This is a genomic window from Bacillus sp. FSL K6-0972, from assembly GCF_037976035.1.
Classification (GTDB): domain Bacteria; phylum Bacillota; class Bacilli; order Bacillales; family Bacillaceae; genus Bacillus; species Bacillus haynesii.
Genome location: NZ_CP150260.1, coordinates 4,271,910 through 4,387,252 on the forward strand (window position 1 = coordinate 4,271,910; position 115,343 = coordinate 4,387,252).

Sequence of the window (115,343 nt, forward strand, 5' to 3'; positions counted from 1 at the left end):
TAGAGCAGCGCTTCTTCCAACGTTTCATAGAGCCTGACTTCCCCGCGGACTCCTTTGTTTTTAAGCCAAAGCAGGCCGGCTTTTTCGCAGTTCGTGCCTTTGGGACCGAGCGTATGGACAATCATTACGGCTTGCTCTTCCTGCACTTTAGTCGAGATCATCTTAACCTCCTATTGTACCCGTCAGATTATTTTGATATATGATATGAAGCTCATCATCCAGCTCCCGGTAGAAAGCTGCACATTCTTCATAAGAATGATGGCTTGTTAATATAAACCCCGGATAACCGGAAAAGTGCGGGTACGGGAGGATTTTTGCGCCTCTTCTGATAAATTGAAACACCCGCTTAACCTCCGGCCTCTGTTTGACTTCTTCCAGTCCGTCGATTTTTTCAAAAATGCCGGAGCCCTGTACAGGAATGATATAATTGCCGGCCGTCCTTACAGACCGGATCTCCTCTTTAAACTCGCTGCTCTCCAGCGGCTTTAATGCATTTTGCAAGACAAGCTGCATAAAGTTGATGCCCGTGCTCTCTTTGACGATGTAATGGGAAACCCCTGAACCGCCGATTCTGGCGCCCACCTCGATGACATAAGGTGTTCCGTCCTTGTCCAGCCTCAGCTCTACATGAGCCGGCCCCTGGTGAATGCCCAGCGCTGAAACGGCGCCCGTCACTTCCTTGACAATCGCAAGGCGCGTCTCTTCCTTCAATTGAGCCGGAGCAATATAGACGCCTTCTTCAAAAAACGGCCCTTTGCTGTTCCCCTTGTATCCAATCGAAAGAACATGTACGTTTCCTTGAATCGACAGCGTTTCAATCACAAATTCCGGCCCATCGATAAATTGCTCGGCTACGATGCCCGTTTTGCCCTGTACGAATCGATTGAGGTCCCTCTCGTTGACGGCCTCGACTTTCCGGACGGCCTCCTCAAGCTCCTTTCGATCATCAACACGGACGACGCCCTGGCTTGAGAAGCCGTTGACCGGCTTGACGACTAATGGATAAGTCAGTTTCCTGTCTTCCAGGTCAGCGAGCGTATGGAACTCGTGGAAAACCGGCGTATTCAGGCCGTTTTGCTGAAGGATGCTGCGGGTTTTATTTTTATTGCGGCAGTTTTCCATTGTTGTAAAAGGAAGCCCCGGCAGATTCAAAGCTTCAGCGGCTTTTGCCGTGAAAGGCAATGCCGGCTCAAACAGTGTCATAATGCCGTCAAACGGAAATTCGACAAATGTCTGTTTGATGATAGCCATCGCCGCTTCCTTATCTTCAAATAACGGCAGCGGCACACAGCGTTCCACAGACGGAAGATTGCCCGGGAAATCTTCGGCTGAATGGTAAAAGAACGTGACCCTCAATCCTAAACGCTCAGCTTCTTCAAAAATAAATGGCAAGTGCTTATTTTGACAAATGATGGCCAAGCTTTTGTTTCGTTTCGTCAATTTTCGCGATCCTCTCTTCTTTTTTTAAGTTGATGAACATCACACCGAATATGACAAACAGCGTTCCTAAATAAATGTTCGCATTCAGTTTTTCATCCAGAAACAGAAATCCGATATAAAGCGCAATGACAGGGGAGATAAACAAGTGGGAAGTCGCTTTTGAGATGTGCCATTTTTTAAGCAGATAAATGTTGATCCAAAAACCTAATATCGAGCCGACAACCGCTAAATAAAGCAGCGCATAAAGGCTCACGCCGGAAAACGTTCTTGTCCCGCTTTCAAAGATGAGGCTGCTGATGAGCAAAACCGCTCCGCCGCTCAGCATCGAAAGGGAGTTAAAGCTTAAGATTGGAAGCGAACGGATTCTCTGCTGTACTTTGATTTGAATAAAAGCCGAGCCAAACATCGCACACAAAATCACAATCATTGCAACGATTTCAATAACATCGACTTTGATCAACAGCTGATTGCCAAACACGATTGTAATGCCGAGCAAAGCAAGGCATATCCCCCATTTTTGCAATTTCGTCGCCGGTGTCCCTTTAACGAGGCGGTTGATCATCAGGGCAAAGACTGAAATGCTCGCCGCTAATATAGACACCAACCCGCTCGGCAAATAAAGGGAGGCCCAATAAACAGATCCGAATGGAACGGAAAAATACATGATGCCGTTCAAAAACGACAGCACTAGCAGTTCCTTTGACAGAACAAACTGCCTCCGTATCAAAAGAAACGCCGCAATCAAAATGCTTGCGATCATAAACCGCATGCCGGCGGACCAAAATGGAAGGCTGTCACTCAACCCGGCTTTTTGAAAAGCCCATGTCGTCCCGCCGATCAAACATAACACGATAAATAAAATATGAACCCGATACTTTAAAACGTTTGTCAGCATATAGCATTCACCTGGTTTTGTTATTGTCTTGCTGGCATTTATTTTCAGAAAATAAAATCTTTTCTGATCAAAATGGATTATGAGGGAAATTATAACTATTATATCAATTACAGTCAATCATACTTTTGAACCTTTAGAATATCTTTACAAATACTGTGAACAAAAAAACACTCACTTCGATAAGTGAGTGAAGGTAATATCAGTTTAGCTTATATTTCTATCTTTTGGGTGCATACCGCTTTTCCGGATGACCCGAATTCTCTCATTTTATGTTTGACCGTTTCTTTGACTGCGCTGATCCCTGGCGTCATATAGGCGCGGGGTTCATATAAATCGGGATTGTCTTTAAACATGCTGCGCGTTTTCTCGGTCCAGGCCACCATGCATTCGGTATTAATGTTGATTTTCGCATGGCCCATACGGATCGTTCTTGCGATTTGATCAGCCGGGATGCCCGAAGCTCCATGAAGAACAAGCGGAATGTCCGTTACCCGTGAGATTTCTTCCATTTCCTTAAATCCCAAATTAGGCTCGCCTTGATATTTTCCATGAACGGAGCCGAGTGCGGCTGCCAAAGCATCGATACCGGTTTCTTTGACAATCCGTTCGCATTCACCGATGTCGGCATACTGCACCCCGCCGATGAGCCCGTCTTCCATGCCCCCTACGGTGCCAACCTCTGCTTCAACCGAAACATTGCGAGCCCTGGCATATGACACGACCTCTTTTGTCATGGCGATATTTTCATCGATTGGTGAATGCGAGCCGTCGATCATGACTGAGCTAAAACCCGCGTCTATCGCTTGCTTGCAGCGCTCCGGATTTTTGCCATGGTCAAGGTGAAGCACGACGGGAACGGAGATCGACATTTCCTCAATCAAAGCCGCAACCATTGCGGAAACCGTCTTAAATCCGCCCAAATAATCGATGAGCCGGTCCGAGGCGGCTGCGATGACAGGTGACCGTTCTTCTTCCGCTGCCTCTAGAATCGCTTTTGTCCATTGAAGGCCGTTAATATTAAATTGACCGATTGCATAATGATGTTCCTTTGCTTCTTGAAGAAGTTCTTTCATGGAAACGAAAGCCACGTTCACCCCTCCTATCCCGTATTAAATCTTGAAGTATTTTGAAACAACTTCAACTGTTGTTTCTTTGGCCGTTCGAATCGTTTCTTCCGCGCTCAGCTTATAGTATTCAGGTCTGAACAATTCAACTGAAACGACATCCGAAAAACCGATGTCTTTCAAAGTCGATAAGTGGGCATCCAAGTCGATGGCACCTTGTCCCGGCCAAACACGGTCTTCATCTCTTAAAAAGCCGATTGGAAAGTCTTCCGTATCATCGATATGATAAATGAAGATTTTCTTGCCGTCCGCTTTTTTCAAATCCTCAAGACTTGAGCCCATTGCATGGAAGTGGAAGCTGTCAAGAACAAGGCCGACATTATCGCGGTTCACGGTCATGACGATGTCATAGGCCTGGCTGAACGTATTGACTGTGCACTCCGGATGACCGACAAACTCGACAGCGATCTTTACGCCGTACGGCTCCGCGATGTCTGACAGCTCTGTCAGCACTTTGACGGAACTTGCTTTAATATCTTCTTTTAAGATTTTTTGTTCGGTGACAAGCGGTACCGCGACCACGTATTTCACACCGAGCGTTTTGCATGTTTCCATCATGCCTTTAAATTCTTCGATGATTTCACGGTGCCCTTTTTCATCGCGGTTGTTGAAAAAGACAAGGGCATTCAAGGCCAGCGGCTTAATATGATGAGTTTGAAAATACTCGGCTAACTCTGAGAGAGAATGGTCTTTTAAATACTCAGGCAGCTTATCCATCGTCCGGATTTCGATATAATCGTATCCGTGCTTCTCACAGTATTCGAGATCCTTTGCAAGGTTTGAATTTTCCAACGTCGTTGCTTCATTAAAGCATAGCTTCATATTAGATTCTCCTTATCTCATATCCTTGTGAAGAGAGAGTTCGGCATGGCGCCGAACTCAGGGGCTTATCCTAATAGTTCCTGTTTCAATTTTTCAAGCATGAATCTGCTTGATTCATCCGCTCTTTCGTCGACCCAGGCAAAAACGGCATTCGTCGCAATTCCGTCGAACTTCATCTCTCTCAGCTTTCTGAAGATCGTATCAAAATCAACCTCGCCTTGACCAATGTCCAAGTGCTGGTGAACTGTTACTTTCGCGTCAGGCGGATTGACGATGTAGCGAAGGCCATGAGCCGCTTTATGATTATAAGTATCTGCAAATAAAACATGTGTGAGGCGGTCGCCGGCTTCGTCAAACATTGTCTCGATGTCGCCTTTGCCGTCATCATAGAAGAATGTATGCGCAGTCGAGTAGACAAGATTGATCCAATCCTTGTCAAGCGCGCGGATCATATCCATCGCACCTTTGTGTGTTTCGATAAAATCGTACGGATGGGCTTGAAGATTGAGTTTAATGCCTTCTTTTTCAAAGACTGGGAGAAGTTCATCCATAGATTTGATAAATTTTTCTTCGCTTGTTAAAGGATCATATTTTGAACCGCTGAATTCGCTGTTCATCAAATCTACTTCAAGCTCAACCGCAATTTCGATCGCCCTTTTCCAATTGCGCACGGCTGCCTGACGGCGATCTTCATCAGGACCTGCCCAGTGGTAAAGCGGAAGGAGCGACGAAAGCTTAACACCGGTATCTCTTAAAAGCCGCTTTAATTGTTTGATTTTAGCAGAATCGACTTTCGGATATTTATAGAATGGACAAAAATCTTCGCGCGGCGATAGTTCGATATATTCGTAGCCAAGCTCCGCCGTTTTATAGACCGTTTCCTCCAAAGTTAAATCATCACGATACATCGATGGATCCAATGCTAATTTCATACTTTTCACTCCTCGGAAAGTTTTTATTTTTTAACAGTAGTAAACGTTTGGTAGAATTCCGGTTTCTCCTGAAGCGCCACAGGTTCTTTCTGTCCGGATTCCTGAGCTTTCACACAGGCGTCCGTCGTTACGGCGGCGATATAGCCGTCCCATGCAGTCGGCCCGCTGACCTCGCCTTTCTGTTGGATCGAATCAATGAAATCTTGGATTTCTACATCGTAAGCGTCTACAAAGCGGCGCTGCCAATCCATAAGGATATCTGTCGAGAATTTTCCGTCTTTTCTGAGAGAGATGCTTGACGGTTCAGGAAGCTTCACGATTCCGTCTTCGCCGACGACTTCACACTGGATATCGTAGCCGTACTTGCAGTTTACATAGATTTCCGCATTGATCACGACTCCGCCCTTTGTTTCGATGATGACGATTTGCGGATCACGCAAATGAGGAAGCGCGTTTTTCGATTTTTTCGGATAAATGACCTGAACGGATTCATAGTCATCATTGATCAGCCAGTGCAGGGCGTCTATTTCATGGACAAGTGTATCGACAACAGCCATATCTGTCGTATAGTTGTCGCCTACAACCGGGTTGCGGTGCGCACAGTGGATCATGAGAGGCTCGCCGATGACCCGGTTGTCGATCGCTTCTTTCAGCTGTACGTATCCGCTGTCATAACGGCGCATAAAGCCGACTTGAACGAGACGTTTGCCCGCTTTGATTTCTTCATTGACGATCCTCATGCATCCTTCCGCAGTCGTCGCCAGAGGCTTTTCGCAAAATACGAATTTGTTTGATTTAATCGCTTTCAAAACGCTTGATTGATGTGCCGGTCCCCAGCTTGTTACTAAGACGGCATCTACATTTCCGGCTGCGATTAGACTGTCGTCATCCGGATAGACCTTGGCGTTCAGGCTGTAGTCCGTTACAACTTGCTGAGCTGCCTCCTGGTTTACATCGGTGACCGCGACAATTTCGCCGCCGGCTAATTTATTTGTGATGCGGTTGATGTGTTCTTTTCCGATTGCTCCTGTACCAATAACACCAATGCGTAGTTTCATTGATAGCCACTCCTTCAAATGTAGTTACATAATTTTTCTTGTTTGCACTTGCCCAGCTTGAGCCGGAGGAGTCCCATACAGCTCTTCCTGAATTTGTTCAAGCGACTTACCGGATGTATTCGGTGCAAAAAAGAGCCCGATGAGCATGCTGGCCGTTACACATCCAAGGAGAATGGCCGCCATAAATGCAATTCCAAAATTCGAGATGATCATTGGAACGAAAAGGCTCCAAGCCCCGATTGAGATACGAACGAGGAAGAACATCAATCCTTGTGCAGATGCGCGATATTCCGTCGGGAAAATTTCACTCGCCCATAATTGATAATTGGCCTGTTGCCCGGCCCCATTGTTTAGGCCGATCATCACGATAAAGAGGATGAGAATCGGCATGCCCTCTGCCGGAAGCAGAAACAATGACCAGCCAATCACCGCCGCAAATGCGGAGATCCCAAACACTGTCTTCCTGTATTTGTCTGCAAACGGCATGAAGATAAAAGCGACGCCAAGCCCGGTGAAAATAAACAGCCCCATCTGCAAAATGTTTGCCATGGTCGCTGACACATCGCCGACCTGCTGATAAATGTAAGGCATAAAAAACCCCATGACACCTGCAGCCAGATTCCAAACCAAGTACACGCCCATTAAGAATAAAATGCTTTTCAAATACTTAGGCTGAAGCAAATCGAGATAAGACGTCTTCGGCTTCCTGACGGCTTGAGCCGATTCGGATTGATCCTGCCAGGCATCGGATTCCGGCAGCCTTTTCCGCAGAACATAAGTGATCAATGCGATAACGAGCAAATGCCCAAACACGATTTTATTGCCCAATAAGCCTAAATCACCAAGCAGGACCGACAGCAGCAGGACCACAACCGCTCCCGCCGCCCATGCGACCTGTGCAACCCCGCAATGACGCGCCCTGTTTTTCTTAGGTGCGTTCTCTGCGATGATCGTCCAGGAAGCCGTAATATCAGCTCCTACCGATAAACCGATAATAATGTAACCGCTTAACAAAAAGGGAAAGCTGGTGCCGAACAATACTAAACAAATTCCCAGTGCATAAATCAGCATACTGTTCGTATAGACAGCCTTTCGGCCAATCTTGTCGGCCAAAAAGCCTCCGAGCAGCGCTCCGATTGCTGCCGAGATGGCGTTGGCGCTAAATGCGCCGAGCAGTCCGATCTGTGTATCAGAAAGCTTCAGGTAACTGACCCATAAAGATAATCCTGCCGATCCTGCGACAATGGAGCCTGCATCAATGTAATTTGCCAAAGCTGCTGCGACGGTTCGTTTATTGAATGGTGAGACTGCTGCACTTCCATTGCTCAATTTAGAGCCCCCTTAATTGGTTGCTGGGACATTCAACAAGTGACGATCGATGTACTTTCTGGCGATCAATGCGTATTCAAGCGGGTTGGCAACATCGGGATCCTGCTCGGCTTCCACTACGATCCAGCCGGAATAGCCGTGCTTTAGAAGCGTTTGATAGACTTCTCTAAAATCGATGCAGCCGTCGCCAGGAACTGTGAACATCCCTTGCAAAAACGCCTGTTGAAACGATTTTCCTTCCTGCTTGCATTTCTCCATGATCTTAATGCGCGCGTCTTTAAAATGAACGTGCCCAATACGGTCAATATGCTTCTCTAAAATGTTCATATAAGTTCCATCTGAAATGTAGGCATGCCCAGTATCATACAGAAGGTGCACGAGTGCCGGGTCAGTTCCCGCCATGAGCCGGTCCACCTCTTCCTCTGTCTGCACGCCTGTGCCGAGGTGATGATGGTAGACAAGCTTCAGGCCGTACCGGCCGGCGATTTCCCCGAGGTGATTTAAACCTGCAAATAGCCGCTGCCATTCTTCATCGGTGAAATAAGGCTTTTCTTTAAACACGTTTTTATCCAAGCCCTGCACACTGTACGTCTGTTCTGATACGACCGCAACATCGGCATGGACGTCTTTCAAGTACTGGCAGTGAGCCGCAAATTCCTTGGCTGTTTCTTCAATGCCGTCCCGAATGATATAGCTGCTGAACCACTTGCCGGCAATCCTTAGATTCCTCAGCTCGAGCTCTTTATTGAGAATGGCCGGTTCCGGAAAAAAGCCGCCCACTTCCGTGCCTTGAAATCCTGCAACAACAATGTCGCTCAACAAATGCTGAAGTGTGTTTCCCGCGCCGATTTCCGGAATATCATCGTTCCGCCATCCTATGGGGGCGATGCCCCATAGAATTTGTGTCTTGCCCATCCTGGTGCCTCCTTTAATACTGCTTTGCAGATTCCAGCATTTTTTCTTTTGCTTCATACGCCTTTTGCACGCTTTCCTGTTCGGAAACTTCTGCAACACCTACGTGCCACCAGCTGTCATAGCCGTCCGTCATCGTCTTCGGCAACACCTTCATTTCGATCAATGTTGAGACATCTTGTTTTTTGGCATCTTCCAGCGCTGCTTTTAATTCTTCAATCGTGTTCGCTTTGTAGGTTTTCGCTCCATAGCCTTCGGCCACTTTTGCGTAGTCGACGTTGAGAATCTGATTGTCTGCTGTTCGGAATTCACAGTAGTAGCTGCCGCTTCCGTGGTCCATTTGCAGGTTGTTGATACAGCCGAATCCTGAGTTGTCAAAGAGCAGTACGTTGATTTTTTTATTATATTGGATTGCTGTAATGAGCTCTGAGTGGAGCATCAGGAAGCTTCCGTCTCCGACCAGTGAATAAACTTCTCTATCAGGATGAGCCAATTTCAAGCCGAGCGTTCCCGATACTTCATATCCCATGCAGGAGTAGCCGTATTCCAGGTGGTACGTATTCGGTTCGTTTGAATGCCACAGCCGCTGCAGATCTCCCGGCAAAGAGCCTGCTGAACAAATGACGACGCTGTCCGGATCAACTGTTTCATTGATGGCGAGCAATGCCGTTGTTTGCGGCAGTTCGGTTTGCAGCACATCCGCGTATTCGTTGAGTATTTCTTGAGAAAAATGATCTTTAATTTCAGGTGTGAAGTTTTCGCGCTTAAATGTTATCTTGCTTAAGCGATCGCGTTCAGCAAGCCATTCGTCTTTCAGCTCCTTGATGGTTGAACCGAATTCGCTCTTATAGCCTTCCAATAAACCGTGCAGCTTGCCGAGCGTTACTTTTGCATCGGCAACGACTTGGAAAGCATCCAGTTTATATGCCTGCATTCTGTTGACATTGATGTTTAAAAACTTTGAGTTGTCAAAGTCAAAAGCGGTTTTTGATGATGTCGCGAAATCGGTATAGCGCGTGCCGATTCCAATGATCAGGTCAGCCCCGCGAGCCGCTTTGTTTGCCGCCAGCGTACCGGTGATTCCCATTCCGCCCAAGTTGTTGGCAAAATCAGCTTCCACTGTAGATTTCCCGGCCTGAGTTTCCACCAGCGGAATATTGTACGCTTCAGACATTGCGATCAGTTCGTCGCGCGCTCCGGAATATTTCGCTCCGCCACCGACCAAGATGAGCGGTTTTTTGCTCGACTTGATCAGTTCTGCCGCTCCCTTTAGTTCACGCTCGCTCGGCTCTTTGCGGTCAATATAATGAACGCGTTTCTCAAAAAAGCTTTCATCGAAATCATAGGCTTCGCCTTCAACATCTTGAGAAATGCAAATCGTTGCAGGACCCGCTTTTGCAGGATCTGTCATCACTTCAAAAGCACGAATCAGACTGCTCATCAACTGTTCAGGGCGCGTAATGCGGTCCCAATACCTCGAAACAGGCTTCAATGCATCGTTCGTCGTAATCGCCGCACTGTATTCCTGTTCTACTTGCTGAAGAACAGGATCAGGCTGTCTCGTGGCAAATGTATCGGCTGGAATCAAGAGAACTGGAATGTTGTTCGCAAGCGCCGTACCTGCGGCGGCCACAAGGTTAGCTGCTCCCGGTCCGACTGATGTCGACACGGCATAGATCTTCCTTCTCAGCATCTGCTTGCTGTAAGCCATTGCTGCATGCGCCATTCCCTGCTCATTCTTGCCTTGAAACACCTTTAAATGACCCGCATCCTGTTCAAGCGCTTGGCCGATTCCAACGACGTTCCCATGGCCGAAAATCGTAAAGATTCCCTCGACAAACGGTGTTTCTTCACCATCTACATGGATGTACTGTTGATTTAAGAATTTAATTAACGCTTGTGCTGTAGTTAAACGTATTTTCTTGCCCACAAACGATCCCACCTTTATTCATATTCTTCATTTAAGACTGAGCCGCGATAAGCTCTTCAATCTCGGCGACTGTCGGCATTGCTTCAGATGAGCTGTGTTTGGAAACAACAATTGATGCGGAAGCGCTTCCGTATTTCAGCGCGGTTTCAATATCTTTGCCTGTAACGAGTCCGTAGAGGAAGGCGGAAGCGTATGAATCGCCCGCTCCAAACGTTTTCAAGACCTTCGTTTTGTATGCTTTCGCCCGGAAGACGTCCCCGGATTTGCTGTATGCATATGAACCTTCGACACCGTGCTTGATAACGACAAGATCTGCGGAATGGGCAAACAAATGCTGAACAGATTCTTCATTGCTGCCGCCGTTCTTATTTTCCATTACATCAAACTCATCACGCGTCCCAATGACAATGTCTGATTGTTCGGCAACGAGCGTATAGTAAACGGCCGTTTCCTCTGCAGATGCCCACGTATATGGACGATAGTCAAGCTCAAAGACCACTTTCACTTGATGCTTTTTCGCCAGCTGCACGGCTTTCAGCACAGCTTCGCGGGAAGGGCTTTTAGCCAGCGCCGTACCTGACACAAGAAGCATCTTCGATTTTGCAATATAGTCTTCGTTCACTTCAGAAGGGGCAAGGTAAAGATCTGCAACATCATCCCTGTACATTAAAATGCTGCATTCTTCAGGGCTTAAAATCTCTGTGAAAGCAAGCCCCGCTTTATGTCCGTCTTTATCGACCGCCATTTGTGACGTATCGACACCAGTATTTCTCATATAGGTTTCGATGAATCTGCCGTGCTGGTCATCCGGAATCTTGCCGATAAAGCCGGTCTTCAAGCCTAATTTGGAACTGCCGATTGCAATATTAGCCGGGGAGCCGCCGACATATTTTGAAAATGTCATCGTCTGCTCCATCGGTCTGTTGTATTCGACTGCGTTTAAATCGATGCATGCGCGGCCGATCGCTACAATGTCAAATTCTTTCTCTTCATTAAACGTATACTTCATCTTCAACAGCCTCTCCTTGCCTTATTGTTAGCGTTCCAAAATCCATTCATGGTCAGGGTCGTTATGAAACTTCCATTTACGCGTCGGCCCTGCCATCACGTTTAAATAATAGGATGTGTATCCGTCAGGCACCCCGACAGGATGGTATCCGGCCGGCACGATGACAACGTTTCCATTTTCAACAGTCATCGTCTCGTCGATGGAACGGTCATCCGTGTAGACGCGCTGAAATACAAAGCCTTGCTGCGGGTCAAGTTCATGGTAGTACGTTTCTTCTAAAAAGGACTCTTCAGGCAAGTTGTCTTGATCATGCTTGTGCGGAGGATAGCTGGACCAGTTTCCGCTTTCAGTGTAGACTTCGACAACTAAAAGACTGTTCGCTGAAGGATCTGAATCCGGAAGTATGTTATGAACGGTTCGTTTATTGCTGAATTTCCCCCGGTTCTCAATACCGTTGTCTTCAGCTTTGATCAGCTTCGTCGGCAGCTGGTTTTCAGAAGGGGAATAGCACAGGGCAACTCTTGCCTCTGTGACCGCGGTAATGCCGAACTTGCGGTCATTTGACACATATACGCTGTCGGTCGGCTTTCTTTCGAAAACGCTTTCTCTTGTGCCGATATTTTCAAATGTCTGTTCATGATCGGTTACGGTAATCTTTCCGGTAAGCGCGACGATGCAGCATTCTTGTTTGCTCAGCGATTCTTCATAGCTTGATCCCGGTGCAAGATCAAGGACTTTAAACTCGACATAACTTAGATCCGAATTCGATTTTTTCACTTCGTGTACAAGCTTCACGCCTTGTGACAGCTCATTCGCCTGCGGCTTGCGCAACAAATGACTCATGAATAAAGCCTCCTTTTCAAACTTGAAACATGATCCGAACAGCGCGGGAACCGCGCCGCTCGGTTTTTTCACAATTAATTGAAGTCAGGCGCCGGATATCTTGCAGTGACGACCTTTTTGCGCGTATAGAAATCGACGCTGTCTTTTCCGTTGGCATGCAATGTACCAAAGAACGAAGACTTCCATCCGGAGAACGGGAAGAATGCCATCGGAGCCGGTACACCCAGGTTGATGCCGAGCATTCCCGCATCAATGTTTTCACGGAAATAGCGGATCGCATTCGAATTCGATGTGAACAAACATGCGCCGTTTGCAAATTCGGATTGGTTGGCGATGTCAACAGCTTCTTTCAAGTTCTTCACACGGATGACTGACAATACAGGAGCAAAAATTTCGTCTTTCCAGATCGTCATATCAGTTGTGACATTGTCAAAGATTGTCGGGCCGACGAAATAGCCTTCATCTGTCACATTTTCGCGTCCGTCGCAGACAAGTTCCGCACCCTCTTCAACTCCTTTTTGTATATAGCCGAGTGTGCGTTTCTTGTTGTCTTCGCGAATGACAGGTCCGAGGAATACACCGTCGTCAAGTCCGTTTCCGATCTTGACTTCAGATGCTTTCTGAACCAATTTCTCCATGAACTCATCTGCGATTCCTTCTTCAACCGTTACTACTGCACATGCCATGCAGCGTTCGCCGGCAGATCCGAAAGCAGCGCCGATAATATTTGTTACCGTATCTTCAAGATTGGCATCGTTCAGAACGATGGTATGGTTTTTAGCACCTGTCAGCGATTGAACGCGTTTCAGGTTTTCGCTTCCTTTTTTATAGACATATTCTCCGACCGGTTTTGAACCGACGAATGAAATCGCTTTAATTTCCGGGTGTTCGAGAATGCCGTTTACTACATCATGCGCACCGTATACCACATTGAAGACCCCTTTAGGAAGTCCGGCTTTTTCAAACAGTTCAACAAGCTTTTCCGTCAAGAGCGGCGTCCGCTCGGAAGGCTTCAGAATAAATGTGTTTCCTAGCGCAATGGCCATTGGGAACATCCAGCACGGTACCATCATCGGGAAGTTAAATGGTGCAATTCCGCCGACAACTCCGATCGGATAACGGTAGTTCGCTGCTTCAACATCGGTTGCAATTGTAGCGAGTGAATCTCCCATCATCAGGGAAGGCGCTCCAGCTGCATACTCGACATTCTCGATGCCGCGTCCAACTTCGCCCAACGCCTCTTTCGTGTTTTTTCCGTTTTCAATCGTGATGAGGTGGGCGAGCTCCTCTTTATGCTGAGTTAAAAGTTGCTGAAAGTTAAATAGAATTCTTGCCCGGCGTGGAACGGCTACTTTTGACCATGTTTTAAACGCTTCAGCCGCTGTTTGCGCTGCGTATTCGATATCCTCGCGCGTCGAGATCGGCACCTGACACAGCACTTCTTTCGTCGCAGGATTGATTACATCTTCATATTTGTCGGTTTTGCTTTCAACCCATTCTCCATTAATATAGTTTCTTAACTTTCTGATTTCTGCCATTCTTATAACCTCCTTGAATATTAAACATCTCCTGGTACAGATGGGGCAGGTTCCAACCATTATGTATGAATGCCGAACAGCTCTTCAGTGCATAACGGATTTTCGCAAAAAACAGGAATTAAACGCTTACAAAAGAAATTAATGAATAGAACTCTGATTTTATCAAAAGAACCGCGACGCAATAAAACGTTTACACTCAGAAATTTCTCAACTTTATCACGTTTTGGTCACTTCTTGGTTATATTCTAATCCGGTCTTACCCATAAGTCAATCAAAATCATTAAATTTTTCTTTTGTAAGATTTGCAGAAAACCTTAAAACGATTTAGAAAAACATTGTATAATAAAAAGAAACAGGACAAATCTTGCAAAAAATAATCACCAATGTTATCATTTTTTAAGCAATTATTGGTTAACTTTTGGGTTTATCATATATATATCCAAATATACTAGAAGGAGATACTTGGTATGAAGTTAATGCGGATCAAAGAAATGGAAGAATATATTTTGACCAATGGCACCGTTTCGCTTGATGAGCTTTGCCAGGTTTTTAATGTTTCCAAAAACACGGTCAGACGCGACATTAACAAGCTGACCGAGAAAGGAGTTATAAAAAAAGTCTACGGCGGCGTAACGGCGATCGAAAAAACGGCCTTAATCCCATTTGAAAACAGAACCATTCAAAACAAAGATGCCAAGATGAAAATCGCGCACTACGCTTCACGCTTTATTGAAGACCATGATCTGATCTTTATCGATTCCGGCACAACGACCCAATCTATTTTGGAAACTCTTGATCCAAATAAAAATGTAACCGTTTTAACGAACAGCCTCGACATTATCAACGCTGCTGCAGCGATGCAAAATATAAATTTGATCATCATCGGCAGCAACTACAAACGGAAAACGCAGTCCTTCGTCGGCATGGATGATCCGGGAACATTGGATAAATATAATATTAATAAAGCTTTCATGTCGGCAACAGGAGCAACACTTACCCATGGACTGACAAACTCCGATCTGCTTGAATACGAAATTAAAAAGAAAATATCCGAAAAAGCAAAACAAGTATACTTGCTGGCCGACCATTCCAAATTCGGGAAGTCGACCTTGCTGACGTACGCGCCGTTTGACAGATTGCACGCGATCGTCACATCTCAGGCGCTGGATGAGGAATATCACGAGTACTGTAAAGAACGCAACATTGAAATCCATTTGGCAAAACATGTATAGTTAAGTGGACTCCCTTGACCGGCTGTTTCCAAGCGGCCGGCCAAGTTTATTTATCAACACATCATTTCAGGAGGGGAATCCAAATGAAAAAAGTTAAAGTTGGCAAATCAGACTTGCACGTATTTCCGATTGGTTTGGGAACCAATGCCGTCGGAGGTCATAACCTTTATCCGAATCTCAATGAAGAAACGGGAAAAGAATTGGTGCGGGAAGCAATCAGAAACGGCGTCACATTTTTAGATACCGCCTACATATACGGCATCGGCCGTTCCGAAGAATTAATCGGCGAAGTCCTCAAAGAATTCAACCGCGAGGATGTCGTGATTGCGACAAAAGCCGCCCATAAAAAAGAAGGCGACGATTTTGTCTATGACAACTCCCCTGCATTTTTGAAAAAGTCTGTTGAAGAAAGCCTGAAGCGTCTGCAAACTGACTACATCGACCTTTTCTATATCCATTTCCCTGATGAGAACACGCCGAAAGACGAAGCGGTTCAAGCGCTCCATGAACTGAAGCAGGAAGGCAAAATCAGAGCGATCGGGGTATCCAACTTTTCACTTGAGCAGCTGAAAGAAGCGAACAAAGACGGATTGGTGGATGTGCTCCAAGGCGAATACAACCTGCTGAACAGGGAAGCTGAGACGACATTCTTCCCGTATACACAGGAGCATAACATCTCATTTGTTCCTTACTTTCCGCTCGTCTCCGGATTGCTCGCCGGAAAATACAGCGAAGATACAACGTTCCCGGAAGGCGACCTGAGAAGAGAAATGGAAAACTTCCAAGGCGAACGCTTCAAAGAAAACATTGGAAAAGTGAACCAGCTTGCGCCGATTGCGGAAAAACACAATGTTGACATCGCCCATATCGTCTTGGCCTGGTACTTGGCACGACCTGAAATCGACGTGTTAATCCCGGGCGCCAAACGCGCTGATCAGCTGATCGACAACCTCAAAACGGCAGAAATCAATCTGTCTCAAGAGGACATTGATTTCATCGATCGGCTGTTTGCCCGCTAAATGATCAGGAAACCTATCTTAAAAGATAGGTTTCTTTATTTTCAAAATCGTATTGACAGCGCTTCCATTTTTGATATGATAGGAAAGAAGTTAATACAAGTGATGGAGAATGGGAGATTCACAATAAGACCCTTTTGTGCCAGGGGTTTTTTGTGGATCTCTCTTTTTATTCGTCACATAAGGAGGCGAAAAAAACCGGAATGGAATGAACCGGCACCAACATTCAGCATAACGACTTGAAAGGGGAAATCATTTGATGAAAAAACTTGTCCGCAGCATCTTCCTTATAACGGCTGCAATCGCTGCCGCCGGTTTTGGACTCAGCGGGCATGCGGAGGCGGCAAGCCATTCCCAGCCGCAGCTCAACCCGAACAAGCTATTAAATGTCGCGCACCGCGGCGCATCGGGTCATGCTCCCGAACACACGCTTTTGGCTTATAAGCTTGGGCAAAAAATGAAAGGCGATTACATAGAAATCGATCTTCAAATGACAAAAGACGGCCATTTAGTCGCCATGCACGATGAGACATTGGATCGCACGACCAATGGTACGGGTTTTGTCAAAGACTATACGCTGAAAGAAATCAAACAGCTTGATGCAGGCTCCTGGTTTAACGAAGCATATCCTGAGCGGGCAAAACCGGAGTACGTTGGGCTGAAAGTGCCTACCCTGGAAGAAATCATCCAAACATTCGGGAGAAGCGCGCGCTACTATATCGAAACAAAATCACCGGAAGACTATGATCATATGGAAGAAAAGCTCCTGGACATTCTGGAGCAATACAAACTGACCGGGGCAAACATTCATTCAAGCAAAGTCATCATTCAATCTTTTAGTCCTGAAAGCTTAAAAATCATTCATAACGCTAATCCAAACATTCCGCTTGTGCAATTATTATGGTACGACAAACCTGCTGCCATTACTGACGCCGAATTAAAACAATATCAATCTTACAGCGTCGGACTCGGCATGAACTTTGACCGCATTGACCGGGCATACGTGCAAAAAATTCGAAGCACCGGCATGCTGGTCCATCCTTATACCGTGAATGAAAAAGAAGACATGAAGCGGCTGCTCGATTGGGGAGCGACCGGAATGTTCACCAACTTTCCGGACCGGCTGCTCGATGTTTTGCGTGAAAAGAAGTAAATGAATAAAGAAGGGGTATACCATGTTAAAACTGTTTAAGCCAGCACCGCCGATTGAGCGGCTGCCGGAAGATCAAATTGATTCGGAATATAAGAAATTCAGACTGCAAGTTTTTCTCGGCATCTTCATCGGTTATGCGGCATACTATTTAATTCGCAAAAATTTCTCGCTTGCCATGCCTTATTTGATCGAAGAGGGATTTTCAAAGTCGGCGCTCGGCTTTGCCTTATCCGCTCTATCCATCTCTTACGGGCTGAGCAAGTTCGTGATGGCCACCATATCAGACCGGAGCAATCCGAGGATGTTCCTGCCCGCCGGTTTGATCCTTTCCGCTGTCATCAGCTTATTGATGGGATTTGTTCCTTTCTTCACCTCATCGATTGCCATTATGTTTATCATGCTGTTCTTAAACGGCTGGTTCCAGGGCATGGGATGGCCGCCGTCAGGGCGTGTCCTTGTCCACTGGTTCAGCGTCAGCGAAAGGGGAAATAAAACCGCCATATGGAATGTCGCCCACAATGTCGGCGGAGGACTGATGGCGCCGATTGCTGTTGCCGGTGTCGCCATCTTCTCAGGCATTACGGGATCTGCTACAGGCTATGAAGGTGTATTTATTTTACCCGCCTTAGTCGCGATCGCCGTTGCCGTCATTTCTTACTGGCTGATCCGGGATACGCCGCAGTCTGTCGGACTGCCTCCAATCGAGGAATACCGCAACGATTATTCAAGCAAATCGAAGAAAACATTTGAAACGGAATTATCAACGAAAGAAATCCTTTTCAAATATGTATTAAACAATAAATGGGTGTGGGCGATCGCGCTTGCCAACATTTTTGTGTACTTCGTCCGCTACGGTGTTCTGGATTGGGCTCCAACCTATTTAAGCGAAGAAAAAGGCTTTGACATGAGCAAATCAAGCGTCGCTTATTTTCTGTATGAATGGGCGGGAATTCCGGGGACATTGCTTTGCGGCTGGATCTCTGACAAATGGTTTAAAGGACGCCGCGGACCGGCAGGCTTTGTCTTTATGGTAGGTGTTTTGATCGCAGTGCTTGTGTACTGGTTCAATCCAGCCGGCAATCCAATGATTGACATGGCGTCATTGATCGCGATCGGGTTCCTCATTTACGGTCCCGTCATGCTGATCGGTCTTCAGGCGCTTGACTTTGTTCCGAAAAAAGCGGCCGGTACGGCTGCTGGATTGACGGGTCTGTTCGGTTACCTGGGCGGAACCTTGACGGCGAATGCGCTGATGGGTGTTATCGTCGATGCATCCGGCTGGAATGCGGGCTTTACACTCTTAACCGCTTCATGTGCAATCGCAGCACTCATCTTTGCGATGACATGGAATGTGCGGGGACAGGAAGTTGTGAAGCATTAACATCAAAAAAAGATACATCTCGCACGAAGCTGAGATGTATCTTTTTTATTTTTATGCCATCACTTTGCATATATCGTTCGTAAATTCAACGGGGTCTTCGATTGGCAAGCCTTCTATCAGCAGCGCCTGGTTGTACAGGAGGCCGGTGTACAGCTTGAATTTATCTTTGTCGTTTTCAAAAGCATCCTGCAATGTTTTGAAGACTTCGTGGTTTGTGTTGATTTCCAATGCTTTATCAGCCTTTACATGCTGGTTGTCAGGCATTGCGTTTAAGATTTTCTCCATCTCGATGGTGACTTCTCCGTCAGCGGCAAGGCATACAGAGTGAGTTTTCAGCCGTTTTGACGCCCTTACGCTTTTCACTTTTCCATCAAGAGTCTTTTTCATCTCTTCAAACAAGTCTTTGTATTGGCTGTCGTCCTCGTCTGATTGGTTTTGCTCATCATCATTTTCGATTCCGAGGTCACCGCTGGATACTGACTTGAATTCTTTTTCTTGATAATTCGCCAGCATTTTGATGGCGAACTCATCGATATCCTCGGTGAAATAAAGGATTTCATACCCTTTTTCCGAAACCAGCTCTGTTTGAGGAAGCTTTTCAATTCGGTCATACGATTCGCCTGATGCATAATAAATGTATTTTTGATCCTCTGGCATTCTGGATACATATTCATCAAGGGTGACCAGCTTTTTCTCTTTTGATGAATAGAAAAGCAGCAGGTCTTTCAACAGATCTTTATGGGCTCCAAAATCATTGTATACCCCGAATTTAAGCTGTCTGCCAAACGATTGATAAAAAGACTCGTATTTTTCTCTGTCATTTTTCAACAAGCTTTTCAGTTCATTCTTGATTTTTTTGCTGATGTTTTTGGCAATCAGCTTCAGCTGCCTGTCATGCTGGAGCATCTCCCTCGAAATGTTGAGCGATAAATCTTCTGAATCGACCATTCCTTTGACAAAGCTGAAGTGGTCAGGCAGCAGGTTCGGACACTTTTCCATGATCAGCACACCGTTCGAATACAGTTCCAGACCCTTCTCGAATTCCTTCGTGTAGTAGTTGAACGGAATGTTTTCAGGAATGAATAAAATCGCATGGTATCTCACCGCACCGTCTACGCTTGTATGGACGTGTGCGAGAGGCTTGTCAAAACCGTAATGCTTTTCCTTATAAAACGCCTCATAATCTTCATCTTTCAGTTCGCTTTTGTTTTTTCGCCAAATCGGCACCATGCTGTTGACCGTCTGTTCTTCCTTGACTTCTTCAAATTCGTTTTCGGCGCCTTCTTTCGGCTTGTTGACCGTGACATCCATCTTGATCGGATAGCGGATGAAATCAGAGTATGTTTTGATGATCGCTTTTAAGCGATGGACATCCAAGTATTCATCATAGTTTTCATCATCTGTGTTCTCTTTCAGCTTCAATATGACATCGGTTCCGGCTGATTCTTTCGCAGCCGGTTCGATCGTATAGCCGTCGGCCCCGGCTGATTCCCATTGATACGCTTCATCGCTGCCATGGGCTTTTGTCATGACGGTGACGGTCTCAGCAACCATAAATGCGGCGTAGAAACCGACGCCGAACTGGCCGATAATATCGTGCCCGTCTTTTAATTCGTTTTCTTGTTTAAACGCAAGTGAGCCGCTCTTAGCAATTGTACCAAGATGTTCTTCAAGCTCCTCTTTCGTCATGCCGATCCCAGTGTCCGCAATGGTCAGCGTTCTGTTTTCTTTATCTGCGGAGATTTTTATGTAGTAGTCGTCTTTGTTGAACGTAAGTGAATCATCTGTCAGCGCTTTATAGTAGATTTTATCGATGGCATCGCTCGCATTGGATATCAGCTCCCTTAAAAAGACTTCCTTTTGGGAATAAATCGAGTTGATCATGATGTCCAGCAATCTCTTGGATTCTGCTTTGAATTCTTTTTTAGCCATCTGTCCCTCTCCTCTTTTGCTCATATGATATACATATATCGTTCGATTCTGTTCACAAATTAAATAACACACTGCCTGCACGATGTCAATTCATATGGCAGCGGTTTGACAACCGGCACTCCGCTTCATATAATGTGTTGTGAAGGTAAATTTGACCAAAATGAGGTGGAAAGGAATGAAAATCTTATCAACTGTTCTTAAAAGAGAATTGGCTTAAAGACGGGAGAAGTCTGCCCTTTTTTAGACAAGCCATCTCGGGAACAGTTTGATACGATTTGACATCCTTTCTTGCTGTATTTTAAATATGTAGCGGGTAAGGTGTAGTTTGCCTTACCCGTTTTTTTGTCGGACAGGATAGCGAGGTTTCACGCTGTTCTCTTTAGATGGCTTGTTTTTTCAAAAATAAGCCTGAAGGAGAGAATCACCATGAGTATTGTTCATGTCACGAATCTGACCCATATATATGGAGACCGGATGATCTTTCAAGATGCCGGGTTCCGCCTGCTGAAAGGCGAACATGCCGGTCTCGTCGGTGCAAACGGAGCCGGAAAGTCGACATTGCTGCGCATCTTGACGGGAAGCCTTCTGCCCGATCAAGGAAACATTGAATGGCAGCCAAACATTCGGACCGGCTTTCTTGAACAGCATGCCAAGCTGACGGAAGGCACCACCATCCTTCAGTACATGGAGAAAGCGTATGGCCGGCTGTTTGAAATCGAAAGGCAAATGAATGGGCTTGCCGAAAAAATGGCCGATGCCGGAGACAATCTGGAGGCCGTCCTGAAAAGATACGGAGAGCTCCAAGCCGAACTGGAAGCTTCGGGTTTTTACCAAATCGGGACGAAAATTGAGGATGCCGCCCAAGGCCTCGGCTTGGCGGAAATCGGGCTTGACCAGGATGTCACGGCTTTAAGCGGGGGGCAGCGTACAAAGCTGCTGCTGGCCAAGCTGCTGCTTGAAGAACCTGATGTGCTGCTGTTGGATGAGCCAACCAACTATTTGGATGCCACACACATTGAGTGGCTGACTGGCTACTTGAAAAACTATGAGCACGCATTTCTCGTCATCTCTCATGACGAAGGCTTCTTAAATGAAATCACGACGGTTACATTCCATCTGGAGCATCAAACGATCAAACGGTACCCTGGCAACTATCAATATTTTCTGAAGGAATATGCGCAAAACAAGGCACAAGCTGAAGCCGCATACGCCAAACAGAACAGGGAAATCAAAAAGTTAGAGGCGTTTATCGACCGGAACAGGGTTCGAAAGGCGAAGCAGGCCAAAAGCAGGGAGAAAGCATTAAGCAAAATCAAACGAATCGAAAAACCGACAGATTCTTATGTCCCAAGCTTTGCATTTAAAACAGGGCGAAATCCGGCGATGACTGTACTCAAAACGGAAAATCTTGAAGCCGGCTACACAGTTTCATTATTTAAGCCTCTTTCTCTGACCGTAAAACGGGGCGATAAAATCGCCATTATCGGAGAAAACGGCGCCGGAAAATCGACACTCATTAAAACGCTGCTCGGTGATCTCAAGCCTCTAAGCGGCACCGTCACAGCGGGACAGCATTTACAGGCGGCCTATTTCAGGCAGGAAAGTCCGGCTTCTCATGATACATCGCTTGAAAAATTGCGGGCGTCCTTTCCTGATCTATCGGAAAAAGACATCAGGCAGACACTCGCGATATCCGGTTTGACACCAAAGCATATCAGCCAGCCCCTTTCTACGCTGAGCGGCGGTGAACAGGCAAAGGTCCGGCTGGCGGAGCTGATGCTTTCAAACAGCAATCTGCTTGTTCTTGATGAGCCGACAAACCACCTTGACGCATTGGCAAAGCGTGCGTTAAAGCAAGCGCTCTGCGACTATAAGGGAACGATTTTGCTCGTTTCCCATGAACCGTCTTTTTATGAAGACTGGGTAACTCATATTTGGCAGATTGAAGCATGGCTCGTTAAATAAGTAAAAGCCGGCCCTTAGAAAGGCCGGCTTTTTTATTTGGACAATACAAGCTCATGAATGGCGTGGGCAACGCCGTTTTCATTATTCGTAAGCGTTTCATAATCGGCCGAAGCTTTTACCTCAGGGATCGCATTCCCCATGGCAACTCCGCATCCCGCCCATTCGATCATGGACATGTCATTTCCGTTGTCTCCAATACAAATTACTTCTTCTTGCGCGATGCCTAATATGTCGGCAAGCTGCTGAACGGCATTTCCTTTACTTGCCGCAGGGTGAAGAATTTCATAAAAGAACGGCGAACTTTTCACCATTGTATAACGTTCCTTGATGTCTTCCGGTATTGCGGCGATCGTCCGGTCGAGCTTTTCCGGCTCATCGATATACATCGCCTTTGGCGCCAGAAGGTCTTTCGGGATTTCTTCAATCGTCCGGAACCGGAGCGGCACTTTGGTGACGTATGATTCGTAAACGGTATACGGGCTGATTTCCCGGTTTGGCGTATACAAATAAGCAGAATCAAAAAAGTGCATCGGAGTATCAAGCTTTTGGCTGAGCTCATATAACGATTTCACATCATCATAGCCCAGTGTCAGCTCTGACACGACTTCCTGAGTATGCGTATTTTGAACGAGCGCTCCATTATAGGCGATGACATAATCGCCGTCTTCATTTAGATTCAGTTCTTCCAAGTAACGGCTTACACCGCCGAGAGGACGGCCCGTACAGAGAACGATTTTGACGCCTTGCTTTTTTGCAGCATGCAGGGCATTTTGTACTTCCTCTGTTACTTCATGAAGATCATTCAACAATGTTCCATCCATATCTATCGCGATTAGTTTGTACATTTTACACTCTCCCTGATCAGAATCGAGCCCTAACATCGTACTTATGACCCATACCTTCTTTATTGTATCACAGCTTTTCCCCGTCATTTTCATCTGGTGCCCACGGAAAAAACGCCTTACAGCAAATAAGGCGTTTTTCGGGCCGCTGGCCTGCTTAAAATATTTCCTGCAGAATCGGATCTTCATCAAGGATGCGAAGCGCTTTTTCACGATAGCCGGCTTCATGCAAGTACGTATAGCGGTTGGGCTTGACTGTGTACGACAAATTGACCGCCTCGCGAAACTCATCTTTGTTCAGATTCAGCGTTTTGACATATTGGAAAAAGCCCGTTCTCGTAAATACCTTTTCAATCCGCTCAGCCCGGTGATCCTGTACATGGGCCATGATGTAGGTGGCTACCCCGACTTGAATGCCGTGCATCTGCGGTTTTTCCGCAATTTTGTCCAAGGCATGGGAAATCAGATGCTCAGAACCGCTAATCGGCGCGCTGTTTCCGCTGATTTCCGTGGCGATGCCGCCCATTGTCAAAGAACTGACAAGCTCTTTTAAAAAGATTGGCTGTTTAATATCCTGCATCGGCGTACGGACAAAACTGTTGACCGCTTTCTTGCTGAGCATCGACGCAAACGCGTTTACATCGCTGACCCCGTGCCGCTCTTCAAACTCCCAATCATAAAGAGCCGTAATATTGGACATCAAATCGCCGATCCCCGCCAAAATAAAATAATCCGGCGCTTTTTGAATGATACTCAAATCAGCTATGATTCCGTAGGGAACCCTTGCCGGCACGGTTGTTTTTTTCCCTTCGACCTGAAGCGAGCAATTGCTGCTCGCAAACCCGTCATTGGATGCCGACGTCGGAATGCTGATAAACGGGGCCCGCTTGGAAAAGGCGATGTATTTTCCGCAATCGACAACATACCCGCCGCCCATGGCGATGATGACATCGTAATTCCCAATTGAAAATGCCTGCTTCAAAAGTTCCTGTATGTCCAGATTGGACGGCAGCAGAACAGCTTCAACTTTGACATGTTGAAAGGCGGTTTTTAATGAATGCTCATACTGCTGATAGGAAAAATCGTCAAAAAACATGATCGCCTTGTCAAACTGATGTTTTCTCAATATCTCATCCAAACGGCCAAGCACGCCTTCACTAATGTCCAAAACCGCGGGGATGGCTATGCTGGTAACCTGGCGCGGCATTAGACGATCCGCCCTTTTTCTTTAAGATATTGTTCAATATCTTCAAATGTTTCAACGGCTACAAATGGCACCTCCTGCTGACGCAGCAAATCCTGAAGCGCATCTTTTGCAAACGTAACATCCGCAAATTTAGCCGGGTGCGAATCCGGTTCACTGTCGCCTGCAAAATAAATCGTCTCATACTTTTCTTTCAGCTTTTGAATGACCTTTGATTTATCAATCCCATAGCGCTCAGAGTAATGCCAATGATTCTCATCAATTTCCATATGAACATTATCTTCTTTAAAAAAGCCTTTATTTGAATAGACCTCAACGTCTGTAATTCCGTATTTCTTTAAAATATAATGAATGTAATAATCCGTGCCGGCGCTTAATATGTAGAAGTCGCCGCCGTTTTTCTGGACATGCTGAATGAAGTCTGGCACATATTCATCAATCGGTATGGAATGGATGTCATCAATAATTTTTTGTTCGCTTTGATTAATCGAAGCAAAAACGGTTCCCAAAAATTCGATATCTTTTAATTCTCCGGACTTCCACTTCTTGAACAATTCACGGCCTTCCGGAAAATATTTATCAATGACCATCCAGTAAAAATCCTGTTTGGAAATCGTCCCATCAAAGTCTGATACAAATGCCCATTTCTCCATGCTGCATACCTCTTTTCTATGGTATTTTAAAAGATTAGATTCATTATACAAAAAGTTTGTGAACCATTGAACATAATTTTATTTCTTTTTTGTGTACTTTCGTTTACAAGCTGAATATTCTGCCCCCTGAAAAGAGGCATATTATGATCATTCTTGATCTGTACGCTGTTTACCTTTTTCTGTTACGGCAAATTTGCGCTTCATCGTTTTAATGTTTTCCGCCTTGCGAAATCTGAGCGCAGACCAGTCTTCATCTATTGCAATTTGCCGAACCGGTTCATAGCCTTGGTCCGCAAGCAGCCCGGCTACGGTCTCGCGGCTGCAGTCCGATCCTTTGTAAACTTTCGATGATTTTTTCGGGTAGCAAAGCCAAAACAAGCCGTCTTCCGCCAGATGACGTTCAGCCTCCTTGGCTAAATCCTGCAACTTTGCATTCGTCGCTGCGAATACCTGAACAAAATCATATTGGTCAGCTTCGGCCTGATGATGAACATGGCCTTGAAATTCAGCCATGATGCCAGTGTATGCCTCAGGCGGATTCACGATCAGTACAGGCTGTCCATTATCCTTGAACTGCAGTTTTTTGATCACCGGGTTCGTTTCTGCCATCTCTTATCAATCCTTTTTCTGTTTATAGTAACAAATTAACCAAAACAGCACTAATCATACTTAGCAAAAAAGTGATAGACGAAAGAGGGATTGATCTGCTATATTTACATTGATAATGCGAATCATTATCACTTAGAGAATTTCATATGCTTTATATCAACAGGAGGGTCAAGTGAAAAAGAACTTATTGATAATCGGTTTAGTTATGCTGTTGTGTATAGTGGTCAGCGCCTGCGGAAGCGGCAATTCGTCAAACGGTAACAAAGAAAAAGCGGCTGAAGAAACGACAAGAACATATCAATCAACGCGTGGAAACGTGGACATTCCAACACATCCAAAGCGCATCGTGACAGACTTTTATGCCGGAGAGCTGTTCACGGTCGGCGCCAATGTCGTCGGCTCCGGCTCGTGGTCTTTCTCCAATCCATTTTTAAAGGACCGCATGAAAGATGTAACGGATTTAGGCGACCCGATTAATGTGGAAAAAGTCATGAAACTGAAGCCTGATTTAATTGTCGTGATGAACGACGAAAATTACGACAAACTGTCCAAAATCGCACCGACCGTTGTGATTCCTTATAACACGGCGAAAAATGTTCAGGAAACCGTTAAGATGTTCGGCGACATTGCAGGCGCTAAAGAAGAAGCTGAACAATTCCTTGCCGATTTCGAACAGAAATCGAAAGCAGCGAGGAAAAAAATTGCTCAAGTCGTCGACAAAAATGCTACTTTCGGTATTTATGAAAACACGGAAAAAGGCCAATTCTGGGTGTTCAATGACAACGGCGGCCGCGGAGGCCAAGCCGTGTACAATGCGCTCGGCTTAAAAGCGCCTGAAAAGATTCAAAAAGACATCTTCAAAAAAGGTGAAATCAAAGAACTTTCCTTGGAAGTCGTACCTGAATATGCAGCCGACTACATGTTCGTGACAGACTATAACCCGAACGGCGACAGCAAAACACTGAACAAGCTGAAGCAGTCTTCCATTTGGAAAAACCTTGACGCCGTCAAGAATAACCGTGTCTTTATCAACGACTTTGACACGTTCTACCCGTACGATCCGATCTCTGTCAGCAAACAGGTTGATTTGATTACGGAGATGCTGGTGAAGCGTGAGAAGGAGAATAAGTAAAAAAAGCTGGAATTTCCAGCTTTTTTTTATTGTTTTCTTTCTTTTATGCTTGAAAGCTTAAAAGCAAATTGAAAGATAAAAAAGAAAGGAATGTAGAAAAGAAAAAACATCAATATTTGAAATAATGCCCCTTCTAAAGTAAATGGATATGAAATGTCATGAAACAAAAAAGATAATCCCATCCAAACAACAAAGGCAAAAATCGCAGCTTTAAAGCCAAGTCCCCTCTTTTTTCTCAACAGACCTTTGCTCACGAGCCTAATAGAATAATAGCCACTGCCAATGAAAAAAAGAATGATCAGCAAGAGATTGCTCGGTATCTCGTATACTGTCGTGATAAAGATGGAAATAAAGATTAGTGAAAGAAGAAGCACAAACCCTTCATATCCAATTTTTCTTTCCTGCCCAGCTTTTTTATTTTCACTCATTTCGTTCGCCTCCTTTCTACTGTTTTCCATTTAAACCAACAGAAGTCATGTTAACAATAATCATCCATGTAAACAATGATTTAACACGCATGCCGCCGCTTCAGCTCATCACTCCTGTTTCACGTGAAACAAAAAATGCAGCAAAAAATAGATATTTTGGAATCAATTGCGCAAAATGAAAATAATAACAAAAAAGGGGGGAGATCATAATGGGAATTGAAAAGGTTGGACAAATCGGGGTACCAGTTCAAGACTTGGAGCGGGCTTCGGCATTTTATCAGGATGTACTGGGCCTGTCCCTTTTATTTCGGACAGATCGCGTGGCTTTCTTTGAGTGCGGCGGACTGCGGCTTCTTCTCAGCCTCCCGGAAAAAGACGAATTTGCTCATGCAAGCTCCATCATTTATTTTCAAGTTGAAGATTTGCCAGCAGTATATAATGAAATCGCAACAAAAGGCGTTTCTTTTCCAATAGAGCCGCATGTGGCCGCGAAAATCGAGCAAACGGAAACCTGGATGGCCTTCTTTAAAGATACCGAAGGAAATACCCTCGCTTTGATAAGTGAAGTGCAAATATAAAAAAGCGAAAAAACCTTGCGGCACAATCCGCCGCTCTGGCTTTTCGCTCTATCAATAGCTATGACGTTAACCCGCATGATGACGTACTTTTTGCTCCATTCGCCTCTTTTTCGGCACATAAATTTTTCCGACAAACATATAGCCGTACTTCAATTTATTGACGGCCCAGGATATGAAAACCGCAGCACCTGTAGATATGAAAAACAAAAGCAAAACAGCCGAAACCGTACCGATGCTGTCAAGGGTGGTCAAGATGACCAATCCGAAAATCAGGATAAAAGCGTGCAATAAATAAATAGAAAAAGAATAGTTGCTGATCATCATGATCAGCTTCGGCACCGACTTCAGTTTTGAAAACAGGTGAAAGCATAAGAAAATGATGCTTGTCGAATAAAGCAGGATATCCGGACGCTTTGACGTCACCGCGATGTCTTGTCCGAAGTAAGAAACCGCTACAATGAAACATCCGGTCACAGCAGCCGCTGCATACACCGTATGCCTGTATCGTTCCAGCAATGCCAAAAAGCTCTCGTAATTCTTGCCGCAATAATAGGCCAAACAAAAGTAAAAGAGCCAGCCGGGAAACGGCACCCACGAAAAAGGAAACGGCGCCTCCTCCTGAACAACCGGAGGATGAATGAACGTGAAATAGCTCAAATAAGCCGCTGTGACCACAAAAGAAACCGAAAGCACCCATTTAGGCGACGCCTTTTGCAAAAATGAATGGAAGCACATGTGCAGCAAGTAAAATTGAAAAATGACGAGGATGAAGTAACCGATGAAATTCCCCAAGAATATATTCGTCAACAGTTTTTTAATAATGACCGATGCATGAAATTGCTGCATCATCAGACCTGCGGTCATAAAAGCATCCAAAACAGCGATAAATAGAAAAGGGATGAAAATTGTTTTAAACCGCTTTTTTAAAAACCCGTCCGGAACGCCGCCAGGGTAAGCATGCGCGAGCAAAAATTCGGAAATAAAAATAAACGCCGGCGTACTGAACATCAGGAGCGTTCTGAAAGATTCAACAACCCGAAAAACCGCATCTCCCAGCATGTCCGCCCGCACAATGAGCACCATCGATATCGCATGAAGCAAAACAACGCTTAAACAGGAGATACAGCGAATAACAAATATTTCTTTTACTTGCAAATCGATCACTCCTCTTTCAAATTTGAAATAATATCAAATTAACATAATCATCCAAATGAGGAAAGAGGCAAAATACATAGGTATGTTTATCCCAAATTTGCCGGCTGCAAGTATAAAAAAAGATTAGACGCAGTCTAATCTTTTTTAAATCGCCGCTTTTATCTGTTTTGTATAGTAGAAGCGGACGATGAAATAATATATGACCTGGATGGCGAAGAACACGCCGAGCACCATTGCGGATTCCTTGAACAGATTGTACTGAAAGGCATGCGATAAAGCGGTCAGCGCCACAGCTCCATGGACAAGAGCAACAGCGATGGGCGCGAAGAACAGAATGCCGATCTGCCTGTTCAGCACTTTATGCAGTTCCCGGTCTGTTAAGCCCATTTTGGCAATCGATTTGAATTTCTGCTTATCATCGTCCAAATCGGTGTACAAGCGGAAGTAGAGGAAGCTTCCTGCTGAAACGAAGAAGACGATTCCGATAAACAGTCCGATAAATAGTATCGGGCCATATCCTTTGCTTAAATCATATATCTCATAATCTACAGCCCCGAAATACATGTAATCCAGTTTCTTTTGCAAAGCCTCCCCGGCTTTCACTAAAGCCATGCCGTCAGCTTCTTTTGCCTGCCAGGCATAGAACCGGTTTTCGCTTTTCGGTTTTTTCAACTGTGCGAAATCTTTGTCTGTCACAATATAATAGCTGTTTTCAGATAACGCTTTTGAACGGACCGTTTTGTCAGCCTGCAGCTTGTGTCCGGTTGCAAGAGGGATTGATGAAGGGAGCGGCTGGTCGTCTTCTCCCTCTAGGCCAACCTTGACATCATACTCGGCAGCTGCGGCTTTCCCTTCTTCAAGCTTGACGTGGTCGGCCCCGACCAGATCGGCAAACTTGTTATAGTCAGATTCTTTCACAATCAGCATGTCATTGCCATCGACATCGAAATATTGAAGGACAGCTGATGCTTTGTCTGTTTTGATATTTCGTTCTTTTAGCGTGTCGTTGATGAAAGCCACGTCTTGTTCGGTGTCTTTGTTTGTTTTCGGCGGTTTATATGAGAACGTATGCGGGTTCATATCTTTAATTCCATTTGTCAGCAGAGTTTGGAAACCGTACAGCGTCCCAATCGCACTGAACGCGACAGTAGAGATAATGGCCACCATAAAAAACGTCCGCGCATTGTCTTTCATCCGGTAAGACAGATCAGAAAACAAAATCATATTCGTTTTCCGCCAAAACAGGCTTTCCCGTTTTTTGAGCCTGCGGATCACATAAACACTCAGTTGCGTAAACAGCAGATATGTGCCGATAATGACAACAATCGTCACCGGCACCATCGCCGCAAGAACGCCTATTCCTTTGACAACCAAAGCGGTGTAATAGCCTCCGGCAAGCAGCACAGCTGCAATCAGTGTAAGCAAGGCAGATGCTTTCGGCTCCCCTTTGGAGATTTTGTTCCCTTTTAGCAGAACAATCAGCTTCTCGCTCCTGAGCACAAACGACACAAGAAAAGAGATAAATAAGAACAGGCCGTTAAAAGAAATAAACGTCACAATCATCGCCATCAACGGGAAGTAAAAATCGAGCTTGTTATCAATAATCAGCACATTTTCCGCTGTGAGCAGTATCAATTTGGCGAAGACAAGTCCGAGCACAATTCCGCCGATTGTCGCAAAAAAGCCAATCAGCATATTTTCAAGAAATACCATCATGCGAATTTGGCGCATCGACATCCCTTGAATCATTAAAACGCCGAATTCCTTTTTTCTCGATTGAAGAAATGAACTCATCGAGTACAGCACAAAGAAAAAAGAGAAGACAAAAATAATGCCGCCGGCGACCAACAGGCCAAAGGATGCATGCTGCCCGATGCCGGAGGTCAAAGAATCACTTGTCATCACCGGGTGGAAAGCAAAGATCGCGAATGCGAAAAAAACCATCACTGTAAACATGCTGCTGAGAAAATAAGCGGCATACAGCCTTTTGTTGCGAATGACGTTGTTAAACGCGAACTGACGAAAGGTCATTTGCATCCCCTCCCAACAAGGACAGTGTATCGAGAATCTTTTGGAAAAACGCTTGGCGGTTATCGCCGCGGTTGATCTCCGAATACAGCTTTCCGTCCTTAATAAAGACGACCCGGTTGCAATAGCTTGCCGCCTGAGCGTCATGCGTGACAAGCATCATGGTCGCTTTTTCGTTGCGGTTGATCGATTCAAGCATTTCCATCACATCTTTGGATGACTTTGAATCAAGGTTGCCCGTCGGCTCATCGGCAAGCAGAAGCTTCGGCGAATGAATCATCGCTCTCGCTACCGCGGCGCGCTGGGCCTGGCCGCCTGATATTTCATATGTGCGCTTTTTCATGATCTGGGTAATCCCCAGCTTTTCGGCTAAATCGTTTGCCTTCCGCTTCATTTCCCTGACCTTTTCGCCGTCAAGCGTCAAAGGCAGTACGATGTTTTCTTCAACGGTTAATGTTGGCAGGAGATTAAAGTCCTGAAACACAAATCCTAGCTCTCTGCGGCGAAATTTAGCCAATTTTTCTTTTTTGAGAACATGCGGATTTTGGCCGTTGATCAATATTTCGCCCGTCGTCGGTTCATCGATCGTTGCAATCATATTTAATAGGGTCGTTTTTCCGCTTCCCGACGGCCCCATAATGCCGACGAATTCACCTTTATCAATCGTTAGGTTAATATCCGTTAACGCGCGGTACGCAATTTTTCCTTCGTAAATCTTACTGGCTTGTTTGACCTGAAGCATCACAAGATCTCCTTTCACCTTTAACTTTCGATCTGTGATCAGTTTACCTGAATCTCTTGTTGATGAACTATCGATTCTTCTTTCACTTTCATTACATCGATGTAAGGTTTTGCGTAGCCGTGAAAATCAGCCGGATTGTCGTGCCTTTCCCTTCTTGCGATTCAAGTTCGATCCGGTGGCCGAGCTGGTCAGCCGCCGCTTTTGCCAAGTAAAGACCCATTCCGGTTGATTCTCTGAAACGGCGTCCGTTTTCTCCTGTGAAAAACGGGTCGAATACCCGCTTTTGATCTGTATCCGGAATACCGGCGCCGAAATCTGTCACTTCCAATACCGCTTCCGAATCGTTTTCACCAATAGAAATCATAACCGTATTGCTTTTTCCTGCCGAATATTTGACCGCATTGTTGACAAACTGGGAAATGATGAAAAACAGCCACTTTTCATCTGTTTCGACGGTGATGCTTTTTTTGACTTCCTTGAACTTAGGATAAACTTGACTGCGAATATAGAAGCGCTTGTTTTCGCGATTGACCTCGTGAACGATATCCGCCAATGCGACCGGTTTTATACGGAAGTCCTGCTCGATCGTCCGCAGCCTGGCCATATAGAGAATCGTATTGAGGCCCGTTTTCATTCGCTCGGTCTCCTCGCGGATGCTGGATGATTCCGGTTCATCCAAATCTTGAGCCGTCAGTTCGATGACCGACAACGGTGTCTTCATTTGGTGCACCCATTGTTCCATGAAGGTCAAATGCTCTTTTTGTCCAAGCTCCAGCTTCTTTAATTCTTGGCGGTATTGCCTGTACTGGCTTTTCAGCAGCTGTTCAAGCGCTTCTGACAGAGGGGATTGGGGCTGATTTGATTGCCTGAAGGTGTCATCCAATGAATCCAGCCCGCTCGTCATCCGCTTGTAGAACTTCCGGCGCGTATAGTAATGGTAGAAAAGATAGCAGCCAAGAAAGAAAAAACCGAGAAAAACGGCATAAAAAGCCGGCCTAATGCGCTGATATCCATCAAGCCAGTACACCAACAGCATCGTGATAAACTGCAGCACCTGCACAGCAATCAACAGATAGTGTTCTTTGAAAAAAAGCTTCATTCCTCTCCCGCCTTCACCCAGGATATATTCAAGCGGTAGCCCGCGCCCCGCACTGTTTCAACTGCATCTTCAATACCGAGCTCCTGAAACTTTTTTCGGACACGCGTAATGTTGACATTAAGCGTATTCTCATCCACATACGCCTGATCATCCCACAGCTTGGCCAGCAAATCTTCCCGACCGGAAATCCTCGGGTGGCGTTCCATTAAGCTTTCGATAATATCGGCTTCTTTTTTCGTCAAAGCAGCCGTTTGACCGGCAAATGTCAGTTCAAGTCTTTCCGGATACAGCCGCAGTCCTTCTTTTTCGAGAAGCCGTTCCTCCGCCTTTGCCGCATACTCCCCATAAGCCCTGCGAAGCTGGCTGCGTATTTTTGCCATGACGATCTCGGCGTGAAACGGCTTGGTAATAAAGTCATCTCCGCCGTTTTCCAATGCCATCACCTGATCCATTTCGCCCGTCCGCGCCGAAATGAACAAGACGGGGCAAATCGATTCCTGGCGGATTTGCCGGCACCAGTAATAGCCGTCAAAGCTCGGCAGATTAATATCAAGCAGAACAAGATCAGGCGCAGTGCTTTTGAACTCATCCATGACACGGTCAAAGTCTTTCACTACATGAACGTTGTATCCGTATTTAACAATATGCGATTTTAACAGATCTGCAATCTTCGGGTCGTCTTCTACAATCATCACTTTTTGCATCTCGGTCTCTCCTTTTGTTTGGATATATTATGACACGAAGCGCTCTGATAAACAAAAGCCGCCTCATTCCGTCCTACCTTACAATCATGTAAGTGTACTGTAATATGAATCAATATCTTCTCCCTTAGCTTCTTTTATAAAATAATACCATCCACAAACTGAATGAAAGAGGAGAAGGTATATGAAGACACAAGCGGGCGGCCTGATTGCCGCTGTTCTGATCGCAGTTGCCGGCGTTTTTATCCTGCAGAAAGCGACAGGGGGCCTTGTGCCGCTGGCCGATGATTTCATACAAGGCCAAGGAAAGCCTGAGGCTTATTATCTCAAAGCTGAAGATCATGCAGAAAAGCTGAATAATGGAAAGTACAACTATACATTAACCGGATATGACGCGAGCGGACACAAACAGCAGATTAACGCAGAGGCAGACAAAAAACTGCTTCCCGGCGCTTTCATCAAAGTATGGGCGTACGGAACGAAAGGCAAAAGCTTGACTGAAGTACACGAAGAAGAAATCCCTGAGGGCGCTTTGGCCGCCATGAAAACCAATTAAAACCCCATCGCCTGATGGGGTTTTCTGCTTAATATTTAAATCGATTAATGACGGTTTGTAGTTCTTCAGCCAATTGAGACAGCGATTCTGCTGCATAAGAGATTTCTTCCATCGAAGCCAGCTGCTCCTGGGTTGAGGAAGCAACCGCTTTTGTGCTGGCCGACGTTTCCTGTGATCCGGATGCCAATGTTTGAATGGTGTTTTGAACCATTTCGACACCTGATGTCAGCTGCTGAGTAGAAGCTGCGACTTCTTGGATTTGAGAAGCAACCTGTTCCACCAAATTCAAAATTTCGTTGAAATTGCCGGTCGTCTCCTGGGACAGAGCGATTCCGGAGCTGACATTTTCTTGGACGACTTTAATATTATTTACCGTTTCTACCGATTCATTTTGGATCGTTGTGACCAAGGATTGAATGTGGTTCGCGGACTTATTCGTTTCGTCTGCCAATTTCCGGACCTCTTCCGCTACGACGGCAAACCCTTTTCCTTGTTCTCCCGCTCTTGCTGCTTCAATTGCCGCGTTCAGCGCCAGCAAATTCGTCTGCTCCGAAATATCGGTGATGAGCGAAGAAATGTTGCTGATTTCCGCCGTGCTTGACACGAGCGCCTGCAGGCCGCTGCCGGCTGAGTCGACGGATTTATCAATGAAATTCATTTGTTCGAGCATTTTATGAACGGACTCGGAGCCGATTTCGGCTTTGTCTCTCATCGAAGACGACAAATCCGCTATGCTGCCTGTATTGGAGGCAACGGATGATAAACGGTCCAGCAATTCATGAATCGATTCCGAGCTTTTTTCTGTCATTTCGCTCTGCGTCATATTGCTGTCCGCAATCGCCTGCATCTCTTCCGAAATCAACTCGGAGGTCGATTTCGATTCCTCCGCGCTTGCCGACAACTGTTCAGAGGATGCGGCGACTTGTTCAGACGAGCTGCTGATCTGCTTCACAATTTGCGTCAGCGACTGAACAAAAGCATTGAAAGAATTTGCAAGTTGGCCGAACTCGTCTTTATTTTTGACGATCACTTTTTTGGTTAAATCCGCCTCGCCGTGGGCGATTTCCTCAAGCTGCTGATTCAGGCTTCTCAACGGTACCAGAATAGACTTCAAGAGCAGCAGGCTCAAAACAATTCCCAATAGGGCTGATACTCCTGTGACAATGATGATGACCCATTCGCTCATCGTCCCATTGGCTCTGATCTCTGCCTTCAGATCTTCCACCTCTTGTTCCAGGCTTTCGACCAGCTGATTGACAGACGGATCGAGGACATCTTTTCTTAATGTTCTTTCCTCTCCGAAATGGATCGATTCGGCTTTTTTAGGGCTTGAAGCGTAAGTCTGCATGACTTGTTGATTTAAATCCCAATAAGCCTTGAAATTTTCTTTAATTTCTTCGACGTTTGCTTTGTATGCTTCTTCCCGGATCAGTTTGCCGGCGCGGTCAAGACTCTTTAAAACATCGTCAGCCTTATCCTTCATTCCTTCACTGTATTCATTGTCTCCGTTCATAATAAGGCCTCTCTCGTCATTCGACAAGCCGGTCAGACGGTATTGAATATGCTTAATCTCTTTTTGAAATTCCATCTTGTCCTTAAGTTCTTCATTCTTTTTCACCGTAGAAGAAATCATAAAAACAGAGGAACCTCCGATTCCGAGGATTGAAACGACTAAAATTGATATGATTCCCAGCAGTTTTGTTTTCACTTTCATTATGGTGATCCTTTCTCCTTTATGTCATCAATGATGAAATGCAATTTTCAAATTAAATATCTTCTTCATTTCATAGTATCGACATTTTTCGTCAAAATTTGAGATTTTGTATGAATGTAAGCCGAAGAAAAAGCTCTGCCGGGAAGGCAGAGCTTTTGAATAATTAATGAATTGATTTACTTGGCGGACCCGCCGATTTGGTATGTTCATAGAAGTGATGGAAATAATCATTTGTCTCTGCTTTGATGACTTTCCAAAGCAGCAGGATGGCGATCAGGTTTGGAATCATCATCAGCGCATTCGCCATATCGGCAAACGCCCATACGGTGACGAGGTTGGCAATGGTCCCGATGCCGCAGGCGAGGATGTAGACCAGCCTGTAGCCCGCAATTCCTTTGGAACCGGCCAAATACTCGAAACACTTTTCTCCGTAAACATACCAGCCGACAATTGTAGAGAACCCGAAGAAAATCACCGACAGCGACACAATGTATTCGCCTGCCGCGCCGAGTACTGAGGCAAAAGCCGCGCTCGTCAATGCCCCGCCTTCCAGGCTGGCATTATGGGCCACGCCTGATATCAAGCCGCCAGACGGGTCCCAGAAACCGGTAATGATGAGGGTTAAACCGGTCATCGTACACACCACGATCGTAACGATAAATGTCCCGGTCATTGCGACGAGCGCCTGTTTTACCGGATGGTCTGCACGCGCATTTCCGGCGATTAGCGCGGCCGTCCCAAGGCCTGCTTCATTTGAAAAAATACCGCGGGATACCCCGTTCCGAACCGCTTCAGATACGGCTATTCCAAGGAAGCCGCCGGCTGCGGCCACAGGATGAAAAGCATAATAGAAAATCAGCTCAAAAGCCGGAATAATCTTGTCATAATTCAAAATCAGAATCAAAATCGCCCCGCCCATGTAAAGAAAAGCCATGATCGGTACAAAGAAGCTGGCAACCGTGCTGATCCGCTGGATGCCACCGAAGATAATGACGCTGACGAGAATGACCAGAATCAGCCCTGTCACCCAGTTTTCAATGCCGAAGCTGTTCTTCGTAATATCAGCGATCGTATTGGATTGGACACTGTTGCCTATCCCCAAAGCGGCAAAAGCTCCAAACAGCGCAAAGGCGATGGCGAGTCCTTTAAATCTGCGGCCGAGTCCGCGTTCGATATAATACATCGGCCCGCTTGAATATTCCCCTTTTTCATTTTTTACGCGGAATTTAACAGCGAGTAAGGCTTCCGCGTATTTCGTTGCCATGCCCAACAGCCCGACAACCCACATCCAAAAGATCGAACCCGGTCCGCCGAGTGTCAATGCCGTCGCGACACCTGCGATATTTCCGTTTCCGATCGTGGCGGCAAGCGCTGTCATCAAAGCTTTAAAATGGCTTACATCCCCTTCGGCAGCCGCGTCTTTGCTGTCTTCCTTGCCAAACCCGATCTTAAACGCATAGATCAGGCGGCGAAATTGCAGTCCTTTTAAAACAATCGTTAAAAATAAGCCTGTCCCAAATAATAAAATTAAACTGGGCGGCCCCCATAGTACCTTATTAATCTTGCCTAGTATTTCTAAGATATCCATATGACTCACTCCTGACAAAGATAACGCTTTCATAGCTGCATGAGATATTCTATCACAACGGAAAATGGTTATGTTTGTGAAATGACACAAAATGTAATCGCTTACATTTGTTTTTTTAACAAAGCTATTTTTAAAAGAAAAAAATTTTAAAAGATAACTTATCTCATCAAGCCTTTCACCTTATTCAACGTTCACCAATTTGTTAAATTTCACAAAAAAGCGCTTACATTTTTAATTTTACACACGATGCTCTTCCCGATTCAGAGATTTATACTAGCGATAGAATCATATTTCATTTGAGGGGGACGACATCATGATCATTGGAATTCCTAAAGAAATTAAAAACAACGAGAACCGTGTAGCCATTACTCCGGCCGGAGTAGTCGCGCTAAAAAAAAGCGGTCATCAAGTTTTAATCGAACAGGGAGCCGGACTTGGAAGCGGCTTTGAGGATGCCGACTACAAAGCAGCCGGAGCGGAGATTTTGGTTGAAGCGAAAGATGTGTGGGGAAAAGCGGATATGGTCATGAAGGTGAAAGAGCCGATCAGCTCTGAATACGGCTATTTCCGAAAAGGACTTGTTTTATTTACGTATCTGCACTTAGCAGCTGAACCTAAGCTTGCGAAAGCGCTTGTGGACAGCGGCGTCACAGCCATCGCTTACGAAACGGTCGAAGTGAACCGGACGCTTCCGCTCCTGACTCCAATGAGTGAAGTCGCCGGACGCATGGCTTCACAGATCGGCGCGCAATTTCTTGAGAAATCAAAAGGCGGCAAAGGCATCCTGTTATCGGGCGTACCCGGTGTAAAACGCGGAAAAGTCACGATCATCGGCGGCGGAGTGGTCGGTACGAACGCTGCCAAAATCGCTGTCGGACTTGGTGCTGACGTCACTTTGATCGACTTGAGCGCTGAGCGCCTCCGTCAGCTCGATGACCAGTTTGGCAAAGACATTCAAACGCTTATGTCCAACCCGCTCAACATTGCGGAAGCCGTAAAAGACTCAGACCTAGTCATCGGCGCCGTCTTAATTCCTGGTGCAAAAGCGCCGAAGCTTGTCACAGAAGAGATGATTCAGTCGATGTCCCCAGGCTCAGTTGTTGTAGACGTGGCGATTGACCAGGGCGGCATTATTGAAACGGTTGATAAAATCACCACGCATGATAATCCGACTTATACGAAGCACGGCGTTGTCCACTATGCCGTCGCCAATATGCCGGGAGCCGTTCCACGTACATCAACGATCGGCTTAACAAATGTCACCATGCCTTACGCTTTGCAAATTGCAAATAAAGGCGTTGAACAAGCAGTCGCCGAAAATCAGGCGCTCGCTCTCGGCGTCAACGTTGCAAACGGAAGCATCACCTACAAGGCCGTCGCCCGCGACCTTGGATATGAATACGTACCTGTAGAAGATGCATTTCAAACGGTAACCGCTGGTTAAGCGGACTTTATCTCTCCGTCAAATGGATGGAGAAACATTTAAAAACTCTTTCTGACTGTCCTTTCACGAAAAAAGGCCGGATATCATCCGGCCTTTTTTCATTGCTTTCCGGCAATCGGCGTTCGCCTTTATCTTAGAAATCGGCTACAAGTCAATTTTTGTTATGGTGTTCCCGTATCAACATATTTAAACACATGAAGCGACGGCAATGGACGTCCTTTAAAATCAAACAATGCCTGATTGTCTACGGCGCTGCCGCCAAACCACCTTCCTGCGTCTTCCGGGTCATATTCAGCGGCATAGCTTGTGGCCCAGCCTGAGCCGTATGTCTCCCAAAGCGCTTTATTTTTCTTGAGCTGGTGAGCCGGCCCCACCGGAATCCATGCCGGTTCCCAATAGAAAACGCCGATTCCGGCTTCACCTACGTCGCTGACCGCTTGAATCACATCACGGACCGCGTTCGCCTGCCCTTGAACGGTGACCGGATAATTCAGTGTTTGACCGTTTTTAGGAGCTGTATTTTCGTGCCCGTCTCCGTCTTCAGCCGTATACGTATAAGATGTCTCGGCAACCATGACTTTTTTGCCGTACGTATCTGCGACTGATGTCAGGACGGATGTTAAATTCTTCAGCGTGCCATGCCAAAACGGATAATACGAGCTTGCAAACACATCGTAGTCTACGTGATGCCGATGAAGCGTCTCGGCAATCCAAGCATACCTGCCGGACGTCTCCGGATTGGTAAAATGCAAGGCGACTAAAATATTCGAATCCGTCTCCCGGATCGCTTGACTCCCCGCATTGAATAATTGGCTCATCTTCCCCCAATCCGTTTCACCGGCAAAGCCCCCGTTTGTTTCGTTTCCGACTTGCACCATGCCAATGTCGATGCCCGCTGCTTTCATCGCTTCAAGGCTTTGTTTTGTATATTGATAAAGCGCCGTCTTTTTATCTTCGAAGCTTAGGTTCGCCCATGCTTTCGGCGCTTTTTGTTTCGCCGGGTCCGCCCAGAAATCGGAGTAGTGGAAATCCGCCAGCAGCTTCATTCCGTTGGCAGTGGCCCGTTTTCCGATCTGAATCGCTTTTTCCAAATTATTGTTGCTCCCTCCATAGCCGTTGCCGTTGGCATCATAGGGATCATTCCATATGCGCACCCGGACATAATTGACGCCTGCTTCCTTCAGCGTTTTGAATATATCCTGTTTCATTCCGGATTCATTGTAAAAGGCGACGCCGCTCTCTTCCAAAGCGATGATGCTCGAAACATCAACCCCTTTTATAAAATCCTTGTGAAGCCCTGAGACCTTTTCGACAAAAAGGCCGCTTTCTGCCGCCCTTGAACCTCTGACGGCTTCCGCCGGACCGCTGGTTCCAAATGCGCCCAACACAAAAATCACCACCACAAAAACAGCCAGCACGTTTTTCATGAAGCTCGCTTCTCCCCTTTCATGATTGACACTAAACAAGAAAACGCTTTCATTACTTCAGCAAGAGAAACATCCACTTTAAAGCGGATGTCCCTCGGGCTTATGTTTTTGCTTTTACAGCTATTCTGGCCTCATATTTTTCCAATGTGACTTCGCCGGCCAGCGTTTCTCCGGTAAGCATATCTTTAACGGCCGACTCCAACACGACGGACTGACGTTCTTCTGTGAAATTCATGATGAAGATATAATCATTTTCTTCATCCTGTCTGACTTGAACGGAGACGCCAGGCTGGTGTTTCACGTCAAAAGCCGGTTGAATCGATAGCTCTCTGATCAATTTTTCATAAAAATCCCGATGAAATTGGCTGCTTAAACGCGCACCGATATAATACGTTTTCCCCTGTTTGTATGGATGGCTCGTAACAGCCGGCGTGTCCGCATAAAAATCGTCCTCATAGAATCCCTCTGGATCTGCCGTATCCAGCTTCAGCACGGTCGCGTAATCTTTTAGCTCATACGACCGGTTTTGATAACGGACTGCATTTTTGTCGCCCGGATAGAGCGTATCGGTTTCAACAGGCTCCATGCCAAACATCTCTTTCAGATCTTTGGGCCATCCGCCTAAATAGGTCAGGTCAGATTCGTTGACGATTCCGCTAATATACGTCATCACCAATGTGCCCCCGTTAGCAGCAAATGCCTTTAAACGCTCGACCGTTTCTTCGCTTGCTAAGTAAAGCATCGGAACGATCAGCAGCCGGTACGATGAAAAATCCTGTTCCTTCGTAATCACGTCGACTGGAATATCACGCTCCCAAAACGCGCGGTAGTGCTCGTGTAAGGTTTGGGGATACAGCTTGGTCTTCATCCCGAATCCTTGTGCATCTTGGAGCGCCCAATGGTTTTCCCAATCATAGAGAATCGCGACATCCGCAGGCCGGGTCGTTCCGGTGACCTCAGACAGCTTTTCAAGGGTTTGCCCCACTTTTGCCACTTCTTTAAACACGCGGTTCTCGGAACAATTGTCATGGCCGACAACAGCACCGTGAAATTTTTCCGATGAGCCGCGGGATTTCCGCCATTGAAAATAGAGGATGCTGTCAGATCCGTGGGCAATCATTTGCACAGAAGACAGGAGATGCATGCCCGGCCGTTTCGCTTTATTAAAATCGTGCCAATTGACAGCGCTCGGCGTCGATTCCATTAAGAGAAACGGCTGCTGTTTCAGGCTGCGGTACAAATCATTGATAAAGCCGACTTTCATGGCCAAATCAGCTGTGCTTTCCCAATCATTGTGCCAGGCGGGATACGCGTCCCAGCTGATTACGTCCAGGTGCTTGGCAAACTTGCTGTAGTCCAGCCCTTGAAATGGAATGAGATCATGTGTGTCCGCCATAAAGTTGGTCGTAATCGGAATATTCGGCGTGATTTCTTTCAACGGAACGATCTCATTTTGAAAGAAAGAGATCGTCTGGTCAGTGACGAAGCGGCGCCAGTCTAAATTCAAGCCGTGCACCGCATTTTCCCCGATCGGAGACGGCGATTCAATCTGTGACCAATCGTTGAAGGTATGGCTCCAAAAAGGTGTCCACCATGCGTCATTCAAAGATTTAAGATCATGGTTGTACTTCTTTTTCAGCCAATTTCTGAAGGCGTGCTGACATTGATCACAATGGCATTCTCCTCCGTATTCGTTGGAAACATGCCACATCAAAAGAGCAGGATGGCTGCCGTACCTTTCCGCCAGTAAGCGGTTGATCTTTCTCGTTTTTTCACGGTATACGTATGAAGTGAAGCAATGGTTATGCCTTCCGCCATGCAGCTGTTTGACACGTTCCGCATTCACGCGCAGCACTTCCGGATAGTTTTGCGACAGCCAAGCAGGACGGGCGCCGCTCGGTGTCGCCAATATAATCCGGCCGCCGTTCCGGTGAATGCTCTCAAAAATATCATCCAGCCATTCAAACGTATAGACGCCTTCTTCCGGCTCAAGAGCGCTCCATGAAAAAATCCCCACTGAAAATGTATTCGTATGGGCAAGCTTCATCAGCCTGATGTCATCTGCAAGAATATCCGGACGGTCAAGCCACTGATCCGGATTATAGTCTCCCCCGTGAAGCATGTATTTTGCTTGTGTCGTATAAATTTTTGGCATATTACTCTCCTTTTTTAGACCATATTCTCCTTCGGACTATCCTTTCGTTCCGCCTGCCGTCAATCCTGACACAAAGTTCTTTTGCAGCATGATAAAGATGACGGCTACCGGAATGCTGATCAAAATGGCGCCGGCGGCAAACGTCGTATAGCTGGCTCCCATCACTTCATTGACTAAATTGTATAAACCGATCGGCAATGTATACGACTCCGGTGTCCGCAATATCGTCGAAGACAAAACGAAATCCCCGAGCGGTCCGGTGAATCCGTTCATGGCGACGACCGCGATCATCGGTTTGGATAGCGGCATGATAATCTGCAGAAAAATCCTTGTATTGCTTGCGCCGTCAATCTTAGCGCTCTCATCCAAATCGATGGGAATGGAGTCTATATACCCTTTCATCAAATACGTGTTCATCGGTATGAGTCCGCCGATGTACAGCAAAATCAGCAGCCAATGGCTGTTCATCATTCCCAGCATCTGCGCTAAAACGAAGAGCGCAACCAAAGCTGAAAATTGAGGAATCATTTGCAGCAGCATGAATAAAACTAAAGCGTTTTTCCTTCCTTTAAAACGAAACCGTGAAAAAGCATAAGCTGTAAAAGAAACACTGATGACCGATCCGATCATCGTAAAGATGCTGATTTTCAGAGAGTTTATATACCATTGCCCGTATTGGAGACTCTCTTTTCCGGCGAATAATTCTCTATAATGATCCAATGTCGGATTTGCCGGAATGATAGAAGTACTGACCAAACTGTTGCCGGGATTAAAGCTGGCTCCCACCGTCCAAAGCAGAGGGTATATGATAACGGCTGTCATAAAAACCAACAGAAAGTAGGTCAGAAGGAGCCGAAAGAATCTTCTTTTCTTCATATGTTAAGCCCCCTCTTTGAAAGAATTTGTCCGTCTGAACTGCCACAGCGCGATCGAGATGACAAATACCGACAGCAGGATCGTCAATGCGGCAGCTAAAGAGTACTGGCTCGACTGCATCGTTAATTTGTAAATCCAGGATACCAGGATGTCGGTTCCTCCCGCTGTTGACCCCGGAACAGCCGGACCGCCCCCATTGAATAGATAGATAATATTGAAGTTATTAAAATTAAAAGTGAATTGCGTAATGATAATCGGCGCCATCGCGATTAAAATCAGCGGCAATGTGATATGCCTGAATTTCGAAAACGCGGAGGCTCCGTCAATGGTCGCCGCTTCATAAAGGTCGTCCGGAATCGACTGCAGAACACCGGTCGTCACAATGAACACATAAGGAAATCCGAGCCATCCCTGCATGAGGATCAGCGCCAGCTTCGTCCAATTGGCATTCGTCATCCAAGGAATCGGATCGATGCCGAAAGCGGCGAGGATTTGATGATTGAAAGCACCGAAGCTGTCATTAAAAAGGCCGGCAAACACGAGAATGGTAACAAAACCGGGCACGGCCCAAGGCAAGACCAGAATCGTCCGGAAAAATTTTTTGAAGCGGACTTCCTTCTGATTGACGACAACCGCCAACAAAATTCCCAACCCGACTTGGAGCGTGGAAGCGACAAGCGTCCAGACGATAGTCCAAGCTAAAACATCCAAAAAAGTCGACCGCCAAATATCAACGGTGAAAATTTCGGAAAACGTTTTAAGTCCTACCCAATCGACAAGGTGGGCAGGCGGAGAATGGTAAAGGTTATAGTTTGTAAAAGCTAATGCAAAGCTGAACAAAATCGGAAAAACAACGGCAAAAATCAGGATGAACAGCGATGGTCCGCTGATGAGATACGGATATCCCTGAGCCATTAAATGATGATATTGTTCCTTGAGTGAACTGAGCTCCTTTTGTTCATCACGCCGCTTTCCGTTTTGGTAGGCGTCCCGCAAATTGGCGTAATAGACAGCCAGCCCAAAACAGGTGACAATCACGGCAATGATGCCTTCTGCCAATAGAAAAATCGAGTTATCGCGCGGCACTTCGGTTCCAAGCGTAAACAGGCCCCACAGCCCCATATTCAGCAAATCACCAAAAACCGTGAAGAACGAGACGCCTAAAAGAAGGAATAACAGACCCTTTATCCATTGTTTATTGTAGAATTGGCCCAGACCGGGAATAATCGATAATAGTAAAGCTTTTTTGCGATGCTGCACCTTCTCTTTCACCTCTTTATATGGACGTCCTGATAATAAATGGCGCCAAACTTAAGACAAGTTTGACACCACTGCTGCGGCTTATTTGCTGCCGCTGTGCTTTGCTTTGATCTGTCCTTGTATCGTTTCCGCGGCTTGATCAAGCGCTTTTTTCGGTTCGGCTTTTCCGGTTGCGATTGTTTGCAGAGCCGCATCCGCCGGCGTCCATACTTCATTCATCTCAGGAATATTCGGCGTCAACTCTGAGTACTGAGATTGCTCGGCAACAGCTTGAGCCGCTTCGCTTTTTGTGACGGCAGGATCATCCGCCAGTTCTTTGACAGCGGGAACTTCTTTTGTGATCTCATATCTCTTCTTTGAGTTTTCTTTATTAGCGAGGAAAACGGCTAATTCTTCCGCTAGATCGGCATTCTTTGAATAAGCGCTTACATTGTAGCTCTTCACACCGACAAAAGAACTCATATGTTTGCCGTTGGACAGCTTAGGAAGCTTGGCAACCCCGTAGTTGATGCCCGCTTTTTTGAACGGTTCCAGATTCCACGGGCCTGAAATGATCGCTGCTGCCTTTCCTTCCGTAAACAGCGATTCCAGCACGTTGATGCCCTGCTCCCCAATAATTCCGGCAGGGAACAGCCCATCTTGATAAAACTTCTGAATGTACTCGGCACCTTCGACTGCACCTTTGTTATTCAAGCCGAGATCGGCCGGATCATAAGTACCGTCTGCATCGCTTTTAAAAATGTAGCCGCCGTATCCGCCCATGACGCTCTGCGCATAATAAATCTGGTCAAACAGCGCCAGGAAGCCGAATTTTTTGCCGTCAGCCGTTTTTTTGGAATACTCATACCATTCATCCAGCGTTTTCGGCAGTTCTTTTTCAGAAATCAAATCTTTATTATAGTAGAGCATCGTCGTTTCGACCGCTTTCGGCAGGCCGTAGACCTTGCCGTTTGTCATCTGGGATCTCATTGCAGGTTCCGTATAGATCGACTGGATCTCTTTGTCCACCTTTAATTCCTTGATCAAACCTTCCGTAACCGCTGTTCCGATTTGATCTCCAGGCATCGTTAACACATCCGGCCCCGTTCCTGCCGGTCCATCCATCCGCAAGTCTTCGATCTGCTTTGCGTAAGGCTTTTCAACGACTTTGACAGATACGCCGTGCTCTTTTTCAAACTGGGCGACGGCATCTTTAATGCCTTCGCTTTTCTCTTTATCTTCCCAGACCACGAGTTCCTTTTGCTTCGAGCCTGATGCTTCATTGCTGCTCTCTTTAGGCCCGCAGGCAGTTAAAGACAAACTGAGAGCAATGACACTGCTGATTCCAACATATTTTTTCATATTCATCATTTGTCTCATTCCTTTTATTGGAGTGAAAGCGTTTTACAAAAACAATATAGCATGACTCAGGAAAAGTGTAAACAATTATTTTACTGACTATAGTAAAATATTTTACGAAAAGGCGCGGCCTGTTAATCAGCAGCCCGCGCCTTTCTTAATTGGTGCTTTTCCTGACCACCAGTTCAGCACCGATATATAGCGTTTTTACAGCTTTTCTTTTTTCAAGTATTTGTTCAAGAAGCAATTCAATCGCGTTTTTGCAAAGTTCTTTAATATCGATATGGAATGTCGTCAGCGGTGGAGATACGTATTTCGCCACACTGATGTTGTTGATGCTGATGATGCTCACCCTGCCGGGGATGGCGATCCCTTTTTCATTTAAAGCCTGAAGACAGCCTACGGCAATCGGGTCCGCCGCTGTAAAAAAGGCCGTCGGCAGCTTTTCGCCCAATGTTTCAACCGCTTTTTCCATCAGATGGTAGCCGTTTTCCACCGAAAATCCCCTGCGGCAAAAAATAAAGCTTTCCTCCAAGAGCCCTTTTTCCCTCATATAATCGCGAAACGTTCGTTCCCTTACGTCCATTTCGTCTTCATCGGTATTGGGATTGTGGTACGTACCTCCGATAAAGCCGATCTTTTCATGCCCCTTTTCAATGAGAAAGTCTACCGTTTTCCTCGTCATCTGCTTTAAGTCCGGTCTGACTGAATCAAAGTGATTCGGATCAGGCGTCGAATCGATAAATACTCCGTGAGGCGTCATCTGTCTTAATCGGATTAATTCATCATTTGAAAATGAGCCGACCGCAATGAATCCTTCTATGTTTTCGGGAATGGCGTCAATGCCGCCCGAAATTTTATAGGTCGTCAGTTCAACGTTGAATTGCTTTGCGAGCTTCTCGATTTCCAGCCTCATCGTTTTAAAATACACGTCTTCAAGCTCTTCTTTATCCGTCAGCCAGTACAGAAACGCGATGTTTTTCACCAGTGTCCTAATCGTTTTTTTGCGGTAGTTCAGTCTTTCCGCCACTTCAAATATTTTTTCCCTCGTCTCATCGGGTACGGAAAGGCTTTCGTCATTATTCAATACACGGGAAACCGTTGAGATGGAATACCCCGCCTTTTCTGCAACATCTTTTATCGTCGCCACGATTGTAAAACCTCCATGTGAACATCTTTATTTTTAAAAGGGATTTTAATTTTAGTAAAATATTTTACTAATTTAACGTTGATTTGCGTAAAAGTCAAGTGCTAATTGCCCTATACCTGCCAATAAGGATTTTACATGAAAACGCTTCAATTGAAAAAACACTTTTTATTGCACCAATTGAAAACCCGTAGTAAACTGAGGTTGAACTTAATTAAATTAATTTATTAAGTCTGCACGTCAAACGAATGGGAGGACATATGAATACTGCAGCCGCTTTATCAAACGACTTTCGTTCTATTTTTAAGACAGAAAAGACACCGCGAACCTTTTTTGCTCCGGGAAGAATCAACTTAATCGGCGAACACACAGATTATAATGGAGGGCATGTTTTCCCCGCCTCGATTTCATTTGGCACCTATGCCCTTGGCGTAAAGCGCGATGATCAAATGATCCGTTTCTATTCAAAGAACTTCCCTGACAAAGGAATAATTGAATGCAGCTTGAGCGATTTAACCTTTGACCAGTCTGACGGCTGGGCCAACTATCCGAAAGGAATGTTCCTTTTGATGAAAGCGGCAGGCCATCAAATCGTTCACGGCGCCGATATTTTGTATTACGGAAATATTCCGCACGGGGCGGGCCTCTCTTCTTCCGCATCGATTGAGCTTGCGACAGGCGTTTTGTTAAAAGGGCTTTATGATTTGCAGACAGACACGATCTCCATGGTTAAGCTCGGACAAAAAGTCGAAAACGAGTACATCGGCGTGGGGAGCGGCATTATGGATCAATTCGCGATCGGCATGGGGAAAAAGAATCACGCGATTCTGTTAGACTGCCGTACACTTGATTACACATACGCTCCCTTCGTGTTGAAGGAACACGATGTGATCATCATCAATACAAACAAACAGCGGACGCTGGCCGGGTCTAAATATAATGAAAGGCGAGCCCAATGCGAAGAGGCGCTCGGCGACCTGCGGCAGGAGTTATCGATTGCAAGTCTGGGCGAATTGACGGCGGAAACATTTGAAGCCCATCAGCACCTCATCCGAAATGAAACCAATCAAAAACGCGCCAAGCATGCTGTGTACGAAAATGCCCGGACGCTGAAAGCGCTGGAAAAACTTCGCGAGGGCGACCTCGCCGGGTTCGGCAAGCTGATGAATGAATCTCATGTGTCATTAAGGGATGATTATGAAGTGACAGGGCTGGAGCTTGATACCATTGTCCAGGCAGCCTGGGAACAGGACGGTGTCCTGGGTGCCCGCATGACCGGCGCCGGGTTCGGCGGCTGTGCGATTGCGATTGTAGAAAAAGACCGGACAGACAGCTTTAAAGAACGCGTGAATGCCGTCTACCGCGAAACGGTTGGCTATGATGCCGCTTTTTATACTGCTGCGATAGGCGAAGGCGCCAAAGAAATATAGAAAGGGGAATAGATATGAGTGTGTTGGTTTTGGGCGGTGCCGGCTATATCGGTTCTCACGCCGTGTACCAATTAATAGACAGAGGCGAAAACGTCGTTGTCGTTGACAACCTCGAGACCGGCCAAAGGCAGGCGGTACATCCTGATGCAGCCTTTTATGAAGGGGATGTGCGCGATCTCGACTTCCTTCGCTCTGTTTTTGAAAAGGAACGTATTGAAGAAGTGATCCACTTCGCCGCCAGTTCACTTGTCGGCGAATCGATGAAAGATCCGCTCAAATATTACGATAACAATGTATCGGGAACACAGGTTTTGCTTCAGACGATGCTCGAGCAGGATGTGAAAAAAATCGTATTCTCCTCGACCGCGGCCGTCTACGGAGAGCCTGAATCGGTGCCCATCACAGAAGACATGCCGACACAGCCGACAAGCACCTACGGGGAAACGAAACTGATCATGGAGAAGCTCATGAAGCGGACTGAAGAAGCCCATGGGATCAGCTTTGTGTCTCTCAGGTACTTCAATGTTGCAGGAGCAAGGGAAACCGGAGAGATCGGAGAAGACCACCGTCCGGAAACACACCTTGTCCCCATCATCCTGCAAGCAGCTCTCGGACAAAGACCGCATGTTACGATTTTCGGTGATGACTATGATACACCCGACGGCACGTGCATTCGTGACTATGTTCATGTTGAAGACCTGATTGACGCCCACCTGTCGGCATTAAACTATTTAAGAAAAGGCGGCAAAAGCGATATATTCAACCTCGGCAGCAGCGAAGGATTCTCGGTGAAAGAAATGATTGATGCGGCCAGAAAGGTAACCGGGAAAGACATTCCCGCCGAGATCGGCAAGCGCAGATCCGGCGATCCGAGCATCCTGATTGCCGGATCTGACAAGGCAAAGCAAGTTCTGGGCTGGAGGCCTTCGCGCACTTCTGTAGCAAAGATCATTGAAGACGCCTGGAAGTGGCATTCCTCACATCCAAACGGGTACAGGAAGGAAGTGTCAACATGATTGAACAAGACATAGCCGGACTTATTCAAAAAGCGCTTGAAGCAGGGTTAATTGAACCGGCTGACGTGAACTACGCACGCAACCAAGTGATGAATCTGCTGGGCTTGGAATCGTTTCCTGAAGAAGCCCCTGCGGCTTCCATAGACTCCATCCCCGACCTTTTGGAAAAACTCGTCGACTATGCAGTCGAACACGGCGTGATAACTGACGACATAGACGTGAAAGACATGCTGGCTGCAAACGTAATGAACTGCTTTGTTGCAAGACCTTCTGTCATCAATGCCGTGTTTCAGCAAAAATACGCTCAATCGCCGCTGGAGGCCACCGAATATTTTTATCAACTCAACAAAAACAGCAACTACATCCAGACAAAACGAATTGAAAGAAATGTTTCGTATCAGATGGATACCCCTTACGGCACAATGGATATTACGATCAATTTGTCAAAACCGGAAAAAGACCCTGAGCAAATCAAGCGGGAGCGCGCCGCTGCAAAACGATCACGCAGCTATCCGACGTGCCTGCTGTGCAAAGAAAACGAAGGATATGCAGGACGAATCGGATATCCTGCCCGGGCGAACCACAGGATTATTAAAGTCCGGCTCGCCGGAGAAAACTGGTATTTTCAATATTCTCCATATGCTTACTATAACGAACACAGCATTTTATTTTCTGAGCAGCATCGGCCGATGAAAATTGATAAGCTTGCCTTTCACAGACTGCTTGCTTTTACAGAGCTGTTTCCGCATTATTTTATCGGATCAAATGCCGATTTGCCGATCGTCGGCGGGTCTATTTTAAGCCATGATCATTATCAGGCCGGACGATATGAGTTTGCGATGACGCGCGCAGAAGACGCGTTCTCTTTTCAAATCAAACGGCATCCTGACATCGAAGCTTCCGTTTTAAAATGGCCAATGTCCGTCATCCGCCTGAAAGGAACTGCGATCAACAGCCTTGTTGATGCGGCGGACGATATTTTTCAGACTTGGAAAAACTACTCGGATCGACAAGCGGATATCGCGGCTTTTATAGATGGCACGCCTCATAACACGATTACGCCTATCGCAAGAAACGTCAGCGGCGTTTTTGAAATCGACCTTGTGCTCAGAAACAACCGGACATCTGCCGAGCACCCATACGGCATATTCCATCCGCATGCTGACGTCCACCATATTAAGAAAGAGAATATCGGCTTAATCGAAGTGATGGGCCTGGCCGTCCTTCCTCCCCGCTTAAAGACCGAATTGGCGGGAGTGAAAGAATTCCTGCTCGGACAGTCAGATGCCGTTGAAGCTCATCACCGGGAATGGGCCGAACAGCTCAAAACCGAATACGGAGAGCTGTCCGAGCCGGAGCAGGCTGAATCCATTGTACGAAAAGAACTTGGCCAGAAATTTGTTAAAGCCCTTGAGGATGCCGGGGTATTCAAAGACCGCGAAGCTTTCATGCGCTTTATCCGCACGGTCAATCATCAGGAGTAAGGCTTCACCGGTGTTAAAATAGGCGAAAAAATAAGCTTATTTTAACACCGGATCAAACAGCTCCGCCAGCAGCAATGAAACGGCTCCGTAAAGCGTCGCTTCATCACCGAGCTTCGTTATCGTCACCTCTGTCTGCCTCGCTTCTGCTGTTAAGGCCTTCTGCTGTATCGTTTCTCGTATCGCCGGCAATATGAACTTCCCGCCCTTCATCACTCCGCCGCCCAGCACGATTTTGCCCGGATTGACAAGATGAATGAAGTTGGTCAGCCCGATTCCGATAATCACACCGGTTTCCCGAAAGAGTTCGATACACGTTTGGCAGCCGTTCTCGGCCATTTCAAACAAATCTTTGGCTGTCAGGCTGTCCGAACTTTCTTTCAACCGCTTTTTCCCCCGTTCGGCAATCGCTTTTCCGCTTACAATTGTCTGCAGGCAGCCGCGGTTGCCGCACTCGCACTTTTCTCCATTGATATCAATGATCATATGGCCCAGTTCCCCTGCAATTCCTTCAGCTCCATGGTACAGTTTTCCGTTGATGACAATCCCCGCACCGACGCCGCGGCCAATGTTCACGGCAGCCATGCTGCCTGCATCATCACAGCCGCCGAACCACGATTCGCCAAGCGCCATCGCCCTGGCATCGTTTTCAACTCTTACGGTTAAGTTGAATTCTTGTTCCAGCACATCTTTAATGGGAATATTGGTTAAGTTTAAAATCGGCGCGATGCGCGACATTCCCGTTTCAGCATCGACGACCCCGTGCATTGCGATGCCGATCCCGATGATCTTTTCTTGATCGACATCGGCTCGTCCCAAAATGGCATAGATACTTTCTTTTAAAACATCCATGAATCTCTCGTTTGTCAGCGGCTTTTTCAGCAGGCTCGATGTCCGCTGCAGAATCGCTCCGGCTAAATCGGTTAAGACGCACTCCACCGTCTCAGGCCCTGCATCAATGCCAATGACATAAAAGGCACCTGTGTTGATGTGCAGCATTGTCGGCTTCCTTCCGCCGCTCGAATGACCGAGCGTGCTTTCTTTCACAAGGCCTTGTCCGATCAGCTCTTTGACGATGCTTGAGACCGTGGGAGGGGTAATCTTTGTTTCCTTGGCGATCTCGGCTCTCGAAATCGGCTCTGAAGTTCTGATTTTATTAAGAATGATCGATTTGTTCACCGATTTCATTAATTGAAATGTACCGCGCTGCATGTGAAATCCTCCATTTACACCTATCGTAGGTTTTATTGTACCACGGTTAATTAATTAAATTAACAAACGAAAATAAGAAAGCTTGTTATCAGCTTTCAAGGCGTTCGGTGAACCTCACCAACAAAAATGTTTTTTAAATGGAAAAAATTTTTCGGAAAATTTGAAATGAAAGTGTTTGCATAATCAAAAAAATCGCGTTATCATACTTGTATACAAGTATACTCGTATAACAGGAAGGTGAGTGTATGAGCGAATCTAAAGGCCTTTTATATCCGGAAAAGTGGCTTTCAAGAGCTTCAACAGGTGTTCGCGTCGCATGCGAGCTGAGAATGCGCATTATTTCCGGCTTGATTGAAAGCGGTACCATTTTATCTGAAAATAAATTGGCTGCGGAATTCTCGGTGAGCCGGTCTCCCATCCGCGAGGCTTTAAAAATACTGGCATCGGAAAAAATCATCCGTTTGGAACGGATGGGCGCCGTTGTCATCGGTTTAACCGAAAAAGAAATTGGAGAAATTTATGATGTGCGCCTGGTGATGGAAACATTCGTATTCGAACGGCTTGGACGGGCCAATGTCGACGAACTGGTAACAGACCTCAGCAAAATATTGGAGATGATGAAAGTCTCCATCAAATACAAAGATGCCGACGAGTTCTCATTTCAAGACGTCTTATTTCACGAAACGATTGTCCGCTCCATCAATCATTCTTACATTTTGATGATATGGAACAATCTCAAACCTGTGATGGAAAGCTTTATTCTTTTATCCATGCGGGCCCGCTTAAAAGAAAAATACGAAGACTTTGAACGAATTCTCGATAACCATGAACTTTATATCCAAGCGATCAAAACGAAAGACAGGGATCTGATGCTTAAATCCCTACATCAAAATTTCGATGACGTGCAAGGTAAAGTTGAAGATCTGTGGCTGTCGCAACAAATGCTGACGAAAGGGGCCGAACAAGAAAATGACTAGTTATATGTTAGGCATAGATATCGGTACGACAAGCACGAAAGCGGTTTTATTCAGTGAAAAAGGGGACGTGATCCAAAAGGAAAGCATAGGCTACCCGCTTCACACACCGGACATCTCGACCGCTGAACAAAACCCGGATGAGATCTTTCAGGCCGTCATCCAGTCAACGGCGAAAATCATGCAGCAGCATCCTGACAAACAGCCGTCATTCATTTCATTCAGCAGCGCGATGCACAGCGTGATTGCGATGGACGAAAACGACAAGCCGCTCACCTCCTGCATCACTTGGGCAGATAACAGAAGCGAAGGCTGGGCTCATAAAATCAAAGAAGAAATGAACGGGCACAATATCTACAAACGGACGGGAACGCCGATTCATCCAATGACGCCGCTAAGCAAAATCACGTGGATTGTAAACGAACATCCTGAAACCGCTGCCAAAGCGAAAAAATATATCGGAATCAAAGAATATATTTTCAAAAAACTATTTGATCAATATGTCGTTGATCACTCCTTAGCTTCGGCGATGGGAATGATGAATCTCAAAACATTGAACTGGGACGAAGAAGCGCTGACCGTTGCCGGCATCACGCCCGACCACTTATCAAAGCTCGTTCCGACAACAGCCATTTTCAATAATTGCAATCCGGAACTGGCGGCGATGATGGGAATCGATCCGCAAACGCCGTTTGTCATCGGTGCCAGCGACGGCGTGCTGTCCAACCTCGGCGTCAACGCGATTAAAAAAGGCGAAATCGCCGTCACCATCGGGACAAGCGGTGCGATTCGCACGATTATCGATAAGCCGCAGACCGATGAAAAAGGCAGAATCTTTTGCTATGCCTTAACTGAGAACCATTGGGTAATCGGCGGGCCAGTCAACAACGGCGGGATCGTCCTTCGCTGGATCAGAGATGAATTTGCTTCATCAGAAATCGAAACGGCAAAACGTCTCGGCATTGATCCATACGATGTCTTGACCAAAATTGCCGAACGCGTCAGACCGGGTGCCGACGGACTGCTGTTCCACCCATACCTCGCAGGCGAACGGGCGCCGCTCTGGAATCCGGATGTGCGCGGTTCATTCTTCGGCCTCACCATGTCGCACAAAAAAGAACACATGATTCGCGCGGCATTGGAAGGGGTTATTTACAATCTGTACACCGTCTTCCTGGCGTTGACAGAATGCATGGACGGTCCAGTTGCCCGAATTCAGGCGACCGGAGGTTTCGCAAGGTCTGATGTATGGAGGCAAATGATGGCCGATATTTTCGAATCGGAAGTCGTCGTGCCGGAAAGCTATGAAAGCTCTTGTCTCGGAGCCTGCATTTTGGGGCTGTACGCGACGGGAAAAATCGATTCGTTCGATGTCGTCTCCGACATGATCGGAAGCACGCACAGACACGCGCCGAAAGAAGAATCGGCCAATGAATACAGAAAATTAATGCCGATCTTTATCAACTTATCTCGAGCACTGGAAAACGAGTATACACAAATTGCAAATTATCAAAGAAGCTTATCCAGCAAAAAATAGGGGAGAATTGGAGGCGTTATCATGCCATTAGTGATCGTAGCAATCGGGATTGTCGCACTATTGCTTTTGATTATGGGGTTAAAACTGAATACGTTTGTTTCATTAATTATCGTATCGTTCGGTGTTGCTTTGGCACTCGGAATGCCGCTTGACGACATCGTCAAAACGATTGAAGAAGGGCTCGGCGGAACGCTTGGCCATATCGCATTAATCTTCGGGCTCGGCGCCATGCTGGGCAAGCTGATCGCGGATTCAGGGGGCGCTCAGCGCATTGCGATGACCCTCGTCAACAAATTCGGGGAGAAAAACATCCAATGGGCGGTCGTCATCGCCTCCTTTATCATCGGGGTTGCATTATTCTTCGAAGTCGGATTGGTTTTATTGATTCCAATTGTATTCGCCATTTCAAGAGAATTGAAGATTTCTATTTTATACCTTGGAATTCCGATGACGGCGGCCTTATCCGTCACACACGGCTTCCTGCCTCCGCATCCGGGACCGACGGCTATCGCGGGAGAACTCGGCGCCAATATCGGGGAAGTGCTGCTCTACGGTATCATTGTTGCAATTCCAACCGTTCTTTTGGCCGGACCTTTATTTACGAAACTGGCGAAAAAAATCGTCCCGCAATCATTTGAAAAAATGGGCAGCATCGCTTCACTCGGTGAGCAGAAAACGTTCAAGCTTGAAGAGACGCCAGCCTTTGGCATCAGCGTCTTCACAGCTATGCTTCCGGTCATTATCATGTCTATTTCGACTGTTATTACGCTCATTCAAGAAACGATGGGACTTGCAGACAACAGCCTGCTGGCAGCGGTTCGTTTAATCGGGAATGCCTCGACTTCGATGGTCATCTCCCTGTTGGTCGCGATCTATACAATGGGTATCGCCAGAAAGATCCCGATCAAACAAGTGATGGATTCCTGTTCAACTGCCATTACACAAATCGGAATGATGCTCTTGATCATCGGGGGCGGCGGAGCCTTCAAACAAGTCTTGATCAACGGCGGAGTAGGCGACTATGTAGCTGAATTATTCAAAGGAACAGCCATGTCACCGATCTTGCTCGCCTGGATCATCGCCGCGATTCTGCGCATCTCTTTAGGTTCCGCGACAGTTGCTGCATTAAGCACGACCGGACTCGTTCTTCCGATGCTCGGACAAAGCGATGTCAATCTTGCGCTGGTTGTGCTTGCAACAGGGGCCGGAAGTGTAATCGCTTCCCATGTCAATGACGCGGGCTTCTGGATGTTCAAAGAGTACTTCGGCCTAAGCATGAAAGAAACATTTGCCACCTGGACACTGCTTGAAACAATTATTGCGGTGGCCGGATTAGGATTTACTTTATTGTTAAGTCTATTTGTATAAAAAAGTTTTAATGAAGGAGCAGGTATTACATGCGGAATACAATCGGTGTCATAGGTTTGGGGGTCATGGGGAGCAATATCGCCCTGAACATGGCAAGCAAAGGCGAACAAGTCGCCGTCTATAACTACACAAGGGATTTAACCGATCAACTCGTCCAAAAAACGGGAGGCCAAACAGTCAATCCGTACTATGAGCTTGAAGATTTCGTAAAGTCTTTAGAAAAACCGAGAAAAATCTTTCTTATGGTCACAGCAGGTAAACCGGTCGATTCTGTCATTGACTCGCTCGTTCCTCTGCTTGAAGAAGGGGACGTCATCATGGACGGCGGCAACTCCCACTACGAAGATACAGAACGAAGATATGACAGTTTGAAAGCAAAAGGAATCGGCTACTTGGGAATCGGCATTTCCGGCGGCGAAGTCGGCGCTTTAAAAGGCCCATCCATTATGCCCGGCGGAGATCGGGACGTCTACGAAAAAGCAGCTCCGATTCTTACAAAAATCGCTGCCCAAGTGGGAGAAGATCCATGCTGTGTCTACATCGGTCCGAAAGGCGCGGGTCATTTTGTCAAAATGGTGCACAACGGCATCGAATACGCAGACATGCAGCTCATCGCCGAAGCGTATACATTTTTAAGAGAAAAGCTTCTTTTGCCGATAGATGAAATCGCTGACATTTTCGACACATGGAATCAAGGAGAGCTGAAAAGCTATTTAATCGAAATCACAGCGGAGATCCTGCGGAAAAAGGATGAGCGAACGGGCGCTCCGCTCATCGACGTCATCCTCGACAAAACCGGCCAAAAAGGCACGGGCAAATGGACGAGCCTGCAGGCCGTCGACAACGGCATTCCATCATCGATTATCACGGAATCCCTGTTTGCCCGTTACCTGTCATCATTAAAAGACGAACGGACAGCTGCGGAAAAAGTATTGGCCGGACCTGAAACAGAAGAACAGCACCTGGATAAGAAGGTGTGGATCGACCACGTCAGACAGGCATTATACATGGGAAAAGTCTGCGCCTATGCACAAGGCTTCGCTCAATATAAAATGACGTCTGACCTGAATGGATGGAACCTGCCGTTAAAGGACATCGCCCTCATCTTCCGCGGCGGCTGCATCATCCGCGCACAATTTTTAAATCTCATCAGCGAAGCGTTCGACAAACAGCCGGACCTGTCCAACCTGCTGGTCGCACCTGACTTCGCTGAAAAACTAAAAGAATACCAGTCCGGCTTGCGAAAGGTCGTCTGCGAAGGCATCAGCTCAGGCATCTCATTCCCGTGCTTAAGCACAGCCCTTTCCTATTACGACGGCTACCGGACGGGCCGCTCAAACGCAAACCTGCTGCAAGCGCAACGCGATTATTTTGGCGCTCACACGTATGAGCGGACGGATATGGAAGGCGTGTTTCATACGGACTGGCATTAAAAGCTGCACCCCGGATCTCGGGGTGCATTCTTATTTTACTCAAGAATGAATTTCATACTTTGTTCAACATTTCACAAACTTATATTTAAAATTCGTGATATGATAAATTCAGCCACAGAAAAGGAGGACTGATGCCAAAATAAACCAGACAATCCGCATAAGATTCACTTCAGGGATAAAAATTTTTAACCTTACTTGTGAAATGTTTCACAAACTATACCGGCATCATTCATCCCTGGACATCCTGTTGTATTCAAATTCCTATTCATTCACTGGAGGGTTTACAATGGCAATCGAAGAAAAGGACATGAAACAAAAGCAAAATGCCTCAAACATGATTGATCAGCTAGTCGAAAAAGGCCTAAAGGCATTGGAAGAATTCCGCAGCTTTGATCAGGAGCAGATTGATGAGATCGTCAAACAGATGGCGCTTGCCGGCCTTGATCAGCACATGCCTCTCGCCAAACTTGCCGTCGAAGAAACGAAGCGCGGCGTTTATGAAGATAAAATCATTAAAAACATGTTTGCCACAGAGTATGTCTACCATCATATCAAATACGATAAAACAGTGGGCATCATCAATGAAAACGAACACGACGGAGTCATTGAAATCGCGGAGCCTGTCGGTGTCATCGCCGGCGTGACGCCGGTGACCAACCCTACTTCCACCACCATGTTCAAGTCCCTGATAGCGATCAAAACAAGAAATCCAATCGTGTTTGCTTTCCATCCATCCGCCCAAAAATGCAGCCGTGAAGCTGCGAGAATCCTTCGGGATGCAGCCATCAGGGCAGGAGCACCCGACAATTGCATCCAATGGATCGAAACGCCTTCTCTGGATGCAACTCAAGCCTTAATGACCCACCCGAACGTTTCCCTGATCCTCGCAACAGGAGGCGCAGGCATGGTGAAATCCGCTTACAGCTCCGGAAAACCGGCCCTTGGCGTCGGACCTGGAAACGTTCCATGCTACATCGAGAAATCTGCCAACCTGAAGCAAGCCGTCAATGATCTGATCTTATCCAAAACATTTGACAACGGCATGATTTGCGCATCAGAGCAGGCCGTCATCATTGACAAAGACATCTACTCAGACGTAAAAGCCGAACTGACAAGAAACAACTGCTATTTCTTAAATGAAACCGAAAAATCAAAGGTCGAGAAATTGGTCATCAATGAAAATACTTGCGCGGTAAACGCTGATATCGTCGGCATGCCGGCATTCAAAATCGCTGAAATGGCCGGTATAAAAGTGCCTCAAGATACAAAGATCCTCATCGCCGAATTAGAAGGCGTAGGTCCGGATGACCCACTGTCCAGAGAAAAACTGAGCCCTGTTTTAGCATGCTACAAAGTCAGCGGGCTTCAAGAGGGATTAAAACGTGCCGAGGACATGCTGGCGTTCGGCGGAACCGGCCACTCGGCGGTGATTCATACGAACGATCAAGAAGCCGTTAAAGAATTCGGATTAAGGATGAAAGCCGGGCGGATCATCGTCAATGCACCGTCGTCACAAGGGGCGATCGGCGATATTTACAACGCCTATATGCCTTCCTTAACGCTCGGCTGCGGCACATATGGCGGGAACTCCGTCTCGTCAAACGTAGGAGCTGTTCATTTAATCAACACGAAAAAAGTGGCGAAAAGGAATGTCAATATGCAGTGGTTTAAAGTGCCTCCAAAAATCTATTTTGAAAAACACGCAACCCAATATTTAGCGAAAATGCCTGACATCTCAAAAGCGTTGATTGTCACCGATCCGGGAATGGTGAAACTCGGATATGTAGACCGCGTCCTTCACTACTTAAGAAGGCGTCCGGATTACGTTCATTGTGAAATTTTTTCTGATGTCGAGCCTGATCCTTCAATCGAAACAGTGATGAACGGCGTCGACATGATGGCCAAATTCCAGCCGGATGTCATCATCGCCCTCGGCGGAGGTTCTGCAATGGATGCCGCAAAAGGAATGTGGTTGTTCTATGAACACCCGGATGCTGAATTCTTTGGCTTAAAGCAAAAATTCCTGGACATCCGCAAGCGCATTGTCAAATACCCGAAACTGGGCGAAAAAGCAAAATTCGTCGCAATCCCGACGACATCAGGCACAGGATCTGAAGTCACTTCATTCTCTGTCATTACAGACAAAGAAACGAATACGAAGTATCCGCTGGCCGATTATGAATTAACGCCGGACGTCGCGATCATTGACCCGCAATTTGTCATGACCGTGCCGAAACATATTACGGCTGACACAGGAATGGACGTATTAACACACGCAATTGAATCATACGTATCGTGCATGGCTAACGACTATACAGACGGCTTGGCCATGAAGGCCATCCAGCTGATCTTCGAATACCTGCCTAGAGCATACAAAAACGGCAGCGACGAGCTGGCCCGCGAAAAAGTGCATAATGCATCAACGATTGCCGGAATGGCATTTTCCAATGCCTTCCTCGGCATCAACCACAGCTTAGCCCATAAGCTTGGCGCCGAGTTTCACATCGCTCATGGACGGGCAAACGCCATCCTTCTGCCGCACGTGATCCGCTATAATGCAGCGAAGCCGAAAAAGTTCACAGCATTTCCTAAATACAGCCACTTCGTTGCCGACCAGCGCTACGCGGAGATTGCAAGAACGCTCGGCCTGCCTGCAAAAACAACTTCAGAAGGCGTTGAAAGCCTGATCCAGGAGATCATCTCGCTCGCCAAAGAGCTTAAAATTCCGATGAGCATTAAACAAAACGGCGTGGATGCCGCCGCATTTGAAAGCAAAGTGGATCTCATGGCCGAACGCGCCTTTGAAGATCAGTGTACGACAGCCAATCCGAAACTGCCGCTCGTTTCGGAGCTTGCTGAGATTTACCGTTCCGCGTATAAAGGTGTTTAGCCAAAGAAGCCGTCATTCCGACGGCATTAGATTGTTGACAAAATCTCAAAACGGCTTTTTGTTTTGGGATTTTGTCATCCCTTCAGCGTGATTGAAAACCCTTGCAGTCTAGGAAGGCCAAGCATCGGAGCGGACTTTCACAGGAGGTGATGACGGCGGCGTTCAGGCAGGACGCCTGGGCGTTTAGCCGCCGATCCTTCCTCTATTCGTGAGCACCGACGCACAGGCCTGACAACGAATGCGAGGGTTTGTCGACACGCTGAAGCCGTCATTCCGACGGCTTTTCGTTTTCAATTAGGCCTCTTCATTCTCACCACTCTATCTTTTGTGCCAATCATACTATTTCAAAGTTATGAAACTCCAACTCTTTTCTTTAGCTGAAATACTTAACAAAAAATTAAAGGTCTTTCCCCTTGACAAAAAATATTTATTATTTGATAATTTGTATATAATTATAATAATTACAGAGAAATAAAGTTTACAATTTTTATTTCTCTTAAACTACATTCAGGAGGACGATATTATGTCTCTAATCGGAAAAGAAGTACAACCATTCGCAGCGAAAGCTTACAAAAACGGTGAGTTTATCGATGTTACACACGAAGATCTGAAAGGCCAATGGAGCATTTTCTGCTTCTATCCAGCGGATTTCTCATTTGTTTGCCCGACTGAGCTTGAAGATCTTCAAAACGAATATGCTGCTTTAAAAGAACTTGGTGTCGAAGTATACTCTGTTTCTACAGACACTCACTTCGTACATAAAGGATGGCATGACAGCTCTGAGAAAATCGGCAAAATCACTTACGCGATGATCGGCGACCCGTCTCAAACGATCTCCCGCAACTTTGAAGTGCTGAACGAAGAAGAAGGTCTTGCTGACCGCGGAACATTCATCATCGATCCGGACGGCGTGATCCAAGCTGTTGAAATCAACGCAGGCGGTATCGGCCGTGATGCAAGCACCCTGATCAACAAAGTAAAAGCGGCTCAATACGTCCGCCAAAACCCAGGTGAGGTTTGCCCGGCTAAATGGGAAGAAGGTTCTGAAACACTGACACCAAGCCTTGACCTAGTAGGCAAAATCTAAGGAGTGCATTCAATTGGTACTTGAAGCAAATATCAAAGCACAATTAAACCAATACATGCAGATGATTGAAAATGACATCGTCCTTAAAGTCAGTACAGGCGATGACAGTGTCTCTAAGGATATGCTGGCTCTTGTAGAAGAGCTGGCTTCCATGTCATCAAAAATCACTGTTGAAAAGGCGCAGCTCGACAGAACGCCAAGCTTTAGCGTCAATCGTACCGGAGAAGATACAGGCGTCACATTCGCCGGGGTTCCGCTCGGTCACGAATTCACATCTTTGGTGCTGGCACTCTTGCAAGTAAGCGGCAGACCGCCGAAAGTCGATCAAAAAATCATCGATCAAATCAAAAACATCAGCGGCGAATACCGCTTCGAATCTTATATCAGCCTCACATGCCACAACTGCCCGGACGTTGTGCAGGCATTGAACATGATGAGCGTGCTCAACCCGAACATCACGCACACGATGATCGACGGTGCGGCATACAAGTCAGAAGTCGAAAGCAAAAACATTATGGCTGTGCCGACCGTATACTTGAACGGCGAATCCTTTGGAAGCGGCCGAATGACGCTTGAAGAAATTCTTGCGAAGATGGGCAGCGGTACAGATGCGTCTGAGCTTTCCGATAAAGATCCGTTCGATGTACTCGTTGTCGGAGGCGGACCTGCCGGCGCAAGCGCAGCAATCTATGCGGCGCGCAAAGGCATCCGCACGGGAATCGTTGCCGAACGCTTCGGCGGCCAAGTCCTTGACACGATGAGCATCGAGAACTTCATCAGCGTGAAGCGCACCGAAGGGCCTAAGCTTGCGGCAAGCCTTGAAGAACACGTGAAGGATTACGAGATCGACGTCATGAACCTGCAACGCGCAAAAGGTCTCGAGAAAAAAGATCTTTTCCATCTAGAACTCGAAAACGGCGCTGTTCTGAAAAGCAAAACCGTCATTCTTTCAACAGGGGCGCGCTGGCGCAATGTCGGCGTACCTGGTGAACAAGAGTTCAAAAACAAAGGTGTCGCATATTGTCCGCACTGTGACGGACCATTGTTTGAAGGCAAAGACGTAGCCGTCATCGGCGGCGGAAACTCCGGTATCGAAGCAGCGATTGACCTTGCAGGCATCGTCAACCACGTGACTGTTCTTGAGTTCGCACCGGAGCTGAAAGCTGACGAAGTTCTGCAAAAACGTCTCTACAGCCTCCCTAACGTGACTGTCGTGAAAAACGCCCAAACAAAAGAAATCACGGGCGATGAAAACGTAAACGGCATCACTTACGTAGACCGTGAAACAGGAGAAGAAAAACACATCGAGCTCCAAGGCGTCTTCGTCCAAATCGGTCTTGTGCCAAACACGGAATGGCTGCCTGATACCGTTGAACGCAACCGCATCGGCGAAATCGTAGTCGATAAACGCGGCGAAACAACTATCCCTGGTCTATTCGCTGCCGGCGACTGCACAGACAGCCCGTATAACCAAATCATTATTTCAATGGGATCCGGAGCGAATGCTGCTTTAGGCGCGTTTGATTATCTGATCCGGAATTAATCTATAAAAAACGCTATGCTGAAGTTTCAGCATAGCGTTTTTCTGTATCTGTTTCCCGCATTCACGGCTCATTCGAGTTTGCCAATGGAAGCATCCCTCAAGCAGTGCGCCTCGGCACAGAGGCGTCCTCTCGGCAAGTAACCCTCTTACAATAGAATCCTTCTTTAATCATTTGGTACTATAGATTTAAATAGTGTTAATATTAGTCTTCATGAATAGAGGTTACTTAAAATGAGAAATGAAAAATCTTTTATGAACTCAACTGCTTTCTTTATCATCATTTGTATGTTAGGCGGGATACTTTTTCTTTTAACAAAGTGACATAACTGAACCAGTTCGCATCATTAGTGCACGATTTCATATCAACTTAAATCAGCCATCTCCCATTTAATAGGAGCAGCCCTTCCTGCAGTTGAACAGGGAAGAAGCGAAGTACTTGAGATTGGAGACTTAATCGCCCAAGCATTACACTTGAAAGAATTCTTTCATTTGACGAACGATCAGCCGTTTGATTTCTCCAGCATCTCATAAACAGTGAACAGTCTCAGTTTTTTAGTGAAAGGCCGGTGTCAATACAACCGGCCTTATTTCTGCGGCACCTCTTTTAATGAACCAATCCATACAGTTCCTGCGTTCACTTTATACCACTCATCTTTTCCGTCATTATCTTTTGAATAGGAGATTTCTTTTATGCGCAACACATCGCCTCTGCTTCTCAACCCTAGTTCGAGGTCTTCCTCCAGATCAGATAGCCAGTAATACACGGTATGAATATGAGGTTCCCATACAAATGCATTCAGCTCATGTTCTAAAGGTTCGTATATTTTCAAAGGGGATGTTTCCGTTTCTTCTTGCTTGTCGAAAGAATCACTGTAAAAATCGATCGCTTCTTTATAAGCAGCCACAATTTGTGAACGGATAAAATCAGGCTCATACAGCCAAATTTTCAAGTAGAAATCTTCATTTTCAGCTTTCAATTGCTTATGCCACTCATGATAGACATCGATTATCGCCTTCAAGAGCAAGCGTCTATACCATAATGGAGGAGTCATTGTTTGAAGCCCGTAAAAAGGAGGTATCCATAATTTAACGTAATCTCTATGTTGATCTCTTAAATATTTCATATTCAATTGAATATTGTTTGATTTCCACCATTCTATTCTTCGTTTCAGTCTTTTCCAGCCTCTTATTTTTTTCTTTGCCGAAAAATACATATTGACCTCCCTTTGCGCCGCAAAAATGGTGCAAGAGAACGCTCCCTTGCACCAAAAATAACACGCCAATTACTTATAATAATTATAATCATTAAATGTTGCGATCATATCGTTTTGCGTTCCGCTTTTTCCACGATTCGTATTAAAGTAAAGCGTCCCGTCATCAAAATCGACAGCCTCTATCTCAAAAAGCGTGTAAGCGCTGCTGGTAATCCTGAAAGATAAATCGCTGCGAGTAAACAATTCCTTCGAAAAGTCCGGAACCGGGTTTGTTTTTTGCTCATTAATCATTTCATTGATATTTAAAGGGTATGTCAATATAATGCTCACATTCGAAGCATTGCCATTGCTGTCCGGTTTTGTAAGCGGCACATATAATGTCCCCTGGTAAAAGGAGATTCCTTGCTGAATGAAATTAGAAACATCCATTGTCTGATGATTCACAACTGCTTTCGAATAGTTCAATTTAAACGTTGCTTCATAGTCGAATTTTCCGGTTGTATCATTGAATGTCCCAATAAAAAACCTTTTTCCCGATCTTACGATAAATTTATCTGTCCCAACCGAGTATGTGATACCGCCAATCGACAAATTCGAACCTTGATAATTCAGTACATACGTTTTAGCCACTTTATAAGTATTTTTCGTTGTATCGACGCTGAGCTTCACGATTTTATTGGCATACTTAGTACCGTCAGACATCGGTGCCACATAAACGCTGACGTTTTTATCACCCGCAGAAGCTTTGACAGCCAAGTCATTGGCGTGCCCTAAATCATAGCTCGTGGTATTGGTATCCGAATTTTTAAGAAGTGCAACGGTTCTATTGCTTGCCGTACCGCTCATTTTCACAGAGAATAACTGCGTCGTGTGATTCGCATTATTCAATTTTGCAGCGTAGATCACATTGTTATTGCGGTCAACGCACATCCCCTGCATCGCCGTGAAATACCCAGACTTAGACATGGAAACATAATCGGTATACGTATTAAAGTAGCCTGATTGCGCATATGCAGCCGTCCCCGCAAAGCTGCTGAGAGCTAAGATAACCGCTGTTATGAAAACTTTTGGTTTTTTTAACACCCTGCCATCCCCCCTTAAATGATTTCCATATTATATCCTTGAAGAAATATTGCGTCAATATAAGGATTGCTGTTTCCTTTCAGTCCCCCGCCTTTCTATCGATAAAACTTCCTGTTTGTTAAAATTTAGATTAATTTATCGTAAATATGGTACTATTATTTTAAAAAGAGATTCAGAGGCTGAAACAATGAATGAACTTGTGTTTGAAAAGAGAGAATTTACTCCAGACCATGTGAATGTTGTAAAAGCAATGCATATAAATAACTATCCGATTGTGTACATCCTTTATAACGAGAAAAAGAAACCGACTGTATACATTGGACAAACGGTGCAAGCTGCACGGCGTTTAAAAAATCATATAGATAATGAAAAGCGAAAGAGTTTGAATCGCTTTATTTTAATCGGCCATGAGAAATTTCATCAGTCTGCGACTTACAATATCGAGTCTAATTTAATTAACTATTTTATCGCCGATAACCGCTACCAGCTGCAAAACGTAAGCCAGACCCGGTCTAGGGAAATGCACAATTACTATCAGAAACCCTTTTATAATGAAGAGATCTTTCAAGTCATTTGGGAGAAACTTAGAGAAGAGAAAATTGTAGGCGATTCCCTTGAAAACCTTAGGAACAAAGACATTTATAAACTATCTCCCTATAAAGAGCTCTCGCCTCAGCAGCTTGATATTAAAAATAAGATCCTTGATTTCTGTAAAGAACGTATACAAAAAGAAGGAAATCATGTCATTGTTATTGAAGGAGATGCCGGCACAGGTAAAAGTGTCCTGTTAAGCTCTCTGTTTAATACGATTCAGGATTTGGCTAAAGATGAAAACTCTTTTTTATACGAAACGGATAATTACTTGCTAGTGAATCACAGCGAAATGCTGAAGACTTATAAAAGCATTGCCAACAGCTTACCGAATTTGAAGAAAAAGAGTCTCATGAAGCCAACGCCATTTATTAATGAGAAAACCAAAACGGGAGCAACAGCGGATATCGTATTAGTAGACGAAGCTCATCTGCTTCTGACAAAAGAAGATTCCTATAACAATTTCCGCTACCAAAACCAACTGGATGAGATCATTAAGCGCAGTAAAATCACTGTTGTGATCTTTGATCCAAAACAAGTCTTAAAGATTAAAAGTTATTGGAACGATAGATTGCTCGAAGAAATCATTAATCAGTATGATGCGAAAACTGTCAAGCTTACAGACCAAATGAGAATGAACGCCAATCCAGAAACGATGAAATGGATTGACAGCTTTGTTGAAAAGAAAGTTCTTCCCTTACCGATTGAAGGCTCCTCCTTCGAGCTTAAAATATTCGAAGATGCTGCTGCGTTTAAAACAGCTATTGAACGCAAAAACAGTGAAGATGGTCTCTCCCGGATTGTCTCGACCTTTGATTATTTACATAAAAAAGATAAAAAGACGTACATCGTTGATGAAGAAGGGATTAACATGCCCTGGAACAGCACCCAGGATAAAGTGACATGGGCCGAAAACCCGAATTCTATTAAAGAAGTCGGTTCCATTTATACCGTTCAAGGGTTTGATTTAAATTACGTCGGCGTCGTTCTCGGCCCTTCCGTAAGCTATGATGAAGAAAAAGACGAACTGGTAATTGATACTTCCAAATACAAAGATACAGGGGCTTTCGTGTCACGTACAGATTTGTCTCCAGAACAGAATGAACAAATTAAAGAACAAATCATCCTAAATTCAATAAATGTCCTGATGAAGCGGGGCATTCACGGCCTCTATATTTATGCGACAGACCCTAAATTAAGAAAGAGACTACTCGAGTTAAAAAGGGGAAAATGATCATGAGTGATATCCAAAGCCTAATCAACGCAATCAACGAATTCAGAGATGAACGAAACTGGAGGCAATACCATAACCCAAAAGACCTCGCCATCTCAATCTCCATCGAAGCAGCAGAGCTGCTCGAAGACTTCCAATGGATCAGCAGTGAAGAAGCAATCAAAACCAATAAAGAAAACATCCGTGAAGAAATCGCGGATGTATTGATCTACTCTTTCATGTTATGTAACGATCTTGGACTGGATGTCAAAGAGATTGTGGAAGAGAAGATTGTGAAGAATGGGAAGAAGTATCCGGTTGAAAATAAATAGGATACTCCTTGTCATTTTTAAGTAGAGAGAGCTTCTTTTACAATTGAAGACCGCTCTCTCTATCTCCATGGTGCGTTGATTATTATGGCGCCCTGCTCGGTTATCTTACCGAAATCCCCCTACTTCATTTGCTTTACACCCTTCGATTCTTTCTGCACCGTTCGCTGGCTCCCTGTTATTTAAAAAAAATGACATTTGTCATCCGATTTTCATGACATCACTTACTAAAATCCGCCTCCCTCAGCTTATACAATGAAATGAGTAAACCAGGAGGTGGTCTGTAAGCCATGAGCAATGTTGTGAGCTTGACGAATGTGACAAAGACATTCCGCCAAAAAACGGCGGTTGATCAGATAGATTTTTCAATTAAAAAAGGAGAAATTGTAGCCATTCTAGGGCCAAACGGGGCCGGGAAAACAACAACGATTTCTATGATATTGGGGCTGTTAAAACCGACGTCAGGCAACATCACATTATTCGGTTCCATGCCGCATGAAAACCGGGTGCGTGAAAAAATCGGCACGATGCTGCAGGAAGTCAGCGTCATGCCTGGTTTGCGGGCAGGTGAAATCATCGAACTCGTTAGGAGCTACTATCCAAAGCCTCTATCCTTTCAAAAGCTTAGAACGTTGACAGGTTTGACAGACAAGGATTTAAAAACACAGGCGGAAAAGTTGTCCGGCGGGCAAAAACGGCGTCTCGGCTTTGCCTTGGCGCTTGCCGGTGATCCAGATTTGATGATCTTCGACGAACCCACGGTCGGCATGGATATCACTTCAAGAAACCGCTTTTGGCAAACGGTTCAATCGCTCGCAGAGCAAGGAAAAACGATCATTTTTTCTACACACTACTTACAGGAAGCAGATGATGCCGCGCAACGAATCTTGCTGTTTAAAGACGGCAAGGTAGTTGCTGACGGGACGCCGCTCCAAATAAAATCAAGAATATCGAAGCATTCGGTTTCATTTATAGTCGATCCGAAACAGTCACTCGAGAAACTGTGTCAGCACCCGCAAACCGAACAGATTTTTCGTAAAAACAACCGGGTTTACATCGACACGGCCAGTACGGACAAAATATTGGAACTCATTTTCTCAGAAAAGATCGGCGCTTATGATATTCAAATTGAACGCGGAAATCTTGAAGAGGCATTTCGCCAACTGACAGGCAAAGGAGACGATGTAAAATGAATGTATTTCAGATGCAGTGCCGAATGGAAATCAAAAGAATGCTTAGAAACCGCTATTTTGTCTTTTGGTCATTGGTCATGCCGATTGCTTTTTATTATATTTTTACAAATGTCGTCAATACGAATGCTCCGGACCCTGCGGCTTGGAATGCGCATTATTTAATGTCGATGACAACATTCAGCGTCATGGGTTCTTCGATCATGACGCTCGGCATCCGCATGGTTCAAGAACGCACCCAAGGCTGGTCGACGTTCATACGCGTAACGCCTCTTCCCGACCACATTTATTTTATCGCTCAAATGGCGGGGCAAAGCGTCATTCATATTCTTTCGATTACAGTTATCTTCTTAGCCGGCGCCTTGATCAACGGCGTTTCTTTATCTCCATTGGAATGGTTCTTGAGCGGATTGTGGGCCCTGCTTGGCTCGCTCCCGTTTCTGGCGATCGGGACATTGATCGGGATGATGAAAAAAGTGGATACAGCAGCCGGAATCAGCAATGTGTTGTATATGGGGCTCGCTGTATGCGGAGGGATGTGGATGCCGCTTGAAATTATGCCGAAAATGATGCAGAATATCGGCTTTTGGCTGCCGTCCTATCATTATGGCAGCGGTGCTTGGGAAATCGTTCGAGGCCAAATGCCAAACTGGAAAAATATTCTCGTCCTATTCGCCTATTTAGTCGTTATTATGCTACTATCTAAATATATAAGAAGAAAACAAGAAGCGGTGTGAGCAAGAATGAAAAAAAACTTCAGCATGTTTCCAAAACAGTACGGCTTTTTTCCCTATATCTTTTTAATCTATTTACTGCTGCCTATTTCTTATTTGACAAATCAAACCTCGGGGATCAAACAGCTGATCGGTTTTGGACTCGTGCTGCTTTTCTTGGTGACGTACCGCCAGCTTTTTTTTATTTCGCCGCAAAAAAAATTATTTACTTATTGGCTGACCATCCAGCTTTCGATCATTTTGATCTACACTGTATTTTATGATATCAACTTAGTCTTTTTAGGTTTTTTTTCAGCGAACTTTATCGGCTATTACCGGGAAAAAAAGACGTTCCGGCGCGGGCTTGCCAGCCTGGTTGTTGTATTGGTCGCCCCTTTTATCTATCATCTGCTGAATGATCCGTCACTGCAAAACCAGCTCTTTTATTTTCTGCCCTTTCTCGTGATTATGCTCATTTCACCATACGGCATCCGCTCCATGAACCGCCGTATGGAACTGGAACAAAAGCTTGATGAGGCAAATCAGCAAATTAAGGAACTGGTCAAGCGCGAGGAGCGTGTACGAATCGCCCGCGATCTGCATGATACACTGGGCCATACTCTCTCACTGCTCACATTAAAAAGCCAGCTCGTCCAGCGTACCATCGCCAGCGATCCCGAACGGGCGCGAAAAGAAGCAAGAGAAATGGAAACCACATCAAGAGCAGCCTTAAAACAAGTCCGAGAACTCGTGTCTGATATGAAAACGGCAACGATCGCAGAAGAGCTTATCCATATCCAGCAAATCCTGCGGGCTGCAGACATCACATTCGAATACATAGGAGATTCCGATTTTTCAAATATCTCACCTGTCACACAAAACATTGTCAGCATGTGTATACGCGAAGCCGCCACAAATATCGTCAAACACAGCCGTGCCACCCATTGCACCATTTCCATCCCTCAAACAGATGAAAAAATAAGCATTACCATCAAAGACGATGGAATGGGGATGGATCAGCAAACACCATTTGGAAACGGGCTGCGTGGAATGAAGGAAAGACTTGCATTAATCGATGGCGCTCTCGACGTTTCAACCCATAACGGCACGGTTTTAAGCATCGCCGTTCCGATTGTAAAGAAAGCTGAACGAAAGGAAACAATCCAATGATTCGTTTATTTATTGCCGAAGACCAAAGAATGCTGTTAAGCGCACTGGGGGCTTTGCTAGATCTTGAAGAAGACATGGAAGTGATCGGCCAGGCGACTAACGGCGAAGAAGCGCTCACCGCAATTCTGAAACTAGAACCGGACGTCTGTCTTATGGATATCGAAATGCCCGTCAAAAGCGGCTTGGAAGTGGCTGAAGAGCTGACGAATCGAGGATCAAGAAGTAAGGTTATCATTTTAACAACATTTGCCCGCCCCGGCTACTTCGAACGCGCCGTCAAAAGCAATGTCCACGGCTATCTGCTCAAGGACGGAGAAATCGACGACCTCGCAGACGCCATCCGAAAATGCACGGAAGGCAAGCGAATCTTCAGCCCGGAACTCACCTTTGATGCCATCCGCAAAGTAAACCCGCTCACCGAACGCGAACAGGAAATCCTGCGATTGGCGGCTTTGGGAATGACGACGAAAGAAATTTCTAAGGAGCTCTTCTTGTCGTCAGGGACCGTCCGGAATTATATTTCTGAGATTATGCAGAAGCTGGATGCGAAAAACCGGATGGAAGCGGCAAGGATTGCGGAGGGGAAAGGATGGATTTGAGTGGGGTCTTGAGATAAGCAGCCATGGTACGATGGGCTTTTAGGGGCTTTGACATTGGCCTTATAGCTTATCAACTAGCTCCTTTTAACATTCACACTCCCGTTTTAAGATATATTTCCTTAGTCGATTAATTCAACAGAAATTTTCTTTTGGTTGTTCAATACCTATTTTTGTCGCTCTTTTCTCTGTATCACTCAGTGATAAACCTTGTTTGATTGGAGTCCAATACTCATATGCATACTCGGCATCCCATTCAATCCATTTAGAAACCTACCTTACTAAAATCTCGTCACCTGTGTTGACATAACAACGGCTTATCTTTTATACATACTCTTAATATGATTAAGCTCTGTCTTATCCTCTCCTTTTCGAAATCAATACAACCATTTTCTTCAACTATTTTTATTAGTCCTTCTTGAAACGATTGACAAAATTCAGCTTCTTCATTTATAAGCTTTGGGTTAAAAATACTATTCAGAAATTTCTCTTTCCCATCTGTAATAATCACCGTATAACTAATATCTCGAAAATTATTCGCTCAGACCAACCAGAGTGCCGCCCATGATCCCGGGCGAAAGACGAACGGTCCTTGCCTTCAAGCACGGACCGACCGCCAATTGCTACTGAAAAGCCCTGGGCTTCATCCAACATCTTACCTCCGGTCAAATTCGCCGTTTGCTGACTCTATCGAAACACCAACGTACAGCAAACAGATGACTCAGCGGCACAACAAGCAACCCATACACCGCGGCCACTAGTACAGCCCCTATCTCATCAGGCCTTTGGAGCAAAACAACAACGCCCACAAGACCGATCCCAGCAAGCATTTCTTTGGCTACACGGCTCCGGAGAATCCGTACCCATGACTGGCCTGCCACCCGCAGCGGGAAGTCACGCTTCGCCTGCAGCAGCGCGGTTATCAATGCACTAATCGCAGCAGCGACAGTGAAGGCAATAACCAATGCAATCAGCGCAAGATTCAACAACCATACAACGTACGCTGCGAACTGCGCGCGGAGAATCCCCTCTTCGGCAACATAGACAACTTTCAGTTCGCCGTTGATATCTCGATCACGCAGCGCCTTCACGTCAAGGCCGTGTTTCTCTAACAATTCCTGCGTAGCTGTTACACCAGTGAATACGATGTTGCTACCTGAGACCATGGAAGTCAAGGCAGAATCGTTATAGGTATCGTAGAGCGAGGGCACGACAACAACTAGGACATCGTCCGCAAAGTGAAGTCTTTCCCCTCCTCCTCCTTGGGCTACCGGCAACCGGAATCCGTCAATCGGCCGCAAGAACTTGAACTTACCGAACTTCTCATCGGAAAGCTCTTTCCTCGACAAAAGCTCAGCCTCTTCTCGAATCATTTTGACAAGCCCTTTTGGAATGCTATGATAAGGCACCTTTGTAACAGCAGGTTGTGGTGCATCCATGGTCACCATATCAAGCCAACGCTGGTTCACGTAAGAGATGGCCGAGTACTCTCCAAAATCGACTGGCATTGGCATTTCTTCAGTATATGTGTAGGAAAAAGCTACCTTATCAAGCGATTCCGCATCCTTTACCAGTTTACCAATCTGCGGCTCCATGTGATTCATCTCGTCAACGTCTGTCGCAAACACAATCGCGACTTGATCTGCGAGTTTCTTCCACTGAGCCATTTCAGCAGCTATAGCTGAGGAATGTTTGTATGCGGACCAAGCAGGTCCAGCCGCAGCTACCACCAGGAGGAACGTTAACGCCTGGATCACGATGGCAGCTGAACGCAAGCTTTTAACCGCAGGTTGTCTGGTGGCGATCATGGTAGCGCTAGGCCATGCGGAAGCTGACATGACCAGCGTAGCCAACAGGGATACGGTAATAACAGCGATCTGCAGACTGAACAACGCCTTAAGGAAGGTACCGACATATATCCAGCCATGAAACAAACCTACGTAGCAAGACGCAACCAGTGCTACAGCAACCGCCGAAACCAGCAGCGCACCCCCAAAACCGGCCAGGTCCTGCACCTGAATCCGCGAGGTCGGGCACCCGCCCAGAACCCGAAGGGCACGCCCACGCGCTCTTAACGACAACCAGAACAACGCAAGCGCTGCAATCAGCGCAAATGCTGCAAGAACGGCGGCAGCAAATCCTCTTTCTCGCACAACGAATTCAAGGCTTTTAAAAATTGACGCATCCCCGCGACCGACCTTCACGCCTTCACTATTCAGCGTGTCCTCGAACTCGCTCAAGTGAGCCTTTTCACCGGTCACGAGATAGAACCCATCGGGGTAGGAGGTTTCAAGCCGGTCCTTACCGACAATCTTGCCTGCACCATCGCCGCCAAACCAAGTAAATTCGTCGGGCAGATCTCTATCGTTAAGTGCTACGAAGACCTGGCCATCGCCGTCGCTTGCAAGGTCTGGCGCAACCTTGACCAGCCCAAGATCCCAGCGCGCATCGAGCTTCTCCAGCTTCGCAAACGCTTCAGTAATAGAAAGCCCTGATTCGCTGAAATCGAGGTTTAACCTGCTCTCGACACCAATCGCCTGAGGAAAGTCTCGATCATATAGGTCGGTGATGATCGCCGCCAGTAGCGCAAGCAGTGCAAACAACGCGCCCGCGACAGCCACTATAATACGTTTATACACAAGCTTGACCTCCAAGAACTATATGAAAATTGCCATGCTAAGCCCCGGCGAACACAACCGGTATCGCCGGGGACTGGCGTAATTGCCTCGATTAACAGGTAATGTTCCCCCTTCATTTCATTCCTCCTCATTTATTCAACTATTTTTGTCAATATTTCTACTCCTCTACTCGCTTATCTCTGCCTTCTATCAATTCTCCAAGGGCCCATATTAAAGCCTAGCCAGCGCCTCGTACTTGGCGTAGTTGTCTGCATCAGGTTCGTACCGCTTGGCAAAACGGGGAGCTAGGCTTGCCGTAAGCAGCAGGAAACGGTTACACCGAGTGAATTTTATGGAAGTTGAGTTAGCGCTTCACCAGGTGCACTGGGACCCCAAACCCGTCGCGGCGGCTGAGCAGGTCGGAGATTGCGTCATGCTCGGATCTTGAACCATAGCTAACCATGACCAGCCCTCGGTTCTGGTCATCAGGACACGGCTTTCCTACTTCGACCGTAATGTCATCACCCAACGCTTTAATCTCCTCGACGAGGTCTTGATGTCTGGCAAGCGCTGCATTGGCCTCTGTTACGTTCGGCAGCTGATCGCACGGCGGATGAGTGTCTCTCGACACTGTGATCCATCCGTTTAAGAATGCAACTGTTCCAACTACAAGCAATAATCCGACGACGACACCGATTATGATCTTTGTGGCTGATTTCATGAGGAACCTCCTAAGTTGCCGGGTTCGCTGGTCGACACTTGTTTTGACGAACTGTTGGTACCGACCTCATGCCGAGCACCACACGCGTTGATCATCTCAGAGTCGTGCGTCGACACAATAACCGTGCGGCCACGTGCAGCGAAGTCCACAAACAGATCGATGACCTTTCGCCGATTGGTTGAGTCAAGCGAGGCGGTCGGCTCATCAACAAACAGGAATGCAGCGTCCTTGTAGATGGCACGAGCCAGTGCGAGTCGCTGCTTTTCGCCCCCACTAAGGTGGCTAGCCAACTCGCCTTCTCGACCCTGAAGACCCGTCTGCTCGAGCACCTGCGCCAACCGCTCTTGATTTCCCGTGACACGCCGTCCAAGGATGCTCGCCTGCATGGTGACATTAAATGCCACCGACTCCTCATCCATAATGCCGTAATCCTGAAGAATGAACGCCGCATGATCACGCCAAAACCGTCGCCGCGCCGCAGTACCGTAGCTAGTGACATCGTGTCCGTCTATCAAGATGCGTCCCTGATTAACCGGGAGCAATAGTCCGAGGCAGTGCAAAAGTGTAGTCTTTCCACATCCGCTTGGACCAACGAGGGCTGTCATGACCCCTGGTGGGCACTGAACGGTCTCACCGTCAAGCACGGTCCGCCCACCAATTGCTACTGAAATGCCCTGTGCTTCAATCAACATCTGTACCTCCCATCAAATTCAACGCTATAAAAAGCGGCACTCATTTATTCCATTCCTCCTCATTTACTTAACTATCTTTACTCTTCAAGCCGATTAATCATCACCCACCTATCACATTAATACGGGAACGGTTTTCTCTCTTTCTTGTAGACGGTGTCGTGACATACTATTTCTTCTTCGTCAGAAACATTAATTCCTTTATAACTAGCAAATTTCACTTGTTGTACCATAAGTAACCTATTGGCTGCCGGGGCACAAGGAATTTGTTTCTTGTCAAATTTTCTGAATAATGGCCGGCATCAACACTAAGCCTGGAAAAGTAGAGGATTGCACCACATAACATAACTTACTGCTAAGGCTACCAAGATAAAACCACAAAATTAAATGGACCTATTATTTCCCAAAAACTTATTAGTTGCATTTTATGTTATTTTCCTCAGATATGCACTATCTTTTGAGGAGATGCTTTGGCAGTGCACCAAAGCATCTCCTTTGTATATAGATACATACTATGATGGGAATATAATATTTTTTAAAAGAAATTTAATTTAAAAATTTAAGAATAAATACTTTTGACGCATAAAGTGCTGCGCCCCTCAAAGCGGGGTATTACCCTACTGAATTTCCAGAGTTTTATGAAACTTTGCAATCACCGAAATAAAAAACTATCAATCGGTAAGTGCTTCTGGGTAAATTGCTCCCGCATCGACACGGTAGTGGGCGAAAAGACAAGCTAACTTAATTGGTAATCCAAACCTAAAATCCGGTATGTCCTTATCAAAATAAAAACAGTAGATATAGATTTAAATCTCTCGAAAATAACGGCCAGCGGAAACCTCGATTTCATAGGTAGGGATGCCGTCAGCAGGTGCAAGAAGTGTAAACAACAAAGCCCGCGACATCCACTATAATACGCTAATACAAAGCGGGATCTCCCAGAACTTTCTGGATCTCGCCATACTAGCCCCGTTGACAGCAACCGTTTTCCCTTTGATTAGTTGGTGCGATAGTAGTAACGTCCCTTAAGACCAGGTGAGTTTATGGCTCCGACATAGGCATTAGAGTAGCGGCCCGCAGCCGTATCAATGCTTCTATTCGTTTTATCCACTTTTCCATCGATGAGCTTTTGCACTGTCGAGCCGTGGACCTTTGTCGGGTGGTTGTACTCAGAACGGAGCCCGGCGTTTACGAATCCATACCTCCATGTTCCACCTTCCGATGGGTACTGGTAGTGATAACCCGGATTCACCCACGCAAATGCAGGCACCGTAGCGCCTCCTACCAAAGCGATGGACATTGTCAACACGGCGAGCGTCGCTTTGATTGTTCGAGTCAAAGGTTTCCTCTTTTTTTTCTCATACAAATAATTTTTCATTATTTCATTCCTCCTCATTCATTCGACTAATAAATTTACTCTATAAGTTAGTTTGTCACCGCCCACATACCGTGTCGATGCGGGAAGAGTTTTTTCCCTCGTTGGCGGTGCCGTGATCATGACTCTTCTTTGTCACTAGGCATCAATTTTTTCCTCCATGACCACCCCTCGGTCCGAGATCATTTGGTCACGACTTGTCCACTTCGACGAAATACTGTCACCTAGCATTTTGATCACCTCCTCAATACCCTAATGGCTGGCAAGCGCCACAGTGTCCTTTACTGCATTCGGTTAGTGACCGAATGGCAGGTGCATGTCAGAAACCTCCTAAAAAGTCTGTTGAAAAACCAATTTTTTTTAGTTCGGATTAGACAGAAAATAAAAGATCAAGCAAAACAGAAAAATCGTTACGGAAGCAGATAAAATGGGAAACTCAGCGTATCGAAAAAGAGTCAAACAAATGGTGGAAGAAGTCAAAGAAGCGGATGCCAAAGATGAAGAACTGCTCTCTCTTCCCGAAGACGATCCGCCGCAAAATTCAATATCGTAGAAATCGGCTTGCAAAAGCCTATGCGGCATTACAATATTCGGAAGAACGCACACCTGAAGAAAATCGCCAACGCTACAAAGATCTAATCAATTGTACTGATTAGCGTCCCGTAACCTGTCTCCAAAAACCTATAATTCACAAGTCGTTGTTAAAGGCATATGATTTGGCTTAGAAAAGAATAACAGCAGCAGCGTCCGGATGCTTGGGACAGTGTCCTGGTTAATATCGGGACAAAAACAGGTGAAACGCCAAACAACGACTGCGGATGCCGAACACTATAGTCCTGAAAACACCCTTCCACAGAAACAAATCAAACAAGATACCTAAATGAGGGCAAACAAAAGAAGAACCCATGTGACAAAAGAAGTTTTTATTTGGGTCCGGGGGCCCTAACACTAATCTCTTTAACTCAAATTAACTAATTTTATAATAATTGTAAAACAAAACTGATTCAAGAGGTTTCCTAATTTTTTAAAAAATTTGGTCAAATTTTCTTATTTTTGCCATAGTATATATTTATTAGAGAATTTAGAATAAATAATTAGATTATTTTCCCATCCTATTTATATAAAAATGGAAATTTTCATATCTATCTTCCTTTAAATGCTTAATTGATTGAGAAAATTGTAGACTGTTTTAATGTATTCTTATGTAGAAAATTGTTGGGGATTTTATTTGAGAAGGCTATTAAAAAAAGACAAGCCTAATTGCCTGTCTCCTGAGAAATTGTAATGTTTCTACTATTTTTAAGGTAATAATGATAAGCTCAAATTTAAAATTTTCCATCACTTATGATAAGGCTCCCCCCGATTAATCCGAAAAGCCCGATAAACCTGCTCGAGCAAAATCAGCCTCATCAGCTGATGCGGGAACGTCATCTTCGAAAACGACAGCTTCTCATCCGCGCGCTTCAGGACGGCGTCGCTTAAGCCGAGCGAGCCGCCGATGACGAAGGTTACCTTGCTCTTTCCATATGTGGCGAGTCTATCCATATTATCGGCTAATTCTTCCGAACTTTTCATTTTTCCTTCGATCGCCAGGGCGATGACGTGGGCGTCGGGGCTGATTTTTGAGAGGATTCGTTCGCCTTCTTTGTCTTTGACGATTTTCATGTCCTGGTCGCTTAAGTTTTCCGGCGCTTTTTCGTCCGGGAGTTCGATGATGTCGACTTTTGCGTATGCCGAAAGCCGTTTTATGTATTCGTCGATTCCTTGTTTTAAATATTTTTCTTTTAGTTTTCCGATTGCTACGATTGATATATTCACAGGTCATCCCCACTTTAAGAACAAGTTATTAAGATGCATTATCCACAATTGTGGATAAAGGTTGTGTATTTAGTGTCCGATCATTCGTTCCCCACTATATATACTGCAGGCTTATCGCACAATTCACAGGTTGTGGATAAACTGTGTGTATGTTCGATTTTTCTGATTTCAGGGGCTAATTCTTCCTCATCCACATACATGTCAATGACGGTTTCAATATGTTCTTCACAAGACTTCATAAAAGTCCCTCCAATATCTGTATCATTGGGCTCTTTTATAAAAAAGCTCCTTATTCAATATACCCTATTTATGCACATGTTAGTAGGTTTTAGCATGACTTCGTGTGGTTATCCACAAGCTTTTATATTCCTCTGGATAACTCTGTTCTCCCTAAATAAAAAAACACCAGCTAATCTCGCTGATGCTTTGATCTTGTTTTTATACTGCTTCTCTTTTTTTCTGAACAACTAAAGAATGCTGATTCGTGATATGCTGCAAATATGAAACGTTAAGAATGAATGTCCAAAACACGTTAACCGGCTTTTCTGCCAACCCAATAAACGCTTTTCTAACCTTAAATACGCTAACTAGATTTATCGTCCAAAAAAGGAGAAATGAGAGCTGCGGAAGAAAGCTGTGTCCGGGGCGCAGCGGGAGAAGCAGGATGCTGTCGCTGTATGGCAGCAGATCTCCTCCTTGAAATACAAAAGCTGACCAAAATGACTCCAAAATTGAAAAAACGCTTAACAGCAGCGTCACTTTAATGGCGACATACGGGAGCTTAATCTGGCATCGTTCTAAATTCTTTCTTCTTGAAAGAAACCAATACGGGATGTATATGCCAGACGTTATGATTGTTAATAACACCGCATATATGGGTTTTATTTTCGGAAATTCTTCTAATTCCTTACTCATGCTGAAACACTCTTCTTTCCTTAAAACTGTTCTTCCAGGTCTATTTATCCTTGTCATCTATACTTTTCCACTTTCCATATCAAAATGTACTATATTGAATCCAATAAATCAAAATCCATTGAAGTATTAAATTGGGATTTTATTAGGTATATGGATTCTTTTTTTTGACTGGAATAAAAAAACTGTGCCCTTTTTCCTGTTCCTTATTTCGTGTTCATCTGCAGAAATTCGACAATCAATAGGACATTATTCGTCATATTTTTACCTTTGTAATATGCAATCTGTCATTGCGTAACATAAAGGGGTTCTATCGAATCATTTTGTCTTTTTTTCGTTATTTTTCGTATCTCTCAATTAGGAATAATGACACGCTATGTTCCATGTGGAACATTGAATATGAAAAAAGATCAAAGCTTTCACAGCTTTGATCTTACAGTCTCTTGCTCATACGCAAATCCGTCGTCTCGAAATTCATTTTTTCATATAGTCGCTTCGCTTTTTTATTATGGGCGAATACATGCAATGACAGTTTTTTGACTCCTAATTGCTTTGCCTCCTCTTCTAAGACGGCTAAAGCCTGCTGGCCGATTCCCTGGCCGCGGTACGCTTCATAAAGCCCGAAATCGTAAATAAACGCTTCCTTTTGAGGATGGTGAGGGTCAGCGTAGATCCAAAGCCAGCCTGCGGCATCCCCGCTGTCATTCATGATTGACCATAGATGATGGTTGATCGTTTCAATGCCGTTGGGCAAAAGGGCTGCAAACTGCTCTTCTGCTTTCTCCATCGCTTCCGCCACTGTCCATGTGCCCGCTTTTACTTTCTCCATGGCGTAATGCTGGATGGAATAGGTCTGGTATGTCTTAAAGTCCTCTTCCTTCATTGGCATCAAACGGATTGCCGGCTTTTTTTTCGGTTTGTTCAAGTCAATTTTAATTTTCGATTTCAACATCAAATTGTACTTCACTTCCTTGTTTATTGATCATGATGCTTTGCTCAGCCATTCGCTTTTCGGCTCGGAAAGTTTATTGATTCTGTGCTGAATGTAAATGACATTCAAAAGGAACGCGAAAATCGATCCATTCGCAAGTTCTTTGCCTGAGAGCTTGTTTAATGAAGCAGTCACCACCAGTGCGCAGTAAATCAAAACACCTGCGGACAGAATCAAAATCACGCGGTCGAGCAGCATATAAAGGCTGTAATGCATATCAGGAAAAGCGATTTTTGCTGATATTCTAATTGGAATAGAAAATAAATGATAAAATATGATAGCTTTTAACGTGGTGTAGGGAATATCATGATAAGGCAGCAAATCGAAGCTTTTTTTCCTGGATAGAAACCAGTATGGTATGTAAACCCCCAGTGTGATCAGACATAGCACAAAAACGGACAAGATACTTCTGCTCTTTACATTAGACAGCGTTTTCAACGCAGTCTGCACATTGTCGTTCATATCATTCCTCCGGACACTCGTTTTCCAAACAAATGAATTGAATGAATTTTTTCATAGCAGCGGCACACCCCCTCAATATATTCTTTTCTCTGGTTTTAGACAATATGACTTAGGTACCAATATGACAAAAGAACTATTTTTTGGAGAAGGTTGCTGTCTTCACGATTAGCTGAAAAATGTGTGACAACCGTTTTTATGTCATAAGAATGACACAAAAGCAAAGAGCCTGAATGGAAATTCAGGCTCTTTTGTCTGCCGCTATTTATTTTTTCGAAGAGAAACCTGCCAGTTAATGCCGGTGCCAATATGGTATGTTTCGGCAAACGATCCTTGGTTGAGGGCAATGCCTAAGCGGTCTAATGAATTGATATAAACAATCGGCTTGCCTACCGGCATATCGGCAAACGACCGGCCAAATGCCATCGTTTGCTGGTAGACTTTTGTGTCCTCATGCTTAATGACGACTTCTACAGGATCTCCGTATTGAACATCAAGTGACTTGAAAAGCGTCCGGCTGATATTCGTCCAAAGGTTTCCAAACCGGACATCTAAAACATCGATCGTTCCGGTTATCCAATCATTTTCGATGTACGCTTCCATGACCGGCAGTTTGACGATGGAATCTATAGAAACTTCCGGACCGATCCGGTCGAAGCTGACAATCCCGGCTGCCAGTCGTGCCCCGGTGTAGGCGTAAATGTCGCGTCCATGGAATGTATGTGATTCGCCTGATTTCGGAAGCCTGTTTTGCGCTTCATCAAGATAGCGAGCCTCGGCAATTCCATTTTGCCGGCTCATATGGGTGAGTGTTCCGTTGTCTGGTGTGATGATATATTGATTGGAAGAGGTTCTAACTGCGACGCTGCGGCGTTCTGAGCCGACCCCTGGATCGACGACCGACACGAAGACAGTGCCTTCAGGCCAATAAGAAACGGACTGCAGCAGCCGATAGGAAGCCTCCCAAATGTGAAAAACGGGAATGTTGTGCGTCAAATCAAAAATCCGGAGTGAACTGTCAACCGAATAAGCCACACCGTACATCGCATTTACCGCCCCGTCATCAAGGCCAAAATCAGATTGTAATACAAGTGCATGCTGACTCATTCTATCTCCCTTTCCGCCCTGATTTTTTCAAACTCCGCAGCCATTTGTCAGAATATTAAAATCATCATATCGTACGCGAAATTGAAACGCAATATGATGCTTTGTCCATTTTTTACAAACTGCAAATTTTTATTGAGCAAAAACTTGGAATTCACATCCAAAAATCCGGTTATTTACCCGGAAAATCTTATTTTTCTCTCCAAATATCCCATTTTGGCCTTTTGACGATCATTCCTAAGGTGGGTCATAATAAAAAAACAGCCCGGCCGTATCAGCCAGACTGTCTTGATCAGCTTCCCAATTGGGATCGGGACAGCTTTACTTCTGTTGTTCTTTCTTTTCCGCCCCTCAGGTATTTGATTTTCACCTTATCGCCGACGTTTTTGGTGTAAAGCTTTTTACGCAGATCAACGATATCGTAAACGCGGTCACCGTTGAATTCGACGATGACATCAAGCTCTTTCAAACCGGCTCTGCCTGCAGGAGACACCGGCTGAACGCCCATCACAACAACGCCTGATGTTACGTTTTTCGGCAGTTTAAGCGTTTCCTGCCAGTGGTAGCTTGCGATGTCGCCAAGTGATTTCATCTCAATTCCGAGGTACGGCCGTCTCACTTCACCGTACGTTTCCAAATCTTCGATAACCGGAATGGCAAGGTTGGCCGGAATGCTCAGGCCGATGCCTTCGACGGCTGATTCAGCGATTTTCATCGAATTAATGCCGATGACTTTTCCATCAATATTAAACAGGCCGCCTCCGCTGTTACCCGGGTTAATGGCAGCATCCGTCTGCAATACTTCGGCATTCCAGTCCGGCTGTCCGTCTCCGTTTGAGTCGACCGGAACTGCACGTTCGGTTCCTGAGATGATACCTTGTGTAACAGATCCTGAAAACTGCAGGCCGAGCGGATTTCCAATCGCGATGACAGGTTCTCCTGTCTTCACTTTATCAGAATTTCCAAATTCAGCAGCAGCTTTTATTTTATTGCTGTTGACTTGCAGGACGGCCAGATCCATCAGTTTATCACTGCCGATCAGTTTTGCCGGTATCCGTGTTCCGTCATTCAGGCTGACTTCAATTTGGGACGCCCCTTCAATGACATGGTGGTTGGTCACAATGTGGGATGTGTTGCCGTCCTTTTTATAAATAACACCCGATCCTGTTCCCGCTTCGCTGTCACCATCCCATACACCTGTCTTTTGGATGTTGATAACGCCGACAACAGAATCAGAAACCTTAGAGACCACCTGTGTGACTTCATTATTCACGTTGACGGAAACATTGCGGACCGCACCGCCCTGCTGAGCTCTTTGACCTCCGCGCTTTTCGATGACTTGCAGATTATACGGCAGCCATCCCTGCTGCGAGAAGTACGGCAGGGCAAACACTGTTAAAATAGCGCCGATAACGGCGCCGACCAGGCTTGAAAACAAAAAGCTTTTCCAATTTCTCACCGGCTTTTCCCGTACGAATTTTTCCTCATCATGATTAAACTCCACTATATTCAAATCCTTTCAAGGAACGATATATGTATATAGTGTGGATCATCTGCCCGTAGATTAATCATTCAATCAGGAAAATTTACACCGCTACGAGAGGTGTCGGTTTCTTAGGATCGGTATCATATAAGTCAAACGTTTCTCCTGCCGCAAATCCTTTGGCAGCCAACGTTTGTTGCACGGACATTCTCGCCAGCTCTTTCATGTTGTTGTCCTGGCTTAAATGAGCCAAATAAATTCTCGATGTCTCATCACCGATTACATCGGTCATTGCGAGTGCCGCATCCTCATTGGATACGTGTCCGACGTCGCTTAGAATCCGGCGCTTGATGTTCCACGGATAGCGGCCCATTTGCAGCATGCCGACATCATGATTGCTTTCAAAAACAAAAGCGTTTGCCGAGCGGATGATGCCTTTCATTCTGTCGCTGACATAGCCGGTATCCGTAATCAAAGCGAGCTTTCGGCCATTGTAATGAAAAACGTAGAACATCGGCTCTGCGGCGTCATGGGATACCCCGAACGATTCGACATCGAGGGAGCCGAATGACTTTACGGTTTCCATTGGAAATACGAACTTTTGGCCGTTATCCATTTTACCGATATGCCCTTCCATCGCCTTCCACGTTTTTTCATTGGCGTAAACGGGCAGCTCATATTTTCTTGCCAGCACGCCAAGCCCTTTTATATGATCACTGTGCTCATGCGTAACAAAAATGCCGTCAAGCTGATCAAGCTTTCGATCAATTTGCGCCATCAGCCCTTCCATCGCCTTCCCGCTAAGTCCTGCGTCAACTAAAAAAGCGTGGTCATCGGTTTCCAAATATAAAGCATTACCGGTACTCCCGCTCGCAAGTACGCTAAATTGCAGGCTCATGGTTTCTCACTCCATTATGATTTTTCCTTTTTCTCTTGTGATTGAAGAAGCGCTCCGTCCCGTGCATCCACGATAAATTCTTCGAGAATGGTTTTATCGTCCGTTTTGCGCTCCACTTCGATCCGCCAAACGGGCACGAAAATTTGAGCGCTTGCCAGCGGATACTGCGTAAAATAGCCAAGCTCGGCTGATTTAATTTTGCTGTACTTCTTCAAATAATCCGGGTAGTACAAAGCTTCAACCGCGCCGACTGCAGAGATCAGATTTTCCGTTTTGACTTCTTTTATATCCTGCAGCATTGACTGCTTATAGGAAACGACTTCGTTTTTATTATTCAGGTACAGAACGACTTCGCCCATCTCGTTGTTATCATCATTTTGCCGGTCCTGAAAGATATAATTTCCATTATAAGTTTGGAAGAAAACGATCTGTTTTCCGGTCTTATCGACTTTCCAAAGCTTGTACTTGCTGCCGTCGATAATTTCTTCGTTCACGATTTCCCTTGCTTTTGTCTTCATATCCGTTTTCGGAAGCGCAATGGGTGTTTCAAATTCCATTTCTATTTCCGTCAAAGCGTCTTTTTTTGCATTACTCATTAACGCTTTCGGCTTTTGCCCTTTTAACGATTTAATCTCGCTCTGTTTAAAGACTCGCTTTTGTGCAGAAATTGAGGAGCCTTTTGACGTCTCTTTAGACAAATTGCCGTATGCAATATGGTCTGCTTTCATATCTTCCTGCAGCGTTGATTTTTCTAAAATCGGAAACTGATTGTTGCTACGCTTATCAAAGTATTGAAAGGCCAAAAAGATATCAAGGATGAGGAAGACGATAATGAAGATTGTTTTTGTTCTATTCCACTCCATTTTCAATGCCCTCCTTCACCGCTGAATCCTTCTTTGATACCGGCTTTATCGTACCGTTTATTTTAATGCACCAAGTCGGCACAAGTTTTACAAGAGGGTCTTGTTCCTCTGATACTGAGACCATTTCATAGGCAGGGAAAATTTGCTCAATCTTATCAAAATCATACTCTTCATTCTCTTGCAGGAACTGAATCAATTCTTCTCCGCTCATGATTTCTTTATCCGTTTTGCTGACCGGATTTGCGTTTGCGCCCAAGACATATGTTGGGTGTTTATAATCCAATATGTCGTTGTTTGCCCAGCGAAGTTCAATCGATGTCGTTCCGAAAGGCTGGTTTTGGCTGTTAACGACCGGCAGCTGATCCATAAACAGATTAAAGTTGATCTGCTGATTTTCATTCAAACCGAAAAATTGATAATCATCCGTCCAGCTTCCCGTGTCGTTTAGATATTTAAAGCTTTTATTGATCAGCTCTCCATTTTGATAAGAAGAACTCGGTTCCAGGTTGCGGTGCTGGAACTTAATCTGTCTGTTGTTCGAGTAGACCTCCAAAAGACTTGTTCCATCCGTATATACCGGTCTGTTTAAGTTGGTTTCCTGCCGGACGGTTTGCGGATCATCAAATAAAGCTTTTTTAAAACGCGTCGGGCTGATCGTTTCTGTAAAATACTCTTTTTCAGACAGCTTCAGCCTGTTAACTGGAAGCAAGACATCTCTGCGCGAATTAATTGCAAAGTCCTCATAAAGAGGCATCTGCGATTTTTCTTTTTCAATATCTGAAAGGATGTTGCGGTAATTTGCCGATTCAATCACCGCTTCAACAACCGTCTCTTTGCTGAAAGATACAAAGTAGATCTTTTTCATGCCCCGTCCTTCATTGAAAGGAAGAACGATTCTGTCAAAAGAGTTGTATTCATAAGAATTGGCGGACCATTTGAAAAGCGGCTGCAGCACATCGATTGGAATATTGTCGCTAAAGACGAGATCCAATTTGGATTCTTTATTTTTAGCGTACAGCCAGTTTTTGAACTGCTGCCTGTCAAATTTGTCCGAGATATCTTTTAACGATTTGACTTCCCATCGGCTCATGTCATCCCAGAGTTGAGAATAGAGCGTCGTATCATTCAGCAAATAATGCTGTCCATTCTCATGAATGAACATTTGCTGCGGTTTGACGGCTTCATTTAACAGCTTTGTCTGGTTTGTAATCGGCTGTTTGTCGCTGACCTGAGCCTGTGAATCTTCCACTTTTTCGTAATTCCCCTGAAATCCCCAAATATTAAAAGTAAAAAGAAGACTGATCAAAACCAAAAGGGACAGTATTATCGTTTTAATTGTTTCACGCTTCATCCCAATCATCCTCTTGTTCTTCTTTATACGGCAGGGTAAATGTGATCGTTGTTCCTTTTCCTTCGATACTGTCGGCCCAGATGTCGCCGCCATGGGCTTGTACCATTTCTTTTGCAATCGCAAGACCGAGCCCCGTACCGCCGAGTCTTCTTGTTCTGGCTTTATCTACACGGTAGAAACGCTCGAAGATCTTCTCCATGTCTTTTCTCGGAATGCCGACACCTTCGTCTTTGACACTGATATAAAGAAGCTCTTCTTCTTCATTTACAGCAACAGAGAACGTGATATGGCCTCCTTCAGGGGAATATTTCAATGCATTTGAAATGATATTATCCAGCACTTGCGTAATCTTGTCCGGGTCGATTTCAACATACAATTCTCTATCCGGCAGATTGCTGATAAACTCAACATGCTGCTCTTTCGTCATTTCAAAGCGTTCAATAATCAATGAGAAGAAACGGATAAAATGAATCCATTCTTTATTGAATTGATAATCCTTGCTGTCAAACTTTGAAAGCTGCAGCAAGTCGTTGACAAGCCTGATCATACGCTCTGTTTCATTCTGTGTCACATTCAAGAATCGCGGCGCAATGTTTGGATCTTGCCATGCGCCTTCCGCAAGCGCTTCTAAATAGCTGCGCATCGTTGTGAGCGGCGTTCTGAGCTCGTGGGAGACATTTGCCACAAACTCTCTCCGCTCTTGATCAATCTGCTCTTGTTCTGTGACATCGTAAATAACCGCAATTAACCCGTCGATCTTTCCGTGTTCTTTTTGGATGACTGAGAAATTGACACGGAGCACAGACGTCCGTTCTTCCTGTTCAATTTCAAGAAGCAGTGAATCCTGCTGTTCAACCAAATCTTCAAACGTATATTCGTCTTCAAGGCCGAGCAGTGAGGTGATCGGCATTTCCAGAGCCGTTTCACGTGAAACATTTAGAAGCTCCAGCGCCGGCGTATTAAGCAAAATAATCGCGCCATTGCGGTTGGTCGCGATAACCCCGTCTGTCATATAGGCAATAACAGAAGATAGTTTCTTTCGTTCGCCTTCTGTCATGGACTGAGCTTCTTTCAACTCTCTCGTTAAATAATTAAACGTTGTGGCCAGCTGGCCGATTTCGTCGTTTCCGTACTTCCTGACTTTTCTTGAGAAATTTCCTTTCGCCAGTTCAATGGCCTGCTTTCTCATATCTGACAGCGGATGTGTAATCGTTCGCGCGACAAAAATCCCGAGGAAAGCAGTGATTCCAAGCGCAATAAAAGTTCCAGACGCTAAAATGGTGTTGATCGTCCGGATTTGATTGTAGACATTATCCATCGATGCCACGACGTAAATGGCCCCGATTGTCTCTTGATTCGATTTTTTAATCGGCGTGACTGAAATCCGCACTTTGCTGTCCCGCTCCGGGTCAAAAAATTTATTTTCGTACGGAATACCGACAAGCAGTGTCCTTTTAATAATGCCCTCTGTTGTCTTTTTCCCCGCCACCTCCCGGTTATAAGGATTGGAGGTCGCGATGACTTCATAGCTTTTATCAATCAGACTGACTTCAAGAATTTCGCCTTCCTTGCTGAAATCATTTAGAATCCGCTCTGCATCTTCTTTCAAGGTAGTCGAAGAAGACGTGCTTCTATCCTTCGTCATTTCCTGTTCCAGATAATACGAAAGGTTGTTCACCCGCTGGTCAAGAGAGTCATTATATGATTTAAGAAGTGACTTCTCCATCTCATTGACAAAGTAGACGCCGATAATCTGCATGGCAACGATAATCAGCAGAACGTATATTAAGGTAAACTTAAAATGAATCGAGCGAAAAAAACTGACTTTATTCATTTCGGTATTAGTCCTGTTCCGGATTTCTCAAATAGTAGCCGACACCGCGCCTTGTGACGATCCAGCTTGGGTGACTCGGATTATCCTCGATTTTTTCGCGAAGGCGTCTGACCGTAACGTCAACAGTCCGTACATCCCCAAAATAGTCATATCCCCACACGGTTTGCAGGAGATGCTCACGCGTCATGACCTGTCCGATATGTTTTGCAAGGTAATGCAGCAGTTCGAATTCCCGATGCGTCAGCTCGATTGTCTCGTCCCGTTTTGAAACGACGTAGGCATCCGGGAAAATGACAAGCGATCCGATTTGAATTTCGTTTGAAGACGATTCTTCTTCGGCAGGAGCCGCTGTGTTCTGTCTTCTCAAGTTCGCTTTGACACGCGCCAGCAGTTCGCGGGTACTGAACGGTTTTGTCACATAGTCGTCAGCGCCCAGTTCAAGGCCGATGACTTTATCAATTTCCGAATCCTTTGCTGTCAGCATAATGATGGGCATATCATATTTTTTGCGGACTTCACGGCACACTTCCACACCGTCTTTGTTAGGAAGCATGATGTCGAGCAGAATCATATCAGGGTTGAGATCCTCAACCATCTGAAGCGCTTCATTGCCGTCATATGCGCAATGGACATCATAGCCCTCTTTTTTCAGATTAAACTCTAAAATATCAGCAATCGGTTTTTCATCATCTACAACTAGTATCTTTTTTTCCATTATTCATTCCTCCTGGTTCAGAGTTTGGATACAGCCAACGAATGGCTGTCTATGTTTTATATCAAGTACACTGCATGTCGTAATTAAAAAAACACTTTCTAGAAAAGAGATTTCTTATACATTATAACGTTTATGAAGCAAAAGTTAAAAAAATAGTTCAAATGAAAACGTTTGGAAATTAAATCCACGCGCTATTTTTCCGCTTTTATCACAACAATTAAATTTTTGTGACTTTTTTTACTGAAAAATGAAACATCTTTCCCTTCAAGACCGTCTATATAGTAACGTCTTCTTCTTCGGCCGGGTTACCGGCCTCCCTTTTTTTCTCCTTTTTATTCCTTCAGCATTTTATTTCCTTGATTTCAGCTAAAAGAAAACGCATCTGCTTAAAAACAGACGCGCTTTTTTAGAGTGGCTCGGGACGGAATCGAACCGCCGACACACGGATTTTCAGTCCGTTGCTCTACCAACTGAGCTACCGAGCCGGGTATGTAACTTTTTTATAAATGGCGGTCCGGACGGGACTCGAACCCGCGACCTCCTGCGTGACAGGCAGGCATTCTAACCAACTGAACTACCGGACCTTGCATGATTACAGTACCTGCTTCGGAGAAGAATCGTGGTCTCCTCCGGAGCAAGCGGGGATTTAGCAATAACGCTAAAGTAAATCAATGACCCGTACGGGATTCGAACCCGTGTTACCGCCGTGAAAGGGCGGTGTCTTAACCACTTGACCAACGGGCCAGGGAAATGGTGAGCCATGAAGGACTCGAACCTTCGACCCTCTGATTAAAAGTCAGATGCTCTACCAACTGAGCTAATGGCTCGTTTCGTTGTTTTCGCAACAACGAGATTTATATTATCATAGAACGAACAGAAGTGGCAATATATTTTTTTATTTTTTTCTATTATTTTTTCCCTTCGTGATGATACTCCGCCCCTTCGCGATTCAGCCAGTGCATGATTCCATTCGGATGGAATACAGACAACAGCCGGTCAGCTTCATGAAGCGGCATCCACTTGGCTTCAACAATGTTCTCGTCAAACGTGATGGCATCCGGACGGTCGGTGATCCGGGTCCTGAAGACGTTGAAATATACATGCTCGCTACTGATCACCGCTTCATTTATAGCTAAAATATCAAGAGGCTGAATTCCGTAGCCCGTTTCTTCCTTCATTTCTCTCGCCGCGGCTTCTGTCAGCGATTCTCCAGCTTCCACCTTGCCGCCCGGCAACGTCCGCGATTGATTTTTCTTATTTTTCACCATCATAATGTTTCCGTTCTCTTCCGCGAATGAATATATAACATCGACACGTTCCACCCGTCTGCCCTCTTCTCATTGAAAAACAAAGCCCCTGCGGACTGCAGAGGCTCTTCTGGAATTTAGTTTGGACGATAAACGCTTCTCACCACATTTGTTTGAGAGCGGTCAGGACCGACTGAGAAAATGGAAAGCGGAATGCCTGTCAGCTGAGAAACTCGCTCAAGGTAATGGCGGGCATTTTCAGGCAGGTCGCTCAAGCTTTTCGCTCCTGTGATATCTTCGGTCCAACCCGGCATTTCTTCATAGACAGGTTCACATTCAGCGAGCGCTTTTAAGCTTGCCGGGAACTCTTCCAGGATCTCGCCGCGGTATTTGTAAGCGACACAGATTTTCAATGTTTCAATACCGGTCAATACGTCAATTGAATTTAATGAAAGGTCGGTAATTCCGCTGACGCGGCGGGCATGACGGACAACCACGCTGTCAAACCAGCCGACGCGGCGCGGGCGCCCAGTAGTTGTTCCGTATTCTCGGCCAACCTCACGGATTTGGTCTCCGATCTCATTGTTCAGCTCTGTCGGGAACGGCCCGTCTCCGACACGCGTTGTGTATGCTTTCGATACACCAACGACATGCTGGATTTTTGTCGGTCCCACACCTGAGCCGATCGTCACGCCGCCGGCGACAGGATTTGAAGACGTAACAAACGGATATGTCCCTTGATCGATATCAAGCATAACCCCTTGCGCCCCTTCGAATAAAACGCGGCGGCCGTCATCAAGCGCGTCGTTTAAGACGACTGACGTGTCGCAGACATATTGTTTGATCTGCTGGCCGTACTCATAGTATTCGTCTAAAATGTCTTCTATTTTAAACCCTTCCGCATCGTACATTTTTTCTAGCAGACGGTTTTTTTCTTCCAAATTGCGGGCGAGCTTTTCTTCAAAGACCTCCCTATCCAACAGATCGGCGATGCGGATTCCGACGCGAGCGGCTTTATCCATATAAGCCGGGCCGATTCCTTTTTTCGTCGTGCCGATTTTATTGGCCCCTTTCCGCTCTTCTTCGACCGCATCAAGCTTTAAATGATACGGCAGAATGACATGGGCCCTGTTGGAGATTCTCAAGTTGTCCGTGCTGACGTTCCGCTCATGAAGATAAGCCAGCTCCGTCACCAATGCTTTCGGATCAACAACCATTCCGTTGCCGATCACACACGTTTTATCCTTATAAAAAATACCGGATGGAATCAAATGCAGTTTGTACGTTACCCCGTTGAATTTAATTGTATGTCCTGCGTTATTTCCGCCTTGGTACCGTGCGATTACCTCTGCGTTTTCGGAAAGGAAATCGGTGATTTTGCCTTTTCCTTCGTCACCCCACTGCGTACCTACAACAACTACTGAAGACATATCCGTGCACCTCCGTTAACCTTTTCAAACGATATCAATATCAAACACATTCAGTTTATCAGTGTCATGCCGTAAAGTCAATCGGAAATCCGAACATTAATTTTAACACAGAACATTTTTGTTCGTTATTATAAAGCAAATTTCATATATTTTCTTTTTAATAGGCAGTCTGTAAGTTAAATCTTAAAAAAACCGTTTTTCTTGGACAAAGATACATAAAAAACCGGCAACGCAAATATTCAATAAGTAAGGAGGGAGATGCCGATGGAGACAGTATTAATTTTTGCATCCGTTTTATCGCCGATCATTTTGGCGCTGGTCGAATTGGTGAAGAAGACGGTCAAAGTGCCGAAAAATTTGATTCCGCTCGTTTCACTCTTGATAGGTTTGCTGATCGGAGCCGCAGCATATCCTTTTACAGACCTTGAACTCGTGCTCCGTTTATGGTCGGGAGGACTCGCCGGGTTAACGGCGACGGGTTTATTTGAAATCGGTAAAAACCGCAATACGAGAAAAAAGAAAAATCCCTGAGACCATGTCTCAGGGATTTAAGCACCAGGCGCAACACCCGCATCATCAAACCGGCGTTCCAGGTTGACGAACTTATTATATTCTTTTACAAAAGCGAGCGAGACGGTCCCGACCGGGCCGTTCCTTTGTTTTGCAATAATGATTTCAATGATGTTTTTATTCTCAGATTCTTTGTCATAGTAATCATCACGGTACAGGAACGCAACGATATCGGCGTCCTGCTCGATACTTCCCGATTCCCGGATGTCCGACATCATCGGACGCTTATCCTGTCGCTGCTCGACGCCCCGGGAAAGCTGTGAAAGGGCGATGACCGGAACTTCAAGCTCCCTCGCCAGCGCTTTCAGCGCACGGGATATTTCCGATACTTCCTGCTGGCGGTTGTCACTTGATCTGCCGCTTCCTTGGATGAGCTGCAGGTAGTCGATCAAAATCATGCCGAGTCCGTTCTCCTGCTTTAACCGTCTGCACTTGGAACGGATTTCGCTGACGCGGATCCCCGGTGTGTCATCGATGAAAATTCCGCTGTTTGATAAGCTTCCCATCGCCATTGTCAGCTTGCCCCAATCCTCTTCCGTCAGGTTTCCGGTCCGGAGATTCTGGGCGTTGATGTTGCCTTCCGCACAGAGCATCCGCATGACCAGCTGCTCGGCGCCCATCTCAAGGCTGAAGATCGCGACGCTTTCATCGGTTTTCGTCGCCACGTTTTGGGCGATGTTTAAGGCAAAAGCGGTTTTACCGACTGACGGACGGGCGGCTACGATGATCAGATCGTTTCTTTGAAAGCCCGCCGTCATCCTGTCAAGCTCGGTAAAACCTGTCGGGATCCCGGTGATGTCCCCTTTTCTGTTGTGGAGCTGTTCAATATTATCGTAAGTTTGAACGAGAACATCTTTAATATTTTGAAAGGCCCCGGAGTTTTTACGCTGGGCGACTTCCATAATCGTTTTTTCTGCTTCGCTTAAGAGGTCTTCGACTTCATCCTCCCTTGTATATCCGTCTTGGGCAATCGTCGTTGCCGTACGGATCAAGCGGCGGAGAATCGATTTTTCTTCCACGATTTTTGCATAGTACTCTATATTAGCCGCAGTCGGCACAGAATTTGCAATATCCGTCAAATAAGAAATACCGCCAACTTCTTCCAAAAGGTCCGTGTTCGCAAGCTCTGATGTCACCGTCACCAGGTCAACAGGCTCGCCGCGGTCTCCAAGAACAAGCATGGCGTTAAATATTTTTTGGTGCGACATTCTGTAAAAATCATCTGGAATCAAGACTTCTGACGCCAAAGTTAAAGCTGATGGTTCTAAAAAAACAGCACCTAACACGGCCTGTTCGGCTTCGATATTTTGCGGCGGCAGCCTGTCATTCAGAAGATCTGTCATGTTAAGCACCGTCCTCCCATTTAAAAATAACCCAACGTCTATTTTACCATTTTTACAGAAAAAAAGTAGACTCGCTTTTTGTAGAAATATTTTCATAGAAAGGGAGAATGGCTGTCAGGATGTTTATTCCCTTAACTATTCGGGAAACAAATCAGCAAACAGAGCGTTTCGGGAGGTTGTTTTTCATGAAGGTCTATACGGTGTCACCAAATGCCGAGACAGACGGATGGTTTTTGAAACTGGAAGATACGGCGCCTGTTGAGCTTTATGACACAAGGGCAGAGGCCGTGGAAAAAGGAGAAGAGATAGCGAAAGAGAATCGTCCTGCGAAGCTTGTCATCTATGACTGGCAGGATAACAAAGAAGACGAACGGTCTTATTAAACACCTCAGCCGAGGTGTTTTTTTAAGCTTCCACAATTAATCCACTCGGCTGTTCCAATTGTTTTTCAAGAGCATGCTGACCATCAAATCGGTCGCATGCTGGTATAAATCCCATTCTTCATAGGCCGCAAATTTCATCCGCAGCGTTTGCAGCACATTGCGCATATCTTTGTACTCTTCAAATGTGTAAAGCCCTTTCGCTTTGACCTGCTGTTCATACAATTTCTTTTTCAGCGCCGATAATGTCGAATTCAAGACGATCACCTCCGCTTTATTTATATCGCTTTTTTCTTTTTCTTCCAACTCACTTGTCATATGATGTTACAATAAATATTGGAGTCAATATTCACTGTTGCGTACTCTGCACGCTGGGGTACAATATAAAATGGAGGACTTTATGAAACCTTTACAAATATCTGCCGAAACGGCGCAAAAACTTTCGGAAACCTTAAATCTTCCTCTTGAACAAATCATGCATTTGCCGCAGCATATCCTGCTTGCGAAAATTGCCGAAATTCAGAAGCAAGATCAAAAAAGTAACCTTGGATGATGTTCCGGGTTTCTTTTTCATGTCACTTTTCCACCTGAAAGCAAAGGAGAATACAGCATGCATTACATTGACGCTCGACGCGCCCGTTTGAACAATATCTTTTTGATTGCAGGAATCATATTTATCGCTTTTAATTTAAGACCGGCTATTACATCTGTCGGGCCATTGATCAGTTCGATCCGCTCGGATATGGATTTGACGAACGGCATGGCTGGATTCTTGACGACGCTGCCACTGTTATCGTTCGCCATCCTGTCCCCAATCACTCCTAAGCTCGGACAGAAGCTTGGCAATGAGAGAACCCTCTGGGTCGGATTGGTCATCTTATTGATCGGGATTTTGCTGCGCTCTTACGGAGAATCTTTCACACTATTTGCTGGAACCGCATTGATCGGAGTCGGCATCGCCATCTGCAATGTGCTGCTGCCCAGCCTGATCAAACATAAATTTCCTGACAAAGCGGGAATTATGACAAGTTTCTATACGACGGCCATGTCGATTTTTGCGGCGCTCGCTTCAGGGATCAGCATTCCGCTGTCGCACGGTTTAGCGTGGGGATGGAGCGCGTCGCTCATGGTCTGGGCGGGCCTCGCGTTTGTTGCGATCTTGATCTGGGTTCCCCAGCTCCGCTATCATGATACGGGAAACCGCACGGTCAGCTTAAAGGCAGACGGCCAAACGGTCTGGCGCTCGAAAATTGCTTGGCAGGTCACATTCTTTATGGGCATACAGTCGTTCTTGTTTTACTGCACGATCGCCTGGCTGCCTGAAATTCTCCGCTCACACGGAATGAGCATGTCGCTTGCCGGATGGATGCTGTCGCTGATGCAGTTTGCCAGCCTCCCGTCGACATTTTTGACTCCGGTTCTCGCCGGGCGGTTTCGAAACCAGAAAAGCATCGTGCTCGCCCTCGGCATCCTATACTTGGCGGGGATGTCAGGGCTATTGTACGGAGGGAGTACAGCGATGCTGACGCTATGGGTCATTTTAATCGGGATCGGACAAGGGTCCAGCATCAGTTTAGCCTTGACTTTAATCGGGCTGAGAAGCGAAAATGCCGATCAAGCCGCGGCATTATCAGGGATGTCGCAATCCGCCGGGTATTTGCTGGCAGCGATTGGTCCAAGCTTTGTCGGTTTTCTTTACGATCACATGCACTCATGGAACGGACCGATTTTACTGTTCATCGGGGCGCTGGTCGCTTTGATCGGTGCAGGACTCGGTGCGGGAAGAAATCAATATATCTATGCTAAAGCAGCATAACGAAGCCGGCAGATAAGCCGGCTTTTTTTGGAATATAACCTGACAAAACAGCGGCCAAATGAAGCGTGATGCTGTATGATCAAACTTGACAAAAATAATTCACTTAATGGTCTAGACAACTAGAGTTGTAATGTTCTATACTGATGATAACGTTTTCAAGAAAGGACTTTTGACTGTGAAAACCAAACCTTCTCAACGCTATATTTTTAAACATCTTCATATTTACAGTGAAAATGGAACGATAGAAGACGGATTTCTTCTGACGAACGGAGAAAAAATCGAGGCTTACGGACCAATGGCTGATATTCCCGCTTCAGCCGCAACGGCAGAACAGCTGACATTTCCAGAGAACTTCAAAGTGCTGCCGGGCATGATTGATGTTCATATTCACGGTGCAAACGGCGCAGATGTCATGGACGGAACAGCCGAGGCTTTGCAAACAATGGCTGAAGCCCTGCCGAAAGAAGGCACGACAAGCTTCCTGGCAACGACGATGACCCAGGATAAAGCCACGATCGAGCATGCGCTGACAAACGTTCACCGGTATAAGGAAGCCGGCGGACAGCCCGGAACCGCTGAAGTATTAGGCGTTCACTTAGAAGGCCCTTTTATTTCAGAAAAGCGGTGCGGCGCCCAGCCGCCGGATGACATTATACCGCCGGATCTTTCGTTATTTAAAGAATGGCAGCGCCTATCGGGGAATAACATTAAATTAGTCACACTTGCGCCAGAGCTGGAAGGTTCTTTGGAACTAATTTCCTTTTTAAGAGAAACAGGTGTTACGGCATCCGCCGGCCACTCCGACGCCGGACTCAAAGAAATGGAAGCCGGGATTAAGGCCGGCCTCTCCCATGTCACCCATTTGTTCAACGGCATGCGGGGGCTGCACCACCGCGAGCCGGGGACGGCCGGAAGCGCCCTTCTGCATGATGAACTGAAGGTCGAAGTCATTGCCGACGGCATCCATGTTCACCCTGCCGTCATCAAGCTGGCATTTCAGCAAAAACAGAAAGAAGGCATCATTTTAATTACGGATGCCATGCGCGCAAAATGCTTAAAAAATGGAACCTATACATTAGGCGGACAGGAGGTGTTCGTGAAAGGCGAAAAGGCCGTTTTACAAGATGGTACGCTTGCCGGCAGCATCTTGAAGATGAACCAGGCTGCTCTGAATATGATCGATTTTACGGGATGTTCACTCGAAGATATCGTATACATGACAGCGGTCAATCCTGCCAGACAGCTTCATGTGTTTGACCGGAAAGGCAGCATACGGAGCGGGAAAGATGCCGATTTGATCATTTTAAATGAAAAAAATGAAGTTGTGATGACGCTTTGCAAAGGCGTGATTGCTTTCAGCAAAAGGGAGGTTTCACCATGAAAATCATTGAAGCTAAAAATTATCAGGACATGAGCCAAACAGCCGCCCGATTCATCATCGAGAAAGTGAATCGCTTATCTGCACCTGTCCTCGGCCTTGCAACCGGAGGAACGCCTCTTGGCACATATCAGGTTTTAAGGGAAGATCATGCGCATAACAAAACGACCTACAAGCACGTCTATACCGTTAACTTAGACGAGTATGTCGGCGTTTCCCCGGATCATGAAAACAGCTATACATTCTATATGAAAAAACAGCTTTTCGATCACATTGACATCCCGCTCAGCCACACCCATCTTCCGGACGGGATGGCTTGTGACCTGGACGCCGAATGCAGCCGCTATGAAGCGCTGATCGAGCGGCTTGGAGGCATTGATCTTCAAGTGCTCGGCCTCGGCTTGAACGGCCACATCGGATTTAACGAGCCGGGCACCCCATTTTCATCGAAAACGCATACGGTTGAACTGACACAATCAACGAAAGAAGCAAATGCCCGTTATTTTGATTCCTATGACGCCGTCCCGTCGCAAGCCATAACAATGGGCATATCCACGATCATGAAAAGCAAGCAGATCCTGCTGCTCGTTTCAGGGGAGAAAAAAGCCGGCATCCTGGCGAAGCTGCTCAGTGAAGAACCAAATGAAGACACCCCCGCTTCCGTCTTAAAAACGCACCAGGACGTCGTCATCATAGCGGACAGCGATGCTTTATCAATCGTGAAAGAAAGGGGTATGGCCTTTTGATCAAAAAAGATTCCCACATTCCGATTTACTATCAGATTGAAACCGAGATTAAAAAGCTTGCCGAAACAAAAGATTTGAAGCCCGGCGATCTCATTCCTTCTGAAAGAGAGTTCGCAGAAAAATATGAGGTAAGCAGGATGACCGTTCGGCAGGCGGTTAACAATCTCGTCAATGAAGGCATTCTCGTCCGGCAGCGGGGAAAAGGGACATTTATTGCCGAACCTAAAATTGAGCAGCCTCTCAAAGGATTGACAAGCTTTTCCGAAGACATGAAATCAAGAGGCATGAGACCCGGCACGAAAATGCTCGGCTTCGGCGTCATCCCGTGTGACCAAAGCACAGCGCGCAAACTGGAGATACGTGAGGGGGCTTCCGTCTATGAAGTCAAACGGATTCGCCTCGCCGATGATATCCCGATGGCTTATGAAATCTCCTATTTGCCCGCCGACTTCATCAACGGCCTGACCGAAGACATTATGAGCGCATCTTTGTATGACTATGTCGAAAATACGCTCTCCCTTACGATCGACCGGGCCGCGCAAACACTCGAGCCGGCGATTGCCTCTCCGGCAGAAAGCGAGCCTCTCGACATCGAGGAAGGCGCACCCGTCCTGCTCATCGAACGCTTGAGCTATTTGGACGACGGCAGACCGTTTGAAGTGGTTAAATCCGTTTACAGAGGCGACCGCTATAAATTCGTCATCGATATGAAGAGGAAAGACCAATGAGGAAAACAGAGGATACGAACGACAAAAGCAGAGCACTTGATGAAATGAATGCTTTAGATATTGTCACCTTGATGAATGAGGAAGACCATACAGTCCCTCGCGCCATTACACCCTGCCTTCCCCTGATCGCCGAGGCGGCGGAGACGATTGTCAGCCGTTTTGAGCAAGGAGGAAGAGTGTTTACAGCAGGCGCCGGCACAAGCGGCAGAATCGCAGTCCTTGATGCGGCAGAACTGCCGCCGACCTTCTCTATTGACGAAAGCCGTTGGACCGGCCTGATCGCCGGCGGATATGACGCGATGTGGACGCCTCTTGAAGAAAATGAAGATGACCGCGAAAAAATTGTCGCCAAACTGAAAGCGCAATCATTCTCGAAAGATGACGTCTTAATCGGAGTCACAGCGAGCGGTTCGACCCCTTATGTCCTCGGCGCTTTATCCTATGCCAAACAGCTCGGAGCCGCGTCTGTTTCGATAAGCTGCAACGCGGATACAGAAGCAGGCAAATTAAGCGATATCGCGATTGAGGTTCAAACAGGACCGGAAATTATCCGCGGTTCAACGCGCCTGAAAGCAGGAACCGCTCAGAAAATGATCCTGAACATGCTGTCAACAACTGCAATGGTGAGGCTTGGCCGCGTCTATCAAAACGAGATGGTGAATATGAGACTGCTCAATCAAAAATTGGCCGGGCGCGCTGTCACCATTCTGATGAATACTACCGGGTTATCACAAGATGAGGCCCTGCAAGCTTTAAAAGAAAGCGGCAATGACATCAAGGCAGCGATCTTTATGGTGTTGACAAGCGGAACGCTTGAAGATGCCCGCCGCTGTTTATCACACGAAAATGGACATTTGAAAAAAGCGATTCAATATCATCGAAAGGGGTTTTAACTATGTTGGGATTTCTTCAAAATATCGGCCGCGCACTCATGCTGCCGATTGCCGTTCTTCCTGCTGCTGGCCTCCTGCTCGCGCTGGGAAGGGAAGACCTGTTAAACATTCCGTTTATCGCCGCTTCAGGACAATCGATTCTTGACCAACTTCCGATCATCTTTGCGATAGGCGTTGCGATCGGATTGTCAAAGGATGGCCACGGTGCCGCCGCACTGTCCGGAGCCATCGGTTATTTTGTCCTGACAGGCGGCTTAGCAGCCATCAATGAGAACCTGAACATGGGGGTTCTCGGCGGGATTATTTCAGGTGTTGTCGCCGCCGTCATGTATAACCGCTTTAAAGATGCAAAGCTGCCTGACTGGCTCGGGTTCTTCGGCGGAAAACGCAGCGTTCCGATTATGACGGCCTTCTGTTCCATCATTCTTGCAGGCATTTTCGGTTTTGTTTGGATTTACGCACAGCAGGCAATTGACGCCATTGGCGGCTGGATTATCCATGCGGGGGCATTGGGAGTCGGAATATTCGGTCTTTTAAACAGACTGCTCCTGCCGCTCGGCCTTCATCATATTTTAAACAATATGGTTTGGATGGTCTTTGGAGAATTTGCGGGCAAAACGGGTGACATGAACCGGTTCTTTGCCGGAGATCCAAGCGCCGGCGCCTTTATGACAGGGTTCTTCCCAATCATGATGTTCGGTCTTCCTGCGGCATGTCTGGCGATGATTGCCGCCGCGAAAAAGCATCACCGTAAAGCAACGGCCGGATTGCTGATCGGATTGGCGTTCACATCATTTTTAACCGGTATCACGGAGCCGATTGAGTTCACATTCATGTTCCTGTCGCCGCTGCTCTACGGTATTCACGCCTTGTTAACCGCAAGCGCCATGACCGTGACCAATATGCTCGGCATCCATCACGGCTTTACCTTTTCAGCCGGGACGATCGACTATCTTTTAAACTTTGGAATCGCCACAAAGCCGCTGCTCTTGCTGCCGGTCGGTCTTGTATACGGCATTATTTATTTCATCATCTTTTATTTCTTGATTACGAAGCTCAATTTGAAAACGCCTGGACGAGAGGATGATGATGAGCAGGAAAGCACACCTGTCAGCCCTGACACAGGATCGTCCAAATACGAAACCCTTGCGGACAAATACATTGAAGCGCTTGGCGGAAAAGAAAACATCGAGACGCTGAACAACTGTGTGACCCGCCTCCGCCTCAAGGTCCGCGATGCTTCCAAGCTGGATGAAAGCGCGATGAAAGCCATGGGAGCGAAAGGATTCGTAAAGCTCAATCAGCACGAGGTGCAGGTGATCATCGGTACAGACGTCGAATTCTTGGCGAATGAAATGAGAAAACGTACAGAATAAAAGATAAGCCCCTTCAAGATTGAAGGGGCTTTGTTATTTTATGATTGCTCTTTCACGTGAACTTTCAGTGTTGCTTGTACTTCGGGATGGAGTTTCACGGGAACATTCGTATATCCCAATGAGCGAATCGCATCGTTTAATTCGATTTTGCGTTTGTCGATTTTTAACTGATGGCCTTTTTGCAGTGCATCAGCGATTTGTTTGCTTGTTACGGATCCGAATAAACGGCCGCCTTCTCCAGACTTGGCTGAAAGCTCCACCGTGATGTCCTCAAGCTGTTTTTTCAGCTCTTTCGCAGATTTTAGTTCTTCAGCCGCTTCTTTCTTCTCTTTTTTCTTCTGGCCTTCAAGCACGCTAATATTGGCTGATGTCGCTTCAACAGCCAGCCCCTTTTTGATCAAAAAGTTGTGCGCGTATCCATCCGCTACATTTTTCACTTCGCCTTTTTTCCCTTTGCCTTTAACATCCTGTAAGAAAATTACCTTCATTTCTGAATGCCTCCTTCGAAATACTCGTCAATCGCTTCTTTCAGTCGGCGGAGCGTTTCCTCAACCGTGATATCGGTCAGCTGTGTCGCGGCATTGGTTAAATGACCGCCGCCCTCGAGCGCTTCCATGATGATTTGAACATTCACTTCACCGAGCGATCTCGCACTGATGCATACCGTGTTCTCGTCTCTTCTCGCCACAGCAAATGACGCTTCGACATCGCTCATGGACAGAAGAGAATCCGCGGCTTGCGCAATGATAACCTGGTCAAAATATTCGTCCGCCTCATCGTCCGGCAGCGATGCGATGGCGATGCCTTTTTGATAAAAAACGGTATGTTGTATAAGCTTCGCCCTTTTAATATAATGATCGGCCGTTTCTTTTAAAAACTTTTGCACCAATACGGTGTCAGCGCCTTTTGCACGCAGGTATGACGCCGCATCGAACGTACGGGAGCCGGTGCGAAGCGAGAAGCTCTTCGTATCGACAATAATCCCGGCCAAAAGGGCTGTTGCTTCGATCATGTTAATTTTTAAGCGCTTCGGCTGGTACTCGAGCAGCTCTGTCACAAGCTCCGCTGTAGATGAAGCGTACGGCTCCATATAGACAAGCAGCGGGTCTTTAATAAACTCTTCCCCTCTTCTATGATGATCGATAACGACGATATTTTCAATTTTATTGACCAGCCTTTCTTCAATGACAAAGGAAGGTTTATGCGTATCAACGATCACGAGCAGCGTGTCGTCTTTCGCGATCTCAAGCGCCTCTTCCGGCGTAATAAATCTGGACCACAGTTCTTCGTATTTTTTAATTTCCCCGATCAGTCTTTGAACGCTTGCGCCGATCTGATTGGAGTCGATCACGACAAAACCGTCTTTGCCGTTTGCTTGTGCGACCTTCAAAATCCCGATGGCTGATCCGATCGAATCCATATCGGGAAACTTATGGCCCATAATAATCACATTGCTACTCTCAGAGACAATCTCCTTGAGCGCATGTGAAATGACCCGGGCTCTGACGCGCGTCCGTTTTTCCATCGGATTCGTCTTACCGCCGTAAAACTTCACTTTCCCGTTCGGTTGTTTGATTGCCACCTGATCTCCTCCGCGTCCCAGCGCCAAGTCAAGGCTGGATTGCGCCAGATCGCCGAGCTCTTTCAGTGATGAAACAGATGCACCGATTCCGATGCTTAACGTCAAGGAAATCGTATGAACGGATGTCTTCTCCCGAACTTCATCAAGGATCGAAAACTTTGATGCTTCAAGCTCGCTTAAAATATGTTCGTTTAATACACCGATAAACCGCTCAGAGGAAACCCGTTTCAAGAAAATGCCGTACTCTTGGGCCCACTGGTTCAAAAGCGATGTCACTTCACTGTTTATCGAGCTTCTTGTCTGGTCATCAAGTCCTTGTGTCACATCGTCGTAATTATCGAGAAAGATGTAGGCAAGGACCGTTCTTTCGTTTTCATATTGTTTTTCAATCTGCGTCTGCTCTGTGACATCGAAGAAATAGAGCAGCTTTTCTTCCCGTTTGATGACCACATTAAATTTCCGCTCATTCAGTGTAATCGTTTCTGTGTCTACTTCCTGTTTAATCAAAGGGACGACAGATTCACAAGTATCATAAAGCGACCGGCCGACAAGCGTATTTTCATTAAAGCATGACGCCATAAAAGGATTGGCCCACTCGATATAGTACTGATCGTTAAACAGCATGATCCCGATCGGCATTTCAAGCAGCGCCTCTTCCCCGACTTTTTTCAGACGGTAAGACAGCGTCGATATATAATCGTCCAGCTCTTTTCTGATTTGGGAGTCAGCCCGTCTCAAAAAGTACAAAATAACACCAAGAATCAGAACGCCGGCCGCCCCTGCCACCCAATTAAAATAAATGTTGATGAGGACAGAAATGATTGTGACGACGATTAAAGAATATATGGGATATCGAAATAACGGTTTTTCATAAAAACTTGGCACTCAAATCAACTCCTCACCATTGGAGAACATCGTGGCTACGATTTTTTTACTCTTTCTCTCAAGTTAAAGCCTATGTCAATTATACCTAAGATGCGAACAAGGTACATCAGGGGCGAAAACAACCCGATAATTAAAAAAAGAACCGGCAGGACAGTTGGCAGTTTCTTGGCATGGCAAAAGTAAAACACAAATGAAAACCCTTGGATGATCAAGACAAAGCCCATGATGAGACTCGCATTTAACAGAACGGAGTAATATATACTGCCCTCTTCAACGGGAGCCAGCGACAGAAGAATCGTCAATAAATAGATCCAAATCATGCTTTGCGGAAGCCGCATATCCCTGAACGGTTTCAAGGACGGTATTTGTATGATGCGCCGAAGCACCGGCTTGGCGAGCAGGTGATTCAAAAACGCGGTGATTCCGGAAAATATCACAATAGCCGTCGGATATAAATATTGCGCTTGTTTGAATTGTTCATTTAGCGATTCGATCTGCTTAGCCGTCTCTTTATCATTTCCAAACTGTTTGATACTCGATTCAAAGGTTTTGATTGTTTCATTATATGCTTGATTGGCCGTCTCTATTAAGTTTAACCCAAGAAACTGAATGCTGATGAAAAGCAGCAGCACGATTGAAATCATGTATGTAACGGCTGCTGCTGCAATCGCTTGAGCTGGCTCTTTTCTTCTGTAGTAAACGCCCATGATCACGCCCGCCGCACTTACTGGAACGGCAAACATCAGTCCGCCTAAGGTACCGACAATCAATGAAACGGGTAAACTGACCAACCCCACCGAAATCCCCGGCTTTAGACCGTGTCTGATCGTTTGAACCATTGCAGGCAGGGGCAACGTCAATAAAAGAATGGTGCCGATGAAAGGAATATAGAGGCTGATCATCAGCAAAACGGCAAAAATACTGACCATGATAGCGCCTTCTACTAAAGCTCTTGTTTGTTTCACTTGTTCACCTCGTATATTTAAATGTCATGAATCAAAAAGAGCAGCATAGACGACTGCTCTTTTCTAACGCCGCAATTTCATTTTCAAATAAAGACGATGAGATGAGCAGGTCTCGGCCTTCTCTCATTGTTCCTTTATTCTAACATAAGGTCAAATCGCAAGTAAAACGATCATAAGGCTTGAGAAAGCGAGTCAATGTTCCATGTGAAACACCGTCAGTCGAGAAATCCCGATTTCTCTTTATTTTTCTTTCTCGCTTTTCTGATCAACAAAAATATAATCAAAATTGCGACCAGAAGCGTCACGCGAAGCCCGCCGCTCAAGAATAGAAAAAAGTCCTTCAACACATCCAACACAATGATCACCTCTTATTGATATCACTTAGATGCAAAAATCCCGTATTATTTGACTTCCCCTTTCCAAAACGTTCTAAAACGTCCCTCTGATTCTTCTATTAACCTTTAGACGGTAATGGGCATATGCTGACTAAGAAAAAGCAATAAAGGAGAATATGAATGACAACAAAAACATTGGCTTGGCATGAAACGTTGGAGTTGCATGAACTAATTGCGGCACAGTCTGTCGGATTGGTCAAGATCAAGAAAAGCATGAAAAAAATCAGCGATCCTCAGTTAAGACAGCTTTACAGCGTGTCAGCGAAGGCATTGGAGCAAAATTTAAGGGAGCTTCTTCCCTTTTTGCCAAAAGCTCCGGCATTTCAGCGGGAGGAAGAACGGGCCGATCTGTATTTTGATGCGGGTGATCTGTTGGTATTGGCGAAAACGACCGTTCGAAACTATGCGATTGCGATCACGGAAACGGCGACGCCCGAGCTCAGGAGAGTGCTTGTTAAACAAATCAATGCAGCCATTAAATTGCATGAGCAAGTTTTTTATTTTATGTACCAAAAAGGCTTATATCCCGCCTACAATCTCGTCGACCTGCTAAAAGGCGACGCCATGCACGCGCAAAAGGCGATATCGATGAGATAAAAAAAGCCAGCGAGGATAGAATCCTCACTGGCTCTGTTTTTTGCTATTTTACGATTAAAACCGGACACTTCACTCTTTTCGCCACTTTATGGCTGACACTTCCAAGCACCATTTCCTGCAAAGTGTTCAGCCCCCTGCTTCCGATAATCACGATATCTACATCATGATGATTGGCGTACGAAACAATGGTCGGACCCGGATCGCCGTGCTGCATCGTCATCTGATAGGGAACGGCCGATTGTTTGAATTTATTTTCAATCGACAGCAGCCTGCTGCGCCGTTCACGTTCGAGTTCTGCACGGTTTTCGCTATGCAGGACTTCATGTTTTGCTTTTGCATAATCCAATACATACATAATGTCGACGACCGCTAGCTTTGACATGGAAGCCAAATGAATCGCATGATCGGCCGCTCTTTCAGAATGCTTGGAACCGTCAGCAGCCAGCAGAATATTTCTATACACCCTTCATCACCCGTTTCTTAGTGATTTGACACTGAACGATGAGGCTGATCATACGTTGCTAATTTTTCGACCAGCTTCCAGCTGGACTCATTTAACCCAATCAAGTCAACGTCTATTCCTTGATCTTTCATTTTCAAAACAACTTTATCGATAGCCGCCACAGCGGAATCATCCCAAATATGGGCCTCTGAAAAATCAAGAATGACCTTTTTCGTTTGCTCATCCGTTTTAAAAAACTTTACGAAATCTTGAACAGATGCAAAGAAAACTTGTCCTTTGATGATGTACTTGACCGCATTTTCCTCTGACTTTTCTTCAATTTTCAGTTTGGAGATTTTCGCTACGAAGAAGATCGCGCTTAAAATAACGCCGGCGAAAACCCCTTTCGATAAATCGTGGGTCGCCACAACGGTAATGACGGTCACAATCATGACAATGGAATCCGTCAACGGCACCTTTCTTAACATGCTAAACGAAGACCAGTCAAACGTCCCGATCGATACCATAATCATCACACCAGCCAAGGCTGCCATCGGAATCTGTACGACCCAGTCGCCCAGCACCATGATTAAAAACATTAAGAAAGCGCCGGCAACAAAGGTGGACAAGCGGCCTCTTCCTCCTGATTTTACATTGATCACAGACTGACCGATCATCGCGCATCCCGCCATGCCTCCGAAAAATCCGGCGACAATGTTTGCAATGCCCTGTCCGCGGCTTTCCTTGTTTTTGTCGCTTTCCGTATCTGTCATATCATCAACAATAGAAGAGGTTAATAATGACTCAAGCAAGCCGACGATGGAAAGCGCAAAGGCTGTTGGAAAAATAATGGCCAATGTCTCAAAATTGAAAGGAATATTGGGGATCATAAAAGCAGGCAATGATTGCTTCATTTCTCCCAAATCACCGACAGTGCGAAGATCAAAATGGCCGAAAATGGCAAATACAGTCATCGCAATGATGGCAACAAGTGCAGATGGAACGGCTTTTGTAAAACGGGGAAGAACATAGATAATCAATAACGTAATACCGACCACAACATACGTCATATTCGAAACACCAACAAAATGAGGAACTTGCGCCATAAAGATTAAAATGGCGAGCGCATTTACGAAACCTACCATAACCGACCGCGGAATAAATTTCATAAAGCGCGCAATCTTCAGCACCCCAAATATCAATTGGATGATTCCCGTTAAAATCGTAGCAGCAAATAAATAATCAAGCCCATGATCCCTGACCAAAGATCCCATCAAAAGAGCCATCGCCCCGGTCGCGGCTGATATCATCGCCGGACGGCCGCCCGTAAAGGAAATGACAACGGCGATACAAAAAGATGCGTACAAACCTACCATCGGGTCTACACCCGCAATGATGGAAAACGCTATGGCTTCAGGAATGAGAGCAAGCGCTACGACGATACCCGAAAGGATATCCCCCCGTACATTAGAAAACCATTCGCTATTTAATTGTTTAACATTCAAAGATTCAACACCTCGTTCGTGATAATTTGCTTCTAACTCTCATAGAAGCCAATCTGTTTTTAACATGTTTCACTTTAGCAAACCTGTATCAATATGTCTATATGGTATTTTTCTCCTCGCCCGTTTACTGCCCACAATCCCGTGGAAATGAACACGAAGAAATTAAGAATGTAATTTTGAAAAGAGTCCAATCTAATCATTAGAGGAGGTTTCAACATGGCGCAAGAGCTGGAAAAACGACCTGGGCATACAAGATGGTATATTTCTTCTTTATTAAGCAGCATGATCATTTTAAATTACTTTGACCGTGTTGCCATTTCAGTCGCAGCTCCTGCGATACAGGAATCCTTTCAATTGACGGCAACCCAATTAGGCATCGTCTTTTCCATCTATACCTACTCATACACGCTGATGCAGATTCCGGTCGGGAGTCTCTTGGATAAGTACGGCGTTGCCTGGGTGACAAGGATCGGGATGACTGTATGGAGTTTTCTAACCATTATATTAGCTTTTTTACAGGGGAAACTGCTTCTTTATATTGTCAGGTTTTTAATCGGGCTGACGAGTGCTTCAGCTTTTCCTGCCGCGTCCAAAGCCACGGCCTTATGGTTTCCGCCAAATGAGCGCGGCCTTGCCAATTCCCTGTTTGACTCGGCAGCCAAGTTCGCGAATGTCATCGGCGCACCTCTTGTTGCCTTTTTAGTCACGACATTTGACTGGCGAGCCGCTTTTTTAACGATCGGAATCATCAATGTACTGTTCACCGTATTTTTCTGGTTGTATTATGAACAGCCCGATCGGCACAAACGAATCTCAAAAGAAGAGCTCCATTATATTCAAAAGCATAATGCCGTATCAGAGGAAGACATCTCAGCACGGACGCTCATTGCTTTAAAAGCGATGCTGACAAACCGTAAAGCATGGGGGCTGATGATCGGATTCACGGGTTACGGCTATACATTCAACCTGCTTTTAACCTGGCTACCGACTTTCTTTAAAGAAACATACGGAATGGATATTATGTCGTCGGGGCTGTTTACAGCGGTTCCCTGGCTGATATCGACGATTTCCGGAATCGTTGTGGGCGGGTGGCTCGTCGATTTTTTAATTCAAAAGGGGCATTCGAATACAAAGGTATACCAGACCGTTATCGTAATCGGCATGAGCCTTGGATTTGCCTTTTTGGGAGCTGTTTTTACGCACAACATCACGATTGCGATTATCTGCATTTCCGTCGGCTTAGCCGGAATATCTGCGACGGCGCCTGTCGGCTGGTCGATATCAGCTGATATCGCACCGGTTGGTTCCATCTCTCTGCTCAGCTCAATGGTCAATTTGGCAAATAACTTATTCGGTGGGATTATCGCGGTTTCATTAACGGGTTATCTGGTCGATGTGACCGGTTCATTTACGCTCAGCTTTTTAGTAGCCGGATTTGTATTACTGCTTGGGCTCGTGTTCTACCTTGCAGTCCTCGGTGATATCAAACGGATTCAGATTAGCAAGCAGGAAACCTGAATGCTGCTGGAAACGACCCGGCTTTTGATAAATAAAAAAAGAACAAGACCGTATTGGGTCTTGTTCCTTTTATCGGCTTACTCGCCTGCTACGTATGGAAGTAAAGCCATTTGACGAGCGCGTTTGATTGCAACAGTCAATTTACGTTGGTATTTCGCGCTTGTTCCTGTTACACGGCGTGGTAAGATTTTACCGCGCTCAGAGATAAATTTTCTAAGAAGATCTACATCTTTGTAGTCGATGTGCGTAATGCCGTTAGAAGTGAAATAACACACCTTACGGCGTTTCGCACGACCGCCTCTGCGTCCTCCTGCCATCGTTATTTCCCTCCTTTCTATTCTGTTTTTTTATTCGTCCGTCATCCATTAAAATGGCAAGTCGTCATCAGAGATGTCAATCGGCTTTCCATCGTTTGCGAATGGATCGTCATTGAAGCTGTTGCCTTGATTGCGATTCTGATTGTTTTGATTGCCGCCGAATGGAGCCGGTTCATTCTGTCCGCCGCCAAAGTGTTGGCCTCCCTGGCCTCCGCTGTAACCGCCGGAACCAGAACCGCCGCCTTTAGGCTCCAGAAATTGAACACTTTCAGCTTGAACTTCCGTGACGTATACACGCTGTCCCTGCTGATTTTCATAGCTGCGCGTTTGCAAACGTCCATCTACACCCGCAAGACTTCCTTTTTTAAGGAAATTTGCAACGTTTTCGGCTTGTCTTCTCCAGACAACACAGTTGATGAAATCAGCTTCACGTTCACCCTGCTGATTCGTAAACGTACGATTGACAGCAAGCGTAAAGGTGGCAACAGCTGCACCGCTAGGAGTATAACGAAGCTCTGGGTCCTTTGTCAGTCTGCCGACTAAAACAACTCGGTTAAGCATATTGAGAGACCATCCTTTTGCTTTAGAGTATATAATTCAATTCTGTTTATTCTTCTTCTTTAACCACGATGTGGCGAATGATGTCATCACTGATTTTAGCTAAACGGTCAAATTCTTGAACTGCTTCAGCACCAGCTTGAACGTTTAAGATTTGGTAGAATCCGTCGCGGAAATCGTTGATTTCGTATGCAAGACGGCGTTTTCCCCAATCTTTTGTTTCAGTGACCTCCGCACCGTTAGTTGTTAAAATGTTGTTAAAACGCTCAACAACAGCCTTTTTAGACTCTTCATCAACGTCTGGGCGGATGATGTACATGATTTCGTACTTTCTCATTTGTATTTGCACCTCCTTTTGGACTAAGCGGCCCATTATATTGGGCAAGGAGCAATAATCCTATTACTCACAATTTTATATTATATCAAAGCTCTTGTCCTATTTCAACTGCGTTATACATTGAAACGGAAATGAATGACATCGCCGTCTTTAACAATGTATTCTTTCCCTTCAAGGCGGACTTTTCCGGCCTCTTTTGCTGCGGCCATGCTTCCCGCCTCCAGCAGATCGCAGTAAGCGACTGTTTCCGCACGAATAAATCCGCGTTCAAAGTCCGTATGGATGATGCCCGCACATTCAGGGGCTTTCATTCCTTTTTTAAATGTCCAAGCTCTGACTTCCTGTTCTCCCGCTGTAAAATAAGTGGCAAGTCCAAGGAGGGAGTAGGACGCTTTAATCAGCTGATCCAGACCGGATTCTTCGATGCCAAGTTCTTCAAGGAACATCGCCTTCTCTTCGCCTTCAAGCTCTGCGATTTCGGACTCAATCTTGGCGCAGACAACGATGACTTCCGCGTTTTCAGCAGCAGCAAATTCGCGGACCTTCTGGACGTACTCGTTTCCTGAAGGATCAGCCACTTCATCTTCGCTGACATTTGCTACATATAAGACAGGTTTTGTCGTCAGCAGATGAAGCTGCTTCAACACCTTTTGCTGCTCTTCCGAGAACTCGACAGAGCGGGCCGGCTTTTCCTGTTCAAACGCCTCTTTTAACTTTGTCAAAATCTCAAATTCAAACACGGCTTCTTTGTCTTTTTGCTTGGCCATCTTTCCGACCCGCCCGATCCGCTTCTCAACGGTTTCCAGGTCAGCCAGTATCAGCTCAAGGTTGATCGTCTCAATATCCGAAATCGGATCTACTTTTCCGGACACGTGTGTGATATTGTCATCGGCAAAACAGCGGACTACGTGGCAGATCGCGTCTACTTGGCGGATGTGGGACAGGAACTTGTTTCCGAGCCCTTCTCCTTTTGATGCTCCTTTTACAATGCCGGCGATATCGGTGAATTCAAATGCAGTAGGGACCGTCTTCTTCGGATTGACGAGTTCTGTCAGCTTTTGCAGACGCTCATCAGGCACCTCTACGATTCCGACGTTTGGATCAATCGTACAAAACGGGTAGTTGGCCGATTCTGCCCCGGCCTGAGTAATTGCATTAAATAAGGTTGATTTCCCAACGTTAGGCAAACCAACAATCCCAGCTGTTAAAGCCATTGTTTCATCTCCTCTATAATGAACATCCATGTGTAGTCGTAAATGTTAAACCTGCAACAATTATAAGGATGATTACAGTAAAAGACAAGCTGACAAAACTTGCTTTTCAATCATGCAAACTAGGTGAAAATTCATTTTTCCTTGAGATCGAAAAAAAAAGCACGAGGGGGTCCGCTAAGATTAAGTTTCGGACTCCTCATGCTTAACTAATATCTTTTTCAGCTTTCTTTGAAACTCTTTGCGCGGGATCATGACGCTGTGTGAACAGCCCTCGCACTTGATCCGGATATCCATTCCCATCCGAATAATCTTCCAGCGGTTCGCCCCGCAGGGATGCGGCTTTTTCATTTCGACCACGTCATTCAGGCCAAATTCTTTATCGGCCAACATCGTTCACCTCTTTGCTTCCTTGTTGTGATCCTATTGTACAAAAAACCACGGCGAAAGAGCAATTCTTCACAATCATAAATATATTTATTTCCATTTACTTAAAATCGGATAAAGTAATATATTTACCAATAAATACAAATTTAATAATCCGTAAATTGGATATAAAAAAGCGATTAAATTTGAAAAGCCGATTGACGTAAAAGGCACCATGATCGAGAGAAGCAGGAGGACGATCACCCATCTCGGCCAGTTCACAAATGACAAAAAACGGCTGGACAGCCCGAGAATGCTTGAGATCGTCGTTGTGTAGATCGCGACGCAAAGAACAGCCGTCATAAAAATAAAAATCGGAAAAGGCGCGCCCTCCAAAACCGCGAATAAAGGAATTTCATAATGGGCCAGTTCACCGGCAAGCTCTACAAGGGTTTCATTATACATGTATGAAATAGCGCCAAACACCAGGCCGCTTAATATGCTGGCAATCTTCGCCTCTCCGACTCCCTTCATCTCTTTGCCGACCGCAGATAATACAGCGACAACAGATAATATGTTCAGGGAAGTGAATGCGATGCCGGCAGGCCAGTTGTATTGATGAGTCAAATTGAGCAGCCACGGCTGATGGTGAGCTGTTTGAAAAGAAATCAGCGCATACAGCAGCCCAGACACCAAAATCGGGATTAAATAGCTGTTAACGGACAATATGCCATTAAGCCCCCAGAAAAACAACAAGCCTGTGCATAGACAAAACAAGATGACGCCCGTCCAAAACGGGATATGAAAGATTTGCAGTGTTACCCCGCCTCCTGCAATCATCACAATCGTAGTCGTAAACAAATACAGGATGATCAGCACATCGTATACTTTAGCCAGCAGCGGACCGATTAATGTTTCGAGGACAGGCAGAAAATGCTCTGACTTTTGTTCATAACTGATCTTCATCACAATATAGGTTGACAGGCTGAACATGATCGTAAACAACAGGATAGCCAGTCCGCTTTCATCACCAAAAAACTGCCATATTTCCTGGCCGGATGCATATCCCGCACCTATTAAGCTTCCCAAAATAAGAAGCATCCACTTCATCCCGGCTCTCCACACGATTTGCTCACCCCAACAATATAGTTTTTAAGCTTGTTTCTCCGCTCATGACACTATATTGCCGGTCCTCTATAAAAATTCATGAAACCCCTTTCGACTTTTCTCCTTTAAATAAATATATTATATCAATATAATAAAATGAAATATCGTGTTTTCTCTTAGTAAAGTATTTTTTTCGGCTGGCCAAATCGATTCCTCCAAAGCATAAAAAAAGAGACAGCTGGATATACTGTAAACAACCATTCATACTCGAAAAACTCACCAAGACACTGCTGTTACCATGATGACAAGGATGTGAAGCCTATGAATCGAAAAGGCGGAATTTTTTCTCAAGAACCAATAAATGAATATATTTCTCATTCGGATCCGCTAGCTGTGAAACAAATAGAGAAAGTCCTTTCCGTCTATTTAAAGGAAGCCGGAGACCGGCCGATCGTGATCGTTTGCATCGGTACAGATCGCTCTACCGGAGATTCGCTCGGTCCCCTCGTAGGAATGAAACTCTCCGCAAAACAGCTGACACGTTTTCATGTCTATGGAACGCTTTCCGATCCGGTTCATGCCGTGAACTTAAATGAAAAGCTTGATCATATTCAGCAGCAGCATCAAAATCCATTTATGATCGCGATCGATGCCTGTCTTGGACGAACCAAAAGCGTAGGATCTTTTCAAATCGGCAAAGGGCCTTTGAAGCCGGGAGCAGGCGTTCAGAAAAGCCTGCCCGAAGTCGGCCACGTGCATATTAACGGAATTGTCAATGTCAGCGGCTTTATGGAGTATTTTGTCCTGCAAAATACAAGGCTCAATCTTGTCATGAGCATGGCAAATGTGCTTGCTGACGGGCTGTCTCATCTGGAGAAAGCAGAATGGCAGCGGCGCCATGTGTCACCAATTCAAAGAATGACCGGAAGGATGTCATAAAAAAAACCATCTGTATATGATCAGATGGTTTTTAAGCTTATGCGTCTTCTTGAGCCAGCAATTCAAGAATGCGCTCCAAGTCTTCATTTGAGTAGAATTCGATTTCGATTCTGCCTTTTTTCTTTTGCTTTTTAATGGTCACCGGGGTTCCAAAATAGTTTCGCAAATACGATTCCCGTTCTTTGATCACTGCATCTTTCACTTGTTTCGGTTTCTTTGTTTCACGTGGAACATCAGCATTCAACTGTTGAATTAACTTTTCAAGCTGGCGGACGTTCAGCTGTTCGGACACGACCTTTTGAACAAGCGGCTCAAGCTTTTTCTTGTTTTTCAATCCAAGCAATGTTCGGCCATGGCCCATCGATAACGTCCCGTTGTCGATTAACTTTTGGACGTCTTCAGGAAGTGTCAGCAGCCGCAAGTGGTTGGCGATGTGAGGCCTGCTTTTTCCAAGTCTTTTTGCCAGTTGTTCCTGGGTCATATCGAGATGTTTAAGCAAAGATTCATAGGCTTTTGCTTCTTCAAGCGGAGACAGGTCTTCTCGTTGAAGATTTTCCAATAGGGCAATCTCCATCATCAGGGATTCGGACAGCTCGCGCACAATCGCAGGAATGGTTTCCAATCCGGCTTTTTCAGCAGCCCGGAAGCGGCGTTCTCCGGCTACAATGTCATAGCCTTTAATTGACTTTCTGACAATGATGGGCTGCAAAACACCGTGTTGTAAAATGGACTCCTTCAAATCTTTTAACGATTGGTCATCAAACGTTTTTCTTGGCTGATAAGGGTTGGGCCGCAAGTCTTGCAGCTTGATTTCCTCAACCGTTTCTTCGGATAAATCAACATTTGAAAACAATGCATTAATCCCTTTTCCGAGACCTTTAGGCATTCGCAGCCACTTCCTTTGCTAATTCTAAATAGACTTCCGCTCCTCTGGAACGAGGATCATATAAAATGATCGGCTTTCCATGACTCGGTGCTTCACTGAGCCGGACATTCCGGGGGATAACCGTTTGGTATACTTTATCGCGAAAGTACTTTTTCACTTCTTCGATGACCTGTATGCCTAAATTCGTTCTTGCATCAAGCATTGTCAGCAATACACCGTCTATCATCAGATCCGTATTTAAATGTTTTTGCACGAGCCGAACCGAGTTGAGCAATTGGCTCAGCCCTTCCAGCGCATAATATTCGCACTGGACCGGAATCACGACGGAATCGGAAGCCGTAAGCGCATTGATTGTAAGCAGCCCTAATGACGGCGGGCAGTCAATAATCATGAAATCATAGTTTTGTTTGACGGATTCCAAAGCCCTTTTCAGCCGGACTTCGCGGGAAATGGTCGGAACGAGTTCAATTTCCGCCCCCGCAAGCTGAATCGTTGCAGGAATGACATCCAAGTTTTCTACGGATGTTGTTTTGATGACATCTTTCACATCTGCATCATCTACTAATATATCGTACACACATTGATCAACATCAGCCTTTTCAACGCCGATACCGCTTGTTGCGTTTCCTTGCGGGTCTATGTCGACTAACAAAACCCTTTTCCCGATGTAAGCTAAACAAGCTCCCAGGTTAACGGAAGTTGTCGTTTTGCCAACGCCACCTTTTTGGTTTGTGATCG

The 115,343-nt window shown here is 45.7% G+C and carries 107 protein-coding genes and 4 tRNA genes (2 of these 111 cut by a window edge); 38 read left to right on the forward strand and 73 right to left on the reverse strand.

Going from position 1 to position 115,343, the window contains the following annotated elements:
* The 13 genes from MKX80_RS21665 to iolA all read right to left on the reverse strand — a co-directional run.
* On the reverse strand, positions 1–161 hold the 5' end (the start) of the coding sequence (locus tag MKX80_RS21665; RefSeq protein WP_268293817.1) for a prephenate dehydratase domain-containing protein. 406 nt of this gene lie to the left of the window's left edge; 161 of the gene's 567 nt are visible here — the first part of the coding sequence; the start codon lies at positions 159–161; its stop codon lies off the left edge, out of view.
* A 1-nt stretch (position 162) separates the two neighbouring features.
* Positions 163–1,440 carry an ATP-grasp domain-containing protein gene (locus tag MKX80_RS21670; RefSeq protein ID WP_268293818.1) on the reverse strand — a complete coding sequence of 426 codons (1,278 nt, stop codon included), beginning with the start codon at positions 1,438–1,440 and terminating at the stop codon, positions 163–165.
* Positions 1,397–2,335 (reverse strand): EamA family transporter, encoded by a 939-nt coding sequence (locus MKX80_RS21675; protein WP_043926191.1) that lies wholly within the window; start codon positions 2,333–2,335, stop codon positions 1,397–1,399. Before MKX80_RS21675 ends, MKX80_RS21670 begins: the two co-directional genes overlap by 44 nt.
* 209 nt (positions 2,336–2,544) lie before the next feature.
* Positions 2,545–3,423: a class II fructose-1,6-bisphosphate aldolase gene (fba, locus tag MKX80_RS21680; protein WP_268293819.1), complete on the reverse strand. Its 879-nt coding sequence runs from the start codon at positions 3,421–3,423 to the stop codon at positions 2,545–2,547.
* Positions 3,424–3,444: 21 nt separating this feature from the next.
* Positions 3,445–4,281: a 2-keto-myo-inositol isomerase gene (gene iolI / locus MKX80_RS21685; protein WP_154999293.1), complete on the reverse strand. Its 837-nt coding sequence runs from the start codon at positions 4,279–4,281 to the stop codon at positions 3,445–3,447.
* Positions 4,282–4,346: 65 nt separating this feature from the next.
* The gene (locus MKX80_RS21690) at positions 4,347–5,213 is read right to left on the reverse strand and encodes a sugar phosphate isomerase/epimerase (protein WP_026589371.1); all 867 of its coding nucleotides are present in this window, start codon (positions 5,211–5,213) and stop codon (positions 4,347–4,349) included.
* A 23-nt stretch (positions 5,214–5,236) separates the two neighbouring features.
* The gene (locus MKX80_RS21695) at positions 5,237–6,271 is read right to left on the reverse strand and encodes a Gfo/Idh/MocA family oxidoreductase (RefSeq protein WP_268323827.1); all 1,035 of its coding nucleotides are present in this window, start codon (positions 6,269–6,271) and stop codon (positions 5,237–5,239) included.
* Positions 6,272–6,295: 24 nt separating this feature from the next.
* Positions 6,296–7,600 carry an MFS transporter gene (locus MKX80_RS21700; protein ID WP_154999291.1) on the reverse strand — a complete coding sequence of 435 codons (1,305 nt, stop codon included), beginning with the start codon at positions 7,598–7,600 and terminating at the stop codon, positions 6,296–6,298.
* A gap of 12 nt (positions 7,601–7,612) precedes the next feature.
* A complete protein-coding gene (iolE, locus tag MKX80_RS21705; protein WP_154999290.1) occupies positions 7,613–8,515 on the reverse strand; it encodes a myo-inosose-2 dehydratase in 903 nt (300 codons plus the stop codon).
* Between the two features lie 13 nt (positions 8,516–8,528).
* Positions 8,529–10,442: a 3D-(3,5/4)-trihydroxycyclohexane-1,2-dione acylhydrolase (decyclizing) gene (iolD, locus tag MKX80_RS21710; RefSeq protein ID WP_268343256.1), complete on the reverse strand. Its 1,914-nt coding sequence runs from the start codon at positions 10,440–10,442 to the stop codon at positions 8,529–8,531.
* 31 nt (positions 10,443–10,473) lie between these two features.
* Positions 10,474–11,451, reverse strand: a complete 978-nt coding sequence (iolC, locus tag MKX80_RS21715; protein WP_154999288.1) for a 5-dehydro-2-deoxygluconokinase — start codon at positions 11,449–11,451, stop codon at positions 10,474–10,476.
* 27 nt (positions 11,452–11,478) lie between these two features.
* Entirely contained in the window at positions 11,479–12,294 is an 816-nt protein-coding gene (iolB, locus tag MKX80_RS21720) for a 5-deoxy-glucuronate isomerase (RefSeq protein ID WP_020453546.1), read from the reverse strand.
* A gap of 74 nt (positions 12,295–12,368) precedes the next feature.
* A complete protein-coding gene (gene iolA, locus MKX80_RS21725; protein ID WP_268343255.1) occupies positions 12,369–13,832 on the reverse strand; it encodes a methylmalonate-semialdehyde dehydrogenase in 1,464 nt (487 codons plus the stop codon).
* A 467-nt stretch (positions 13,833–14,299) separates the two neighbouring features.
* Between iolA and MKX80_RS21730 the strand changes: the two genes are divergently transcribed.
* The 4 genes from MKX80_RS21730 (at position 14,300) to glpT (ending at position 18,614) form a co-directional block, all read left to right on the forward strand.
* Positions 14,300–15,064 carry a DeoR/GlpR family DNA-binding transcription regulator gene (locus MKX80_RS21730; protein ID WP_025810534.1) on the forward strand — a complete coding sequence of 255 codons (765 nt, stop codon included), beginning with the start codon at positions 14,300–14,302 and terminating at the stop codon, positions 15,062–15,064.
* Between the two features lie 83 nt (positions 15,065–15,147).
* Complete coding sequence (locus MKX80_RS21735) at positions 15,148–16,083, forward strand: aldo/keto reductase (protein WP_268293823.1); 936 nt, start codon at positions 15,148–15,150, stop codon at positions 16,081–16,083.
* A 256-nt stretch (positions 16,084–16,339) separates the two neighbouring features.
* Entirely contained in the window at positions 16,340–17,233 is an 894-nt protein-coding gene (locus tag MKX80_RS21740; RefSeq protein WP_268343254.1) for a glycerophosphodiester phosphodiesterase, read from the forward strand.
* Positions 17,234–17,255: 22 nt separating this feature from the next.
* A complete protein-coding gene (glpT, locus tag MKX80_RS21745) occupies positions 17,256–18,614 on the forward strand; it encodes a glycerol-3-phosphate transporter (RefSeq protein WP_268343253.1) in 1,359 nt (452 codons plus the stop codon).
* A 51-nt stretch (positions 18,615–18,665) separates the two neighbouring features.
* Here the strand turns inward: glpT and htpG are convergent, their stop codons facing one another.
* A complete protein-coding gene (gene htpG / locus MKX80_RS21750; protein ID WP_268310598.1) occupies positions 18,666–20,546 on the reverse strand; it encodes a molecular chaperone HtpG in 1,881 nt (626 codons plus the stop codon).
* Between the two features lie 426 nt (positions 20,547–20,972).
* Between htpG and MKX80_RS21755 the strand changes: the two genes are divergently transcribed.
* Positions 20,973–22,511 carry an ABC-F family ATP-binding cassette domain-containing protein gene (locus MKX80_RS21755; protein ID WP_268342965.1) on the forward strand — a complete coding sequence of 513 codons (1,539 nt, stop codon included), beginning with the start codon at positions 20,973–20,975 and terminating at the stop codon, positions 22,509–22,511.
* Between the two features lie 32 nt (positions 22,512–22,543).
* Here the strand turns inward: MKX80_RS21755 and yidA are convergent, their stop codons facing one another.
* The 4 genes from yidA to MKX80_RS21775 all read right to left on the reverse strand — a co-directional run bounded on the left by yidA (position 22,544) and on the right by MKX80_RS21775 (position 25,819).
* Entirely contained in the window at positions 22,544–23,356 is an 813-nt protein-coding gene (gene yidA / locus MKX80_RS21760) for a sugar-phosphatase (RefSeq protein ID WP_154999281.1), read from the reverse strand.
* Between the two features lie 154 nt (positions 23,357–23,510).
* Positions 23,511–24,560, reverse strand: coding sequence for an iron-containing alcohol dehydrogenase family protein (locus MKX80_RS21765; protein ID WP_234112471.1), 1,050 nt, complete (start codon positions 24,558–24,560; stop codon positions 23,511–23,513).
* On the reverse strand, positions 24,560–25,210 hold the full coding sequence (locus tag MKX80_RS21770; protein ID WP_154999279.1) for an MtnX-like HAD-IB family phosphatase: 651 nt from the start codon (positions 25,208–25,210) through the stop codon (positions 24,560–24,562). The genes MKX80_RS21765 and MKX80_RS21770 overlap by 1 nt, the downstream gene beginning before the upstream one ends.
* Positions 25,211–25,357: 147 nt before the next feature.
* Entirely contained in the window at positions 25,358–25,819 is a 462-nt protein-coding gene (locus MKX80_RS21775) for a DUF3052 domain-containing protein (protein WP_154999278.1), read from the reverse strand.
* A 172-nt stretch (positions 25,820–25,991) separates the two neighbouring features.
* Between MKX80_RS21775 and MKX80_RS21780 the strand changes: the two genes are divergently transcribed.
* Positions 25,992–26,951, forward strand: a complete 960-nt coding sequence (locus MKX80_RS21780) for an iron-hydroxamate ABC transporter substrate-binding protein (RefSeq protein ID WP_154999277.1) — start codon at positions 25,992–25,994, stop codon at positions 26,949–26,951.
* 26 nt (positions 26,952–26,977) lie between these two features.
* On the opposite strand, the gene MKX80_RS21785 is transcribed toward MKX80_RS21780, so the two are convergent.
* Positions 26,978–27,379 (reverse strand): DUF6773 family protein, encoded by a 402-nt coding sequence (locus MKX80_RS21785; protein WP_234112473.1) that lies wholly within the window; start codon positions 27,377–27,379, stop codon positions 26,978–26,980.
* Positions 27,380–27,588: 209 nt separating this feature from the next.
* Here MKX80_RS21785 and MKX80_RS21790 point away from each other — a divergent pair, with 209 nt between their 5' ends.
* Positions 27,589–27,957 (forward strand): VOC family protein, encoded by a 369-nt coding sequence (locus tag MKX80_RS21790; RefSeq protein ID WP_154999275.1) that lies wholly within the window; start codon positions 27,589–27,591, stop codon positions 27,955–27,957.
* A gap of 66 nt (positions 27,958–28,023) precedes the next feature.
* On the opposite strand, the gene MKX80_RS21795 is transcribed toward MKX80_RS21790, so the two are convergent.
* From MKX80_RS21795 to MKX80_RS21815, 5 genes are all read right to left on the reverse strand, one after another.
* The gene (locus tag MKX80_RS21795; protein WP_154999274.1) at positions 28,024–29,112 is read right to left on the reverse strand and encodes an acyltransferase family protein; all 1,089 of its coding nucleotides are present in this window, start codon (positions 29,110–29,112) and stop codon (positions 28,024–28,026) included.
* Between the two features lie 144 nt (positions 29,113–29,256).
* Positions 29,257–31,143, reverse strand: coding sequence for an ABC transporter permease (locus tag MKX80_RS21800; RefSeq protein WP_268342966.1), 1,887 nt, complete (start codon positions 31,141–31,143; stop codon positions 29,257–29,259).
* Positions 31,118–31,882: an ABC transporter ATP-binding protein gene (locus MKX80_RS21805; RefSeq protein WP_154999272.1), complete on the reverse strand. Its 765-nt coding sequence runs from the start codon at positions 31,880–31,882 to the stop codon at positions 31,118–31,120. The genes MKX80_RS21800 and MKX80_RS21805 overlap by 26 nt, the downstream gene beginning before the upstream one ends.
* Positions 31,883–31,973: 91 nt before the next feature.
* Positions 31,974–32,981, reverse strand: a complete 1,008-nt coding sequence (locus MKX80_RS21810; RefSeq protein ID WP_339227653.1) for a sensor histidine kinase — start codon at positions 32,979–32,981, stop codon at positions 31,974–31,976.
* Positions 32,978–33,685, reverse strand: a complete 708-nt coding sequence (locus MKX80_RS21815) for a response regulator transcription factor (protein WP_154999270.1) — start codon at positions 33,683–33,685, stop codon at positions 32,978–32,980. Before MKX80_RS21815 ends, MKX80_RS21810 begins: the two co-directional genes overlap by 4 nt.
* 181 nt (positions 33,686–33,866) lie before the next feature.
* Here MKX80_RS21815 and MKX80_RS21820 point away from each other — a divergent pair, with 181 nt between their 5' ends.
* Positions 33,867–34,238 (forward strand): YxeA family protein, encoded by a 372-nt coding sequence (locus MKX80_RS21820; RefSeq protein ID WP_154999269.1) that lies wholly within the window; start codon positions 33,867–33,869, stop codon positions 34,236–34,238.
* A gap of 28 nt (positions 34,239–34,266) precedes the next feature.
* On the opposite strand, the gene MKX80_RS21825 is transcribed toward MKX80_RS21820, so the two are convergent.
* Together MKX80_RS21825 and MKX80_RS21830 are read right to left on the reverse strand one after the other, a co-directional pair.
* On the reverse strand, positions 34,267–35,952 hold the full coding sequence (locus tag MKX80_RS21825; protein ID WP_154999268.1) for a methyl-accepting chemotaxis protein: 1,686 nt from the start codon (positions 35,950–35,952) through the stop codon (positions 34,267–34,269).
* 163 nt (positions 35,953–36,115) lie between these two features.
* Positions 36,116–37,540 (reverse strand): sodium:alanine symporter family protein, encoded by a 1,425-nt coding sequence (locus MKX80_RS21830; protein ID WP_234112477.1) that lies wholly within the window; start codon positions 37,538–37,540, stop codon positions 36,116–36,118.
* A gap of 313 nt (positions 37,541–37,853) precedes the next feature.
* Between MKX80_RS21830 and ald the strand changes: the two genes are divergently transcribed.
* Positions 37,854–38,984: an alanine dehydrogenase gene (ald, locus tag MKX80_RS21835; RefSeq protein WP_234112478.1), complete on the forward strand. Its 1,131-nt coding sequence runs from the start codon at positions 37,854–37,856 to the stop codon at positions 38,982–38,984.
* A gap of 161 nt (positions 38,985–39,145) precedes the next feature.
* Here the strand turns inward: ald and MKX80_RS21840 are convergent, their stop codons facing one another.
* The 6 genes from MKX80_RS21840 to MKX80_RS21865 all read right to left on the reverse strand — a co-directional run bounded on the left by MKX80_RS21840 (position 39,146) and on the right by MKX80_RS21865 (position 47,190).
* On the reverse strand, positions 39,146–40,411 hold the full coding sequence (locus MKX80_RS21840; protein WP_339227656.1) for an arabinogalactan endo-beta-1,4-galactanase: 1,266 nt from the start codon (positions 40,409–40,411) through the stop codon (positions 39,146–39,148).
* 100 nt (positions 40,412–40,511) lie between these two features.
* Positions 40,512–42,566 carry a beta-galactosidase gene (locus MKX80_RS21845; protein ID WP_339227658.1) on the reverse strand — a complete coding sequence of 685 codons (2,055 nt, stop codon included), beginning with the start codon at positions 42,564–42,566 and terminating at the stop codon, positions 40,512–40,514.
* Positions 42,567–42,602: 36 nt separating this feature from the next.
* Positions 42,603–43,442, reverse strand: coding sequence for a sugar ABC transporter permease (locus MKX80_RS21850; protein ID WP_182069669.1), 840 nt, complete (start codon positions 43,440–43,442; stop codon positions 42,603–42,605).
* 3 nt (positions 43,443–43,445) lie between these two features.
* A complete protein-coding gene (locus tag MKX80_RS21855; RefSeq protein WP_154999262.1) occupies positions 43,446–44,702 on the reverse strand; it encodes a sugar ABC transporter permease in 1,257 nt (418 codons plus the stop codon).
* Positions 44,703–44,783: 81 nt separating this feature from the next.
* Positions 44,784–46,052: an extracellular solute-binding protein gene (locus MKX80_RS21860; RefSeq protein ID WP_182069667.1), complete on the reverse strand. Its 1,269-nt coding sequence runs from the start codon at positions 46,050–46,052 to the stop codon at positions 44,784–44,786.
* 145 nt (positions 46,053–46,197) lie between these two features.
* On the reverse strand, positions 46,198–47,190 hold the full coding sequence (locus MKX80_RS21865) for a LacI family DNA-binding transcriptional regulator (protein WP_182069665.1): 993 nt from the start codon (positions 47,188–47,190) through the stop codon (positions 46,198–46,200).
* Positions 47,191–47,447: 257 nt separating this feature from the next.
* On the opposite strand from MKX80_RS21865, the gene MKX80_RS21870 reads away from it, so the two are divergent.
* Genes MKX80_RS21870 through galT form a run of 3 tightly spaced genes read left to right on the forward strand, consistent with a single transcriptional unit; the run spans position 47,448 to position 51,117 of the window.
* Positions 47,448–48,617 carry a galactokinase gene (locus tag MKX80_RS21870; RefSeq protein ID WP_326171511.1) on the forward strand — a complete coding sequence of 390 codons (1,170 nt, stop codon included), beginning with the start codon at positions 47,448–47,450 and terminating at the stop codon, positions 48,615–48,617.
* Between the two features lie 14 nt (positions 48,618–48,631).
* On the forward strand, positions 48,632–49,633 hold the full coding sequence (gene galE / locus MKX80_RS21875; RefSeq protein ID WP_154999258.1) for a UDP-glucose 4-epimerase GalE: 1,002 nt from the start codon (positions 48,632–48,634) through the stop codon (positions 49,631–49,633).
* A complete protein-coding gene (gene galT / locus MKX80_RS21880; protein ID WP_339227663.1) occupies positions 49,630–51,117 on the forward strand; it encodes a UDP-glucose--hexose-1-phosphate uridylyltransferase in 1,488 nt (495 codons plus the stop codon). The genes galE and galT overlap by 4 nt, the downstream gene beginning before the upstream one ends.
* A 36-nt stretch (positions 51,118–51,153) precedes the next feature.
* On the opposite strand, the gene MKX80_RS21885 is transcribed toward galT, so the two are convergent.
* Positions 51,154–52,326 (reverse strand): ROK family transcriptional regulator, encoded by a 1,173-nt coding sequence (locus tag MKX80_RS21885; RefSeq protein WP_154999256.1) that lies wholly within the window; start codon positions 52,324–52,326, stop codon positions 51,154–51,156.
* A 245-nt stretch (positions 52,327–52,571) separates the two neighbouring features.
* Here MKX80_RS21885 and MKX80_RS21890 point away from each other — a divergent pair, with 245 nt between their 5' ends.
* The 7 genes from MKX80_RS21890 (at position 52,572) to ahpF (ending at position 63,158) form a co-directional block, all read left to right on the forward strand.
* Positions 52,572–53,303, forward strand: coding sequence for a GntR family transcriptional regulator (locus MKX80_RS21890; RefSeq protein ID WP_154999255.1), 732 nt, complete (start codon positions 52,572–52,574; stop codon positions 53,301–53,303).
* The gene (gene gntK / locus MKX80_RS21895; RefSeq protein ID WP_268293836.1) at positions 53,296–54,837 is read left to right on the forward strand and encodes a gluconokinase; all 1,542 of its coding nucleotides are present in this window, start codon (positions 53,296–53,298) and stop codon (positions 54,835–54,837) included. Before MKX80_RS21890 ends, gntK begins: the two co-directional genes overlap by 8 nt.
* A gap of 21 nt (positions 54,838–54,858) precedes the next feature.
* The gene (locus MKX80_RS21900) at positions 54,859–56,205 is read left to right on the forward strand and encodes a GntP family permease (protein WP_268314617.1); all 1,347 of its coding nucleotides are present in this window, start codon (positions 54,859–54,861) and stop codon (positions 56,203–56,205) included.
* A gap of 29 nt (positions 56,206–56,234) precedes the next feature.
* Positions 56,235–57,638: a decarboxylating NADP(+)-dependent phosphogluconate dehydrogenase gene (gnd, locus tag MKX80_RS21905; RefSeq protein WP_154999252.1), complete on the forward strand. Its 1,404-nt coding sequence runs from the start codon at positions 56,235–56,237 to the stop codon at positions 57,636–57,638.
* 286 nt (positions 57,639–57,924) lie between these two features.
* Positions 57,925–60,528: a bifunctional acetaldehyde-CoA/alcohol dehydrogenase gene (gene adhE / locus MKX80_RS21910; protein ID WP_268293838.1), complete on the forward strand. Its 2,604-nt coding sequence runs from the start codon at positions 57,925–57,927 to the stop codon at positions 60,526–60,528.
* Between the two features lie 523 nt (positions 60,529–61,051).
* A complete protein-coding gene (ahpC, locus tag MKX80_RS21915) occupies positions 61,052–61,615 on the forward strand; it encodes an alkyl hydroperoxide reductase subunit C (RefSeq protein ID WP_020453590.1) in 564 nt (187 codons plus the stop codon).
* Between the two features lie 13 nt (positions 61,616–61,628).
* Positions 61,629–63,158: an alkyl hydroperoxide reductase subunit F gene (gene ahpF, locus MKX80_RS21920; RefSeq protein ID WP_268342621.1), complete on the forward strand. Its 1,530-nt coding sequence runs from the start codon at positions 61,629–61,631 to the stop codon at positions 63,156–63,158.
* Positions 63,159–63,742: 584 nt separating this feature from the next.
* Here ahpF and MKX80_RS21925 read toward each other — a convergent pair.
* Both MKX80_RS21925 and MKX80_RS21930 read right to left on the reverse strand, forming a co-directional pair.
* On the reverse strand, positions 63,743–64,372 hold the full coding sequence (locus MKX80_RS21925) for a hypothetical protein (RefSeq protein WP_326168723.1): 630 nt from the start codon (positions 64,370–64,372) through the stop codon (positions 63,743–63,745).
* 69 nt (positions 64,373–64,441) lie between these two features.
* Positions 64,442–65,455 (reverse strand): hypothetical protein, encoded by a 1,014-nt coding sequence (locus tag MKX80_RS21930; RefSeq protein ID WP_268342619.1) that lies wholly within the window; start codon positions 65,453–65,455, stop codon positions 64,442–64,444.
* 187 nt (positions 65,456–65,642) lie between these two features.
* On the opposite strand from MKX80_RS21930, the gene MKX80_RS21935 reads away from it, so the two are divergent.
* The 6 genes from MKX80_RS21935 (at position 65,643) to MKX80_RS21960 (ending at position 71,260) form a co-directional block, all read left to right on the forward strand.
* Positions 65,643–67,280 carry a DUF2075 domain-containing protein gene (locus MKX80_RS21935; RefSeq protein ID WP_216930137.1) on the forward strand — a complete coding sequence of 546 codons (1,638 nt, stop codon included), beginning with the start codon at positions 65,643–65,645 and terminating at the stop codon, positions 67,278–67,280.
* Between the two features lie 2 nt (positions 67,281–67,282).
* Positions 67,283–67,591, forward strand: coding sequence for a nucleotide pyrophosphohydrolase (locus MKX80_RS21940; RefSeq protein ID WP_154999246.1), 309 nt, complete (start codon positions 67,283–67,285; stop codon positions 67,589–67,591).
* 287 nt (positions 67,592–67,878) lie between these two features.
* Positions 67,879–68,781 (forward strand): ABC transporter ATP-binding protein, encoded by a 903-nt coding sequence (locus MKX80_RS21945; protein WP_268314178.1) that lies wholly within the window; start codon positions 67,879–67,881, stop codon positions 68,779–68,781.
* Positions 68,778–69,515: an ABC transporter permease gene (locus tag MKX80_RS21950; protein ID WP_154999244.1), complete on the forward strand. Its 738-nt coding sequence runs from the start codon at positions 68,778–68,780 to the stop codon at positions 69,513–69,515. The genes MKX80_RS21945 and MKX80_RS21950 overlap by 4 nt, the downstream gene beginning before the upstream one ends.
* A gap of 6 nt (positions 69,516–69,521) precedes the next feature.
* Positions 69,522–70,661, forward strand: coding sequence for a sensor histidine kinase (locus MKX80_RS21955; RefSeq protein WP_268342618.1), 1,140 nt, complete (start codon positions 69,522–69,524; stop codon positions 70,659–70,661).
* A complete protein-coding gene (locus MKX80_RS21960; RefSeq protein ID WP_154999242.1) occupies positions 70,658–71,260 on the forward strand; it encodes a response regulator transcription factor in 603 nt (200 codons plus the stop codon). Before MKX80_RS21955 ends, MKX80_RS21960 begins: the two co-directional genes overlap by 4 nt.
* A gap of 662 nt (positions 71,261–71,922) precedes the next feature.
* Here the strand turns inward: MKX80_RS21960 and MKX80_RS21965 are convergent.
* The 4 genes from MKX80_RS21965 to MKX80_RS21980 form a co-directional block, all read right to left on the reverse strand.
* Positions 71,923–73,896, reverse strand: coding sequence for a hypothetical protein (locus tag MKX80_RS21965; protein ID WP_182069649.1), 1,974 nt, complete (start codon positions 73,894–73,896; stop codon positions 71,923–71,925).
* 343 nt (positions 73,897–74,239) lie between these two features.
* Positions 74,240–74,596: a hypothetical protein gene (locus MKX80_RS21970; protein WP_154999240.1), complete on the reverse strand. Its 357-nt coding sequence runs from the start codon at positions 74,594–74,596 to the stop codon at positions 74,240–74,242.
* Entirely contained in the window at positions 74,593–75,288 is a 696-nt protein-coding gene (locus tag MKX80_RS21975) for an ATP-binding cassette domain-containing protein (protein ID WP_154999239.1), read from the reverse strand. The genes MKX80_RS21970 and MKX80_RS21975 overlap by 4 nt, the downstream gene beginning before the upstream one ends.
* A gap of 994 nt (positions 75,289–76,282) precedes the next feature.
* Positions 76,283–76,663 (reverse strand): lactococcin 972 family bacteriocin, encoded by a 381-nt coding sequence (locus MKX80_RS21980; RefSeq protein WP_154999238.1) that lies wholly within the window; start codon positions 76,661–76,663, stop codon positions 76,283–76,285.
* Between the two features lie 424 nt (positions 76,664–77,087).
* Between MKX80_RS21980 and MKX80_RS21985 the strand changes: the two genes are divergently transcribed.
* Positions 77,088–77,213, forward strand: a complete 126-nt coding sequence (locus tag MKX80_RS21985; protein WP_268314185.1) for a hypothetical protein — start codon at positions 77,088–77,090, stop codon at positions 77,211–77,213.
* Positions 77,214–77,998: 785 nt separating this feature from the next.
* Here MKX80_RS21985 and rlmH read toward each other — a convergent pair.
* The 18 genes from rlmH to MKX80_RS22075 all read right to left on the reverse strand — a co-directional run bounded on the left by rlmH (position 77,999) and on the right by MKX80_RS22075 (position 91,765).
* Positions 77,999–78,478, reverse strand: a complete 480-nt coding sequence (gene rlmH, locus MKX80_RS21990; RefSeq protein WP_043929011.1) for a 23S rRNA (pseudouridine(1915)-N(3))-methyltransferase RlmH — start codon at positions 78,476–78,478, stop codon at positions 77,999–78,001.
* 80 nt (positions 78,479–78,558) lie between these two features.
* On the reverse strand, positions 78,559–78,717 hold the full coding sequence (locus tag MKX80_RS21995) for a CxxH/CxxC protein (protein WP_003177948.1): 159 nt from the start codon (positions 78,715–78,717) through the stop codon (positions 78,559–78,561).
* Between the two features lie 199 nt (positions 78,718–78,916).
* The gene (locus MKX80_RS22000; RefSeq protein WP_268293845.1) at positions 78,917–79,393 is read right to left on the reverse strand and encodes a DUF4234 domain-containing protein; all 477 of its coding nucleotides are present in this window, start codon (positions 79,391–79,393) and stop codon (positions 78,917–78,919) included.
* 430 nt (positions 79,394–79,823) lie between these two features.
* Entirely contained in the window at positions 79,824–80,342 is a 519-nt protein-coding gene (locus MKX80_RS22005) for a GNAT family N-acetyltransferase (RefSeq protein WP_268342617.1), read from the reverse strand.
* Between the two features lie 30 nt (positions 80,343–80,372).
* A complete protein-coding gene (locus MKX80_RS22010; RefSeq protein ID WP_154999235.1) occupies positions 80,373–80,843 on the reverse strand; it encodes a hypothetical protein in 471 nt (156 codons plus the stop codon).
* Between the two features lie 258 nt (positions 80,844–81,101).
* Positions 81,102–81,947 carry an S-adenosyl-l-methionine hydroxide adenosyltransferase family protein gene (locus MKX80_RS22015; protein ID WP_216930152.1) on the reverse strand — a complete coding sequence of 282 codons (846 nt, stop codon included), beginning with the start codon at positions 81,945–81,947 and terminating at the stop codon, positions 81,102–81,104.
* 289 nt (positions 81,948–82,236) lie between these two features.
* A complete protein-coding gene (locus tag MKX80_RS22020) occupies positions 82,237–83,448 on the reverse strand; it encodes a trypsin-like peptidase domain-containing protein (protein WP_326166923.1) in 1,212 nt (403 codons plus the stop codon).
* Positions 83,449–83,530: 82 nt separating this feature from the next.
* Positions 83,531–84,325, reverse strand: coding sequence for an MBL fold metallo-hydrolase (locus tag MKX80_RS22025; RefSeq protein ID WP_003177960.1), 795 nt, complete (start codon positions 84,323–84,325; stop codon positions 83,531–83,533).
* Positions 84,326–84,339: 14 nt separating this feature from the next.
* Positions 84,340–85,188: a two-component system regulatory protein YycI gene (gene yycI, locus MKX80_RS22030; RefSeq protein WP_234112493.1), complete on the reverse strand. Its 849-nt coding sequence runs from the start codon at positions 85,186–85,188 to the stop codon at positions 84,340–84,342.
* Positions 85,175–86,539, reverse strand: a complete 1,365-nt coding sequence (yycH, locus tag MKX80_RS22035) for a two-component system activity regulator YycH (protein WP_154999230.1) — start codon at positions 86,537–86,539, stop codon at positions 85,175–85,177. The genes yycI and yycH overlap by 14 nt, the downstream gene beginning before the upstream one ends.
* Complete coding sequence (gene walK / locus MKX80_RS22040; protein WP_154999229.1) at positions 86,529–88,373, reverse strand: cell wall metabolism sensor histidine kinase WalK; 1,845 nt, start codon at positions 88,371–88,373, stop codon at positions 86,529–86,531. Before walK ends, yycH begins: the two co-directional genes overlap by 11 nt.
* 7 nt (positions 88,374–88,380) lie before the next feature.
* Complete coding sequence (yycF, locus tag MKX80_RS22045) at positions 88,381–89,088, reverse strand: response regulator YycF (protein ID WP_154999228.1); 708 nt, start codon at positions 89,086–89,088, stop codon at positions 88,381–88,383.
* 412 nt (positions 89,089–89,500) lie between these two features.
* Positions 89,501–89,573, reverse strand: a tRNA-Phe gene (locus tag MKX80_RS22050).
* A gap of 22 nt (positions 89,574–89,595) precedes the next feature.
* Positions 89,596–89,672: transfer RNA gene (locus MKX80_RS22055), tRNA-Asp, on the reverse strand.
* A gap of 88 nt (positions 89,673–89,760) precedes the next feature.
* Positions 89,761–89,832: transfer RNA gene (locus MKX80_RS22060), tRNA-Glu, on the reverse strand.
* A gap of 7 nt (positions 89,833–89,839) precedes the next feature.
* Positions 89,840–89,915 (reverse strand) — tRNA-Lys (locus MKX80_RS22065).
* A gap of 81 nt (positions 89,916–89,996) precedes the next feature.
* Positions 89,997–90,410 carry an NUDIX hydrolase gene (locus tag MKX80_RS22070; protein WP_268332985.1) on the reverse strand — a complete coding sequence of 138 codons (414 nt, stop codon included), beginning with the start codon at positions 90,408–90,410 and terminating at the stop codon, positions 89,997–89,999.
* Between the two features lie 62 nt (positions 90,411–90,472).
* Positions 90,473–91,765 carry an adenylosuccinate synthase gene (locus MKX80_RS22075; protein ID WP_020453621.1) on the reverse strand — a complete coding sequence of 431 codons (1,293 nt, stop codon included), beginning with the start codon at positions 91,763–91,765 and terminating at the stop codon, positions 90,473–90,475.
* 264 nt (positions 91,766–92,029) lie between these two features.
* On the opposite strand from MKX80_RS22075, the gene MKX80_RS22080 reads away from it, so the two are divergent.
* Positions 92,030–92,296, forward strand: coding sequence for a holin (locus MKX80_RS22080; protein ID WP_154999226.1), 267 nt, complete (start codon positions 92,030–92,032; stop codon positions 92,294–92,296).
* A 17-nt stretch (positions 92,297–92,313) separates the two neighbouring features.
* Here MKX80_RS22080 and dnaB read toward each other — a convergent pair whose 3' ends face one another.
* Complete coding sequence (dnaB, locus tag MKX80_RS22085) at positions 92,314–93,678, reverse strand: replicative DNA helicase (RefSeq protein ID WP_003177980.1); 1,365 nt, start codon at positions 93,676–93,678, stop codon at positions 92,314–92,316.
* Positions 93,679–93,863: 185 nt separating this feature from the next.
* Between dnaB and MKX80_RS22090 the strand changes: the two genes are divergently transcribed.
* A complete protein-coding gene (locus MKX80_RS22090) occupies positions 93,864–94,061 on the forward strand; it encodes a DUF2188 domain-containing protein (protein WP_154999225.1) in 198 nt (65 codons plus the stop codon).
* Positions 94,062–94,097: 36 nt separating this feature from the next.
* Here the strand turns inward: MKX80_RS22090 and MKX80_RS22095 are convergent, their stop codons facing one another.
* Complete coding sequence (locus tag MKX80_RS22095) at positions 94,098–94,316, reverse strand: hypothetical protein (protein ID WP_234113291.1); 219 nt, start codon at positions 94,314–94,316, stop codon at positions 94,098–94,100.
* 142 nt (positions 94,317–94,458) lie between these two features.
* Here MKX80_RS22095 and MKX80_RS22100 point away from each other — a divergent pair, with 142 nt between their 5' ends.
* The 7 genes from MKX80_RS22100 to nagE all read left to right on the forward strand — a co-directional run bounded on the left by MKX80_RS22100 (position 94,459) and on the right by nagE (position 100,995).
* Positions 94,459–94,611, forward strand: coding sequence for a YycC family protein (locus MKX80_RS22100; protein ID WP_154999224.1), 153 nt, complete (start codon positions 94,459–94,461; stop codon positions 94,609–94,611).
* Between the two features lie 57 nt (positions 94,612–94,668).
* Positions 94,669–95,874 carry an MFS transporter gene (locus MKX80_RS22105; RefSeq protein WP_154999223.1) on the forward strand — a complete coding sequence of 402 codons (1,206 nt, stop codon included), beginning with the start codon at positions 94,669–94,671 and terminating at the stop codon, positions 95,872–95,874.
* 130 nt (positions 95,875–96,004) lie between these two features.
* Entirely contained in the window at positions 96,005–97,255 is a 1,251-nt protein-coding gene (gene nagA / locus MKX80_RS22110; protein WP_216930170.1) for an N-acetylglucosamine-6-phosphate deacetylase, read from the forward strand.
* A complete protein-coding gene (gene nagB / locus MKX80_RS22115) occupies positions 97,252–97,998 on the forward strand; it encodes a glucosamine-6-phosphate deaminase (RefSeq protein ID WP_154999221.1) in 747 nt (248 codons plus the stop codon). Before nagA ends, nagB begins: the two co-directional genes overlap by 4 nt.
* A complete protein-coding gene (locus MKX80_RS22120; RefSeq protein WP_154999220.1) occupies positions 97,995–98,726 on the forward strand; it encodes a GntR family transcriptional regulator in 732 nt (243 codons plus the stop codon). The genes nagB and MKX80_RS22120 overlap by 4 nt, the downstream gene beginning before the upstream one ends.
* On the forward strand, positions 98,723–99,619 hold the full coding sequence (murQ, locus tag MKX80_RS22125) for an N-acetylmuramic acid 6-phosphate etherase (protein WP_268342822.1): 897 nt from the start codon (positions 98,723–98,725) through the stop codon (positions 99,617–99,619). The genes MKX80_RS22120 and murQ overlap by 4 nt, the downstream gene beginning before the upstream one ends.
* A gap of 2 nt (positions 99,620–99,621) precedes the next feature.
* On the forward strand, positions 99,622–100,995 hold the full coding sequence (nagE, locus tag MKX80_RS22130; RefSeq protein WP_176277014.1) for an N-acetylglucosamine-specific PTS transporter subunit IIBC: 1,374 nt from the start codon (positions 99,622–99,624) through the stop codon (positions 100,993–100,995).
* Between the two features lie 38 nt (positions 100,996–101,033).
* Here the strand turns inward: nagE and rplI are convergent, their stop codons facing one another.
* From rplI to MKX80_RS22150, 4 genes are all read right to left on the reverse strand, one after another.
* On the reverse strand, positions 101,034–101,483 hold the full coding sequence (gene rplI / locus MKX80_RS22135; RefSeq protein ID WP_154999217.1) for a 50S ribosomal protein L9: 450 nt from the start codon (positions 101,481–101,483) through the stop codon (positions 101,034–101,036).
* Positions 101,480–103,462 carry a DHH family phosphoesterase gene (locus MKX80_RS22140; protein WP_154999216.1) on the reverse strand — a complete coding sequence of 661 codons (1,983 nt, stop codon included), beginning with the start codon at positions 103,460–103,462 and terminating at the stop codon, positions 101,480–101,482. The genes rplI and MKX80_RS22140 overlap by 4 nt, the downstream gene beginning before the upstream one ends.
* Before the next feature lie 35 nt (positions 103,463–103,497).
* Positions 103,498–104,427, reverse strand: coding sequence for a YybS family protein (locus MKX80_RS22145; RefSeq protein ID WP_234112496.1), 930 nt, complete (start codon positions 104,425–104,427; stop codon positions 103,498–103,500).
* Between the two features lie 215 nt (positions 104,428–104,642).
* The gene (locus tag MKX80_RS22150; protein WP_244958243.1) at positions 104,643–104,783 is read right to left on the reverse strand and encodes a hypothetical protein; all 141 of its coding nucleotides are present in this window, start codon (positions 104,781–104,783) and stop codon (positions 104,643–104,645) included.
* Positions 104,784–104,942: 159 nt separating this feature from the next.
* On the opposite strand from MKX80_RS22150, the gene MKX80_RS22155 reads away from it, so the two are divergent.
* The gene (locus tag MKX80_RS22155) at positions 104,943–105,419 is read left to right on the forward strand and encodes a spore coat protein (protein WP_154996087.1); all 477 of its coding nucleotides are present in this window, start codon (positions 104,943–104,945) and stop codon (positions 105,417–105,419) included.
* 43 nt (positions 105,420–105,462) lie between these two features.
* Here the strand turns inward: MKX80_RS22155 and MKX80_RS22160 are convergent, their stop codons facing one another.
* Together MKX80_RS22160 and MKX80_RS22165 are read right to left on the reverse strand one after the other, a co-directional pair.
* Positions 105,463–105,882: a universal stress protein gene (locus MKX80_RS22160; RefSeq protein WP_154996089.1), complete on the reverse strand. Its 420-nt coding sequence runs from the start codon at positions 105,880–105,882 to the stop codon at positions 105,463–105,465.
* A gap of 17 nt (positions 105,883–105,899) precedes the next feature.
* Entirely contained in the window at positions 105,900–107,366 is a 1,467-nt protein-coding gene (locus tag MKX80_RS22165; protein WP_234112498.1) for a SulP family inorganic anion transporter, read from the reverse strand.
* Between the two features lie 216 nt (positions 107,367–107,582).
* Here MKX80_RS22165 and MKX80_RS22170 point away from each other — a divergent pair, with 216 nt between their 5' ends.
* Entirely contained in the window at positions 107,583–108,884 is a 1,302-nt protein-coding gene (locus tag MKX80_RS22170; RefSeq protein WP_154996093.1) for an MFS transporter, read from the forward strand.
* Between the two features lie 77 nt (positions 108,885–108,961).
* On the opposite strand, the gene rpsR is transcribed toward MKX80_RS22170, so the two are convergent.
* The 6 genes from rpsR to MKX80_RS22200 form a co-directional block, all read right to left on the reverse strand.
* Positions 108,962–109,201 carry a 30S ribosomal protein S18 gene (gene rpsR, locus MKX80_RS22175; RefSeq protein ID WP_003178022.1) on the reverse strand — a complete coding sequence of 80 codons (240 nt, stop codon included), beginning with the start codon at positions 109,199–109,201 and terminating at the stop codon, positions 108,962–108,964.
* A 48-nt stretch (positions 109,202–109,249) separates the two neighbouring features.
* Positions 109,250–109,762, reverse strand: a complete 513-nt coding sequence (gene ssbA / locus MKX80_RS22180) for a single-stranded DNA-binding protein SsbA (RefSeq protein ID WP_154996095.1) — start codon at positions 109,760–109,762, stop codon at positions 109,250–109,252.
* A gap of 46 nt (positions 109,763–109,808) precedes the next feature.
* Positions 109,809–110,096, reverse strand: coding sequence for a 30S ribosomal protein S6 (gene rpsF, locus MKX80_RS22185; protein WP_020453642.1), 288 nt, complete (start codon positions 110,094–110,096; stop codon positions 109,809–109,811).
* 113 nt (positions 110,097–110,209) lie between these two features.
* Positions 110,210–111,310: a redox-regulated ATPase YchF gene (ychF, locus tag MKX80_RS22190; RefSeq protein WP_268310616.1), complete on the reverse strand. Its 1,101-nt coding sequence runs from the start codon at positions 111,308–111,310 to the stop codon at positions 110,210–110,212.
* 180 nt (positions 111,311–111,490) lie between these two features.
* The gene (locus tag MKX80_RS22195) at positions 111,491–111,697 is read right to left on the reverse strand and encodes a DUF951 domain-containing protein (RefSeq protein ID WP_154996123.1); all 207 of its coding nucleotides are present in this window, start codon (positions 111,695–111,697) and stop codon (positions 111,491–111,493) included.
* Positions 111,698–111,784: 87 nt separating this feature from the next.
* Positions 111,785–112,798 (reverse strand): GerAB/ArcD/ProY family transporter, encoded by a 1,014-nt coding sequence (locus tag MKX80_RS22200; protein WP_154996099.1) that lies wholly within the window; start codon positions 112,796–112,798, stop codon positions 111,785–111,787.
* A gap of 303 nt (positions 112,799–113,101) precedes the next feature.
* Between MKX80_RS22200 and yyaC the strand changes: the two genes are divergently transcribed.
* Entirely contained in the window at positions 113,102–113,719 is a 618-nt protein-coding gene (gene yyaC / locus MKX80_RS22205; protein ID WP_154996101.1) for a spore protease YyaC, read from the forward strand.
* Between the two features lie 37 nt (positions 113,720–113,756).
* Here the strand turns inward: yyaC and MKX80_RS22210 are convergent, their stop codons facing one another.
* Together MKX80_RS22210 and soj are read right to left on the reverse strand one after the other, a co-directional pair.
* A complete protein-coding gene (locus MKX80_RS22210) occupies positions 113,757–114,605 on the reverse strand; it encodes a ParB/RepB/Spo0J family partition protein (RefSeq protein ID WP_003178034.1) in 849 nt (282 codons plus the stop codon).
* A protein-coding gene (gene soj / locus MKX80_RS22215; RefSeq protein WP_020453647.1) for a sporulation initiation inhibitor protein Soj crosses the window boundary here: on the reverse strand, positions 114,598–115,343 show its 3' portion. 16 nt of this gene lie beyond the right edge of the window; only the last 746 of its 762 coding nucleotides appear in the window; its start codon lies beyond the right edge, outside the window — the gene reads right to left on this strand; its stop codon occupies positions 114,598–114,600. The genes MKX80_RS22210 and soj overlap by 8 nt, the downstream gene beginning before the upstream one ends.

Bases quoted from the DNA above. Each gene is read 5' to 3' on its own strand.
- MKX80_RS21675 (WP_043926191.1), bottom strand. From the start codon at position 2,335: ATGCTGACAAACGTTTTAAAGTATCGGGTTCATATTTTATTTATCGTG.
- iolI (WP_154999293.1), bottom strand. From the start codon at position 4,281: ATGAAGCTATGCTTTAATGAAGCAACGACGTTGGAAAATTCAAACCTT.
- MKX80_RS21690 (WP_026589371.1), bottom strand. From the start codon at position 5,213: ATGAAATTAGCATTGGATCCATCGATGTATCGTGATGATTTAACTTTG.
- MKX80_RS21695 (WP_268323827.1), bottom strand. From the start codon at position 6,271: ATGAAACTACGCATTGGTGTTATTGGTACAGGAGCAATCGGAAAAGAA.
- iolE (WP_154999290.1), bottom strand. From the start codon at position 8,515: ATGGGCAAGACACAAATTCTATGGGGCATCGCCCCCATAGGATGGCGG.
- iolC (WP_154999288.1), bottom strand. From the start codon at position 11,451: ATGAAGTATACGTTTAATGAAGAGAAAGAATTTGACATTGTAGCGATC.
- iolB (WP_020453546.1), bottom strand. From the start codon at position 12,294: ATGAGTCATTTGTTGCGCAAGCCGCAGGCGAATGAGCTGTCACAAGGC.
- iolA (WP_268343255.1), bottom strand. From the start codon at position 13,832: ATGGCAGAAATCAGAAAGTTAAGAAACTATATTAATGGAGAATGGGTT.
- MKX80_RS21730 (WP_025810534.1), top strand. From the start codon at position 14,300: ATGAAGTTAATGCGGATCAAAGAAATGGAAGAATATATTTTGACCAAT.
- MKX80_RS21735 (WP_268293823.1), top strand. From the start codon at position 15,148: ATGAAAAAAGTTAAAGTTGGCAAATCAGACTTGCACGTATTTCCGATT.
- MKX80_RS21740 (WP_268343254.1), top strand. From the start codon at position 16,340: ATGAAAAAACTTGTCCGCAGCATCTTCCTTATAACGGCTGCAATCGCT.
- glpT (WP_268343253.1), top strand. From the start codon at position 17,256: ATGTTAAAACTGTTTAAGCCAGCACCGCCGATTGAGCGGCTGCCGGAA.
- htpG (WP_268310598.1), bottom strand. From the start codon at position 20,546: ATGGCTAAAAAAGAATTCAAAGCAGAATCCAAGAGATTGCTGGACATC.
- MKX80_RS21755 (WP_268342965.1), top strand. From the start codon at position 20,973: ATGAGTATTGTTCATGTCACGAATCTGACCCATATATATGGAGACCGG.
- yidA (WP_154999281.1), bottom strand. From the start codon at position 23,356: ATGTACAAACTAATCGCGATAGATATGGATGGAACATTGTTGAATGAT.
- MKX80_RS21765 (WP_234112471.1), bottom strand. From the start codon at position 24,560: ATGCCGCGCCAGGTTACCAGCATAGCCATCCCCGCGGTTTTGGACATT.
- MKX80_RS21770 (WP_154999279.1), bottom strand. From the start codon at position 25,210: ATGGAGAAATGGGCATTTGTATCAGACTTTGATGGGACGATTTCCAAA.
- MKX80_RS21775 (WP_154999278.1), bottom strand. From the start codon at position 25,819: ATGGCAGAAACGAACCCGGTGATCAAAAAACTGCAGTTCAAGGATAAT.
- MKX80_RS21785 (WP_234112473.1), bottom strand. From the start codon at position 27,379: ATGAGTGAAAATAAAAAAGCTGGGCAGGAAAGAAAAATTGGATATGAA.
- MKX80_RS21790 (WP_154999275.1), top strand. From the start codon at position 27,589: ATGGGAATTGAAAAGGTTGGACAAATCGGGGTACCAGTTCAAGACTTG.
- MKX80_RS21800 (WP_268342966.1), bottom strand. From the start codon at position 31,143: ATGACCTTTCGTCAGTTCGCGTTTAACAACGTCATTCGCAACAAAAGG.
- MKX80_RS21805 (WP_154999272.1), bottom strand. From the start codon at position 31,882: ATGCTTCAGGTCAAACAAGCCAGTAAGATTTACGAAGGAAAAATTGCG.
- MKX80_RS21810 (WP_339227653.1), bottom strand. From the start codon at position 32,981: ATGAAGCTTTTTTTCAAAGAACACTATCTGTTGATTGCTGTGCAGGTG.
- MKX80_RS21815 (WP_154999270.1), bottom strand. From the start codon at position 33,685: ATGCAAAAAGTGATGATTGTAGAAGACGACCCGAAGATTGCAGATCTG.
- MKX80_RS21820 (WP_154999269.1), top strand. From the start codon at position 33,867: ATGAAGACACAAGCGGGCGGCCTGATTGCCGCTGTTCTGATCGCAGTT.
- MKX80_RS21825 (WP_154999268.1), bottom strand. From the start codon at position 35,952: ATGAAAGTGAAAACAAAACTGCTGGGAATCATATCAATTTTAGTCGTT.
- MKX80_RS21830 (WP_234112477.1), bottom strand. From the start codon at position 37,540: ATGGATATCTTAGAAATACTAGGCAAGATTAATAAGGTACTATGGGGG.
- ald (WP_234112478.1), top strand. From the start codon at position 37,854: ATGATCATTGGAATTCCTAAAGAAATTAAAAACAACGAGAACCGTGTA.
- MKX80_RS21840 (WP_339227656.1), bottom strand. From the start codon at position 40,411: ATGAAAAACGTGCTGGCTGTTTTTGTGGTGGTGATTTTTGTGTTGGGC.
- MKX80_RS21845 (WP_339227658.1), bottom strand. From the start codon at position 42,566: ATGCCAAAAATTTATACGACACAAGCAAAATACATGCTTCACGGGGGA.
- MKX80_RS21850 (WP_182069669.1), bottom strand. From the start codon at position 43,442: ATGAAGAAAAGAAGATTCTTTCGGCTCCTTCTGACCTACTTTCTGTTG.
- MKX80_RS21860 (WP_182069667.1), bottom strand. From the start codon at position 46,052: ATGATGAATATGAAAAAATATGTTGGAATCAGCAGTGTCATTGCTCTC.
- MKX80_RS21870 (WP_326171511.1), top strand. From the start codon at position 47,448: ATGAATACTGCAGCCGCTTTATCAAACGACTTTCGTTCTATTTTTAAG.
- galE (WP_154999258.1), top strand. From the start codon at position 48,632: ATGAGTGTGTTGGTTTTGGGCGGTGCCGGCTATATCGGTTCTCACGCC.
- galT (WP_339227663.1), top strand. From the start codon at position 49,630: ATGATTGAACAAGACATAGCCGGACTTATTCAAAAAGCGCTTGAAGCA.
- MKX80_RS21885 (WP_154999256.1), bottom strand. From the start codon at position 52,326: ATGCAGCGCGGTACATTTCAATTAATGAAATCGGTGAACAAATCGATC.
- MKX80_RS21890 (WP_154999255.1), top strand. From the start codon at position 52,572: ATGAGCGAATCTAAAGGCCTTTTATATCCGGAAAAGTGGCTTTCAAGA.
- gntK (WP_268293836.1), top strand. From the start codon at position 53,296: ATGACTAGTTATATGTTAGGCATAGATATCGGTACGACAAGCACGAAA.
- MKX80_RS21900 (WP_268314617.1), top strand. From the start codon at position 54,859: ATGCCATTAGTGATCGTAGCAATCGGGATTGTCGCACTATTGCTTTTG.
- gnd (WP_154999252.1), top strand. From the start codon at position 56,235: ATGCGGAATACAATCGGTGTCATAGGTTTGGGGGTCATGGGGAGCAAT.
- adhE (WP_268293838.1), top strand. From the start codon at position 57,925: ATGGCAATCGAAGAAAAGGACATGAAACAAAAGCAAAATGCCTCAAAC.
- ahpC (WP_020453590.1), top strand. From the start codon at position 61,052: ATGTCTCTAATCGGAAAAGAAGTACAACCATTCGCAGCGAAAGCTTAC.
- MKX80_RS21925 (WP_326168723.1), bottom strand. From the start codon at position 64,372: ATGTATTTTTCGGCAAAGAAAAAAATAAGAGGCTGGAAAAGACTGAAA.
- MKX80_RS21935 (WP_216930137.1), top strand. From the start codon at position 65,643: ATGAATGAACTTGTGTTTGAAAAGAGAGAATTTACTCCAGACCATGTG.
- MKX80_RS21940 (WP_154999246.1), top strand. From the start codon at position 67,283: ATGAGTGATATCCAAAGCCTAATCAACGCAATCAACGAATTCAGAGAT.
- MKX80_RS21945 (WP_268314178.1), top strand. From the start codon at position 67,879: ATGAGCAATGTTGTGAGCTTGACGAATGTGACAAAGACATTCCGCCAA.
- MKX80_RS21950 (WP_154999244.1), top strand. From the start codon at position 68,778: ATGAATGTATTTCAGATGCAGTGCCGAATGGAAATCAAAAGAATGCTT.
- MKX80_RS21955 (WP_268342618.1), top strand. From the start codon at position 69,522: ATGAAAAAAAACTTCAGCATGTTTCCAAAACAGTACGGCTTTTTTCCC.
- MKX80_RS21960 (WP_154999242.1), top strand. From the start codon at position 70,658: ATGATTCGTTTATTTATTGCCGAAGACCAAAGAATGCTGTTAAGCGCA.
- MKX80_RS21970 (WP_154999240.1), bottom strand. From the start codon at position 74,596: ATGAAATCAGCCACAAAGATCATAATCGGTGTCGTCGTCGGATTATTG.
- MKX80_RS21975 (WP_154999239.1), bottom strand. From the start codon at position 75,288: ATGTTGATTGAAGCACAGGGCATTTCAGTAGCAATTGGTGGGCGGACC.
- MKX80_RS21980 (WP_154999238.1), bottom strand. From the start codon at position 76,663: ATGAAAAATTATTTGTATGAGAAAAAAAAGAGGAAACCTTTGACTCGA.
- MKX80_RS21985 (WP_268314185.1), top strand. From the start codon at position 77,088: ATGGGAAACTCAGCGTATCGAAAAAGAGTCAAACAAATGGTGGAAGAA.
- MKX80_RS21995 (WP_003177948.1), bottom strand. From the start codon at position 78,717: ATGAAGTCTTGTGAAGAACATATTGAAACCGTCATTGACATGTATGTG.
- MKX80_RS22000 (WP_268293845.1), bottom strand. From the start codon at position 79,393: ATGAGTAAGGAATTAGAAGAATTTCCGAAAATAAAACCCATATATGCG.
- MKX80_RS22005 (WP_268342617.1), bottom strand. From the start codon at position 80,342: ATGTTGAAATCGAAAATTAAAATTGACTTGAACAAACCGAAAAAAAAG.
- MKX80_RS22010 (WP_154999235.1), bottom strand. From the start codon at position 80,843: ATGAACGACAATGTGCAGACTGCGTTGAAAACGCTGTCTAATGTAAAG.
- MKX80_RS22015 (WP_216930152.1), bottom strand. From the start codon at position 81,947: ATGAGTCAGCATGCACTTGTATTACAATCTGATTTTGGCCTTGATGAC.
- MKX80_RS22025 (WP_003177960.1), bottom strand. From the start codon at position 84,325: ATGAGCCTGCAATTTAGCGTACTTGCGAGCGGGAGTACCGGTAATGCT.
- yycI (WP_234112493.1), bottom strand. From the start codon at position 85,188: ATGGAGTGGAATAGAACAAAAACAATCTTCATTATCGTCTTCCTCATC.
- yycH (WP_154999230.1), bottom strand. From the start codon at position 86,539: ATGAAGCGTGAAACAATTAAAACGATAATACTGTCCCTTTTGGTTTTG.
- walK (WP_154999229.1), bottom strand. From the start codon at position 88,373: ATGAATAAAGTCAGTTTTTTTCGCTCGATTCATTTTAAGTTTACCTTA.
- yycF (WP_154999228.1), bottom strand. From the start codon at position 89,088: ATGGAAAAAAAGATACTAGTTGTAGATGATGAAAAACCGATTGCTGAT.
- MKX80_RS22075 (WP_020453621.1), bottom strand. From the start codon at position 91,765: ATGTCTTCAGTAGTTGTTGTAGGTACGCAGTGGGGTGACGAAGGAAAA.
- MKX80_RS22080 (WP_154999226.1), top strand. From the start codon at position 92,030: ATGGAGACAGTATTAATTTTTGCATCCGTTTTATCGCCGATCATTTTG.
- dnaB (WP_003177980.1), bottom strand. From the start codon at position 93,678: ATGACAGATCTTCTGAATGACAGGCTGCCGCCGCAAAATATCGAAGCC.
- MKX80_RS22090 (WP_154999225.1), top strand. From the start codon at position 93,864: ATGAAGGTCTATACGGTGTCACCAAATGCCGAGACAGACGGATGGTTT.
- MKX80_RS22100 (WP_154999224.1), top strand. From the start codon at position 94,459: ATGAAACCTTTACAAATATCTGCCGAAACGGCGCAAAAACTTTCGGAA.
- MKX80_RS22105 (WP_154999223.1), top strand. From the start codon at position 94,669: ATGCATTACATTGACGCTCGACGCGCCCGTTTGAACAATATCTTTTTG.
- nagA (WP_216930170.1), top strand. From the start codon at position 96,005: ATGTTCTATACTGATGATAACGTTTTCAAGAAAGGACTTTTGACTGTG.
- nagB (WP_154999221.1), top strand. From the start codon at position 97,252: ATGAAAATCATTGAAGCTAAAAATTATCAGGACATGAGCCAAACAGCC.
- murQ (WP_268342822.1), top strand. From the start codon at position 98,723: ATGAGGAAAACAGAGGATACGAACGACAAAAGCAGAGCACTTGATGAA.
- nagE (WP_176277014.1), top strand. From the start codon at position 99,622: ATGTTGGGATTTCTTCAAAATATCGGCCGCGCACTCATGCTGCCGATT.
- rplI (WP_154999217.1), bottom strand. From the start codon at position 101,483: ATGAAGGTAATTTTCTTACAGGATGTTAAAGGCAAAGGGAAAAAAGGC.
- MKX80_RS22155 (WP_154996087.1), top strand. From the start codon at position 104,943: ATGACAACAAAAACATTGGCTTGGCATGAAACGTTGGAGTTGCATGAA.
- MKX80_RS22170 (WP_154996093.1), top strand. From the start codon at position 107,583: ATGGCGCAAGAGCTGGAAAAACGACCTGGGCATACAAGATGGTATATT.
- rpsR (WP_003178022.1), bottom strand. From the start codon at position 109,201: ATGGCAGGAGGACGCAGAGGCGGTCGTGCGAAACGCCGTAAGGTGTGT.
- ssbA (WP_154996095.1), bottom strand. From the start codon at position 109,762: ATGCTTAACCGAGTTGTTTTAGTCGGCAGACTGACAAAGGACCCAGAG.
- rpsF (WP_020453642.1), bottom strand. From the start codon at position 110,096: ATGAGAAAGTACGAAATCATGTACATCATCCGCCCAGACGTTGATGAA.
- ychF (WP_268310616.1), bottom strand. From the start codon at position 111,310: ATGGCTTTAACAGCTGGGATTGTTGGTTTGCCTAACGTTGGGAAATCA.
- yyaC (WP_154996101.1), top strand. From the start codon at position 113,102: ATGAATCGAAAAGGCGGAATTTTTTCTCAAGAACCAATAAATGAATAT.
- MKX80_RS22210 (WP_003178034.1), bottom strand. From the start codon at position 114,605: ATGCCTAAAGGTCTCGGAAAAGGGATTAATGCATTGTTTTCAAATGTT.